This is a genomic window from uncultured Gulosibacter sp., assembly GCF_963509965.1.
Lineage (GTDB): Bacteria > Actinomycetota > Actinomycetes > Actinomycetales > Microbacteriaceae > Gulosibacter.
Genome location: NZ_CAUPDE010000002.1, coordinates 57,672 through 173,014, shown reverse-complemented (window position 1 = coordinate 173,014; position 115,343 = coordinate 57,672). Strand labels below are relative to the sequence as shown.

Annotated in this window: 103 protein-coding genes and 3 tRNA genes (2 of these 106 cut by a window edge); 49 read left to right on the top strand and 57 right to left on the bottom strand. The window is 63.0% G+C overall.

All coding sequences use genetic code 11. The features are described from left to right. The 3 genes in view from RQ865_RS02775 to RQ865_RS02765 are tightly spaced (each overlapping or abutting the next) and all read right to left on the bottom strand, a layout consistent with a single transcriptional unit that may run on beyond the window. Positions 1-794, bottom strand: the 5' portion of a protein-coding gene (locus RQ865_RS02775; RefSeq protein ID WP_311477331.1) for a M20 family metallopeptidase. The gene continues 376 nt to the left of window position 1, outside the view; the window shows 794 of its 1,170 coding nt (coding positions 1-794); the start codon lies at positions 792-794; its stop codon lies beyond the left edge, outside the window. Further along, positions 787-1,467: a DUF1028 domain-containing protein gene (locus tag RQ865_RS02770; RefSeq protein WP_311477329.1), complete on the bottom strand. Its 681-nt coding sequence runs from the start codon at positions 1,465-1,467 to the stop codon at positions 787-789. The genes RQ865_RS02775 and RQ865_RS02770 overlap by 8 nt, the downstream gene beginning before the upstream one ends. Beyond that, positions 1,464-1,889: a RidA family protein gene (locus tag RQ865_RS02765; protein ID WP_311477328.1), complete on the bottom strand. Its 426-nt coding sequence runs from the start codon at positions 1,887-1,889 to the stop codon at positions 1,464-1,466. Before RQ865_RS02765 ends, RQ865_RS02770 begins: the two co-directional genes overlap by 4 nt. A gap of 150 nt (positions 1,890-2,039) precedes the next feature. Here RQ865_RS02765 and RQ865_RS02760 point away from each other — a divergent pair, with 150 nt between their 5' ends. After that, positions 2,040-2,957, top strand: coding sequence for a LysR substrate-binding domain-containing protein (locus RQ865_RS02760; protein ID WP_311477326.1), 918 nt, complete (start codon positions 2,040-2,042; stop codon positions 2,955-2,957). Here the strand turns inward: RQ865_RS02760 and RQ865_RS02755 are convergent. Then, positions 2,943-4,214 carry an NAD(P)/FAD-dependent oxidoreductase gene (locus tag RQ865_RS02755; protein ID WP_311477325.1) on the bottom strand — a complete coding sequence of 424 codons (1,272 nt, stop codon included), beginning with the start codon at positions 4,212-4,214 and terminating at the stop codon, positions 2,943-2,945. The genes RQ865_RS02760 and RQ865_RS02755 overlap by 15 nt on opposite strands. Positions 4,215-4,491: 277 nt before the next feature. On the opposite strand from RQ865_RS02755, the gene RQ865_RS02750 reads away from it, so the two are divergent. Beyond that, positions 4,492-4,995, top strand: a complete 504-nt coding sequence (locus RQ865_RS02750) for a hypothetical protein (RefSeq protein ID WP_311477322.1) — start codon at positions 4,492-4,494, stop codon at positions 4,993-4,995. Positions 4,996-5,140: 145 nt separating this feature from the next. Here the strand turns inward: RQ865_RS02750 and RQ865_RS02745 are convergent, their stop codons facing one another. After that, positions 5,141-5,509, bottom strand: coding sequence for a DsrE family protein (locus RQ865_RS02745; RefSeq protein WP_201518736.1), 369 nt, complete (start codon positions 5,507-5,509; stop codon positions 5,141-5,143). A gap of 67 nt (positions 5,510-5,576) precedes the next feature. Here RQ865_RS02745 and RQ865_RS02740 point away from each other — a divergent pair, with 67 nt between their 5' ends. From RQ865_RS02740 to RQ865_RS02730, 3 genes are all read left to right on the top strand, one after another. Further along, on the top strand, positions 5,577-6,272 hold the full coding sequence (locus RQ865_RS02740) for an SDR family oxidoreductase (RefSeq protein ID WP_311477320.1): 696 nt from the start codon (positions 5,577-5,579) through the stop codon (positions 6,270-6,272). Between the two features lie 212 nt (positions 6,273-6,484). Beyond that, positions 6,485-8,014 (top strand): sugar ABC transporter ATP-binding protein, encoded by a 1,530-nt coding sequence (locus tag RQ865_RS02735; protein WP_311477318.1) that lies wholly within the window; start codon positions 6,485-6,487, stop codon positions 8,012-8,014. Between the two features lie 9 nt (positions 8,015-8,023). Further along, on the top strand, positions 8,024-8,974 hold the full coding sequence (locus tag RQ865_RS02730) for a hypothetical protein (protein ID WP_311477317.1): 951 nt from the start codon (positions 8,024-8,026) through the stop codon (positions 8,972-8,974). Between the two features lie 82 nt (positions 8,975-9,056). On the opposite strand, the gene RQ865_RS02725 is transcribed toward RQ865_RS02730, so the two are convergent. From RQ865_RS02725 to RQ865_RS02705, 5 genes are all read right to left on the bottom strand, one after another. Then, positions 9,057-10,037 (bottom strand): hypothetical protein, encoded by a 981-nt coding sequence (locus RQ865_RS02725; RefSeq protein ID WP_311477315.1) that lies wholly within the window; start codon positions 10,035-10,037, stop codon positions 9,057-9,059. A 252-nt stretch (positions 10,038-10,289) separates the two neighbouring features. Then, positions 10,290-11,498, bottom strand: a complete 1,209-nt coding sequence (locus tag RQ865_RS02720) for a CHAT domain-containing protein (protein WP_311477312.1) — start codon at positions 11,496-11,498, stop codon at positions 10,290-10,292. Between the two features lie 123 nt (positions 11,499-11,621). Further along, on the bottom strand, positions 11,622-12,173 hold the full coding sequence (locus RQ865_RS02715) for a lipoprotein LpqH (protein WP_311477310.1): 552 nt from the start codon (positions 12,171-12,173) through the stop codon (positions 11,622-11,624). 101 nt (positions 12,174-12,274) lie between these two features. After that, entirely contained in the window at positions 12,275-13,336 is a 1,062-nt protein-coding gene (locus tag RQ865_RS02710) for a hypothetical protein (protein WP_311477308.1), read from the bottom strand. Then, positions 13,317-14,696: a hypothetical protein gene (locus tag RQ865_RS02705; RefSeq protein WP_311477306.1), complete on the bottom strand. Its 1,380-nt coding sequence runs from the start codon at positions 14,694-14,696 to the stop codon at positions 13,317-13,319. Before RQ865_RS02705 ends, RQ865_RS02710 begins: the two co-directional genes overlap by 20 nt. A gap of 90 nt (positions 14,697-14,786) precedes the next feature. Here RQ865_RS02705 and RQ865_RS02700 point away from each other — a divergent pair, with 90 nt between their 5' ends. The 3 genes from RQ865_RS02700 to fabG all read left to right on the top strand — a co-directional run bounded on the left by RQ865_RS02700 (position 14,787) and on the right by fabG (position 18,001). Then, positions 14,787-16,313 carry a tetratricopeptide repeat protein gene (locus RQ865_RS02700; RefSeq protein ID WP_311477304.1) on the top strand — a complete coding sequence of 509 codons (1,527 nt, stop codon included), beginning with the start codon at positions 14,787-14,789 and terminating at the stop codon, positions 16,311-16,313. 407 nt (positions 16,314-16,720) lie between these two features. After that, complete coding sequence (locus RQ865_RS02695; protein ID WP_311477302.1) at positions 16,721-17,098, top strand: DUF3592 domain-containing protein; 378 nt, start codon at positions 16,721-16,723, stop codon at positions 17,096-17,098. Positions 17,099-17,239: 141 nt separating this feature from the next. Next, positions 17,240-18,001 carry a 3-oxoacyl-ACP reductase FabG gene (gene fabG / locus RQ865_RS02690; protein ID WP_311477300.1) on the top strand — a complete coding sequence of 254 codons (762 nt, stop codon included), beginning with the start codon at positions 17,240-17,242 and terminating at the stop codon, positions 17,999-18,001. 630 nt (positions 18,002-18,631) lie between these two features. On the opposite strand, the gene RQ865_RS02685 is transcribed toward fabG, so the two are convergent. Beyond that, a tRNA-Arg gene (locus tag RQ865_RS02685) sits at positions 18,632-18,704 on the bottom strand. 93 nt (positions 18,705-18,797) lie between these two features. On the opposite strand from RQ865_RS02685, the gene RQ865_RS02680 reads away from it, so the two are divergent. Both RQ865_RS02680 and RQ865_RS02675 read left to right on the top strand, forming a co-directional pair. After that, on the top strand, positions 18,798-20,072 hold the full coding sequence (locus tag RQ865_RS02680; RefSeq protein ID WP_311477298.1) for an MFS transporter: 1,275 nt from the start codon (positions 18,798-18,800) through the stop codon (positions 20,070-20,072). Positions 20,073-20,106: 34 nt separating this feature from the next. Beyond that, entirely contained in the window at positions 20,107-20,541 is a 435-nt protein-coding gene (locus RQ865_RS02675) for an ASCH domain-containing protein (protein WP_311477296.1), read from the top strand. A 466-nt stretch (positions 20,542-21,007) separates the two neighbouring features. Here RQ865_RS02675 and RQ865_RS02670 read toward each other — a convergent pair. From RQ865_RS02670 to serS, 5 genes are all read right to left on the bottom strand, one after another. Then, positions 21,008-21,099: transfer RNA gene (locus RQ865_RS02670), tRNA-Ser, on the bottom strand. Between the two features lie 97 nt (positions 21,100-21,196). Beyond that, entirely contained in the window at positions 21,197-22,372 is a 1,176-nt protein-coding gene (locus RQ865_RS02665) for an LCP family protein (RefSeq protein ID WP_311477293.1), read from the bottom strand. Between the two features lie 160 nt (positions 22,373-22,532). Further along, positions 22,533-22,617, bottom strand: a tRNA-Ser gene (locus RQ865_RS02660). Positions 22,618-22,705: 88 nt separating this feature from the next. Further along, positions 22,706-23,521 (bottom strand): HAD family hydrolase, encoded by an 816-nt coding sequence (locus RQ865_RS02655; RefSeq protein WP_311477292.1) that lies wholly within the window; start codon positions 23,519-23,521, stop codon positions 22,706-22,708. A 4-nt stretch (positions 23,522-23,525) separates the two neighbouring features. Beyond that, a complete protein-coding gene (gene serS, locus RQ865_RS02650; protein WP_311477290.1) occupies positions 23,526-24,788 on the bottom strand; it encodes a serine--tRNA ligase in 1,263 nt (420 codons plus the stop codon). A 37-nt stretch (positions 24,789-24,825) separates the two neighbouring features. On the opposite strand from serS, the gene RQ865_RS02645 reads away from it, so the two are divergent. After that, positions 24,826-25,860, top strand: a complete 1,035-nt coding sequence (locus RQ865_RS02645) for a diacylglycerol kinase family protein (protein ID WP_311477289.1) — start codon at positions 24,826-24,828, stop codon at positions 25,858-25,860. Positions 25,861-25,899: 39 nt separating this feature from the next. Here the strand turns inward: RQ865_RS02645 and pheA are convergent, their stop codons facing one another. Beyond that, on the bottom strand, positions 25,900-26,817 hold the full coding sequence (gene pheA, locus RQ865_RS02640; protein WP_311477288.1) for a prephenate dehydratase: 918 nt from the start codon (positions 26,815-26,817) through the stop codon (positions 25,900-25,902). A gap of 95 nt (positions 26,818-26,912) precedes the next feature. Here pheA and pgm point away from each other — a divergent pair, with 95 nt between their 5' ends. Beyond that, positions 26,913-28,535, top strand: coding sequence for a phosphoglucomutase (alpha-D-glucose-1,6-bisphosphate-dependent) (gene pgm / locus RQ865_RS02635; RefSeq protein WP_311477287.1), 1,623 nt, complete (start codon positions 26,913-26,915; stop codon positions 28,533-28,535). Between the two features lie 88 nt (positions 28,536-28,623). Here pgm and RQ865_RS02630 read toward each other — a convergent pair whose 3' ends face one another. Next, the gene (locus tag RQ865_RS02630) at positions 28,624-30,543 is read right to left on the bottom strand and encodes a hypothetical protein (RefSeq protein ID WP_311477285.1); all 1,920 of its coding nucleotides are present in this window, start codon (positions 30,541-30,543) and stop codon (positions 28,624-28,626) included. Positions 30,544-30,827: 284 nt separating this feature from the next. Here RQ865_RS02630 and RQ865_RS02625 point away from each other — a divergent pair, with 284 nt between their 5' ends. The 4 genes from RQ865_RS02625 (at position 30,828) to RQ865_RS02610 (ending at position 35,821) form a co-directional block, all read left to right on the top strand. After that, positions 30,828-32,546: an MDR family MFS transporter gene (locus RQ865_RS02625; protein ID WP_311477283.1), complete on the top strand. Its 1,719-nt coding sequence runs from the start codon at positions 30,828-30,830 to the stop codon at positions 32,544-32,546. Positions 32,547-32,596: 50 nt separating this feature from the next. Continuing rightward, positions 32,597-33,046, top strand: coding sequence for a GNAT family N-acetyltransferase (locus RQ865_RS02620; RefSeq protein ID WP_311477281.1), 450 nt, complete (start codon positions 32,597-32,599; stop codon positions 33,044-33,046). Next, positions 33,046-34,092, top strand: coding sequence for a biotin/lipoate A/B protein ligase family protein (locus tag RQ865_RS02615; RefSeq protein WP_311477279.1), 1,047 nt, complete (start codon positions 33,046-33,048; stop codon positions 34,090-34,092). The genes RQ865_RS02620 and RQ865_RS02615 overlap by 1 nt, the downstream gene beginning before the upstream one ends. A 253-nt stretch (positions 34,093-34,345) precedes the next feature. After that, entirely contained in the window at positions 34,346-35,821 is a 1,476-nt protein-coding gene (locus RQ865_RS02610) for an amino acid permease (protein WP_311477278.1), read from the top strand. On the opposite strand, the gene RQ865_RS02605 is transcribed toward RQ865_RS02610, so the two are convergent. The 15 genes from RQ865_RS02605 to RQ865_RS02535 all read right to left on the bottom strand — a co-directional run bounded on the left by RQ865_RS02605 (position 35,818) and on the right by RQ865_RS02535 (position 54,151). Then, positions 35,818-36,774 (bottom strand): alpha/beta hydrolase, encoded by a 957-nt coding sequence (locus tag RQ865_RS02605; protein ID WP_311477276.1) that lies wholly within the window; start codon positions 36,772-36,774, stop codon positions 35,818-35,820. The genes RQ865_RS02610 and RQ865_RS02605 overlap by 4 nt on opposite strands. 579 nt (positions 36,775-37,353) lie before the next feature. Next, on the bottom strand, positions 37,354-38,589 hold the full coding sequence (gene rocD / locus RQ865_RS02600) for an ornithine--oxo-acid transaminase (RefSeq protein WP_311477274.1): 1,236 nt from the start codon (positions 38,587-38,589) through the stop codon (positions 37,354-37,356). Between the two features lie 123 nt (positions 38,590-38,712). Next, positions 38,713-39,792 (bottom strand): 2,3-butanediol dehydrogenase, encoded by a 1,080-nt coding sequence (locus tag RQ865_RS02595; protein WP_311477272.1) that lies wholly within the window; start codon positions 39,790-39,792, stop codon positions 38,713-38,715. Positions 39,793-39,954: 162 nt separating this feature from the next. Continuing rightward, positions 39,955-41,313 (bottom strand): FAD-linked oxidase C-terminal domain-containing protein, encoded by a 1,359-nt coding sequence (locus RQ865_RS02590; protein ID WP_311477271.1) that lies wholly within the window; start codon positions 41,311-41,313, stop codon positions 39,955-39,957. A 77-nt stretch (positions 41,314-41,390) separates the two neighbouring features. Continuing rightward, complete coding sequence (locus RQ865_RS02585; protein ID WP_311477269.1) at positions 41,391-42,191, bottom strand: hypothetical protein; 801 nt, start codon at positions 42,189-42,191, stop codon at positions 41,391-41,393. A gap of 51 nt (positions 42,192-42,242) precedes the next feature. Beyond that, entirely contained in the window at positions 42,243-46,367 is a 4,125-nt protein-coding gene (locus tag RQ865_RS02580; RefSeq protein WP_311477268.1) for an aldehyde dehydrogenase family protein, read from the bottom strand. A 73-nt stretch (positions 46,368-46,440) separates the two neighbouring features. Then, complete coding sequence (locus tag RQ865_RS02575) at positions 46,441-47,268, bottom strand: MetQ/NlpA family ABC transporter substrate-binding protein (RefSeq protein WP_311477266.1); 828 nt, start codon at positions 47,266-47,268, stop codon at positions 46,441-46,443. Positions 47,269-47,342: 74 nt separating this feature from the next. Then, a complete protein-coding gene (locus RQ865_RS02570; protein WP_311477265.1) occupies positions 47,343-48,098 on the bottom strand; it encodes a methionine ABC transporter permease in 756 nt (251 codons plus the stop codon). Then, entirely contained in the window at positions 48,095-49,099 is a 1,005-nt protein-coding gene (locus tag RQ865_RS02565; RefSeq protein ID WP_311477263.1) for an ATP-binding cassette domain-containing protein, read from the bottom strand. Before RQ865_RS02565 ends, RQ865_RS02570 begins: the two co-directional genes overlap by 4 nt. Before the next feature lie 110 nt (positions 49,100-49,209). Next, positions 49,210-50,145 carry a uroporphyrinogen-III synthase gene (locus RQ865_RS02560; protein ID WP_311477262.1) on the bottom strand — a complete coding sequence of 312 codons (936 nt, stop codon included), beginning with the start codon at positions 50,143-50,145 and terminating at the stop codon, positions 49,210-49,212. 15 nt (positions 50,146-50,160) lie between these two features. Next, the gene (locus tag RQ865_RS02555; protein ID WP_311477260.1) at positions 50,161-50,928 is read right to left on the bottom strand and encodes a chlorite dismutase family protein; all 768 of its coding nucleotides are present in this window, start codon (positions 50,926-50,928) and stop codon (positions 50,161-50,163) included. Positions 50,929-50,939: 11 nt separating this feature from the next. After that, positions 50,940-51,227 carry a DUF3618 domain-containing protein gene (locus tag RQ865_RS02550; RefSeq protein WP_311477258.1) on the bottom strand — a complete coding sequence of 96 codons (288 nt, stop codon included), beginning with the start codon at positions 51,225-51,227 and terminating at the stop codon, positions 50,940-50,942. Next, entirely contained in the window at positions 51,220-51,699 is a 480-nt protein-coding gene (locus RQ865_RS02545; protein ID WP_311477256.1) for a phage holin family protein, read from the bottom strand. Before RQ865_RS02545 ends, RQ865_RS02550 begins: the two co-directional genes overlap by 8 nt. Before the next feature lie 48 nt (positions 51,700-51,747). Continuing rightward, a complete protein-coding gene (locus RQ865_RS02540) occupies positions 51,748-52,074 on the bottom strand; it encodes a hypothetical protein (RefSeq protein ID WP_311477254.1) in 327 nt (108 codons plus the stop codon). A gap of 109 nt (positions 52,075-52,183) precedes the next feature. Further along, positions 52,184-54,151 (bottom strand): M13-type metalloendopeptidase, encoded by a 1,968-nt coding sequence (locus tag RQ865_RS02535; RefSeq protein WP_311477252.1) that lies wholly within the window; start codon positions 54,149-54,151, stop codon positions 52,184-52,186. 95 nt (positions 54,152-54,246) lie between these two features. Between RQ865_RS02535 and RQ865_RS02530 the strand changes: the two genes are divergently transcribed. Continuing rightward, positions 54,247-55,566 (top strand): MATE family efflux transporter, encoded by a 1,320-nt coding sequence (locus RQ865_RS02530; RefSeq protein WP_311477250.1) that lies wholly within the window; start codon positions 54,247-54,249, stop codon positions 55,564-55,566. On the opposite strand, the gene nucS is transcribed toward RQ865_RS02530, so the two are convergent. Continuing rightward, on the bottom strand, positions 55,563-56,258 hold the full coding sequence (gene nucS, locus RQ865_RS02525) for an endonuclease NucS (RefSeq protein ID WP_311477248.1): 696 nt from the start codon (positions 56,256-56,258) through the stop codon (positions 55,563-55,565). The genes RQ865_RS02530 and nucS overlap by 4 nt on opposite strands. Positions 56,259-56,316: 58 nt before the next feature. Here nucS and RQ865_RS02520 point away from each other — a divergent pair, with 58 nt between their 5' ends. From RQ865_RS02520 to RQ865_RS02510, 3 genes are read left to right on the top strand one after another with little or no spacing between them, the layout of a single operon-like run. Beyond that, a complete protein-coding gene (locus tag RQ865_RS02520) occupies positions 56,317-57,426 on the top strand; it encodes a glycosyltransferase family 1 protein (protein ID WP_311477247.1) in 1,110 nt (369 codons plus the stop codon). Positions 57,427-57,460: 34 nt separating this feature from the next. Continuing rightward, positions 57,461-58,483: an HAD hydrolase-like protein gene (locus RQ865_RS02515; RefSeq protein ID WP_311477245.1), complete on the top strand. Its 1,023-nt coding sequence runs from the start codon at positions 57,461-57,463 to the stop codon at positions 58,481-58,483. After that, complete coding sequence (locus tag RQ865_RS02510) at positions 58,480-59,247, top strand: HNH endonuclease family protein (protein WP_311477243.1); 768 nt, start codon at positions 58,480-58,482, stop codon at positions 59,245-59,247. The genes RQ865_RS02515 and RQ865_RS02510 overlap by 4 nt, the downstream gene beginning before the upstream one ends. A 59-nt stretch (positions 59,248-59,306) precedes the next feature. Here the strand turns inward: RQ865_RS02510 and RQ865_RS02505 are convergent, their stop codons facing one another. The 7 genes from RQ865_RS02505 to RQ865_RS02475 form a co-directional block, all read right to left on the bottom strand. After that, positions 59,307-59,879: a hypothetical protein gene (locus RQ865_RS02505; protein ID WP_311477241.1), complete on the bottom strand. Its 573-nt coding sequence runs from the start codon at positions 59,877-59,879 to the stop codon at positions 59,307-59,309. Positions 59,880-59,930: 51 nt separating this feature from the next. Next, a complete protein-coding gene (locus RQ865_RS02500; protein ID WP_311477240.1) occupies positions 59,931-60,896 on the bottom strand; it encodes a M15 family metallopeptidase in 966 nt (321 codons plus the stop codon). Between the two features lie 119 nt (positions 60,897-61,015). Further along, a complete protein-coding gene (locus tag RQ865_RS02495; protein WP_311477238.1) occupies positions 61,016-61,459 on the bottom strand; it encodes a heat shock protein transcriptional repressor HspR in 444 nt (147 codons plus the stop codon). A gap of 8 nt (positions 61,460-61,467) precedes the next feature. Beyond that, positions 61,468-62,478 carry a DnaJ C-terminal domain-containing protein gene (locus tag RQ865_RS02490; RefSeq protein WP_311477237.1) on the bottom strand — a complete coding sequence of 337 codons (1,011 nt, stop codon included), beginning with the start codon at positions 62,476-62,478 and terminating at the stop codon, positions 61,468-61,470. Positions 62,479-62,627: 149 nt separating this feature from the next. Continuing rightward, entirely contained in the window at positions 62,628-63,314 is a 687-nt protein-coding gene (locus RQ865_RS02485) for a nucleotide exchange factor GrpE (RefSeq protein WP_311477236.1), read from the bottom strand. A gap of 17 nt (positions 63,315-63,331) precedes the next feature. Continuing rightward, positions 63,332-65,185 (bottom strand): molecular chaperone DnaK, encoded by a 1,854-nt coding sequence (dnaK, locus tag RQ865_RS02480; protein ID WP_311477234.1) that lies wholly within the window; start codon positions 65,183-65,185, stop codon positions 63,332-63,334. 508 nt (positions 65,186-65,693) lie between these two features. Next, positions 65,694-65,852, bottom strand: a complete 159-nt coding sequence (locus RQ865_RS02475; RefSeq protein WP_311477233.1) for a hypothetical protein — start codon at positions 65,850-65,852, stop codon at positions 65,694-65,696. Positions 65,853-65,993: 141 nt separating this feature from the next. Here RQ865_RS02475 and RQ865_RS02470 point away from each other — a divergent pair, with 141 nt between their 5' ends. Both RQ865_RS02470 and RQ865_RS02465 read left to right on the top strand, forming a co-directional pair. After that, complete coding sequence (locus RQ865_RS02470) at positions 65,994-66,773, top strand: ThiF family adenylyltransferase (protein ID WP_311477231.1); 780 nt, start codon at positions 65,994-65,996, stop codon at positions 66,771-66,773. Continuing rightward, entirely contained in the window at positions 66,770-67,597 is an 828-nt protein-coding gene (locus RQ865_RS02465) for a TatD family hydrolase (RefSeq protein ID WP_311477230.1), read from the top strand. The genes RQ865_RS02470 and RQ865_RS02465 overlap by 4 nt, the downstream gene beginning before the upstream one ends. Here the strand turns inward: RQ865_RS02465 and RQ865_RS02460 are convergent. The 3 genes from RQ865_RS02460 to RQ865_RS02450 all read right to left on the bottom strand — a co-directional run bounded on the left by RQ865_RS02460 (position 67,594) and on the right by RQ865_RS02450 (position 70,972). Further along, a complete protein-coding gene (locus RQ865_RS02460) occupies positions 67,594-68,229 on the bottom strand; it encodes a cation transporter (protein ID WP_311477228.1) in 636 nt (211 codons plus the stop codon). The two genes, RQ865_RS02465 and RQ865_RS02460, sit on opposite strands and share 4 nt — an antisense overlap. 176 nt (positions 68,230-68,405) lie before the next feature. Then, positions 68,406-70,190, bottom strand: coding sequence for an ATP-binding protein (locus tag RQ865_RS02455; RefSeq protein WP_311477226.1), 1,785 nt, complete (start codon positions 70,188-70,190; stop codon positions 68,406-68,408). A 134-nt stretch (positions 70,191-70,324) separates the two neighbouring features. Next, a complete protein-coding gene (locus RQ865_RS02450; RefSeq protein ID WP_311477224.1) occupies positions 70,325-70,972 on the bottom strand; it encodes a hypothetical protein in 648 nt (215 codons plus the stop codon). Positions 70,973-71,121: 149 nt separating this feature from the next. Here RQ865_RS02450 and RQ865_RS02445 point away from each other — a divergent pair, with 149 nt between their 5' ends. From RQ865_RS02445 to RQ865_RS02395, 11 genes are all read left to right on the top strand, one after another. After that, complete coding sequence (locus tag RQ865_RS02445; protein WP_311477222.1) at positions 71,122-72,993, top strand: hypothetical protein; 1,872 nt, start codon at positions 71,122-71,124, stop codon at positions 72,991-72,993. Positions 72,994-72,995: 2 nt separating this feature from the next. After that, the gene (locus RQ865_RS02440) at positions 72,996-74,588 is read left to right on the top strand and encodes a class I SAM-dependent DNA methyltransferase (RefSeq protein ID WP_311477220.1); all 1,593 of its coding nucleotides are present in this window, start codon (positions 72,996-72,998) and stop codon (positions 74,586-74,588) included. Continuing rightward, entirely contained in the window at positions 74,585-75,721 is a 1,137-nt protein-coding gene (locus tag RQ865_RS02435) for a restriction endonuclease subunit S (RefSeq protein WP_311477218.1), read from the top strand. The genes RQ865_RS02440 and RQ865_RS02435 overlap by 4 nt, the downstream gene beginning before the upstream one ends. 2 nt (positions 75,722-75,723) lie before the next feature. Beyond that, positions 75,724-78,933: a type I restriction endonuclease subunit R gene (locus RQ865_RS02430; protein WP_311477216.1), complete on the top strand. Its 3,210-nt coding sequence runs from the start codon at positions 75,724-75,726 to the stop codon at positions 78,931-78,933. Next, entirely contained in the window at positions 78,930-79,235 is a 306-nt protein-coding gene (locus RQ865_RS02425; protein WP_311477214.1) for a hypothetical protein, read from the top strand. Before RQ865_RS02430 ends, RQ865_RS02425 begins: the two co-directional genes overlap by 4 nt. A gap of 551 nt (positions 79,236-79,786) precedes the next feature. After that, entirely contained in the window at positions 79,787-80,002 is a 216-nt protein-coding gene (locus RQ865_RS02420; RefSeq protein WP_311477212.1) for a hypothetical protein, read from the top strand. 139 nt (positions 80,003-80,141) lie between these two features. Then, complete coding sequence (locus RQ865_RS02415) at positions 80,142-80,744, top strand: hypothetical protein (protein WP_311477210.1); 603 nt, start codon at positions 80,142-80,144, stop codon at positions 80,742-80,744. A 143-nt stretch (positions 80,745-80,887) separates the two neighbouring features. Further along, the gene (locus RQ865_RS02410) at positions 80,888-82,375 is read left to right on the top strand and encodes an endonuclease/exonuclease/phosphatase family protein (RefSeq protein ID WP_311477208.1); all 1,488 of its coding nucleotides are present in this window, start codon (positions 80,888-80,890) and stop codon (positions 82,373-82,375) included. A 669-nt stretch (positions 82,376-83,044) separates the two neighbouring features. Next, on the top strand, positions 83,045-83,584 hold the full coding sequence (locus RQ865_RS02405) for a YetF domain-containing protein (RefSeq protein ID WP_311477206.1): 540 nt from the start codon (positions 83,045-83,047) through the stop codon (positions 83,582-83,584). A 35-nt stretch (positions 83,585-83,619) separates the two neighbouring features. Beyond that, positions 83,620-85,041 carry an MFS transporter gene (locus RQ865_RS02400; RefSeq protein ID WP_311477204.1) on the top strand — a complete coding sequence of 474 codons (1,422 nt, stop codon included), beginning with the start codon at positions 83,620-83,622 and terminating at the stop codon, positions 85,039-85,041. Positions 85,042-85,083: 42 nt separating this feature from the next. Further along, the gene (locus RQ865_RS02395) at positions 85,084-85,614 is read left to right on the top strand and encodes a GNAT family N-acetyltransferase (protein ID WP_311477202.1); all 531 of its coding nucleotides are present in this window, start codon (positions 85,084-85,086) and stop codon (positions 85,612-85,614) included. Positions 85,615-85,626: 12 nt separating this feature from the next. Here RQ865_RS02395 and RQ865_RS02390 read toward each other — a convergent pair whose 3' ends face one another. The 3 genes from RQ865_RS02390 to RQ865_RS02380 all read right to left on the bottom strand — a co-directional run bounded on the left by RQ865_RS02390 (position 85,627) and on the right by RQ865_RS02380 (position 89,147). Then, entirely contained in the window at positions 85,627-86,649 is a 1,023-nt protein-coding gene (locus tag RQ865_RS02390; RefSeq protein WP_311477200.1) for an LPXTG cell wall anchor domain-containing protein, read from the bottom strand. A 124-nt stretch (positions 86,650-86,773) separates the two neighbouring features. Next, complete coding sequence (locus RQ865_RS02385) at positions 86,774-88,945, bottom strand: heavy metal translocating P-type ATPase (RefSeq protein WP_311477198.1); 2,172 nt, start codon at positions 88,943-88,945, stop codon at positions 86,774-86,776. Further along, positions 88,938-89,147 carry a heavy-metal-associated domain-containing protein gene (locus RQ865_RS02380; RefSeq protein WP_311477196.1) on the bottom strand — a complete coding sequence of 70 codons (210 nt, stop codon included), beginning with the start codon at positions 89,145-89,147 and terminating at the stop codon, positions 88,938-88,940. Before RQ865_RS02380 ends, RQ865_RS02385 begins: the two co-directional genes overlap by 8 nt. 268 nt (positions 89,148-89,415) lie before the next feature. On the opposite strand from RQ865_RS02380, the gene RQ865_RS02375 reads away from it, so the two are divergent. From RQ865_RS02375 to recQ, 6 genes are read left to right on the top strand one after another with little or no spacing between them, the layout of a single operon-like run. Next, on the top strand, positions 89,416-90,441 hold the full coding sequence (locus tag RQ865_RS02375) for a hypothetical protein (RefSeq protein ID WP_311477195.1): 1,026 nt from the start codon (positions 89,416-89,418) through the stop codon (positions 90,439-90,441). Beyond that, the gene (locus tag RQ865_RS02370) at positions 90,438-91,214 is read left to right on the top strand and encodes an ABC transporter ATP-binding protein (protein WP_311477194.1); all 777 of its coding nucleotides are present in this window, start codon (positions 90,438-90,440) and stop codon (positions 91,212-91,214) included. Before RQ865_RS02375 ends, RQ865_RS02370 begins: the two co-directional genes overlap by 4 nt. Next, on the top strand, positions 91,211-92,449 hold the full coding sequence (locus RQ865_RS02365; protein ID WP_311477193.1) for an ABC transporter permease: 1,239 nt from the start codon (positions 91,211-91,213) through the stop codon (positions 92,447-92,449). The genes RQ865_RS02370 and RQ865_RS02365 overlap by 4 nt, the downstream gene beginning before the upstream one ends. Before the next feature lie 46 nt (positions 92,450-92,495). After that, on the top strand, positions 92,496-92,792 hold the full coding sequence (locus tag RQ865_RS02360) for a rhodanese-like domain-containing protein (protein WP_311477191.1): 297 nt from the start codon (positions 92,496-92,498) through the stop codon (positions 92,790-92,792). Positions 92,793-92,796: 4 nt separating this feature from the next. Then, positions 92,797-93,882 (top strand): serine hydrolase domain-containing protein, encoded by a 1,086-nt coding sequence (locus RQ865_RS02355; RefSeq protein ID WP_311477189.1) that lies wholly within the window; start codon positions 92,797-92,799, stop codon positions 93,880-93,882. A gap of 21 nt (positions 93,883-93,903) precedes the next feature. Beyond that, positions 93,904-95,715, top strand: coding sequence for a DNA helicase RecQ (gene recQ, locus RQ865_RS02350; RefSeq protein ID WP_311477186.1), 1,812 nt, complete (start codon positions 93,904-93,906; stop codon positions 95,713-95,715). Here recQ and RQ865_RS02345 read toward each other — a convergent pair. The 6 genes from RQ865_RS02345 to RQ865_RS02320 form a co-directional block, all read right to left on the bottom strand. Further along, positions 95,696-96,058, bottom strand: coding sequence for a hypothetical protein (locus RQ865_RS02345; protein WP_311477185.1), 363 nt, complete (start codon positions 96,056-96,058; stop codon positions 95,696-95,698). The two genes, recQ and RQ865_RS02345, sit on opposite strands and share 20 nt — an antisense overlap. After that, positions 96,058-96,933 (bottom strand): neutral zinc metallopeptidase, encoded by an 876-nt coding sequence (locus RQ865_RS02340; RefSeq protein WP_311477183.1) that lies wholly within the window; start codon positions 96,931-96,933, stop codon positions 96,058-96,060. The genes RQ865_RS02345 and RQ865_RS02340 overlap by 1 nt, the downstream gene beginning before the upstream one ends. A 105-nt stretch (positions 96,934-97,038) precedes the next feature. Beyond that, a complete protein-coding gene (locus RQ865_RS02335; protein ID WP_311477181.1) occupies positions 97,039-99,171 on the bottom strand; it encodes an acyl-CoA dehydrogenase in 2,133 nt (710 codons plus the stop codon). Positions 99,172-99,376: 205 nt separating this feature from the next. Beyond that, positions 99,377-100,582, bottom strand: coding sequence for an ABC transporter permease (locus tag RQ865_RS02330; protein WP_311477180.1), 1,206 nt, complete (start codon positions 100,580-100,582; stop codon positions 99,377-99,379). Further along, a complete protein-coding gene (locus RQ865_RS02325) occupies positions 100,582-101,475 on the bottom strand; it encodes an ATP-binding cassette domain-containing protein (protein WP_311477178.1) in 894 nt (297 codons plus the stop codon). Before RQ865_RS02325 ends, RQ865_RS02330 begins: the two co-directional genes overlap by 1 nt. Before the next feature lie 114 nt (positions 101,476-101,589). Further along, on the bottom strand, positions 101,590-101,961 hold the full coding sequence (locus RQ865_RS02320; protein ID WP_311477177.1) for a response regulator transcription factor: 372 nt from the start codon (positions 101,959-101,961) through the stop codon (positions 101,590-101,592). Positions 101,962-102,130: 169 nt separating this feature from the next. On the opposite strand from RQ865_RS02320, the gene RQ865_RS02315 reads away from it, so the two are divergent. The 3 genes from RQ865_RS02315 to RQ865_RS02305 are packed head-to-tail and all read left to right on the top strand — an operon-like array spanning position 102,131 to position 105,289. Next, entirely contained in the window at positions 102,131-102,718 is a 588-nt protein-coding gene (locus RQ865_RS02315; RefSeq protein ID WP_311477175.1) for an ECF transporter S component, read from the top strand. A gap of 7 nt (positions 102,719-102,725) precedes the next feature. Continuing rightward, positions 102,726-104,462, top strand: a complete 1,737-nt coding sequence (locus tag RQ865_RS02310; protein ID WP_311477173.1) for an ABC transporter ATP-binding protein — start codon at positions 102,726-102,728, stop codon at positions 104,460-104,462. Then, entirely contained in the window at positions 104,459-105,289 is an 831-nt protein-coding gene (locus tag RQ865_RS02305) for an energy-coupling factor transporter transmembrane component T (protein ID WP_311477171.1), read from the top strand. Before RQ865_RS02310 ends, RQ865_RS02305 begins: the two co-directional genes overlap by 4 nt. A 190-nt stretch (positions 105,290-105,479) precedes the next feature. Here the strand turns inward: RQ865_RS02305 and RQ865_RS02300 are convergent, their stop codons facing one another. Next, positions 105,480-105,791, bottom strand: coding sequence for an LPXTG cell wall anchor domain-containing protein (locus tag RQ865_RS02300; protein ID WP_311477169.1), 312 nt, complete (start codon positions 105,789-105,791; stop codon positions 105,480-105,482). A gap of 178 nt (positions 105,792-105,969) precedes the next feature. Here RQ865_RS02300 and RQ865_RS02295 point away from each other — a divergent pair, with 178 nt between their 5' ends. Then, positions 105,970-106,257, top strand: coding sequence for a hypothetical protein (locus tag RQ865_RS02295; RefSeq protein ID WP_311477167.1), 288 nt, complete (start codon positions 105,970-105,972; stop codon positions 106,255-106,257). Positions 106,258-106,326: 69 nt separating this feature from the next. Here the strand turns inward: RQ865_RS02295 and RQ865_RS02290 are convergent, their stop codons facing one another. Further along, on the bottom strand, positions 106,327-109,518 hold the full coding sequence (locus RQ865_RS02290; RefSeq protein WP_311477165.1) for an efflux RND transporter permease subunit: 3,192 nt from the start codon (positions 109,516-109,518) through the stop codon (positions 106,327-106,329). 256 nt (positions 109,519-109,774) lie between these two features. On the opposite strand from RQ865_RS02290, the gene RQ865_RS02285 reads away from it, so the two are divergent. From RQ865_RS02285 to RQ865_RS02270, 4 genes are all read left to right on the top strand, one after another. Then, on the top strand, positions 109,775-110,851 hold the full coding sequence (locus RQ865_RS02285) for a hypothetical protein (RefSeq protein WP_311477163.1): 1,077 nt from the start codon (positions 109,775-109,777) through the stop codon (positions 110,849-110,851). After that, positions 110,848-111,579, top strand: a complete 732-nt coding sequence (locus RQ865_RS02280; protein WP_311477161.1) for a PadR family transcriptional regulator — start codon at positions 110,848-110,850, stop codon at positions 111,577-111,579. Before RQ865_RS02285 ends, RQ865_RS02280 begins: the two co-directional genes overlap by 4 nt. A gap of 160 nt (positions 111,580-111,739) precedes the next feature. Beyond that, positions 111,740-112,183 carry a CrcB family protein gene (locus RQ865_RS02275; protein ID WP_311477159.1) on the top strand — a complete coding sequence of 148 codons (444 nt, stop codon included), beginning with the start codon at positions 111,740-111,742 and terminating at the stop codon, positions 112,181-112,183. Beyond that, a complete protein-coding gene (locus RQ865_RS02270; RefSeq protein WP_311477153.1) occupies positions 112,180-112,545 on the top strand; it encodes a CrcB family protein in 366 nt (121 codons plus the stop codon). Before RQ865_RS02275 ends, RQ865_RS02270 begins: the two co-directional genes overlap by 4 nt. A gap of 27 nt (positions 112,546-112,572) precedes the next feature. Here RQ865_RS02270 and RQ865_RS02265 read toward each other — a convergent pair whose 3' ends face one another. Next, on the bottom strand, positions 112,573-113,706 hold the full coding sequence (locus RQ865_RS02265) for an NAD(P)-binding domain-containing protein (RefSeq protein ID WP_311477151.1): 1,134 nt from the start codon (positions 113,704-113,706) through the stop codon (positions 112,573-112,575). A gap of 166 nt (positions 113,707-113,872) precedes the next feature. Between RQ865_RS02265 and RQ865_RS02260 the strand changes: the two genes are divergently transcribed. Then, the gene (locus tag RQ865_RS02260) at positions 113,873-114,088 is read left to right on the top strand and encodes a DUF3073 domain-containing protein (protein WP_311477149.1); all 216 of its coding nucleotides are present in this window, start codon (positions 113,873-113,875) and stop codon (positions 114,086-114,088) included. 7 nt (positions 114,089-114,095) lie between these two features. Further along, complete coding sequence (locus tag RQ865_RS02255) at positions 114,096-114,473, top strand: SdpI family protein (RefSeq protein ID WP_311477147.1); 378 nt, start codon at positions 114,096-114,098, stop codon at positions 114,471-114,473. 192 nt (positions 114,474-114,665) lie between these two features. Here RQ865_RS02255 and RQ865_RS02250 read toward each other — a convergent pair whose 3' ends face one another. Beyond that, positions 114,666-115,343, bottom strand: the 3' portion of a protein-coding gene (locus RQ865_RS02250; RefSeq protein ID WP_311477145.1) for an FAD-dependent monooxygenase. Its footprint extends 471 nt past the window's final position; only the last 678 of its 1,149 coding nucleotides appear in the window; its start codon lies off the right edge, out of view; it ends in the stop codon at positions 114,666-114,668.

Genomic DNA, 115,343 nt, shown 5'->3' with positions numbered 1-115,343 from the left:
GCCCCCGCTTTGAAGCAGTTTTCGACGCGCTGTTCGAGTTTGCGCAGTTGCGCCATCGATTCGGCGCGAACGTACCAGCGCCCTTCAGTGCGTTCGGGGATGGCGTTCGGAGCCTCTCCGCCGCGGGTTTGGATGCCGTGCACCCGCACACCGGCGGGCAACTGTTGCCGCAGCGCCGCGAGCGCCACCTGCGCCACCAGAAACGCGTCGTTGGCGTTCACTCCGCGATCGGGGTAGGCGGCCGCATGTGCCGCGGTGCCTTCGTAGGCGATGTGCCAGTGGGTCACTGCATATGGTCGGGCTTCGGCAACGTCTACCGGTGCGGGATGCGCCATACAGACGAAATCGAGGTTGGTGAACGCGCCGCGCTCGAGCAGCTCAATTTTGCCGCCACCGCCTTCTTCTGCGGGCGTGCCGATCACTTCAATGGCGATGCCGGCTGCGTCGGCCACCTCGGTGAGTGCCAGCCCGGCGCCGGCCGACATGGCTGCGATGAGGTTGTGTCCGCAGGCGTGCCCGAGACCGGGCAGGGCATCGTATTCGGCGAGAAACCCGACGGTGAAGCGTTCGCCGGTTCCGAAGCGGGCGCGAAATGCGGTGGGCAGTGCGCAGTAGGGCTGTTCGACGGTGAACCCGTGGCGCCGCAGCAGTTCGGCGACTGCGGCTGACGACCGGGTTTCTTCCCAGGCGGTTTCGGGATGCGCGTGAAGGTCACGTGAGAGTGCCACAACTTCGTCGCGCACCCGGTCAAAACGGTTCGCGATGCGGCGCTTATCGCTATCGAGGTCAGTCATCTCCGGGCACCCCATACGATGGTGCCGAGCGCGGGTCGTGCCCGCGGGTAACGTAGTCGTCGCGCTGCGGAAGCCACAGCTCGGTGAGTTCGGCAAGCGCTGCAACCGGGTCGTCATCTGCCCAGTCAACACGCAGGTCGGTGACGCGCCAGCCGGCATCGCCCACCACTGCGATCCCTGCCGAGTGGAGCGGCCCCTCTTCCCCACCGGCTGCGACCGCTGCCCGCATCCCGGCAATCAGCCGACGTTCGATTGGCCCGTCAGCGGCGAGTGCGGCATCAACCAGTGCGTCAAGCACTTCGAGTGACGCGAGCATATTGCCGGCTGCAACCGCGTTTACCCGTTGTGCTGCACCGAAGGTGCCGAGCGCTCGCGGGCCGGAGTAGACGGCGGTGTCGCCGGCGGCGTCGATTGCCAGAAGCTGCCGGAATTGGATGGTTTCTGGGTCGGCCGATTCGGCGACCGCGGCTATTGCGGCCGAGGCGCTGTGGCCCGCTTTGAGTTTGTCGAGCAGCAGCGCACCCAGCCGCGGGTCGGTGACGTTTTGCGAGTGTGCGCCGCCCACGCCGTCGGCGAGGTTGACGCAGCGCGCCGCAACTGCGGGCGACGATGACGAGATTGCTGAGCCGAACTCGCCGGTTTCTGGGTCGCGAAGCAGCAGCGAGAAGGTCATGATTCGGCTCCTTCGCTGATCACCGCTGTCGCATCGATTTCAACGAGCCATTCGGGGCGCGCGAGTGCCTGCACGACGATGCCGGTCGAGACTGGATACACGCCGCGAAGCCATTTGCCCATGGTGCGGTACACGTCTTCGCGGTACCTGGGGTCGATGATGTAGACGGTGACTTTGACGATGTCTTCGAGCCGGCTGCCGGCCTCTTCGAGCAGCAGCTTGATATTGGCCATTGCCTGCTCGGTTTGTGCGACCGGGTCGCCGATGCCAACGGATTCGCGGGTTTCGAGGTCTTGCCCGATCTGACCTCGCAGGTAGACCACGCCATTGGCCACGACGGCCTGGCAGAGGTCGTTATCGAGGTTCTGTTCTGGGTAGGTGTCTTTGGTGTTGAAGGTGCGGATTCGGGTGTGTGTTGGCATCGTCGCCCTCCTGGATATCCGTGTGTGCCTGTCAGCCCGCGGCTGTCTGCGTTGAGAGCGCGGGAGCGTGTGTCCATTCAACGAACCGGCAGTGCATCTGTAAAATAGAAAACCGCTATAAGCACGATCTGATTAGAAGATGGAGGCAGCGTGGCCCGGTTCTCGATCACCCTGGCACAGCTCGGTTATTTCGCCGCCTGCGCCCGCACCCTGAATATGACGGCAGCCAGCCAAGAGCTGCATGTCGCCCAATCGGCGGTGTCGAGTTCGATTACGCAGCTTGAACGCGCACTGGGCACCTCGCTGTTCATTCGCCGCCACGCCAAGGGTTTGGTGCTCACCCCCGCAGGTGAGCGGCTGCAGCAAGAGACATTCCTGCTGTTTGATCACCTCGACTCGATGATCGATGCCATCCAGGCCGATGCCGCCTCGCTTCGCGGCACTCTGCGCGTGGCGGTATTCGACACGATCACCCCCACCATCCTGCTGCGGGTGATGGGCCATATCGCACGCGAGCATCCCGAACTGAGCCTGGAAGTATTTGGTGGTGATCACGAACAGAACCTGGCCGATCTGCGCACCGGTCGCGCCGAAGTTGCCATCACCTACGAGTTCAGCGCGGCAGAAGACATCGTGACGGCACCACTTGGCGCAGTTCGCCCATACGTCATCGTTGCCGAAACAAGCCGCTTCGCAAAGCGCAAGCGCGTGCACCTTTCTGAACTGGTGGATGAACCACTCGTACTGCTCGATCTGCCCGATAGCCGCGAGTACTTTGTCACGCTCATCCGGGCCGCTGGCGGCACCCCGCAGGTTCGCTACAAAACACCCAACTTTGAGGCGCTGCGCTCCATGGTCGCCTCGGGTATGGGATATTCCATCCTCAACCAGCGACCGGCCTTCGACACCACCTGTGCGGGCCCGCGCGCAATCGCACTCGAGATCGCCGACGAGGTGCCATCGCTTCGACTCGCGCTCGTGCAGCTGCGGCAGACCCGCCCGACTGCACGCAGCCGTGCTTTCGTCGAGATTGTTCGACAGGTGCTCGAAGAATCAGACGCCGGCTAGTTTGTTGAGCGCGGGACGATAGTTCGCATATCCGCGCTGGATAGTGATCTGGTCGGCAACATATTTGGCGTCGTGCCAGCAGCCCCAGATGAAGCTCGACCCTCGACGCGACTGCCAGGGCAGGCCGACGAAGTAGATCCCCGGCTCGACCGACACCCCGCGCTGCTGGAGCGGCCGCCCCTGCGCATCCACCGCGCGGGCTGGCAGCCACGAATAGTCGACCCGGAATCCGGTGGCCCAGATGATGGTAGAAATCCCGGCTTCGCCGAGGTCGAGCTCGCGAATTGGATGCGTAACGCATTCGGGGTCGGGCAGGATCTCGCGCGCTGCGGGCTCTTCGGGGAAATCAAGACCGTTCTCGGCGATATAGGCATCTGCTTCGTCGAGCAGGCTCAGGTAGTTGGCATCACCGTTGCGGATGTTGCGTGCGAGGTCATTGGCGAAGTGCATGACGTTGCCGGCACACGATTCGGCGCGGCCCAGCAGCGTGATGCCGTCATACGCGAGCTGGCGAAAATCAACGGTGTGGCCGCCAGCTGCACCGCTCACGGCGATGGTGACGTGCTCGGCACCCACTGCAGGGGTTGCCATCTCCCACTTACCCAGCACGCCGAGCCAGTACACAAAGTCGTGGTCTCGATAGCGCCGCGGCGGACGATCGTGCGGGCCTACGGCCAGATAGGTGTTGCGGCCGGACGCATTGAGCTCGGCGGCAATCTGCACGCCCGAACTTCCGGCCCCGACAACGAGCACCGACCCGGGCGGGAGCTGTTCGGGATTCCGGTACTGATTTGAGTGCAGCTGCAGGAACTGATCGTTCTGCGGCACGATGGGCGGAATCGCCGGCTGCTGAAATGGGCCGGTCGCGGCAACCACGAAATTGGCGTCAATGGTGCCGTCGGAGGTTTCAACCCGGAACCCGCGCTCGTGTTCACGCTTGGTAACGCGCGTCACCTCAACCCGTTCACGCACTGGCGCGTGAATCTGCTGCGCAAACGCTTCGAGATAGTCGGCTACCTGGTCTTTCGTGGCGAACTCATCCGGGCCGACGCTCGTGAACTCGCGGGTTGGGAAGCGGTCGTGCCAGGCCGGCCCGTTGGTGACGAGCGAATCCCACCGCACATTGCGCCAGCAGTGCGCAACCGTGTTTTTTTCAAGAACCAGATGCGCGATACCGGCGTTGGTGAGATGTTCACTCATCGCGAGGCCAGACTGGCCCGCCCCCACCACAACGACTTCGGTGCTTTCGTGCGGCATAGATGATCTCCGTTCTCTCGCTGCCGCACGATTGCACTGGCTTCATTGCACAGCGCGTTGTGTGTGGCGGCAGCTGTCTACGTGCAAGATCAGCCAACCGCAGCACAAATGCATCTAGCAAATAGTTGTTTGCGCACCATTGCATCCAGTTTGGTGATGCACTGGTGCGCTTTCGAGTGAAGTGCTGCCGGAGTTGCCGGGGCTCTGCGGCCGGCTTCGCGACCCGCTCGGCAACGGAATAGTCCGATTTGGCGATGACCGGTCAGCGGTGTGTGCGGTGCTTGGCGAACCTGAGCTCCAGGTTGAGGAACGTTGCCTGACGTTTGCTTGCGCATCGGTACAGGTGCATCTCGGACGCACGGGTGTTGAGTTCCACACGAATCCGCACACCGACGGTGTCGAAGTAGAGCTCAACGGCAAGAACCTGTCTCAACTGGGCGTGGCTGACTGCACCGAATACCTGCGGGCTTGTAACAAGCTCGCACCCGTTGACGACAGTGAAGCTCCCGCTGCGTGGGTTTTTGAAGGCATCGGCCTTACTACCTGGCAACCGTACGCGTTTGAGGATGCACAAGACGACCTCGACCTCGCTACTCAGGCTGGCGAGATCGCCCCAGAAGAGCTGCGGTATTTGCGAGATGAAGTCGCCCGCGCCAACCCTGCGCCAGTCTGCGGATTTTTGTTTCCTGCGATCAGAATTTTGGCTGCAAAAACGTCGTTGAGAGCCGAAAACAGGCCTGAAACTGCGGTTTTGCAGCCAGGAAACAAAACTCCTTCCTGAATTGAGGTCAGGAAACAATTTTCCTTACGCAGGGAGGAGGCAGCCGAGCCAGGCGGAGGCAGCTTAAGCGGGGCGGAGGCGTTTCGCACCTGACAGAGCGCCTTACCCGAACACGGCCCGCCAACGCGATGTACAAAGCGTGCAGCTATGGCCGCACGTACGCCCATCCCTCAAACTGCCGCTGGGCGCACAGCGCGGTGGCAGTGGGTGCGAGCTTGATATCGCTGATCAGGTCATCCTTGGCGATCTCACGCGCACGCACGGCGAGCGCACACAGATAGATGTGCACATTCGAGTTATCGGCGAGGGCGTTTTCAAGCTCACTCGACCCGGCGTATGAGTGGGTCGCGCCGGTCACGCACCCGCCCTGCGCAACGATGTTCACCTGCACATCGTCGCCGAGCACCTTGATGGCGTTGGCACCCGACTGGTACGCACCGAACAACCGCGCCGGATCATCCGAGTTGATGTGGATCACAATGCCGCGAGTGGCGCCTGCTACCGATTCAGTCATATGCACCATCCTACGCCCCGGTTCGCCATCCAGCGCTTGCAAAGCTTGCACGCCTAGGCTGCTGAGCATGTCGAAACCCGTCGCACTTGTCACTGGCGCCAGCAGCGGTATCGGCCGCGCTATTGTGGCCGAGCTCGCCACCACACACGAGATCATCGGGCTGGGGCGAGATACCGAGCGGCTCGCAAACTGCGGCGCCAACACGACACTTTCGGCCGACCTCAGTGATGCCGCGGTGTTTGCCGAGGGCGGGGCCGTCCACGAGCTCGTGTCGCAGCTGCCGCGGCTGGATGCGCTGGTGCACTCGGCCGCGGTGGGCACACCCGGCTGGTTCGCCGACACTGACACCGCCGAGTGGCAGCGCCAGCTGGCCACCAATGTGATCGCACCGGCGGCACTCACGCGCCTGGCGCTGCCGCTGCTGCGCGCATCCAAGGGCACCGTGGTGTTCATCGGGTCGGGAGTTTCGATTCGTCCCGCGCGACAAATGTCGGCGTATGTCGCCACCAAGCACGCACTCAAGGGCTTGGCCGATTCGCTGCGACTCGAGGTAGAACCGGATGCGATTCGGGTGGCGACAATCTTGCCCGGCCAGGTGGACACCCCGATGCAGGTGGAGTTACAGGACGGTATCGGCGGCGACTACACACCCGATCGCTATATTCAGCCGGCGACAGTTGCCACCGCGGTGCGCTTCGCGGTGGCAGCGCCAGCCGAGGTGCAGATCACCGATCTCGCAATCCGTCCGCGCGCAGTCCGCTAGCGACCCACACCTGCGCAGGTTACAAAATGGCGACAATTTTGCTCCGACCAGGCATTCCGACTAACTGCTGAGCGTCACGATGCGCGGCGTAGGCTAATATTCAAATATCGAACTCTGTCGTTTTTAGAGAATCCAAGCTGACCGTTGGTCTGGATGACGAAGTTTGTCTGACTCGTAAGTGCGGCCAGTCTTGAAAGGTAGCTTCATCAAACATGCTCGACCCGGACTCCATCCTCTTTTCAACTCGAGGTCTCGAAAAGCGTCACGGCTCCAAGAATGCACTCATCGACATCAACCTCGACATCGGTCGCGGTGAGATCATCGGCCTGGTGGGGCAAAACGGTGCCGGAAAGTCGACACTGCTCAATGTGATCGGTGGCGCGTACGGCGCCGATGCAGGCACGATGACCCTCGACGGAGATCCCTACAACCCCGACTCACGCGAAGCAGCGCTGGCGGCTGGAGTCAGTTCGATTCCGCAAGACTTCACGGTCGACCCCGACCTCACTGTGGCCGATGAGATTTTCGCCACCTCGTTCCAGGCAACCGCATCCTATGAAGACCGGGTGCAGCTGGCCCAAGAACTGTTGCGTGCCGACGGCATCGACATCGACGCCACCGCGCGGCTCGGCGACCTGGCGCGTGCCGAGCAGGTTTGCGTGCGATTGCTGCGACTCTCGTTCGAAGAGTCGCAGCTGCTGTTGCTTGATGAGATCACCGCGGTTTCGAACGACCTCGAGATCTCGGTGCTGCACACGATCACCAACCGGCTGACGAAACAGGGCCGTTCGGGCATCTACATTTCGCACCGCCTCGATGAGGTTCAGTCGCTCAGCGACCGCATCGTTGTCATGCGTGAGGGACGAATTTTCGCCGAGCTAGAACCGAGCGAATCGGGTGGTGCAGCGGGCATCGCCTACGCCATTTTCATGCGCGAATTCGCGCCCGTCGAACGGCCCCCACAGCTGCAGAACCCGCAGCCACTGCTTCAAATCGAGAACCTTACGGCCGATGGCGTCAAGCCCATCTCGCTGACCGTTCACCGCGGCGAAGTTCTTGGGGTTACCGGCATGCGCCGCTCCGGACACTCAGAACTCGGTGCCGCCATCGGCGGTATCAACGTCGCCACCTCGGGGGTGCTGCGGCTCAACGGACAAGAGCTCAGTATCCAATCACCGCAGGATGCGACGGCAAACGGCATCGCCTATCTGCACGACGAAGACGACGCCCGCGGCATCACCAAGGACGACACCATGGCCAGTGCCACCATGCAGCCCATGGAGGGTGCGTCGTTCGCTGAAGAAGCGCGGCGTTTCCGCGAGGTAGTGGCGACGATGCAGCGCCTCGATATCAGCGCAATCGGGCCGCACGAATCGGTCGGCAACCTCTCGGGTGGTGACCAGCAAAAAGTTGCCCTCGCCAAATGGCTGCAAATCGACGCTGAGGTTGTGGTGCTCAACCACCCAACCCGTGGCGTCGACGCCGCCTCGCGAGAAGTGGTGTACGAGATGATCAATGAAATCACCGCTCGTGGCGGTGGGGTCGTGCTCATCTCGAGCGATATGACCGAGGTGCTCGACCATTCGAACCGGGTAGCGATCATGCGCGACGGCGAGCTCGTAGACATTTATCCGAACACGGGACTTACCGAAGACATGCTGGTTATGATTGCGCTCGGCAGTCAATGGAAATCGGGGACAACCGGTCGCCGCGCGGCAGCACCAAACGACCATAACAGCTAGGCGGCAACGATGGCTGGGTTCTTTAACTGGTTCAAACGCGACGAAGAATCGACCGATCAGGGTTCTGCGCTGCAGCAACCGTCCACGGCATCGGAAGAACTTGGTGGCACGCAGCCAGCCGCGGCAAGCGCTCACGAGCAGGCCAGCGCAACCGAGGAGCAGCCACCCACGCAGCACGACCACGTGACCGAACAGCAGCAACCACCGGCCCCTGAACCGGTCGCTTTGGCGGGTTCGTTCGAAGAAATACCAAACACAGTGCGCGAGCCAGTCACGATCGCGGCGACCAATCCGCGTCCCCGTGACCGCTCGCGTGAGGTCGCTCGACACGTTGGCGAAACATTTGTTGACGAACTCCCCATTGGTGAGTCGGGCCGGCGTCCCGAGCTGCGTGTCCCCGACGGTCACCGCATCGGCAGCGAAGAGAGCGAACCAAGCAGCGCAGACATCGCGTTTGCGGCAGCTTTCGACGATTTGACGGAGTTCGAAGACTCTGTCACACCAAGCTCCGCCTCCGGGCATCCGGACGCGGAATCACCGAGCACCGAAGCAATCGACGGTGCTGGCGCAACAAAAGAAGGGATATCGCCAATGGCACAACTTGACCAGACTGTAAACGAGCTGCTCACCATTGATGGGGCGAGCGGCGCCGCAATCGTCGACATCGACTCGGGCATGGCGCTCGCATTCGGTGGCGCACCGGGCTTCGACCTCAGCGTCGCAGCTGCCGGTAACTCGAACGTGGTTCGCGCAAAGATGAACACCATGCGCGACATCGGTCTCACCGGTCAGATTGAAGACATCATGATCACGTTGAACTCGCAGTACCACCTGATCAACATCCTCGCTTCCGAGGGCACCGCAGGTCTGTTCATCTACCTCGTGCTCGACCGCAGCAAGGCCAACCTGGCACTGGCTCGCCACAAGCTCAAACAGATTGCCAAGCAGGTTTCGGTCTAGTACCGCACTCGATTACCAACTGCCTCGCCCCTCCCAAGGCGAGGCAGTTGCACATTTCCGGGTTCGCAGGCGTTGCGCGTCGCTAGCGACCGATCGGCTTCCCAGCCATCGTGTAGCTGAGATAGCAGCTCTCACTGGTCGTGAGGCTTCCGCGGTATTCGAACTGCAGTTGATCGTTCTTGACCGAAATCAGCACCTGTTGAAAATCGAGGTCGGCCGCCGGGTAGTCACGCTTACAAACCTCGCGCGCGTCGCTCACGACCTTGGGCAGGTTCTCCCAGCGCACATCATCAATGCCGAATTCGGCGCCGTGGAACGGCTCGTTGTAGTCGGAGACGGTCATATCGGTCCACTTCCCAAATTTGCCGGGCAGGAAGGGTTCGTCGCGGCTCAATCGCCAATCCTCAACTTTTTCGAGACGCTCACTTTGCACATAGGCACTGAGATTGTTGTCGTTCAAAAAGATCGCATAGAACTTGTCGCTACCCGACCGGTCGAGAATGTCTTGCGTGCCAGCCCGAGCAATCACCGAAGATTCATACACTGTCGTGCTTAGCTCGCCCCGCTGCACGCGCTCAATCGTGTTGGTAATCGACCCCAGGCACAGCAGCACCATAATCGCGATCCCCGCGATGAGACCAATCCGCAGCGCAGGTCGCAGCAGCGAGCGCAGTTTTGACCGCTCCGGCATTTCGATCGATCGCCAACCGGCCGACCTCATACCCTCAACCCTGGGCCCCCGATAACCGGGCGCATCGCCCTCGATATAGTCACGACGCACCTGCTCCCAGGGCTTCGGCTTGGGGCTGCCTTCGGGAATCACCGATGTATCCAGAACGCGAACTTTGATGACACCGCCGCTGTCAATATTCACTAGCTGTACCTGAATCACCATGCCGCGCTGCCACACCCCGGCGTCAGCGATCGGGTCGAGGTCCTCTTCAAACTGGGCGCGATACGGAGGCATATCGGGTGGGTAGACAGTCGCGGAAATCCGGTAGGTGTTCTTGCCGTTATCGTCGCTGGTGATGCGTTTCAAACCGGTGACAACCGCCGGTGCCATGCGCCGCTGTTGTCTAATGAAGAAATATCGCTTCCGACTTGCAGTGCTCTCGAATATTCCGACTATCAAAACGAACACTGCTACTCCGACGAAGCAGACTATGGCGCCCAGGCCCACGAGATGCCACTGGCCTTCTGCGACTGCAATCAGCGCATAGGTGAGCATGGCCCCAACAAAAGCAGCTTGCACCAGCCCGAATATCACGGCAAACATATTTTTACCTTTATCAGTTGCGTGTGAACCCCCAGTTATTTACAACCGGGTCATTTTTTCCGTTTGTTTGGCTCGGCCACCGCGGGCATAGCTCACTGCCGCTGCCCACACGAGCGGAGTGTCGGCGATCGACCCGGATGCTTCCCAGGCTCGCAGCCGCTCGCGCTGCCAGTCGGCAAGTGCCAGCACCGGCTCATCAAATTCGTGTGCGGTATCAACTGCCAACACCAATTCGCGAAGCGGCTGCCGGTCGGCGGCCGTCTCGCCAAAGAATGCGATTGCGGCGTCGGTTGGCAGCCGCCACGAAGTAGCAGTGACGAGCTCAGCACCGCAGTTCAGTGCCGCGAGCGTGAGCCCCATCGGCTCGAGGTCGCGTAGTTCATTGGCCGAGCCGCAGGCGATGAGCGCGCAGCGGGGCGGCAGCTGCCACCCATCGCGCACCAGCTCCGCCGCGGTTACCGGCACATGTGGGGCGGCACCGGCGAGGTGCAGTGCCGCGCTGGCACCCGCATCCGCGGTTTCACCGCTGGTGGCGTGACCGACATACAAAAACCGGGCCGCATCCGCCAATTGTTCGCGCAGCCAGGCGCGATCAAGATCGCGTCGCCGCGCGAGGCCCAAATAGTTTTCAGCTTCGGGGCGCAGCAGCGCGCCGTGACGCAGCAGCTGCGCCAGGGGATCGTTTTCTGCAGGACGCCCGAGCACCGATCCGAGCGCCGAAGTTGGTGCGGCACCGGGCACTCGCGGATCGATCACCGCGACCACGGTCTTGCCCCGGTGATTCGGGGTCCGCGCCGAGACCGTGAGCGCGGCCGGCGGTGCAAATTCGAGATTGACAAGTGAAATCAGTGGCTCAAGTTCGGGCCCGATGCGCACGAGCGCCCACGGCACTCGCGCCGCGGTGGGCGAGGGCTGGATGCGTAGCCGCGGTCGCGAGCCGCGGTCGCGTTCGGCACGCAGTTGCTCAACCATTTCGGCGGCAAACAGTGCTTGCCCGAGCGCCTGGCCGAGCTGTAGCGAGCCGTCTGGGGTTGCCAGCAAGCTCTCGGTCAGTGCTCGTTTCAGCGCTGCATCCCCGTCTTCATCCCCGTGCGGTTCGGGCAAAAAATGCGCGAGCGCCTGCCGCAAACCTGCAACGAACTCGGGCTTGAGCCTTCCGGCTTCGACTTCACCGGGGGTGTCTTGCCAACGCCACGACCAATACAGGTTGTCGGTCTCGGTGAACTTCACCAAGAGTGTCCGTGACATTGCCAGTCCTTTCTCGTCACTATGTCTGGTTGCACGCCGTTCTCGTGGCAATGTGGCGCGGGGCCGAAGGCTTACCTTGACCCCGCACCACCCCGTTCCATGAAGTGTCGCGCAACTCGCCGCCTACGGGCAGGTGACGCTGAACTCGAAGTCGGCTTCCTCCATCGAGGTCGGGTTGTTGAGGTCGCTGATGATGCCGGTGCCCGTGATGGTGTAGGTCTTGCCATCAACCTTGACATCAGCCGAGCCCATGCCGGCACCCTCGGCGTAGGCGACGGCGCGACCATCCGCGTCAACAACAGCCACCGACACGACAGTGGGGTTGTCAGTGCCGCTGAGCACCGCGCCGAAGCCGGCTGCATCCGCTGCTGAAGCGCTCTGTGAAGCCACACCCAGAGCGTACTGGCCGCCCTGCTCCTGGCAGGCCACGATCGGGTCGTCAAGAGTGATGTCGGTGCCCGACACCTTGAGCGTGAACGAGCCTCCCATGGCGCCGCTACCGCTCACGTCGGCACCCTCGTCCGAGGCACCGTTATCGGTGCCCGCCTCGTTAACTGCCTCTGTTTCTCCGACACTGTTTTCGGTCTCTGCCTCACCCGTCGCTGCACAACCGGTGAGGGCGGTGATGCCGAGGAGTGCAACTGCTGCGAGCGAGAAGGTGGTCTTACGGATCATTTTGGTTTCCCTTTCCTTGTGCAGAACCCCCGTTGAGTTCTGTTGCACTCAAGGTATTTCGGCCAATTCCCTACCGATCACGAGTTTCGCGGCAAAAAGTTCTAAAAATCTTCGGCCGCCGCCTGGCGCTCGGCCGCAAGCGAGAGCGCATCATCATCCATAAGCCGCGACCGTGCGTAAGCACGCACGCGATCACGCACCGCCGCATCCTCATCACCGTCACCCGCGGCGCCCACCCGGATGCGCAGCGCATCCCAGTTCTGCGACCAGACTTCCGCGGCACTCAGCGGTAGCGGCAGATCGGCCGCACCGCCCGCATCCAGTGACTCACTGACCTTCGAGTCGGGTTTGTCGAGCAGTGTCGCGGCCACCGCAATACTGCTCGCATCGGCGCCCGGCAGCAGATCTACCAGCACGTGCAGCACGGGATCGGGGCGCGCATCCACCGACCAGTGGATTGCGTTCTCGCTCGCTTCAAAAATACGTGCCGGCACGCGCTGCCACTCCAGCGGCGCAGTGCCGCTCGCGAGCGCATCCGCCGCGGTTGTTTGCGTGCCCGAAGCCGCGAGCGCGTAGTCGGCCCGCCGCGCGAGCTCGGGCACCTCAGCCGGCAGTTCCCACTCGAAAACTGCAAAAAGTCGCTCGCCGAGGCCGCGCACGGCCGGGTCTTCGGCGGCGAGCAGCGCGGCATAGTCATCCCGAGAGTGGGCCGCTCGCACAATTTCGAGCTCGCCATCGAGAGTGTCACCGGCCAACTCATCGAGGCTCGCAATCAGGGTGACGATTTCGGCCGCCAGCACGGTGTCATCCAGCGCCGGGATGCCCTCGCGCTCACTTGCCGGCCACCACGCGCGCGCCCACAGTGCTCGGCCAAGGCATTGCAATTGCACGAGCCGGTCATGAGCGGGCGTGACCTCGATCTGCGCCGCGCCCTCGAGGAGTGCCAGATGCGCATCCTGCCCAAAAACCTGCCAGAACCAATCGACTTCATCGGCATCTCGCAGCGTAATCACCGGCAGCGCACTCGGTGGCGCCGTCAGTGACCACTCCAGTAGCGCTCCGGGTAGCTCCACGCCGAGCCGCTCTGCACGGCCGCCGAGTGGCGCGTCGGCCGGGTTAATGAGCTGCTCGAGGCCGTCAAAATCACGCCGCAATAGTTGCATCGTTCCGCTCCTCGTCGTCATCCCAGCCGCCAAATTGTTCGAGCGCTCGGCGCATCCGCTGCCGCTGATCGTGCAGGGTCGACCGCACGACACCCGCCAAAAGTTCAAACGCTTCAGCCTCGACATCGAGGCCGAGGCCGAGTACATCACGGCCGTGCAGCCGCGTCCACAATCGCCGCAAATAGTGCCGCGAAAAATCGCGCAGGTCGGCAACCACCGGCTCTTGTTCGGGATGCACGGCATGCCCGGCGTGTAGGGCGCGGCGCAAATAGAGCACATACGCCTCATTGCGAGCGCGGGAAATGACCGGATGCAGAGCCCGCGGCGCTCCGGGATGCGTCGCGGCAGCAAGCGGATGCACCCAGCCGGCCACCAGCATCCCGGCAACAAATGCGGCCGCCAGGTCGGCATCGCGCATCCCAAAGGCCTGGCAGCTGCGCGCAATTTCGTCATCGAGCAATTCGATATCGGCAGCAAATCCTGCTCCTTGTAGACGGCGGATGGCGGCGCGCGTGCGCACCTCAATCGGCCGGTCGAGGGCGCCGTGCCGGTCTGGTGCAATGGTCTGGTCTGGTGCAGTGGTCTCTGTGCGAGCGTCCGCGAGCGCGGGTGCGGTCAGTGGCAGGGTCTGCGCCAGCGCATCCGGTGTGATGTCACTCTCGGCTGCCCGGGCGAAGTATTCCGCCGCATCGCGCTGCACCCGCAGCGCTTCCCCCAGCGCAGTGGCGTGGCCATCGCGCAGCAGTGCCCAGCCGCGGCGCGCATCACGGCCGCGATTGCGGTCGCTGAGAGCATCCCGCGCAGCGCCGGCAAGTACGGCGATCTCGTCGGTGGTCAGTGGCACCGATCGGCCCACTGCCGCATCCCACTGCTGCTGCAGCTCGGCGGTCAGATCAGCAAGAGTTTCGGGATCGTTGAAGGCCGCGCGCAGCTGTTCGGCATCGCCACCGATCGCGTGCACCTCCGAGAGCATCTCGCGACAGTGTTCGATAGCGTCATCCCCGGGAGCGCCGAGGGTGGTGGCCAGCTCATAGGCGCGCGGGAAATAGAGCTCCTGAGCATTGCCGGCGGTGATGCCGAGCGCGCGACGCTGTGCGCGCAGCAGGTCGTACCACCTCGACGCCACCTCGAGTCGCGGTTGCGCGGCGGCAAGCAACTCTTTCAACCTTGGCAGCTGTTCGGCGTCGATCACCGCGGCGCCAATTTCAGTGTTGATGCGCGGCTGCAACACCAGCGGGTCGAGCAGACACTTCAGCGCTCGCGCGAGCACCCGCCCCTCACGATTCGTGAACGCCGGGGCGTTGATATCAAGCTCGCGCCAGGCCAGGTTGATCGCCACGCTGCGGGCGCACCGGTCCATTCGTGTTCGCCTCCATATTTGTGCGGCTTCGCCACTGGCCCAATATCTTAAGCCAGCTAGATTTCGCTTCGCTCTGCCACACTGGCAGGCATGCTCGAATTTGATGCCGCCGCCATCCGGGTGCGCGACACGCTGCTGATCGCATCCCAAAAGCTGTTCGCGGGCGATCCCGGTTGGCGAGCGCACTTCGACGAGGCAACCAGCGCCGCGCAGCAGTGCACCGACACGGTTTCGCGCAATGACGCGGCGATCCGCATCCACCAGTTCAGCCAGGGGCTCGCCCTCAACGCGGGCAACACCGATGCCGCACTCGAACACCTGAACGAGGTGCTGCCGCTGCTCGATCAGCAGCTCGAACTCGGCGATAACCCGGCCCGCAACAACGACCACCGCTGGGGTGTGTACATCGCCCGCTGCACTGTTTACCAGCGCCGCAGCGATCTCGACCGGGCCGCCGCCGACGCCCAGCGAGCGATGGATCTCGCACCCAACACGCTCTCGCCAAACGACCATGTCGCTGCCAGCTACATGTCGCTGGGGGCGGTCGAGATCATGCGCGGCAACTATGCCGCAGCGGTACAGCACTATCAGCAGGCCGTGGATGCCAGCCGCGAGATGCCAGACCTGCTGCCCGACACCGTGCTGGGACTTGCCCAAGCACAAGCGCAGCTGGGGCTCCTCGACGAATCCACCGCATCCCTCGCCCGACTCGAAGCCCTGCTGGTGGGCAAGCCAGAAAATATTGATCTGCGCGCACAATTGCTGCAATTGCGCAGCTACATCGAGCTCGCGCGCAACAAGCGCGACCGCACACCCGACGGGTTCAGCGCCAAAACGCGGGCCGGCACTGAAGCCCACCGGCAATACTCCGAACATATCGTCCGACACGGCGAACATCTCGACTACGCGCACCTCACCGCAGCCGCCAGTGTGCGCGCCATCGCCCACCACTCCGAAGCCGACTATCACACCGCGACGCGCGAAGCCGAAATGGCGCTGGCGCACGCTCGCAGCATCCACGATGCCAGCGGCGAAATGTTCGCGCTGATGCAGCTCGCCACGATCCAGCAAGACCTGGCGCTGTCGACTGGCGAACAACATCATCACAACACCTCCCTGAGCTATCTCGAACAGGCTCACGAACTCGCGGCGCGCATCCGCCAGCCGCTCATCATGGCCGGTAACGACACCGAATACGCGCGCTATATCAGCCAGTGGTACGGAACCGACAACTATTACGCGCTGCCCCTGCTCGAGGCAGCAATGCATCGTGCCAGCCGTGCCGCCGTGTACTTCCACATCCGCATGTTTGACGGTTCACTGGCCGCCGAGCGCCGCAGCTACGCCGCGCAATATGCCAGCGATGCGTTCGAGGTTGCCGCGCAACTCGCATTCGGCACCGGCAATAAGCGCATCGTGGCCGAGCTGATCGAACTGCGCGCCAGCGGTGCCGTATTCAGTAGCGAAACGGCCGCTCATTCGACGGAACTGCTGGCCACGACGTCCCCGCCGTTGCTGTTTGCGCCGGGTGAGGTCGTGCTTGCATCCGCCTTCGCCGATGCGAACACGACCTATGGGCTACCAATTGACGAACGTGAGCCGATACCGACCTGGTAGGTGCCGCCGAGCTCGGCCGAGTTCTCGACCACCGGCTTGCCGGGCGCCCAATCGAGGTCGTCATTAACTGCATCCACTGGTAACGGATGCTGGCGGGCTGTAGCTCACCTGAATCGCCCGCCACCGGAGCCCGTTACGGGCAAACGGCCCGGCATCGTTGATGCGGTTCATCTCGGCCGCGTGCGAGATATTCCGGTGAGCGTTGTGGTTTTTCGGTACGCTTTTTCGCCGACAAAGGCCCATAGTTGCTCCTGACGCGTGATGGTGTGGTGGCGGGCAAATATGCCAGGTTTCAAGGATGCTAAAGCAGCAACGCGTACCTGTGATTGGTAGTAGTCAAAGCGGATTACCCTGCCTGGTGAACGGGCACGAATTCCTAACCGCGCATCATGGAATTGGGAGAATAAATGACCTGGCTTTGGATTGCGCTCGGCGCGCTCTCGATCGGTATCGGCATCATATTTGCTATTGGGTTCTTGCGGTTGCGCAGCTGGGAACCGGTTATTGGCGAGGTCATTTCAAACCTCAAAGACACCACCGGCGACGGCTCTATCCTCTGGCGACCGGTGTTCGAGCTCACCGACAATTCGGGTCGAACGCAGACGGCAACCGCGAATTTCTCGAGATCGCATCCCTACCAAATTGGTGAATCGGTGCCGCTGCTCGCCGACCCCGATGATTATTCAAGGCTCTCAACCGCCAACATCAAAGTTTTTTTGATCGGGGCAGGCGTGTTTATTGCCGTCGGTGCCGTGATGCTGGTGATCGCTGCCCTCGGCTGGTAACGGTCGGTTCGAGATGCTGATCGGGATGCTCGACGCCAGCCCCGCTATTGGCAGCAGCATTCAGCTGCACTACCGAGTTGCTGACAACTCCGATTGTTACGGTGCTCTCACCCCGCCATTAATCAAACCCGAGGAGTGACGATGACCGAACTGCTTGCTGGCCGCACCGCCCTGGTGACCGGAGGAACCACCGGAATCGGCCGAGGAATTTCTGAAGTGCTCGCATCCCACGGCGCCAAAGTTGCCGTGACCGGACTTACCGAAGAAGAGTGCGCCGAAGCGCGCGCCGCAGGTTTTGAGGCCTACGTGCTGGATGTGCGCGACCGCGACGCCTGCGTGCGCGTGGTTGACGAGGTGGTCACCAAATTTGGTGGCCTTTCGGTGCTCGCCGCCAACGCCGGGGTGTACCCGCAGACTCGGCTCGCTGAGCTAGACGATGACGAGATCGACTTCATCTTCGATGTGAACGTCAAGGGCACAATCCACGTGGTGCAGGCGGCAACCGCGGCGCTACGCGACTCGGGCCGTGGCCGCGTAGTGGTGACCTCGTCGATCACCGGTAATTTCACCGGCTACCCGGGGTGGGCGCACTACGGTGCCACGAAGGCGGCGCAGATGGGATTCATCCGCTCGGCCGCGATGGAGCTCGCCGGCGACAAAATCACGATCAACGCGGTGCTGCCCGGCAATATCGTGACACCCGGTTTGCAGGCGCTCGGTGACGACTACCTCGCCGAAATGGCGAAAGCAGTGCCGCTGGGGATGCTCGGCGAGCCGAAAGACATCGGTGAGGCGGTGGCCTTCCTCGCCTCCGATGGTGCCCGCTATGTGACCGGGCAGTCGATTGTGGTGGATGGTGGCCAGATCCTCCCCGAAGGGCCCGACGCGCTGGAAGCGATGTAGCCGCACGCCTCCCGCGGCGCCCGCGTGCATCCCACCGCGCTTCCCGCGCCTCCCAACCACGCCTCCCGCGCCTCCCGCGCCTCCCGGCAAGTGACCCTGTTACTGCCAAATGACCCTGCTATAGGAGGGTCACCCAGCAATAACAGGGTCACTTGCTGGTCGCAGGGCGCTGGACGCGGGCGCGAGGCACGGGCGCAGGCGCAGAAAGCGGGCGAGCTGGGGGCTGCAGGTGCAAATGCAGACGTATCCCAGGATCCGCACCCCGCTCGGCTCCCTCGCCTCGCCCGCTCAACAAATGACCCTGCAATTGCCTAATGACCCTGCTACCGGAGGGTCACTTGCCTGCTAACAGGGTCATTTGCTGATGATGCAGAGTGCATGAGGTGGGATGCGGGAGGCGACGAGCTGGACGCGGGCGCAGAAGCAGCGTAGCAACCCTGATCCCGGCGCAAACGCAAGCCCAACCCCACCACCCGGCACCCCACCCCGGTCACCAAATGACCCTGTTACTGCCAAATGGCCCTGCTATAGGAGGGTCATTCAGCAATAACAGGGTCACTTGCTGCGGAGTTGAACACTGGAAAACGTAAACTGCCCCGGCACCTGATGATGGTGCCGGGGCATCGGATGCGCGCCCGAAGGGACTCGAACCCCTAACCTTCTGATCCGTAGTCAGATGCTCTATCCATTGAGCTACGGGCGCAGTTAAAATCTCCCGCCATGCGGGCGACTTAGCTAAATTAGCACAGACTTTGACGCGGAAGCAAGCCACAGACAGCGGAGTAGATTAGACCCCGTGAGTGACACGATCCCCGGCTTTTCTGAGACAGGTACGACCTGGTTGGGACACCGTCGCGGCTCGCGACACTATCTGCGCATCCAGTTGGCGATGCTGCTAGCCGGTATCGCCACCTTCGCGCAGCTCTATGCCCCCCAGGCGGTGCTGCCGCAGATCGCGCAGGCGTTCGAGGTTTCACTCGCCGAATCATCACTGATGGTTTCAATGGGCACCGGCGGGCTCGCCCTCGCAACGGTGCCCTGGTCGCTGGTCGCCGACCGCATCGGCCGTAAACGCACCATCACCATCGCCGTGACCGCGGCCACTGTGCTCGGCATCATCGTGACCCTCATGCCCACCTTCGAGCTGGCGCTCGCGGCGCGATTGCTCGAGGGATTCGCGCTCGGCGGCGTACCCGCAGTGGCGATGGCCTACATCAACGAAGAAATTCACCAGTTGGATGCGGCCGCCGCGGTTGGTACATTCATTGCCGGCAACACGGTTGGTGGCCTCTCGGGTCGCATTATTTCGGGGCCGGTCGGTGATTTCACTGGATCGTGGCAAGCGGGCTTCCTCGCAATCTCGGTAATGTCGGTGCTCACCGCCACACTGTTTGTGATCCTGGCACCATCACCGCACGGGTTCCAACCAATCGGGGCGCAGGGCGTGACGATCAGACAGTCGATCGTTGGCACGCTGCGCAACTCGGCACGCCACCTCACCGATCCCGTGCTGCTGGCGCTCTACCTGCAGCCATTCATGATGATGGGTGGTTTCGTTGCGCTCTATAACTACCTCGGTTCGCACCTCACCGCGCCACCCTATCTGCTGCCGGTTTGGGTGTCGTCGTTTGTGTTTCTGGCCTATCTGGCGGGGACGTTCTCGTCGCCCATCGCCGGCCGATTGGCGGGCAAATACGGCCGCAAGATCGTGATGCTCATCAGTGACGCCATCGCCATGGCCGCGCTCCTGCTGCTGCTCGTGCCGTCGCTTGCTGTTTCGATCGGCGCGCTGATCGTGTTTACCGCCGCATTCTTTGGCGCGCACTCCACCGCATCCGGATGGGCCGGTGCGCATCCCAAAATTGGCCGGGCACAGTCGACCGCGCTGTATAACTTCAGCTACTACATTGGCTCGAGTGTGTTCGGCTTTGTGGGCGGCCTGTTCTACCAGTCGCTCGGATGGCCGGCGCTGATTGGGATGATCGTGACAATTTTCGTGATTGCTACGACGGTGGCTGTGATCGTGCTGCCGCGCAAGAAGCTGCCGCCCCACGCATCACGGCAGGCCTAATCACGGTTCATCTGGCCCGTCCTATAATCGCCGCATGCCTGATTTGCCACCGGTTGAGCAGCTTCGCCGCGGCGAGTATGCCTTCCCGGGTCGGCTGCGTGACCGGCTCGTGTCGGCGATTCTGGATGGCACCAAGACATCCACCGCATGTCTGCTGGCCGAGTACGAGCCGGGTGAAAACCCCCTGGCAGAGTTCGGCACGTTTGAAGCGGTAGTCGATTCGCACGACCGAGTGGTATGCATCACGCAGACAACAAGCGTGTGCGTGATGCCACTTGCCGATGTGAGTGATGCGCATGCCATTGCTGAGGGCGAGGGCTATCGCGACGCTGCCGAGTGGCGAGACGGCCACGAGCGTTTCTGGACATCACCCGAATATGTTGCAGAGGTGGGTGAGGTGGCGCTCACTGATAACACGCCCGTCGTGTGTTTCACATTCGAGGTGGTCAAGCGTTTTGAGCCGCATTAGGTGTGGTGCCTCGTTTTGTTCACCAAATGACCCTGTTATTGCCAAATGACCCTCCTATAACAGGGTCAATCAGCAGTTACAGGGTCATTTGGCGATAGTTGGGGATCGGCGGGCGGTCAGGGCGGCGTCGACGGCGGTCAGGGCGGCGCCGAGCGCTTCTGACCCTCATCGCGTGCACAAGTGACCCTGTTACTGCCAAATGGCCCTGCTATAACAGGGTCACTTAGCAATTACAGGGTCACTTGGCGATAAAGGGGCTGCGCGGGGAGGGGATGCGGCTACCGCCGCGCGGATTGTGCTCATTTTGTGTTCACGTGCCCATTCTGTGCACCAAGTGACCCTGTTAGTGCCAAATGACCCTCCTATAACAGGGTCATTTGGCAGTTGCAGGGTCATTTGGGGGTAAGAAGGGAAACAAGTAACCCCCGACTTCCGCATGATCGCAACGAAGTCGGGGGCTTGAGTCTGGCGGACACGGTGGGATTCGAACCCACGGTCCCACTAACGCGGGACTCCACCTTAGCAGGGTGGCCGATTCGGCCGCTCTCGCACGTGTCCAGACCTGCCTAGTGTACACGCTCCCCGCGGTCATTGGGCAGCCGGCGGGTCAGCGGCACACTCGCCCACCCGACGGGCGCGAGCACAGGCCGCACTGCTAGAAGAACGAGTCGGAGTTTGAGCAGCGCACGTCATCGGCGGTCTGCCCGGTCAGTGTCGGTGCCGGGGCGGGCGTGGTCTCTTCGCCGCCAGTAGCCGGGTCTTCGCTGTCGGTCGCCGGATCTTCGGGTTCGGTGACCACTTCGTCGGTGTCGGTGGTGTCATCGCTCGTACCGTCAGGTTCAGCGGACGGCGCGGTGCCAGCCGGTGCGACCAGCGGTGACTGGTCGTTACGCAGCAGTTTCCAGAGCGCTTCGCTCGCGTACTCGTCGGGCACCACCCGGTTGGGGTCATAGTCGGGGGTGACCACGGGTAGCTGCACGAAGCTGATCTGGTCGAGCGGCACCTCCGAGAGCGCGAATGCGATCTGCACCATCACGTCAACATTGTTCAGGTTGCTCGACAGCACCATGTTTTGAGTTGCCGCGCGCGCGATTCCGTAAAGCTTTGTTGGGTCGGTGAGGGTGTCGCCGCTTTTGAGCGTTCGCATCAGTGCCGAAAGAAACACCTGCTGGTTTGAGATGCGCGATAGGTCGCTGCCGTCGCCCACGCCATGACGGGTGCGCAAAAACGCCAGCGCATCCGCACCCTGGAGCGTGTGATAGCCGGCATCCAGCTGGAGCCCAATGTAGGGGTCATCAATCGGCTGCTCAACGCACACTTCGACGCCACCCACCGCGTTCGACATCTCGATGACGCCGCGGAACTTCACCATCGCCGCAAACTGGATGTCGAGCCCGCTCATGTCTTCGACGGCAGTAATGACGCAGTTCATTCCCCCGGCGCCCAGCAGCGAGTTGAACTGCACCCCGTATTGTTCGGGAATCTCTTCGCCCTGATCGCTCACGCAGGCGGGGGTGTCGACGAGCGTGTCACGCGGGATAGAAACGACGGTGGCATGTTTGTGATCTGCCGACAGGTGCAGCAGCATCGTGACGTCATTGAGCACGCCTTCGGCGTCTTCAGAACCCTCGCCGAACTCGGCACCCTGGCCAGTGCGGTCGTCGCTGCCGACGAGCAGGATGTTCACGCCGCCTTTGATCGCCGAGAGGTCGTTACCGTGATCGCCTTCCTGGCCAGCAGCTAGCTCGAAGGTCTCGACACCCGATCTCAGGTTGACATAGACAATCGCACCAAACATCAGCACCGAAACCAACACGGTGCCCAACAGCATCGCGACTCCCTTTGACAGCGAACCCACGGCAGTGGTCTGCCGCAGTCGCCCGTGTCGGGCCATCGTCGCAGCGCGGCGGGCGCGGCGGGGCGCTATTGCACGATCGAAATCTGATTCCACTCGGCGGCGCTTCCCTCGATGCGATTGTTATTGGCCTGTGCGGAGGGCGTGGGATTCGAACCCACGGGACATTGCTGCCCACTGGTTTTCAAGACCAGCTCCATCGGCCGCTCGGACAGCCCTCCAATCGGCTCACACTCGTTCGCGCGAGTCGATTCGTTCATATTACTCGAGGTTTCGTGACAAAACCGAGATCTTGCAAGAATTAGCAGTTCAGCTTTGCAGGCTCGGGATGCTTGCGAGCTTCTTTGCGAGCCCGTCATGGTCGAAGTCGGCGGCGATTTCGTTGCCGGCGTCGATCACTTCCTGCGGCGCTTCACCCATCACAATGGCGCGGCCGCCGCCCGCTTTCGCCCAGGCGAGCATCTCAATATCGTTGCGACCGTCACCGGCCACAAACACATCTTCGCGCGGGATGTCGAGCGTGTGCCGCACACGCTCAAGCGCCACCCCCTTGTTGACCCCGAACGGGGCAATATCGAGCCAGGCGGTCCAGCCCACCGAGTAGCTCACCGAGTGCAGGCCCACCTGTTCTACCTGGGCGAGAAACTCTTCGGTGGTCTGGTCAAGCGACACGACGACCATACGGGTGACCTGCTGGTGCAGCAGTTCGTCAAACTCCACCTGCTTGCCCTGCGCCTCGAACGATCCGGCGGGAAAGGTGCCCGCGTAGCGAAACACACCGTCAGGCCCTTCCACCGCGTAGTTCGCGCGCGAGAGCACCGAACGCAGCGAGAGTAGCGTCTCGGTGGGGTCGAAGGTTTCGACCCATTCTGCCGGGTAGTTTCCGGATGCATCCCGTTTGAGGGTCATCGCGCCGTTCGCCGACACGATGTAGTCGGGGGCGATGCCCAGTCGTTTTGCCACGGGCAGAGTGTCGGATGGCGAGCGGCCGGTGGCGAGCATCACCTCGTGGCCTGAGTCGCGCAGGCGCGCCACTTCGCGGTGGGTTTCGTCGGGAATCCGACCCGACGAATCAAGAATCGTGCCGTCAATATCGAGGGCAACCAGCATTCGCCTGGTCGTCATCGCACTACCCTTCCGGCTCGATTACTTCCAGACCACCCAGGTAGGGCCGCAGTGCTTCGGGCACCGCAACCGAACCGTCGGCACGCTGATGTGTTTCGAGTAGCGCCACCAGCCAGCGCGTGGTGGCGAGCGTGCCGTTCAGCGTGGCTACTGGCTGGGTGCGACCGTTTTCGCTGCGGTAGCGGGTGTTGAGGCGGCGTGCCTGGAACGTCGTGCAGTTCGAGGTCGAGGTGAGTTCGCGGAAGGTTTGTTGTGTTGGTACCCACGCTTCAACGTCGTATTTGCGAGCCGCCGACGAGCCCAGATCTCCTGCCGCGGTGTCGATCACGCGGTAGTGCAGCCCGAGCGCGTTCATCATCCACTCCTGCCAGCCCAGCAACCGCTCGTGTTCGGCCTGCGCAATTTCGGGGTGGGCGTAAACAAACATTTCGAGCTTGTTGAACTGGTGCACCCGAATGATGCCGCGGGTATCTTTACCGGCCGAACCGGCTTCGGAGCGGTAGCAGGTCGACCAGCCCACATAGCGCAGCGGTTCGGTCACATCGATGATCTCGTCGGCGTGATAGCCCGCGAGCGCCACCTCGCTGGTGCCGGTGAGGTAGAGGTTTTGGCGCTCGAGCAGGTACACCTCGTCGGCGTGCTCGCCGAGGAAACCGGTGCCCTGCATAATTTCGGGCTTCACGAGGGTGGGCGGGGTGAGCATCACAAAGCCTTCTTCGAGTGCTTTGTTGAGCCCGAGTTGCATGATGGCAAGTTCGAGTCGCGCCCCGATGCCGCGTAGGAAATGGAATCGCGACCCTGACACTTTGGCGCCGCGCGCCATGTCGATGCCGCCGATGAGCTCACCGATTTCGAGGTGGTCGCGCGGCGCGAAATCGAAGCTGGGGCGCTCACCAACGGTTTTGAGCACGGTGAAGTTTTCTTCGCCGCCTGCCGGCACCCCGTCGGCAACGAGGTTTTCGATGCGGGCGGCTGCGTCGGTGAATTCGGCCTCGGCAGTTGCGACTTCGGCCTGTGCCTGTTTGACCTGTTCAGAAAGTTCTTTTACCTCGGCAAGCAGGGCGGGGCGGTCTTCTTTGGCGGCTTTGCCGATGGTTTTCGAGCGCGCGTTCTGTTCGGCACGCAGCGTTTCGAAGTTTCGAATCGCTTCGCGTCGGCGAGTATCGGCGGCCAGGGCGGCGTCTACCGTCGCTTCGTCGTTGCCTCGCGCGCGCTGGGATGCACGCACAATTTCGGGCTGGTCACGCAGAATCTGAACATCGATCACCTGGCCATCGTACTTGGCGCGTAGAATCGCCGCGTGAATGGGATCATTGAACCCGACACCGGGAGGCACGGTGCGCGCCGCGATTGTTTTCAACCCCACCAAAATCGACGAGTCGGAACTGGCCGCTGCGCTGCGGCCGTGCGAAATTGCGAACGGCTACGAGCCTTCAAAGATCCTTCCCACCCGGCCCGACTATTCGGCAACCGAGGCCGCCGCCGACGCGATTGCGGCCGGTGTCGATCTCGTCATTGCCTGTGGTGGCGACGGTACGGTGCGGGAGGCTGCCGCCGCACTTGCTGATACAGCGTCGTCGGTGATGCTGGGTATTGTTCCGCTTGGCACCGGCAACCTGCTGGCGCGCAACGTCGGTATTGATCCGCGGCAACCACTGCGCACGCATTTCGAGCATGCGTTCGGTGGCAACACCCGCCCGCTTGATGCCTGCGAGCTCTCCGCGACGCTCGATGACGGTGAGACGGTTCGAGAGTGGTTCTTGGTGATGGCGGGCATGGGCATCGATGCCGGCATGATTCGCTTCACTGATGAAGACAAAAAGCAGCGCCTCGGATGGATTGCCTATATTGGCGGTATCGCCCGCACGCTGCGGCGGCAATCGATGTTCACGGCGCGCTATCGCATCGATTCGACCCCGACCTATGGCGTGCGCGCCGCCTCGATGCTGCTGCTCAATTGTGGTCAGCTGCAGGGCGGGTTCACACTCGCACCCGACGCCAGCTTCGATGACGGCATGCTCGATGTGGTGATCGCGCGCCCGCGCGGCTTGATGGGCTGGTTTGAGCTGCTGGGTCAGGGGATGCTGCGGAGTATCTCGGCGGTCGTGCCGCCGCTGCGCGATTTACTGTTGGAATCGGATGCCGAAAAGCAGGTTGCCCGGCGCAATAGCGGCAACCGGGCGATCACCACCGCGCAGGGCGGGGCCGTGTCGTTCGCTGTCGACTCGGCTGCCGAAGCGTTCCAGCTGGATGGTGACCTGATCGGTAGCGTGCGTGCCGGTTCGGTGGTGGTGCATCACGCAGCGTTGAACGTGCGTGTTCCTGCCCTGAATGCGTAGCTGACGTTCAGCGGCTTGGCTGCGGAATGAGCGGTGCCATTAGCGGTCGAGCGCTGCCACCCATTTTTCGGCTTCGGTGAAGTTTTCGTCGGCGTAGGCCTGGTTTACTTCCACGCGCGAGGCCACGGCCCGGGGGTACGATCCGAGGAAGATTACACGCGGGCTGAATCGGCGCAGCCCCAAAAGCGCCTCGTGCACGCGCGCATCGTGCAGGTGTCCGTCGAGGTCGATCACAAAGCGGTAGCGACCCGGTTGTTCTGGGAGTGGTCGCGAGGTGATCATTGAGAGGTTGATCCCGCGGGTGGCGAACTGCTCGAGCATCGACATCAGCCCGCCGGGGCGTTCTTCGGGAAGCTCGACGATCAGGCTGGTTTTGTCGTTGCCGGTGCGGGCGGGCACATCGGTGCGGGTGGTGACCAGCACGAAGCGGGTGAAGGCGTTGTGGTTGTCTTGGATATCACCGTGGAGCAGTTCAACATCGACGTGATCTTGAATTGTCATCGGGGTGATGGCGGCGTCGATACGGTTGGTTTCGTCGAGCAGGTCGTGTGCGCTTGCCACATTCGATACGGCGATGATGTGTTCGTGGCCGGGTGCGTTGCGTTGCAGCCAGCGGCGACACTGACCGTAGGCAACCGGATGCGCGGCAATCCGGCGGATCTGCCCGGGTGCGGCCCCCTGTCGCACGGCCAGGCCAAAGCGGATGGGCACCACATACTCGCCCGAGATGCGCAGCCCCGGCATCGTGGCTAGCGCATCCTGCGAGGCAGTCACCCCGCCCTCGATTGAGTTTTCGAGAGCGATCATCGCCGCCACCGACCGTTTGGTGCGCACGTCTTCAAGCGCTTCAAGCACATTGGTTACCGGTTTCCAGTGTTTCCCTACCGCGTCGGGGGCGAGTTTGAGGGCGGCTTCGGTGAAGGTGCCGGCGGGGCCGAGGAACGAGATCGTCTCCATACCTCCAGCCTAGAGCGAGCTGCAACAGCTGTGCTCGGCTACCCTCTCGGCTTTTGCGTAAGGCGAAGTTCACCCACAACTGTTTGGATAGAACTATGCATGAGCGAGCTGGCACAGTTGCCCTTCCGGAAGATCTCATCGACGTTGACGTGTTGGTCGGCGCCTTCTATCGCAACGTTCCCGATGTGAACGAGCCGACGCAGCGAGTTGCTTTTGGCACCTCGGGTCACCGCGGTTCGAGCCTGAAGTCGTCGTTCAACGAGACGCACATTCTGGCGATCACACAGGCGATCTGCGAGTACCGTGCCGGGCAGGGCATTACCGGGCCGCTGTTTATCGGGCGCGACACGCACGCGCTTTCAGAACCGGCTGAACAGACCGCTTTGGATGTGTTGGCAGCTAATGGCGTGAACGTGCTGGCCGATGCCGACGATTCGTGGGTTCCCACACCGGCACTGTCACGCGCCATCATTGCCTACAACAGCGGTGGCCACGATGATGTTGCTGACGGCATCATCATCACCCCGAGCCACAACCCGCCCCAGGATGGCGGTTTCAAATACAACCCGCAGCACGGTGGCCCGGCCGACACCGACGTGACCAAGTGGATTGAGAACCGCGCGAATGATCTTATTGCGACGGGGCTCGAGGGTGTGCTGCGCGTGAACTCTGATGGCAAGGTTGGTAGGTACGACTTCCTCGGCAACTATGTCGACGCGCTTGCCGACATCATCAATTTCGAGGCGATTCAGCGTGCCGGTGTGCGCATCGGCGCCGACCCGCTCGGCGGCTCGAGTGTGAAGTATTGGCAGCGCATCGCCGAGACCTACGGCATTGATCTGACCGTGGTGAACCCGGTGGTTGATCCGCGCTGGCCGTTCATGACGCTCGACTGGGACGGCAAGATCCGCATGGATCCGTCTTCGCCGGCGGCAATGGCCTCGGTGCTCGCACACAAAGACGAGTATGACGTGCTCACCGGTAACGATGCCGACGCCGACCGCCACGGGATTGTCACTCCCTCGGGTGGGTTGATGAATCCGAATCACTACCTCGCGGTGGCGATCAACTATCTGCTGCAGCACCGACCCGATTGGTCACCTGAGGCAGGTATCGGTAAGACACTCGTGTCGAGTTCGATGATCGACCGGGTGGTTGCATCGCACGGGCGCAAGCTCATTGAGGTGCCGGTGGGCTTCAAGTGGTTTGTGCCGGGCCTTTCGGATGGCTCGGTTGTGTTTGGCGGTGAAGAGTCGGCCGGCGCCGCATTCCTGAAGTTTGATGGCACCACCTGGACCACCGATAAAGACGGTATCTTGCTGGCGCTGCTCGCGGCCGAAATCATCGCGGTGACGGGCAAGTCGCCCTCACACCACTATCGCGACCTCACCGAACAGTTCGGTGACCCCGCCTATCAACGGGTGGATGCGCCAGCTACTGCCGAACAGAAGGCGGTGCTGAAAGCGCTTTCGGGTGATTCGATTGCCGCAACCGAGTTGGCTGGCGAACCGATTATCGCGCGGCTGTCGGAGGCACCGGGTAATGGCGACCCGATCGGCGGGGTCAAGATCGTCAGCGAGAACGCCTGGTTTGCGGCGCGCCCGTCGGGCACCGAAGACGTGTACAAGATCTACGCCGAATCGTTCCGCGGCCCCGAGCATCTCAAGCAGGTGCAGGCCGAGGCGAAGGCGATTGTGGATCGGGCGCTCGGTAGTTAGCGCGAGCCACAAATCTTTCGAGCGTTGCGGGGTCGTGCGGCAGGTTTGTCACACGACCCCGCAATGCTGAGCGCGCGAGAACACCGCGCTATGGCGTGTAGACCGGAACTGTTGGGTTTTTATCCGCAGCGACGTTGCCCGAACTGCTAATACCGGCCGAGAACTCCATCGTGAATGCGTCGGTTGCCGCATTATTGCAGCTGAGGCCCAGCTCGTAATCGATTACGCACTGGTATTCGCCCGCCGAAATCGGCTCGTTATAGGCGAGCACCTGGCCACCGGCAAGATCGTGTTCGAGGCACGGATAGTTCACGCCGTCTTTTGTGAGGCCCACTGCTGCGCCCTTGAAACCAGCATCGCACTGGTGCTCATCAGGCGTGAATGCCGGGCTCAGGATCTGGCAGGCCACACCGTTTTCGGGCGTGATCTGGCAGCGAATATTGCCCGACTCGCTCTGGAAAGCCACCGGCGCAAACTTGGGCTGCTGCTCGGTGGGTGTTTCGGTTGGCGGCTCGGTAGCTTTGTTCGTCGGTATTTCCGGGGCTCTCACCGTTGCCGGCGCGGTCGTGCTGCTGGCAGTTGCCGCGGCTTCACCGCCTTCGCCGCCACTAAAGAGGCGTGTCACGCCAAACACCGCGCCGATAATCGCCAGCGCGGCCGCGGCAGCAACCAGGATCACTCGCACGCCCCGACGCTGCTGTTCTTTTTCGTTCCCGCCCCCGGCACCACCAGAGTCGGCTGGAATCGGCGGCAGGCCCGCCGAGTCGTGATGTGCATCCTGCTGCGCGAACCCACCAAATGGCGGCGCCGCTGCGCCGGCGGCGACACCAGGAGCAAACGGTGACTGCGACTGCGGCGCAGCTACCGGTTCGTGGCGTTGCGTTGCCCCCGGGTCTGCAGCGTCACCGCCAGCAAACCGCTCAACGGGTTCGGGATCGGCAAAGAGACTGTCGATATCGGTGAAGTCATCGTCATCGTCGTGCTCGGGTTCGGCAGGGCCCTGAAGCTGCGGCTCGTCGTGACGGTCGGTCGGCTCGAGGTTTTCGCCGCCGTTCGTGCTCCAGAACGCGGCCGCCCGCTCACGAGCGGCGGTTACCTCAGGGTCAACCGACGCTGGGGTGCGCTGCGGCAGCGGCACAATACCCGTCTCGTTAAAGGCGGGTGAGCTAATGGGACGATCAGCGGGGTCGTTGTCGAGCCCGACAATGAGTTCGGTGAACGTCGACTCGTCCGCCGACTCGGTGGGCGGTTCAACACCACCTGTTTCGACCGTGGGCGGCGCGGATGCAGTTTGCGCTGCCGGTTTGTCGTCTGGTTCATCGCTCAGAAACGACTCTGGCACAAACACTGGCGCGGTCGGCTGATCAAGGTCGTCGGATACGGGTTGCTGTCTGGGTGCCGCCGCTGTGGGCGAGCCGGCCCGCTGATTGTCGCGGTTCATCGCCTGCGGTGCCACCGGGGCCTGAGGCCGTGGCTGAGCCTGTGGTTGTGGCTGAGCAGGAGGCTTGGGTTGGGGTTTGGGCGGGGCCTCCGGCTGTGGCTGGGCCGGCGGCTGTGGCTGGGCCGGTGATTTGGGCTGGGTCGGGGGTTTGGGCTGGGCCGAGGCCGGAGCCTCACGCTGTTGCTGAGCCTGAGTGTCAGGCTGTGCGGGTTCGCGACACGGTTCAGACTGGTTTGCAGGCTTCGACCGGTCGGGCGCATCTGGTCGTTCCGCGGCTGGCGAGGCAGCGGCATTCGATGCCGGCGGCTGCGGCGCGGGTTCGCCGTCAAGCTTCGGAAGCATAGTCGGCACCTCGCCAGTGTCGTAGAGGCGCGGAATGAAGCGGCGTCGCGATCGCCGGCTGGGTGGCTGTGGATTTTCGTTCGAATCGAACGACGACTTCGGTACGAACTGCGAGAAAAAATCGTCGTTCGCGGCATCGTCACTGCCACCCACCGTGAACGGGTCGGGCACGCCGCCGCCGGGGCGGTGCATCACGGCATTTCGCTCATCATTCGGCTGCGGCATGAGTCTGGCACCGCACTCACCGCAAAAACGTCGCCCGGGGGCCGCCGCGGCTCCGCATAGAGAACAATTGATCATGATGTTTCACTCCGCACTGGGTTGATTCGTACAGACCCGAAGTAGAGGCTTTGTCGAGAATCTACCGGTTTCACTTGTAAGTAACGCGTAAGCTAGGCGGGTTGTCGCTAGCCAACTAACGTTCCAGCCGACTCAATCTCGCCAAAGAAGGTGGTTATTTGCAGGGGAGAACGGCTCCGGTACTCTCACCACGCGAGATCCGCTTGATCATGGCCAGCCTACTCGCGGCACTCTTTCTCTCTTCACTCAATCAGACCGTCGTCGGCACGGCCATGCGCACTATCGCCGATGACCTCGGCGGCGTGTCACTGCAGGCCTGGGTAACCACCGCGTTTCTTATCGCCTCAACGGTAAGCACCCCAATCTACGGCAAACTCTCTGATATTTTCGGGCGCCGACCACTGTTGCTGGCGGCCATGACGCTTTTTGTGGCCGGTTCGCTACTTGCCACCACCTCGCTCGATATGATCCAGCTCGCCGCCTACCGCGGCGTGCAGGGCCTGGGTGCGGGCGGCTTGATGTCGCTACCACTGGCCATCATCGCCGACGTGCTCTCGCCCGCCCAGCGCGCTAAAGTGCAGGGCCTGTTCATGGCCGTGTTCGGTGTTTCTTCGGTGGCTGGCCCCCTCGTGGGTGGGCTGCTCGCCGGTATCGACGAGGTGTTCGGGGTCACCGGTTGGCGCTGGGTGTTCCTCATCAGCGTGCCGCTGGGGCTGGTCGCATTCATCCTCACCTGGCGCTACCTCCACCTACCCAAAGTGCACGGTAGCGCCCGCATCGACTGGTTCGGGTCGGCACTTGTGGTGCTGGTTGTGGTGCCGCTCATCCTGGTTGCCGAGCAGGGAACCCACTGGGGCTGGGCCTCCCCCACCGCCATCACCTGCTATCTGACCACCGTCGTCTCGCTCATTATCTTCGCCTTCGTCGAACGGCGAATGGGTGACGATGCGATCATCCCGCTGAGTCTTTTCCGCATCCCGACCTTCTCGGTGGCGGTTGGGGTGAGTGTGCTGGTGGGGTTCGGGATGTTTCTGGCCATGATCATCCTGCCGCTCTACATGCAGATCGTGCTGCGCCTCGGCCCAACTGCCGCGGGTTTGGCGCTGCTGCCGCAGGTGTTCGCGCAGCTTATTTCATCGCTTGTGGTGGGATTCGTGGTGGCGAAACTGGGCCGCACCAAACCCCTGGTGGTGGGCGGCACCGCGCTACTACTGGTGGCCTATTGGCTACTCACCACCAGCCAATACGACCAGCCGGTCTGGCGCCTGTATCTGCCGATGGTGCTCTTCGGCGTCTCACTGGGTGCACTGCTGCAATCACTCACCCTGACACTACAGTCGGCGGTCGAACCCGATCAGATGGGCGTGGCCTCATCGTCATCGGCATTCTTCCGCTCAATCGGCGGCACCTTCGGCACCGGGATCGGTTTCTCGGTGCTGTTCGGCTCGCTTCCACTCAGTCTTTCGGAGGCACTCGAACGCCCCGACCTGCACGCCAATCTGCAGCATGCGCTGAGTCAAAAAGCAGTGCGGGCCGATCCCGATAACGCCGTCCTGATCCAGATTCTGCAATCGCCACCGAACGAAACCATGAACTCGCTCAATGGCGACACCTCGTTCTTAATGCAGGCCAACGATCAGCTCGCCGCACCGTTTTTGTGGGCATTTAACGAGTCGACCGTCCAGGCATTCTGGTTCGGGCTCGCCATGGTGGCGGCCGCGCTGGCACTATCGTTCTTGCTGCCAAACACCCGCCTCGGCGACCGGTCAGCGCTGCAAGAGCTCCACGACCGCAGCCAGATCGCACCGCCGAGCACCGCCGGAGATGCACCCACCGGCACCATCCCGATCGTGCTCCGACAAACCGACACACCGGCAGGTGACAGCACCGCGTCCCGGCGCCGAAAAGAACCACCCGCGCGATCATAACCGGCCACCGGCTTGCGGAAACGTCCAGCCCGCAGCGGCACACTGGTTGCATGACTGATTCAGGCAGCTACACGTACACGCGCGACGCCAGCCGCTCACGATTCGTGGTGCATCACGGCGATCAACTCGTCGGATTCATGTCGTTCGTCGACCAGGGCGACCGCATCATCATTGACCACACCGTCGTCGATGAAGCCCACCAGGGCGGTGGCGTCGCCTCACAGCTCGTTGCCCACGGGCTGCGCGAGCTCGCTGAAACCACGACGGCAACAATCGTCCCGGAGTGCTCATACGTGGCGATGTGGCTGCGCCGCCACCCCGAGTTCGGGTATCTCACCACCCGCGGCACCGGCGCATCCCAAGCCGCTGAACCCGCGGCAGAAGACGCCGCCGAACGTCTCGACAGCGCCAAAGTGACCCCCGCCCTCGACGACGATTCAACCGGCGTCACCGAACCAACAAGCAGCGAACAGTTCGGTATCGATCAGAAAGGTCAGTAGTGCACGGCGAATATAAGGTGCCCGGCGGCAAGCTCGTGGTGATCGACTTCGAGGTGCGCGATAACCACATCGCACATCCTCGCGTCGCTGGCGACTTCTTCCTCGAACCAGATGAAGCGCTCGACGCAATCAATGCTGCGCTTACCGGGCTGCCAGTCGACACGCCGGCCGCCGAAATCACCCGGGCCGTGCAGGAAGCACTCCCCGAAGATGCGCACCTGGTGGGGGTGAGCCCGGCCGCAATCGCCACCGTCGTGCGCCGCGCCGTCACCGGCGCACGCGAATGGAACGACTACGACTGGCAGATCGTGCATCCGGGGCCGCTCCCGGCACGCGTGCATGTCGCCCTCGACCAGGTGCTCACCGAAGAAGTTGCCGCCGGCCGCCGCGCCCCCACCCTGCGGTTTTGGGAGTGGACCGAATCGGCCGCGATTCTCGGTTCGTATCAATCGGTGCGCAATGAGGTCGATTTGGATGCGGCCCGCGCCGAAGGCATCCAGGTGATCCGTCGCGTTTCGGGTGGCGGGGCGATGTTTATGGAGGCCGGCAACGTGGTCACCTACTCGCTCTACGTACCCACCGAACTGGTGGCCGGGATGAGCTTTGCCGAGTCATACGCCTATCTCGACGCGTGGGTGCTGACGGCACTGCGCGAGATCGGTGTCAATGCCACCTATCAACCGCTGAACGACATTGCTTCACCGGCCGGGAAGATCGGCGGCGCCGCGCAGAAGCGCATGGGAGCTGGGGTGCTGCACCACGCCACCCTCTCGTACGACATCGACGCCGACAAGATGACTCGGGTGCTGCGCATCGGGCGCGAGAAAGTCAGCGATAAGGGCATCCGCTCGGCGAAAAAGCGGGTGTCGCCGCTGCGGTCACAAACCGGGATGCCGCGCGACGAGATCATCAAGTCGCTCACACGCTCGTTCATGGCGAATAACCGCGCCGAGTTTGGTGAGGTAACCCCGTCCGAGCTGCAGCGGGCACGCGAACTTGCCGACACGAAGTTCGCCAGCGACGAGTGGACATTCCGGGTTCCCTAGCCCAAGCATCCCCCCTATTCCAGGGGTGAGCAATAAGCTGAGATTTATAGTCAGTATGGTGCCCATCACCAAACTTGGCATTCTGGCTTGCAGCTGAACGGTTCATGATGGCTGAGTGCAGCTCACTCAGCTGTGCCTCAGTTCGCCGCCACCGCGGTAACCGCGCACAGCTGAACTGCCAAACGAGAAATGTCGGTTGCGCGAGCCACACCAATTCCGGTGCCGACTCCACAGCCCTAACCAAAGCGAGAAGATGTCAACGAAGACAAATAGCGGCAACTCCGCAACCCCCGCGGGCAACACCGGCACCGTCGATATCGGCGACCACGGTTACAAAAAAGGGCTGCAGAACCGCCACATCCAGATGATCGCCATCGGCGGCGCAATCGGCACGGGGCTCTTCCTCGGCACCGGCGGCCGCTTCGAAATCGCCGGCCCCGCCCTCGCAATCGTCTACGCGATCTGCGGTGTTTTTGCCTACCTCGTGGTGCGGGCGCTCGGCGAGCTCGCCATGTATCGCCCCTCATCGGGCGCCTTCGTCAGCTACGCGCGTGAATTCTTCGGCGAAAAGGGTGCCTACACCGTTGGCTGGCTCTACTTCCTCGACTGGGCCGCCACCGTCGTCGCCGATATCACCGCGGTAGCGCTCTACGCCCACTTTTGGTCGATTTTCATGCCGGTACCCCAGTGGGTGCTCGCGCTCGTCGCGCTCGCCGTCGTGATGACCATGAACCTCATCTCGGTACGGCTTTTTGGCGAGCTCGAGTTCTGGTTCGCGTTCATCAAGGTGGGCGCGATTGTGCTGTTCGGCATCATCGGCATCTGGGTGCTGATTACCGGCCAGAACGTCGGCGACTACCAGCCCGGCCTCAGCCTCATCACCGAACACGGCGGCCTCATCCCGAACGGCATCGGCTCACTGTTTGCCATCACTCTCGGCGTGGTGTTCGCCTTCGCCGGAATCGAAATGGTCGGTATCACCGCCGGCGAATCAACCGACCCGCACAAGTCGATTCCGCGCGCGGTCAACTCGGTCGTGTGGCGCATCCTGCTGTTCTATGTCGGCTCGGTGCTACTACTCACCCTGCTTATGCCGTGGGATGCCTACTCGTCGCACGAAAGCCCCTTTGTCACCGTGCTCAGCGCAATCGGCATCCCCGCCGCCGACGATGTGATGAATCTCGTGGTGCTCACCGCCGCCATGTCGAGCCTTAACGCCGGGCTCTACGCCACCGGCCGCACCCTGCGCTCGCTGGCGATGGCCGGCACCGCGCCGAAGTTCGCGAAACGGATGAACAAGTCGGGCGTGCCCTACGGCGGCATCCTCATCACCTGCGCCGTCGGCATCCTCGGTGTGTTCCTCAACATGATCATGCCCGAAAAGGCGTTCGAGGTGGTGCTCAACCTCTCGGGTATCGGCACCGTATCGGCCTGGGCATCGATTATGCTCTGTCACTGGGCGCTCGTGCGCCGCGCCCGGCAGGGTCGGCTGCAGCGCCCCGAGTTCCGGCTGCGTTTCGCACCGTGGGTCAACCTGCTGACGCTGGTGTTCTTGGTGTCGGTGGTTGTGATGATCGGCCTCGACGGCGAAATCGGCCCGCTCACGCTCGGCCTGTTCGCCATCGCGCTCGTGGTGATGTTCATTGGCTGGTTCGTGGTGCGTGGCCGCATCGACGCCGAGGCGCTGACGCACAACATCGATGTGGTCGGCGAGGGAATCGATAACTAGCCGAGCTGATCTTCTGCTGCGCTGGCGGGTGGTTCGAATCGGAACGCCAGCCAGCGCAGCAGGTCGTTTGTGGTGGTGTCGCGATCGAGTTCGTTGAACACCTCGTGTCGCGCGCCCGGGTAGATGCGCAGCTCCACATCCTGTAGCCGCGTCACGTGACGGTACGCCCAGGCAAGTGCCCGCGCACCCCGCCCGCCATAGCTGAGCGGATCGTGATCGCCACCGAGAATCAGCACCGGCAGGCGCGCATCCCGCCCTCGCCGCGGCAGCGGCGGCAGGGTGAGTAATCCCAGCGCCCCCAGCGGTGACCACACCGATGAGTGGGCGATATCGAAACCGTACGGATCGTCAAGCATCCGGTGCACCTCGGTTTCGTCACGCGAAAGCCAGCTGAGCCCGTGCGGCTTTTGCAGGTGATCCCACGCGGCGTTGTAGTTACCGACGTTGATCAGGCCCGGCTGCGCGAGCGTGGTGCCCGAGAGCACGAGCGCGTCGAAGAGGTCGGTGTTGTTGCGAAAAAGCTGCTGGGCCATGAGCGAACCCCACGAGTGCCCGAGCTCGATAATCGGCAGCCCGCTGTGTTCGGCGCGGATGCGGTGCAGCACTTCACGAACTGCGCGGCGGGCACCGTGCACACCTTCGGGACCGAGCTGGCCGAGACCGTAGGCGCCGACACCGGTGCGGCCGTGACCGTAATGGTCGTCGGCGATTACGGTGTATCCGGCGGCGGCCAGGATGTTGGCTAGGCGCTGGTAGCGGCGGGCGTGCTCACCGGCGCCGTGCGAGATGTGCACGATTGCGTGCGGGCGGCGACGATTTGCCGACCACTGGTAGATGTGTACGTTGATTCCCCGGATACGAACCTGTTGTTCGAGGTAGTCGACCGTGATGCCGTCTTGGCTCGTGTCTTGTTTGGGTGTGTAGAAGCGTTCGGCTACCGGTCGAGGACTCATATCAACCACCCTATGCCCGCATCCCTGCGGCTCCCTGCGGATTTTTGTTTCCTGTTTTTAGTTTTTTGACTGCAGTTCGACCAAGATAGGCCCAGATTCACCGGTTTTGGCACCTATCCCGCCAATTCTGCAGCCAAAAATCTGAGCCCGAATCCACTACTGCAGCCAGGAAACAAAATTCGCAGGGCACAGAGGCAGAAGCAGGGTCCCGGATGCAGGCAGAGCAGGCCGGATGCAGACAGCACCGGGATGCAGACACAGCAAGCCCGGAAACAAACCTGCACCCGATCTCCGCAGATTTTTGTTTCCTGTTTCCTGATTTTTGACTGCAGCTCGACGGAAAAAGGCCAGAAATCACCGGTTCTGGCACCTACCCCGCCAATTCTGCAGCCAAAAATCAGAGCCCGAATCCACTACTGCAGCCAGGAAACAAAATTCGCAGGGCACAGAGGCAGAAGCAGGGCAGAGGGGCAGAGGCAGGGCCCGGATGCAGGCAGCACCGGATGCAGGCAGCACCGGATGCAGGCAGCACCGGGATGCTAACCGGGGGTGGGATGCGCGTCCCCACCCCCGCGGTAACTAGGCCCGGCGTTCGTTCCAGCGACGCTCAATCACCGCGGTGAACTCGCGTACGAACAGCTCGATCTCTTCGCGGCTCACCACGATCGGCGGCGCAACTCGGATCGACTGCGGACGGGTGTTCTTAATCAGAATCCCCCGCTCGATCAGCTCGGCAACCACCTCGGCAGCCGTGCCAATCGCTGGGTCGATGTCGACACCGGCCCACAGCGCCACACCGCGCACCTCGGTGAGACCGCGCCCGAGCAGCGCCCGCAGCCCGTCAAAAAGCACCGGATGCAATTCTTCGGCATGCGCCTGCCACTTACCGGTGGCAAGTTCGTCACATACAGCCTTACCGAGCGCGGTTGCCACCGGGTTTCCGCCGAAGGTCGAACCGTGTGTTCCCGGCGTGAATACGCTCATCACCTCGTTGCTGCCGAGCACCGCCGACACCGGGTAGAGGCCCGCGCTCAGCGATTTCGCGCAGGTGACGATATCGGGCAGGATGCCCTCGGCCTGAAAGCGGAACGGCGTACCGGTGCGCCCCATCCCGGTCTGCACCTCGTCGCAGATCATCAGCACGTTGGCCCGCTGGGTGATCTCGCGCACCCGCTTGAGGTAGCCCTCGGGCGGCACCACGACGCCGCCCTCACCCTGAATCGGTTCGAGCAGCACGGCGACGGTGTTGTCGTCGATGGCCGCTTCGATCGCGTCGGCGTCACCGAACGGCACCTTCACGAATCCGGGGGTGAACGGGCCGAACCCGTCGCGGGCGTTTTCGTCATCGCTGAACGACATGATGGTCGTGGTGCGGCCGTGGAAGTTGCCGTGCATGACGATGATTTTGGCCTGGTCGGCGGGCACACCCTTGATCTTGTAGCCCCACTTGCGGGCGGCTTTGATGGCGGTTTCGTTGGCTTCGGCACCGGTGTTCATCATCAGCACGCGGTCGAGGCCGGATAGCTTCGTGATCGCCTCGGCAAACTCGCCAAATCCGGTGGCGTAGAACGCGCGCGAGGTGAGGTCGAGTTTGCGCATCTGGGCGCAGGCGATGTCGATGAACTTGTCGTTCGAGTGGCCGAAGTTCGCGGCCGAGTAGGCCATGACGGCGTCGAGGTAGCGCTTGCCATCAACGTCGGTGACCCAGGCGCCTTTGCCTTCAGCCAGCACCACCGGCAGCGGGCCGTAGTTGTTGGTGCCGTGTTCGTTGACGAGTTGGATTTCTGCGGATGCGCGTGAAGACAGTTCAGACATGCTCCAAGCCTAGTGGCCGAAAAACAGCTACCCGCCGCGCAGTTGCGAAGCGCCCCGCAGCAAACCAGAGTTTGGCTGCGGGGCGCGCACAGTGCGCATCAGGGCGCACACCGTCTGCTGAGACTATTCGAGACCCTTACCCGAGGGCGACACCAGGATCTTCACCGCAGTTTCGTTGCGATTGATGAGGGTGTCGAAGCCCTTGTCGATGAGGTCGTCGAGGCCGATCTTGCCGGTGATGAAGGGCTTGAGGTCAACCTTGCCTTCTTCGACCATTTTGATGGTCTTGGGGTGCGTGTTGACGTAGGCGATCGAGCCGCGCATGTCGATCTCTTTCATCACCAGTTTGTGCATGTCGAACTCAGACTTGTGACCCCAGATCGAGACGATGAGCAGCACACCGGTGGGACGCAGTGCATCCATCAGGGTGTCGAGCACCACCTGCACGCTGGTGGCTTCAAAGGCAACATCTGCACCCTTACCACCGGTGAGTTCGCGCACCTTCTCGACCACGTCGACCTCGCGCGGGTCGAAAGCGTAGTCGGCGGCACCCGAGTCGAGGGCTTTCTGGCGACGCAATTCGCTCAGCTCTGACACCACGACCGTGGCACCGATGGCCTTCAGCGCGGCACCGCAGAGCACACCGATCGGCCCGGCACCACCAACGATGGCGACATCGCCGGCCTTGGCGCCCGAGCGTTCAACGGCGTGCACGGCAACCGAGAACGGCTCGATGAGCGCGGCCTGGTCGAGGGGCACGTCCTTCGAGATCTTGTGCACCCAGCGGCGCTCGACGACGATCTTCTCTGCCAGACCGCCACCGCGGCCACCCAGACCGATGAAGTTCATGTCTTTCGACAGGTGGTAGTCGTTGCTGTCGGGGCCGGTGTCGACGTCGTCGGAGATGATGTAGGGTTCGACGACGACATGGTCGCCAACTTCGAGCCCGTCAACGCCCTCACCCACTTCGTAGACAACGCCCGACATTTCGTGCCCGAGCGTGATGGGCGATGACTCACCCGAGATGGGGTGCGGATGCCCTGCCGGCGGACAGAAAATGGGGCCGTCGAGATATTCGTGCAGGTCGGTGCCACAGATACCGCACCAGGCAACGTCAATGCCGACAGTTCCCGGAGCGACCTCCGGTGTGGGAATGTCTTCGATGCGAATGTCGTGGTTTCCGTAGTAGCGTGCGGCCTTCATAACAACCTCCTTGGAGACGATGAATCGGCACGGGTTACGAGCCGACTGGCGGCGAAAACGCCCAAGCTCAGCGTACTCCTCGAGGGGTCGCAGACGCTTCGAGTTCCATCAGAACCGCGCCCGCGGCACCGGTATGAATGCGCCGATAGGATGCCCAAACCGCTATTCGGTAAACACCTTGCCCGGGTTGAGAATATTCTTCGGGTCAAACACCTGTTTGATCTGCCGCTGCAGGTCGTACTGTCGGTCGCCGAGCTCATCACCCAGCCAGCGTCGCTTGAGCAGCCCGATGCCGTGTTCACCCGAAAGCGTGCCGCCAAGCGCAAGTGCTGCATGAAACATTTCGTTGGCGGCTTCCCACACCCGGTCGGGAACCGCATCCACCGACCCCTCAAACACGAAGGTCGGATGCAAGTTCCCGTCGCCCGCGTGCGAGGGGCAGGCAATAAACACATCGTATTTCGTGGCGATGCGATCGATTTCGGCGAACATTGCCACCATTTTTGAGCGCGGCACGGCCACATCTTCAACAAGCACCGACCCCATTGCGTCCAGTGCCGGGAATCCCTGCCGCCGCACATCTACGAGCGATGCCGCGGCTTCGGGGTCGGTGGTCAACACCGCTCTTCCCCCGGCGCTCTCAACCACTTCCAGCACCCGCTGTGCCTCGCGTTCAGCGTCGCTGCCGTCGGTTTGGATGAGCAAATACACGCTGCCCTGGCTGGCGAGATCAACGCCGGTGTGGTCGCTCACCGCCCGCAGCATATTGGCATCCAGCAGCTCTTGGATCGCCGGCTGCAAACCTGCCGCGGTGACCGTTGCCGAGGCGGCGGCCGCGTCGGCAACAGTGTCGAAATAGGCGCCGATAGTGGGCACGGTGCCGGTAACCGCTGGCCGCAGTTTGAGCGTCGCTTCGACAATGATGCCGAGTGTGCCCTCCGAACCGATCATGAGCGCGCACAGGTCGAGCCCGGTGACACCCTTCACGGTGCGATGCCCCACCTCGATCAATTCGCCGTCGGCGAGCACCACCTTGAGTGACAGCACCGATTCGCGGGTCACCCCATATTTGGCGCACAGCAGCCCGCCCGCGTTCATAGCGATATTGCCGCCAACAGTCGCCAGGTCTTTGCTGGCGGGGTCGGGTGGCCACCACAGGCCGTGCTTGGCGAGTTCGCGGTTGAGGTCTGCGTTGATGATTCCCGGCTCAACCACACACAGCAGGTCATCGCGAGATATTTCGTGGATGCGGGTCATCTTGGTCGTCGACAGTACGATTTCGCCGTGCCCGGCAACGGCGCCGCCGGAGAGCCCGGTGCCGGCGCCGCGGGTGACGACGGGAATGCCGTGCTCGTTGGCGTAGCGGCAGGTGGCCTGCACGTCGGCAACCGTTTCAGCTTCGACGAGCGCGAGCGGTGCGGCGGCGCTGCGCAGCCCCGAGCGGTCGCCGCGCAACTGATCAAGTAGCGCCGGTTCGGTTCGGACTCGGCCGGGTACGGCCGCGAGTAACCCATCAAGCATGACGGCCAGTTTAGTAATTCGCTGCCCGGCTGCCAGCAACGGCCGTCTTATGGGGTAACGCGGGGTGATTGCGCGGGTCAACGCGCGGGGCCCGCGCCATTAGCCGCTTCGGCAACCACCGTGATCTGGCTGCGTAGCACGAGCTGTGTTCCAACGCTCAGGGCGGTGCCGCCGAGCGCCGCCGCCTCGACGCACACATAGTTGCGCCACTGGCCGACGCCGAGGTCGGCGGGCGCTGCATCCGGACCGCAATTCCACACGACCGCCTGCCGGGCACCATCGAAACGCAATTTAAGCTGCCGCGCCATCGCCGCATCGACGACGACAATATCGTCGACATCACCACCCGGCAGCTCATAAATGCGATCGACCAGGGCACCGAACTCGATTTCCGGTTCTGCTTCGCATTCGCGCTGCGCGGCCTTGTCGAAGTAGCGGCAGTGCTCGAGCCCCCGCAGCGCGATTGCGGTCACATCCGACACCTGCAAATAGGTGTGCAGCGCCGCTTCGACCACCGCCTCGCGCTCGCCGCGGTTGGTGATCGTCAGCTCATTCACCAGCGTGTTGCCGGTTGCCGTGGTGCTGGCAATCAGCTCGAGGTTCGCCTCGCATCCGGCTGCATCCCGGCCCACTTCAAGCCGGTGCCGGGTGGCGGTTTCGCTCACTGCAAGCGGCTGCCAGATGCTCGTGCGCGCCGGGCCGTGGCTGGGGCGCTGGTTGCCATCGGGCCCGGCCGCGAACCAGGGCGCACAGATCGGCACCCCACCGCGCCAGGCAGTTTCGGCATTCGAGGTCGCGAGCGAACTCGAAAACAGCACCGGTTTTCCGTCCACCTGCCACGCCACTGCGTGGGCGCCACGATCGAGCACCTGCAACATAGCGGCCATGTTACGGGCCGCAGGTTACGCGGCGCCCCACCCGGATGCGCGTTAGAGCTGTTCGGCTTCGCGCTCGTGCGGGAAGAGCCCCATCACCCGATCGTCGGGGTAGCCAAACCGGTTGGCGGTGATCGAGATCGATTGCTCCCGAAGGAATGGCAGCATCTCAAGCCTGCCCGCGAGTGTGACATCGTCTGAGAACAGCGCGATGTCAACAATGTTCTTCGTGGCCCGGCACACCGCGGAACGCGAGCCACCCACTAGGCGCATCCGCAGCGCCTCCCGAAGCCCTTCCTGCCGCATCCGCTGCGAGAACTGTTCGTCGCTTTCGAGCCGCACCCGGGCACCGCGCAGCGCCAATTCATCGGCCACCTGCCGGGGCAGTTCGCGACTGAGTGACAGCAGCACCGGGGCCCGCGCTACGGTTACCGCCACCAGCACCTGTGCCAGCTCGGTAAAGGAGGCGTTTTCGGCGGCGCGGATCAGGCACTCGGTTGGGCGATAGCGAAACAGGTTGCGCTCAACGCCGAGATTGGCGCGGTCGACTACCTCACCAAACTCTTCATTCCAGGCGATCTGACAGCTCACCGCGGTGGTGCGCACCCGCTCAAACGCGTCAAAGTCGAGCGACACCTGCATCGCTTCGATGAGTCGCTGGGCCGAGTCTTCGAGCCCGCGCAAGTGCAGTGTGTGTGATTGCTCACCCGGCTCGGCTCGCCAACGACCCAGATGCACGAGCGAATTTGGCCCACCCGACTTCATCTTGGTGCCGATCATCGACCGACCCCAGCCACCGATCGGCTGCCGTTGAACGCGGCCGTCGATCATTTCGCGGTTGATGTAGAGGTTGCCGGCGCGCACGAGCTGCACCCACTCGGCAATCTCGGCGCGGTCGAGCGCGAACAGTCCGGCGCCGAGCCCGTAGTCGATGCGGTTTTGGATTTCGGTGGCTGTGGTCAGTGAGTCGGCGGTGATGAGGTTAATCACCGGCACCGGTGCATCCTGCCGGGCCGATGGTGAGTCGGGCTGCACACCGACGCGGATGCCGGGGGTCCACAGCCTGCCGGCATCGTCGAGGGCGCGCGGTTCGAGCAGCCAGCGTTCGCCCTCGGCCAGTTCGGTCAGCGCCTCGACCTGTTTCACCGTGGCGCGGCTCACGAGCGGGCCGACGTGCACGGCCGGGTCGGACGGATAGCCGATGCGCACGGCGGCGATCGCGTCGGCAAGCTGGGCGGTGAACCGCGCCGAGCGCGCCACCGAACCCACGAGGATCGCGTTCGAGGGCCGTGCTGCGCGCTGCCCGAGCGAAGCCACCACCGAGCGGGCGATTTCGAACGCCGCCAGGTCGTAGTCGGCCGAGGGTGTCACGATCACCGATGATTTACCGCCCGACATCCCCACCAGCGGCAGGTCGGCACGCCACTCGAGGAATCTGCGCGCGGTTTCGTAGGTGCCCTGCAGGAGCACCCGTTCAACCCGATGATCGGTGATGAGCTGTTCGCCCAGCTGTTCGTCGGTGAGTAGGCGCTCATCGCACGATGCCACGTGCAGCAGCTGTTCATCAACGCCCGCCGCCCACAGCACCCGCACAAGAATCGCGGCGGTGCGCGGAGTGCGCGGCGATGGCTTCACCACCACGGCGCTGCCTGCCGCGAGCGCCGCAACGATCGCAGCGCAGGTTGAGCCCACCGGCGGAATCCAGCCGGGAACAACGAGTGAAACGCGCACCGGTTCGAATCGGGCGCCCTGCATCCGGTCGAGCTGGCGGGCGAGGTGGGCAGCGTGGTTGGTGAGGTCGATGGCGTCGCTGACGTCGCGGTCGGCTTCGGCGAAGGTGAAACCGGTTTCGCTGATCGCCACTTCGATGAGGCGGGCGCGGTTGGCTTCGAGGGCGCGGGCGACGGTGTCGAGTCGGGCGGCACGTTCCCAGCCACTGGTGGCCGACCAGTGTTCGGATGCTCGGTGTGCCTGATCGAGGATCGTGCTGATCGCTTCGGTCGACTCGACCATATCGGCGGCGGCTTCGGTGATTCCGAGTTCGCTGTGGGCGGCGCGGCGGATGACCCGGAGGGCCCATTCACGCACCTCCGGCTGGGTGCGGTCAGAGACGGGTTCGTTGCGGAAGGTGTTTCGTAGCGGCCGGCCACGCCGCAGCCCGAGCACCACTTCGGTGAGGTCGGGTTGTGCGCCGGTGTCGGCCGGGTTGATAACTGCGGTGTCGTTGGCGGTGGTGGCGCTTGCTTCGGCGCGGGAGGCGGCGCTGTCACCGTTGTCGGTTGACTGGACCGGATCGCTGTCATCGACGGCGGAATCGTGGATGTGGCCGAACGCTTCGGTGACGTTCGGGTCGTCGGCGATGGTGATGGGTTGGGCCGCCACGAACGATTCTGACCAGTCGGGCCGCGGAGCTTCGGGTTCATCACTGAACAGCCCGGGCGGGAATATATCGAAGGGAATCGAAGCGGTGACGTTTGGAGCGTCTTCGGGGTTCACCCGCTGCTGTACATGGGCGCGCCCCACCGGCAACCCGTCTACGAGGTCGACAGCGGCAAGCAGTCGCTGTGAGGCTGGCGAGAGGTCGGTTTCGGGGGTGTGCACGGTGTCGCTGCGCTGCAGTTCGTGTTCGGCAAGGAGCGATCGCAGGTAGCGGGTGCCGGCACGCAAACCGCTCTCGGGCAGCAGCCCCAGCCGCACCCGAACGGCCGCACCGGCGGCACGCAGCCGCTCGACCACGTGTTTTGGTGTGCCGGCCGGCACGAGTGCCGAAACCGGTGCGAGGGCGCCGCGTTTGCGGGCAAGCTGCAACGCCAGAGCGGCATCGAATTGGCTGTTGATGCCCACTTCGAGTTCGAGGGTGCCGTGATGCTCGGGTGCGAGCACCTCGTCGATCAGGCGCACCGCGTTGGCGTCTACCGCTTCGGGTTCGGTGTAGCACAGCGGCGGCATCGAGCGCAGTTTCGCCTCGGCCAGTTCGTTACGCACTCCCGGTCGGCGAGTGATCGCCACCCGAATGGCCGAGCCGCCGTCTTCGCGACGCAGGTGCGCCCATCCGGCTAGCCTTCGCAATAGCGGCGCCGATTCGGGGTAGTCGGCCGGTATTTCTATTCCCGCCCGTGCCTGTTCGAGCCCGTTCACGTCGAGCGCACGCATGAACGTTTCGACCGCGAGTTCGAGGCGGCTGGCGCTGGTCACCCGCAGCTGCACGTAGGTGGGGGTGTTTCCTTCGGTGGCGGCTAGCAAAATTGCCGCGAGCCGCATGGCCGCGCGGTCGGCGTTGCCGTCAAAGTCCCAGTCGTTGTCGAGATAGTCGAGGTTGTCGATCGCCATCTCGAGTTCGACAAGCTCATCGTGACCGGCCAGTTCGAGCAGTCGTTCTTGCAGCGCGTTGAAACCGTTTTCGCCGAGCACCGGTTCGCACAGTGGCCGCACGCGGGCCGCATAGCCGTCGCGGTGCACGGCCTCGATGCGTTCAGACAGCTTGCGAGCGCGCACGAGTTCGGCGTCGAAGAGCCGGTGTGTCACGCGTTTTGCTAGCGGCACGGCAATGAAGGGGGCACCGGCACCGGCGAATGTGCCGAGTGTGAGTAGCCGCCGGGATGCGCCGGTAACGGTGTCGGGGATGCGGTCGCTCAGGTCGGCCAACCCGTTTCCGGCGGCCACCCGGTCGTCGGGGCGGATGACATCGTCAATCAGCTGCCGCAGGAAGATCGCTCCCCCAGTTTCGCGCAGCACCCGCTCAAGTTCTGAGCTGTCGTCTGCCTGGCGGTCGCCAGACTCGGCTGCCTGGGCGGCGCGCGCTTCTCGCTGGTGGGTATCAGCTTCCCACTGGTCAAGCAGCGCCAGGGTTTCGGGGATGACGTCGTTGACCGTCACCGTGAACCGGTTTATCTGCTCTTCGGCTGTCGCGGCCCCAGACTCTTCGGCTGCCGCAGCCGCCAGCGCCGGTGAGTTTGTGAGCGGCGGCAGCGGTGGCATCTGGCCCGGTTCGGGTTGCGGCGCGCGGCTGTGACCGACACTGATGGATTCGTCGAGATTAGGTTGCGGGTTGGTGCCCTGGTTGCGGCGCGCGAGCACACCGCGAACGAGGTCGGCGCGTTCTTGACGCAGTGCCGACTCGTTGCGGTTTTTTTCGCGCCTCGGAGTTTCGGGGGCGCGGTCACCCTGCGGGTTGTGCATGGTTGCAGCCTAGCGATGCATTCACGCGCTTGCCGGGTGCCGCGCCCGCTGTGGGCCACGATTTATGGCGTGGCTACTGCTGCACCTCGCCCGGCAGGATCAGACCGTTCCAGGTTTCGTCGATGTAGGCGGCCATTTCGGGTGACAGCAGCAGCTCGTGCAGTTTCTGGATGCGCGGGTCGTCTTGCAGCTCGGGGCGGGTTACCAGCACGTTGTAGTACTTCGATCCCTCTTTCTCGGCGAGCAGGATCGTTTCACTCGTCAGCTGCGCGGGGATCGCGTACGACGAGGTCACGAACGCGGCGTCATTATCGTCGAGTGTGCGTGGCAGCGTGGCGTTGTCGACCTCTTGGAACTCGTAGTTCTTGGGGTTGGAAGTGATGCCCGAGATATTGTCGGCGCCCTCAGTGATCTCGATGATGCCTTCGCTGGCCAGCAGTTCGAGCGCGCGCGCCTCGTTCGAGGGGTCTTTCGGAATCGAGATGACCGCACCCTCGGGTAGCTCGTCAAAGCTCTTGTACTTCTTCGAGTGGAAGGCAGCTGCGGGCAGATAGATCTGGCCGAGCGAAACGAGGTCGTCACCGGCCTCGCTGTTGTACTTGTCGAGGAAGGCCTGGTGCTGGAAGAGGTTCGCGTCAATCGAACCGTCGGATAGCGCCGGGTTGGGGGTGTTGTAGTCAGAGAACTCAACAAACTCGATCTGGATGCCGGCATCTTCGGCGAGGTTTTCTTGCACAAACTGCAGCATCTGACCGGCAGGTACCGGAAGCGCTCCCACGCGTAGCGGGGTGTCGAGCGAGACAGTTTCTGGCGTTTCGGCGGTGCCGGCACAGGCCGAAAGCGCGAGCGCGGTGGCCGCGGCAACACCGGCGGCGAGGATGCGGCGAATCGATTTCTGCATTGATGGTTCCTTTTCGGTGGGGTTGTCCGGTTGCGTCAGCAACGGGATGGAGCTGGCAAGAAAGTTGCGTTTCGCTATATTTCGCGGCTGAACAGCGTGCGGTGTTTGGGTCGTTCGCGGCCGTAGCGTTTCGCGACGAGGGTGAGTGCGGTTTGGATGAGCTGCACGAATACGAACAGGATGATGATGACGGCCACCATGTGTATGGGCGAGTAGCGCTCGTGCCCATAAGAGATCGCGACTTGGCCGAGCCCGCCACCTCCCACAGTGCCGACCATGGCCGAGAAGTTAATGATCGAGGTGAGCGTGGTGGCAACACCGAGGATGATCGCCGGGGTCGCTTCGGGCATGATGACTCGACGGACGGTGAGCCAGCGTGAGGCCCCGAGCGAATCGGCAGCCTCGAGGAGCCCCGCATCAACTTCGCGCACCGCGATCTCGACCATCCGGGCAAAGAACGGGATGGCCACGAGCGTGAGCGGAATGGTGGCAGCCTGGGTGCCAATGAATGTTGGCCGCTGGGTGAGCATCAGCATCACCCAGCGGGTGACTGGGATGAGCGCCACCATGAGCACGATGAACGGCACCGAGCGGCCGACGTTGACGATGAAGCTCAGCACCGTGTTGATAGTGGCGCCGAGCCAGCGCTGCCCGAAGGGTCGGGCAAGAAAGCCGCCGCGTTCGGTTGCCACCAGGATGATGCCCAGTGGCAGGCCCACCAGCAGGGTAATGAGCATCGAGATCGACGCCATGTAGAGGGTTTCGCCGGTGCCTTTGAGCAGCACCTGCCACAGTTGCGGCCAAAACTCCGGGTGGTTGATATCGGTCACGACTGCACCTCCGCGGGGTCGGTGACGCGCCAGGCGGTCAGCCCGTCGGCGACGAAGTGAGCGACCACACGTTCGGCATCGCTCAGGTCTCCCGGAACTGCGAGCCGGGTGCGCCCGATCTGCACACCGTCGATGGTTTCGAGGGTGGCGCCAATAATCGACACGTCTACGTCGAGGGTGCGCGCCAGCCGCACCACGGCCGCATCCGTTGCCTGCAGCTGCGAGTAGGTGACGTCAACGAGCTCGTAACCGGGGATGTGACTGAAGGCGCCCACCGGGAAGAGTTCTTCGGCGACTTTGCTACCGGGGGTGGCGATGAGTTCGGGCAGCGTGCCGGTTTCGATAACCCGGCCGTGTTCCATCAGCGCGGCTGAATCACAGATGCGTTTGACCACATCCATTTCGTGCGTGATGAGCATCACAGTGAGGTTGAGTTCGGCGCTGAGTCGTTTGATGAGGTCGAGAATGCTGCGGGTGGTTTCGGGGTCGAGCGCGCTAGTTGCCTCGTCGCTCAACAGCACGCTGGGGCTGCTGGCGAGGGCCCGGGCGATACCGACGCGTTGGCGCTGCCCGCCCGAAAGCTGCCGCGGATAGTCGTTTGCGCGATGTGCGAGCCCAACCAGATCGAGCACCTCGATCACTCGGGAGCGGCGCTGCGCACGCGGGGTGCCCACCGCTTCGAGCGCGAAATCAACGTTCTGTGCGACCGTGCGGTTACCCACGAGGTTGAAGTGTTGAAACACCATACCGATGTCGTGCCGAGCAGTGCGCAGTTCGTTGCCGTCGAGGTCGGTGATCCGATGCTCACCGACGGTGACCGTTCCGCTATCGGGACGTTCGAGCGCGTTGATGCAGCGCAGCAGCGTTGATTTACCGGCGCCAGATTGGCCAACCACACCGAAGATGCTGCCGCGTGCAACTTGCAGCGACACATCCCGCAGCGCGTGCACGGCGTGTTCACCGCTGCCGTATGAACGGCTCACGCTTTCGATGGTGATCACAGGTTTCCTCCAGGTTGAGACCTCCCGATTGTGGTCACCGTGGCCGATTTGTTGAAATCGCGTGACGCTGCGTTACATCGCACGCTGATCAGCAGCCCCTGAAGCGCTCGCTAATCGGAGTCGATATCGCTCTCGTTACGTGCTTCGTCAACCGCTGGTACATCTTCATCGCGCACCTGCTGCGAGGCGGCATATCGTGCCTGCAGTTCGCGCAGGGTGCTGAGATCGATAGCCATCGTCTCGGGCAGGGGCTCCCCCACCAGCAGCCACTCGAGCCCGTCGAGCAGTGATCCCACCGAGCGCTGTTTGGCGACGACATCGATGCGCAGCCCCAGCGCCCGGGCATCTTTCGCGGTGCGCGGGCCGACAGCCCCCAGCATGATGTCTTCGGGGATGTGGTCGAACTGCTTCACCAGCTGTTCAGCCGCCGAGCCGCTGGTCACCAACACCGCGCGAATGCGCGAGTGCCGAATGTCGTATTGGATCGAGTCGGGTGCGGGAACTCCCACCGAACGGTAGGCCACCACCGAGTCGACGTGGTGTCCACGACGGCGCATCCCGTTAGTGAGCGCTGGTTTTGAATGCTCCGAACGCAGCCACAGCGCCCGCACCCGTTCGGGTGCCTGACGCTGGGCCTGCGGCCACTCCACCAGCAGCCCCTTGGCCGAGTCGTCATAGGCGGGGATAAAGTCGGCGTTGTAGCCGGCGCTTGCCAGCGCCTGCGCGGTGGTTTCACCGGCCGCAGCGATTTTGGTGCTGGTGGGAACGCGCACGTTCATCGAGTGCATCACATCGATGGCGGTCTGACTGGTCACCACGAGCCACTCGTAGTCGCCGCGTTCAAGTTTGGCGAGCGCCTCGTGCAATTGCGGAGCGTCCTGCGGTGAGGGGCTCGCAAAGTTGATGAGCGGTGCCACAATGGGGAAGGCTCCCCGAGCGCGCACCGCATCGGCAGCGTTACTCCCGAAGGTTCCGCCACGGGGCACGAGAATCTTCATACCCCGCAGCGGTTGATTTGGGTCGCGAGTAACGAAGCGTCGAGCCATCATCGCCACCATGTCTTAATGGAGCACCTCGTAGATCTCTGCGGGGGTTACCAACCGGCCCAGCGTGAGCGAGGCTACCGAACCAATCGCTACATCGTCACCGAACGGTTGGCCAAGGTCACCCAAAAGCGCCACCGGCTCATCCGCTTCGGCCACGACGAAGAATCGCATCTCACCAATACCCAGCTCGCTGTGCAGCGACACGACGGCATCGCCGCGCAGCAGGGTGGCATCGTCTTCGAGGCCGAGTTCGGGGTCGGCAGCGTCGAGGTCGGCCTGATCGAAATCAGCTGGATCGGCGACATCTGGTTCGCCGTCAACGAGTTCGTCGAGATCGTCGTCGGCAAGCGCATCCAACAGCGCGAGTTCTTCGGGATCGGGTTCTGACGCTTCGAGCAGGTTCAGCCAGCGGCGCGGCTGGGGCTCAAGTTCGGTGAGCTCAACCATGGCGAACGAGTCGAAAACCTCGAGCGCCGAGCACATTTCGGTGCGCAGCAGCTGTCGCTGTGCCCACTGCAGATCGGTCATCGAGCTGCCGCGCAGCCACACCAGCAGCCGCTGGTGGTCTTCAAACCCGGTGAGGTCGTAGCAGCCGCGTAACTCAACACCCTCGTCGCGCAGCTCGGCAAGCACACCATCGAGCTGTTCGATGGCGCGCACCGCCTCTTCACCGGCACCCCCGGTGCGCTGCGACTCACCGTTGCTGCACAGAGTGCACATCAGCGAATACGAAACCTCAGGCGCAGCCAAAGCGCCGCCCGCACTTGCAATCTGGTCTGCCACAGTGGCCTCGCTTAGCGCCCGCGCCGCGGCAACATGAACGCACCGGCGATGATGCCGCCGATGATGGCAACCGTGCCCGCGAGCACGCCCACCGTCAGGGCAGGGCTTTCTTTCCAGAGCCGTCGCGCTTGGGTTTTACGGTCGTCGGCCCACTCACCGAGCCGAGCGGGCACATCAAACTTGTATTCGAGCGCATCGAGCGTTTCGGCCAGTTCGCGACGGGTCTGTGCAATATCGCTGCGAACCTGGGCGGCAGTGCGCTTGGCGGGCTGTTCGGGGGTGGTGTTTTCGTTACTCATACTTGCCGAGTCCTTTCAGCGCATTGAGATCTTGACGTACCGAGTCGAGTGTCTCGGAGGGGACAACACCGTTCATTTTCTTGAACATCGCAATCGCCACAACGGCTGCGATCACCATGATGACCAGCAGTGCGCCAGCCACAATGAGGGCCGAAAGCCACGGAGCGAACACGGTGTTCAGGCCGAGAATTGCCGCGGTGATGAGCACGGCCCAGAGCGTGATGCCCATAAGCGCCACTACCGCGAACAGGCCCGCACCGGTGCCGCCCTTGATAGCTTTCGATTTCATCTCGAGCTTGACCTGCTCGATTTCCGATTTCACCAGGCTGGTCACCAGGCCCGGAACCGAACCGACCAGCCGGCTGGTTTTCTGCTTTGATTTGGGGTTGAACCTGCCGATGCGCATCGGCTCTTCAACATTCGGGAAGGGACCGCTGGCCTCGGCAGCCGGGGTCTTGTCGTAATCGCTCATCCGAGTGTCCTTTCTGCGCCCTGCTCGGCGATTGGCACAATCAGCCTGCTAGGCGGGGTTCGAAACCGTGCCCTCGGGTACGGTGTTGCGTTCGGCCGCCTTACGCTGCGCTTCGCGACGCGAGGCGCCGGTGGCCGCGCGAGTGAGTGCTGAGGCCCCTTTACCGAGCAGCCCAAACGCTTTCTCTACCGCCGAGGGAACGTAGCGGTCAACCAGTCGCTGCACTCGATCGGCCTGCCGCTGCACGTGTTTGGAGTTCCACACTTTGCCAGCCTGACGCGCAATCTGTTCGTAGCGCTCACGGCCGGCACGTGCGCCGAGCACATAGCCGGTAGCGAGACCGGCGAACAGCGCGATTTTCGATGCGGTTTTCATTTGGTCTCCTTCAGGCGACGATCGTGGTTGCCGGCCGACATCGTCACCTGTGCGCGTGTCGACCGGGTTAACCACACCAGGTTAGCGAGCGAATACAACGGAATGCTGACTACCAAATCTCGACGCGCTGCTCGGGCGCAAGCCACATCTTGTCGCCTGGCTGCACATCAAATGCCGCATAGAACGGGGCCAGATTCGAGACGATCTGGTTGCACCGGAACTCGGCTGGCGAGTGCGGGTCGACCGCCAGCATCATCTTGGTCATCTCGGGCCGCTTCTTCTCACGCCATGACTGCGCCCACGAGTAGAAGAAACGCTGCGCGGCAGTGAGCCCGTCGATCACCTCGGGTTCGGCACCGTCGAGGTGGCGCAGATACGCCTTCCAAGCAATACCGAGGCCGCCCAGGTCACCGATGTTCTCACCGATGGTGAACTCACCGTTCACGCACTCACCGTCTGCGCCCTCGGGTGAGAGCCGGTTGTATTGGTCGATCAGCGATGCAGTGTGCTGTTCGAACGCTTCGCGGTCGGCGTCGGTCCACCAATCGTGCAGGCGCCCGTCACCGTCATACTTCGACCCCTGGTCGTCAAACCCGTGACCGATCTCGTGCCCGATAACCGCGCCGATCGCGCCGAAGTTCGCGGCCGCATCCCGGTCGGGGCTGAAAAAGGGCAGCTGCAAAATCGCGGCCGGGAACACAATCTCGTTCTGATGCGGCAGATAGTAGGCGTTCACCGTCTGCGGGGTCATCAACCACAGATCGCGGTCGACGGGTTTGCCAACCTTCGCCCACTCCCAATCGGCGTCAAAACGTGCGGATGCTCGCACATTCGCGATCAGATCGGTGGCGCTGATCTCAAGCTTCGAATAGTCACGCCACTTCACCGGGTAGCCGATCTTGGGCGTAAACTTCGAGAGCTTTTCGAGCGCCCGGTCGCGAGTTTCGGCGCTCATCCAGCTCAGCTGCGAGATCGAGTCGTGGTAGGCACCGAGTAGATCAGCCACCAGCGCATCCATCTGCGCCTTCGCTTCGGGTTTGAAATGCCGTGCCACATACTCACGGGCAATCGCCTCGCCGAGCATCGACTCGACATGCCCCACACCGCGCTTCCAGCGCTCGCGCTGCTCGGGCGCACCAGTGAGCTTGGTGCCATAAAATGCAAAGTTGGCGGCCGAAATCTCGGGCGACAGCACCGCCGCATACGCCAGCACGATGCGCCACAGCAGCCAGTCGCGCCAGTGCTCGAGCTGCTCGTCAACCAGCAACTCGGCCAACCCATCCGCGAAGCTCGGCTCGTTGAGCGAGAACCGCGCAAACGCTTCGACGGGCACCTCGAGCGCGGCAAGCCAGCGCGCAAACCCCTCGCCGGCGAACTTGCCGCGCAGCTGGTCGAGCGTGGTTGGGTTATAGGTGAGGTCGGCCTCACGGGCGCGCACCACATCCCAGTGGTGGCTGGCAATCGCCGTCTCAAGCTCGAACACGCGCTCGGCACGCTCGGCAGCGCCAGGCACCGACACCAGCTCAAACATCCGCTCGATGTGGGCGCGGTAGGCCTCGCGAATTTCGGCATACTGCTCTTCGCGATAGTAGGCCTCGTCGGGAAGCCCGAGACCGGCCTGCTCGATGTACAGCAGGTTGGTGTCGGGATCGGCCACATCGCCGATCACATACAGCCCGAAGAACCCGCCCACACCGTCGCGCTCGTGGCGGCCGATGAGTTCCATCAGCTCGGGCAGATTGTCGACCGCCATCACCTGCTGCAGATCGGGCGTGATCGGGTCGGCACCCAGCTCAGTCAGGCGTTCTTCATCCATGAAGACCGCGTACGCATCCGCCAATTTACGCTGCTCGCTCCCCGCCTCGGCGCTGGCACAATCATCGAGAATCTCACGCACGGCCGCCTCTGCTTCATCGCGCAGAATGTAAAACGAGCCGTACAACGATTTATCAGCCGGAATCTCAGTCTCGGCTATCCACCTGCCGTTGACGTGGCGGAACAGATCATCTTGCGGACGCACCCGCTCATCGAGCTGGTCGAGTTCAATACCGCTGGCTTGCGCGCTGTTATCAGTCATGTCTGGCATCCTACGCAGCCGCAGCTGCGAAGCCGCCCACCACCATCCGCATCAGATTCCACCACCATCGGCACAGAATCCGAGACAATAGCCCGGTGACCCCATCCGTTAATCGGCGCATCCTCACCCTCGCCATCCCGTCGCTCGGCGCGCTCATCGCTCAGCCGCTCATGGTGCTGGCCGACACCGCCATGGTGGGGCATCTGGGCGAACAGACGCTCGCCGGGCTCGCGGTGGGATCGAGCATCATCACCACCGTCACCGGGTTGATGGTATTCCTGGCCTACACCACCACCCCGCGGGTGGCGCGGCTTTTGGGTGCCGGTGACCGCCCCGGCGCGATCCGCGCGGGAATCGACGGTATCTGGCTCGGTTTCGGTAGCGGTGTGGTGCTGCTGCTGGCAACACTCGTAATCGGGCCGCTGATCGTGCCAGTTTTCACCGCCGATGCACTTGCCCAGCAGGCGGCCACCCAATACCTGACGATTTCGGCGTGGGGGCTACCGGGAATGCTCACCGCCATCGCCGCTACCGGGCTGCTGCGCGGGCTGCAGGATGCGCGCAGCCCGCTCATCATCGCCAGCGTCGGCGCCGCGATCAATGTGGTGCTCAACTATCTGCTGATCTACCCCGCAAGCCTTGGCATCGCCGGGTCGGCCCTCGGCACTGCACTGGCCGAAACCCTGATGGCGGTGGCCTATGTGGTGATCGCGGTACGCGCATCCCGCAAGCACGGGGTGTCGCTGCGCCCCGGTATTGGCGACCCGCGCCAGGCCCTCACCGACTCGTCACTCATGATCGCCCGCACCGCAACCATGCGCGTGGCGATGCTGCTGCTGGTGCTGCTTGGCGGGGCTATCGGCGTTTCAGAGCTCGCCGCGCTGCAGGTGCTCGTGACAGTGTTTAATTTGCTCGCGTTCGCTCTCGATGCCCTCGCAATCGCTGCCCAGGCGATGATCGGCCACGATCTCGGTGCCGGCGATACCGGCTCGGTGCGCGGGCTCGTGGGGGTGCTTGTGCGCTGGGGGCTGTGGCTCGGATGCGTGCTGGCCATCCTCATCGCCGCGCTCGCACCGGTGCTCGGCCGGGTGTTCACCTCGGATGCGTCGGTGCTGCAGCTGCTACCGGCCGGTTTCTGGGCGCTCGCGATTGCACTACCGGTGAGTGCGCTGGTGTTTGTGCTCGACGGCGTGCTGATCGGCGCCAGCGATATTGCCTATCTGGCACTGGTCGGCGTGATTAATCTCGCGGTGTTTGCCGGTTGCGCGGCGGCGGTGTGGCTGCTGCAGCCCAGCGGCACCACCGGCGTGATCGCGCTGTGGGCCGCATACGGTGGCGGGTTCATGATCTCGCGCGCGGTAACGCTAAGTTTGCGGGTGCGCACGCAGCGCTGGCTCGGCAATGCCGCCAACTAGAAGAGCGTCGGCGCGCCGACCTGTTCGCCCTTCATGGCGTCATAGTCGAGCACCAGGCAGCGAATGCCCCGGTCTTCAGCCAGCGTGCGCGCCTGCGGCTTAATCTCCTGCGCCGCAAACACCCCCGTCACCGGTGCCAGCAGCGGGTCGCGGTTCATCAGTTCGAGATAGCGAGTGAGCTGTTCCACACCGTCAATTTCACCGCGACGCTTAATTTCGATGGCGATCGACTTGCCCGCCGCATCCCGCGCGAGAATATCCACCGGCCCGATCGCGGTCATATATTCGCGCCGCACCAGGGTGGCGCCCTCTGCTACCCGCTCAATCTGCGCGGCAAGCAGCTCCTGCAGGTGCGCCTCGACACCGTCTTTCATGAGGCCCGGATCTTCACCGAGCTCGTAGGTGTTGTCGTCGAAAAACTCGAAAATATTCACCCGCAGCGCATCACCCGATTTACGGTGCGTCACTTGCCAGCACTCGATAATTCCGGCCTCGCGCTGCTGTTCATCGAGCTCGAGCTGTTCAAACACCGCCGGCGGCGACATCCAGTTGAGCGGCTTATACGAACCGCCATCCGAGTGCACCAGCAGCGAACCATCGGCCTTGTGAATCAGCAACCGGGTGGCTTCGGGCAGGTGGGCGGTGAGTCGACCGGTGTAGTCGACCGTGCAGCGGGCAATAACTAGGCGCATCCCGACAGGCTAGTCGAATTGATTTCGCGTGCGGAACGTACCGCGTAGGCTGCCAGAGATGCGGTTTTTCTTTGATGCGCGGTATATCCGCACCGATTTTCACGACGGGATCAGCCGATATACGGCCGGTCTCGGTAGCGCCGTGCAGCAGTTGGCACCCGATGAGGTGACCTTCCTCATCCATGATGAACGCCAGCTCGCGCACCTGCCCGACGGTGCGCGTTGGCTGCTTTTTCAATCAAATGAATCGCCGCTTGAGCCTATCGCCGCGCTCCGGCTCAACAAATACCGCCCCGATGTGTTGTTCTCGCCGCTGCAGACAATCGGCACTGCCGGACGCAACTTCGCCGCAATCCTCACGCTGCACGATCTCATCTACTACCGGCACCGCAAGCCCCCAACCAACCTCAACCCGCTACTGCGGCTGGGATGGCGGCTGTATCACCTCACCTATTGGCCGCAGCGCTGGGCCCTCAACGGTGCCGACCTCGTGGCCACCGTTTCAAACACCTCGCGTCGCGAAATCCTCGAGCACTGCCTCACCCGCAATGAGGTCGTGGTCATTCCCAATGCCCCGCAAGACCTCGCCGCGCTATTACCAGAGGGGGCATCCGCCACCTCGCCTAACGCCACCCTGCGCGGTCGCAACCTCGTCTACATGGGTTCGTTCATGCCCTATAAAAACGTCGAAACACTCATTCGTGGCATGGCGCAGCTGCCGCAGCACCGGCTGCACCTGCTCAGTCGCATCCGCGACGATCGCCGCCGCGAACTCGAGGCGCTCATCCCGAAGGGCGCCCAGGTGATCTTCCACAACGGCGTCTCCGACGCCGAATATGCGCGCCTGCTTGCCGACGATGCCATTCTCGTTACCGGCTCGCTGGATGAGGGCTATGGCCTACCCATCGCAGAGGCCCTCGAACTCGGCACCCCGGCTGTGGTGAGTGAACTCGACATCTTCCACGAGGTTGCCGGGCCCGGAGCCAAGTATTTTTCGCCCACCGACCCCGAAGCGTTCGCCGCGCGAGTGCGCGAGCTCTCCCATCCCCGCAGCTATGCCACCACCGCCGCCGCCGGACGCGAACACATGCGCCAATACACCTGGGAGCGTTCGGCCGAGCGGCTGCTGGCCGCAGCGCGCGAACTGTACACCGCCCGCAACCGCTGACCAAACCGTCACCGAGCCCCGCTACCCTGACAGGGTGACCGACTTCCGTAACGATTACGACGACGCCGACTTCGACACCACCGAGGTAGCACCCGACGCTCCCCTGCTCGAAGAAGTCGACCCGCAGGCACAGCTGCGCGAGGCCGCGCGCGAAGCCGAGGGTAACTACGCGCATCCAGCAACCGACACCGCCCAGGCCGCAGACGCCGCCCGCGAAGTCACCGGCGACGCCCCCGCCGGCCCGCCGCTACACCGAACGGGCGATAGCGACGGGGCTGGCCGCTTCTCGCCCGCTTCAATCACCGTCGTGCATCCCGAAGCCACCGAAATCGAAACCGACCTCACGCAGCCCGCGTTTCGCCCCGTAACACCGGTCGATTTCACCCACGGCACCGGCGCCGGGCCCTACACCGCCGTGCTCTGGGACCTCGACGGCACAATCTCTGACTCGGCCGCAGGCATCATCACCGCCATGCGCAAAACCTTCGACACCTTCCGGATGCCGATCCCCAGTGAAGCAACGCTGCTGAGCTACGTGGGGCCACCGATCATCGACTCGTTCAAACGTGAACATCTCGACGACGCCATTGAAGTGCAGCACGCTCTGCAAACCTACCGTGAAATCCACGACGAACTCGGCCTCGAAGGCACCCCGCCGTTCGCCGGCATCCCCGAGATTATTCGTGCGCTACACGCAGCCGGAATCCCGCAGTCGACCGCCACCAGCAAACCCGAATCGGGCGCCCGACGAGTGCTGCACCACTACGAACTGCTCAACGAGTTTGCAGCGATCACCGGTGCCAGCGAAGACGAATCGCGTTCAAAGAAAGAAGACGTCGTGGCCGAGGCGCTGCGGCGACTGGATGCGCTGGGCGTCGACCTGTCGAATGTGCTCATGATCGGTGACCGCTTCTACGACGTGCAGGGCTCGGCCCAACACGGGGTGCCCTGCGTATACGTCACCTGGGGCTACGGCCGCACCGGTGAAGACGAGGGCGCAGTCGCGGTGGTGAACACCGCCGCGCAGCTCGCCAAAATCCTCGGTGTGCAGCTGTGAGCGAGCGCCATCGGGCACAGCTGCTGGGGTGCGCCGCGGGACTGCTTTCGCTCGTGCTGCTGAGCGGATGCACGCCACCCGGCGGCCCTGATGCACCCGCAGATCGCCCGCAGACAACCGCCGAGGCCTACCCCAAACTGGCCGGTCAGGTCGAAGACGCTCAGGCGCATCCCGGTGGTGCAAACGGCAGCAAGCAAGCCGAGATGGCAGCCACGGCGCTTGAGGTGCTCGACAGTATCCCGGTGGCCGAGCGCACCGAATGGGACGGCCCCTTCGATCGCGCCGCAAGCTTCGGCGATGGTTGGGCCGACCTTGACGGCGACGGCTGCAACACCCGCAACGAAACGCTCGAGGCGCAGCTTGAACAGGTGCAATTGCTGCGTGATAACTGCCGCGTCGACACGGGCGTGCTCGAAGACCCCTACACCGGTGAAACGGTCACCTTCCAGCGCGGGAAGCACTCAAGCGAGCGAGTGCAGATCGACCACGTCGTCGCACTGTACAACGCCTGGCGCACCGGCGCCCAAGATTTGAGCTACGACCAGCGGGTGGCACTCGCCAACGACCCGCTCAATCTGCAGGCGACCCAAGATTGGGTGAACGACGAAAAAATGTCGTCGGATGCCTCCCAGTGGTTGCCGCCGGATGAGACGTACCACTGCACCTATGTTTCGCGACAGATCGCAGTGAAGGCGACCTACCACCTGTGGGTAACCGAGGCTGAGGATGCGGCGATGCGAGAGGTGCTGGCCGGGTGCCGCTAGCGGAGGCGCGCTGGATGAGATACTGCGGGGCACTTAAGGGCGCATGCCCCTAGCCGATGCTAGATTCGTTCGATATTGGAGTTGAAATCTTCCGGCATCGGAAAACACGGACCGTCAACCCAGATAACCACTTCTTGCCGCCCTCGATACGTATCGTATTCAACAGTCAATACAATACGATTCGCCGAAACAAAGACCGTCTCTATGCCACCGGTGGAGTTCGTCACCTGCCGCGCCTCCCAACCATCCTGAGCCCCCAGGTACTCGCGCACCACCGACTCATAGGCCCTAGCTGACGCCTCATCTTTGAAGAACACCGCGGTCGCCGCTGGGTAGTAGTAGTGGTTGCGTTTGTCACATGAGATCAGGCGCCGCGGTGTTTCTCCGGGTTTCGGTGGCTGAGACTCCGCAGGAAGCATCTGATCTTCAGGAGCAAGCTCGATAAGCTCAATAAGAATACTCGAGATCACCCGTTTCGCACTCTGCGCATCCACAATCGGTTCCCCGGCCCACAAATCCGTACCGGTCGGCAACGGCTGCGCAGAGTTTGACGATGAACACCCCGCCAGCAACAGCGACATCCCCAACAAAAGCGCGGCAGACTTCCGCACGAGAAATTCGCGAGCAACCATCAACTCAAACCCCGCTCAATTCCCGAACAGTGCAACTAGGGCTAGGCCGGGCTAGGGCTTCTTGTAGTCGGGCGCGGCCGGGGCGCCGACGAACTCTTCATAGGTGCGCGCACCCGACTCGTGGTAGGCCGCGGCCACATCCTTACCGACGTAACGGAAGTGCCACGGCTCATACTCGTAACCCACCACATCCTGTGTGCCGTTTTCGTAGCGCAGAATGAACCCGTACTTCCACGAGTTTTCTTTGAGCCACTTACCGGGCTTAGTCTCGCCAAAGCAGCCTTCGAGGATGCAATCGGTGTTGGTTTCGAAAATATCCACCGCCAGGCCGGTCTGGTGCTCGCTGTATCCGGGCTTCGCGCTGGTCGCATCCGCCGCTTCCTGACCGAGCTGCTCAACATATTCGGTGTAGAGCTCAGTCTGCAGCTCGTAACTGCGATAGCCGCTGGCAAAGTCGAGGTGATAGCCAGCCTTTCCGGCCGCATCGTAGAGCTCACGCGAAGCATCCGCCGCTTCGCGACGCATCGAGTGGTCATTCGCAGAGGGAACCCCCACACTCGAGAGCTTGACAAGATTCTTGGGCACGAAGTCTTTTGCGAGCGGACGCTGCTTGTTGACGAGCGTGGTGATGCTGTGCGGGTCGTCAATGTTGATCGCCAGCGACTGCGCGGTTTTGGTGGGCTGCTGCGTTGCAGTGGCGGTGGGCGTGGGGGTGCCGGTTGGGATGCTCGTCGGCTCAGCGGCTGGAGTGTCTGCGGGGATGCTCACGGGCGTGCTGGTGGGTGTGGCTGTGCCGGTGGCTGTAGCCACGGCAATCACATTGTTGCTTCCCGGCGCACCGGCGAGCGCCACACCGGCTCCGCCAACAGCGACGCAGGCGACCACCACTGCGGCAGTCAGACCGATGCGCTGGTTGCGTCGAGCGCGTTTGCGTGCACTCACAGCCGCGGCAATCTCGGCTTCACTGTGTGGCAGAGTGGCCTCGTCAGCTGTCTCGAGCTTCTCAGAATCCGCCACCAAGCATCCCTTCACAAAGAATCATCGCGCCGCAGTCACGCACCGCGTGCGTGATCGCGACATCGGCACTACCAGTGCTGAAGCATAACAATTGCGGCACAATTTCTCAGTAAATAATCTCAAGATCCGCCAGAAGATGCAGGCGGATACCAGCGCACCAATTCAGTGCGCGCCCGCACACGAGTGCCGTGCCGCAACGCCACGATCTCACCGTGCCCGGCCGCGAACACACGCCCCGACTGCCGCGCCAAACGGTCGTCGGCGAGCGCCGATTCGAGTTCGCGCACGCGCTTGCGCAGCTCCGACACCTCGCGCCGCAGCTGCACCACCCGCGAAATCCCCTCCAGGCCAATTCCCGCAGCCGACAGCTCACCGATCTCACGCAGCCGGTTCACATCCGCAGTTGAATAGCGCCGCACCCGGCCCGCGGTGCGCGCAGGCACCACGAGGCCAAGCCGGTCGTATTGCCGCAGGGTTTGCGGATGCATCCCCGCCAATTCGGCTGCCACAGCAATCGGAAACACCGGGTCGTCTTCGCCGAACTGTTTATCGGTTGCCTCCACCACCGCGATCACCTGGCCGTTGCCGTGCGAAGCAGATCTTCGCGCGGGTTCTCGGCGGGCGAGGCGGCGATGAACGCATCCAGTGCCGCTTGCTGCTGTTCATTCAGGTGGTTCGGCACCGCAATCTGCAGCTCAACAAGCAGGTCGCCCGTGTGTTTCTTGGTGGCCACACCGCGGCCTTTCACCCGCAGCACGCGGCCGCCACTCGAATTGGCCGGCACCCGCACCTTCACGGGACTACCCGAGAGCGTCGGCACTTCAACGGTGGCACCGTTGACGGCCTCGGCAAAGGTCACCGGCAACTTCATGCGCAGATTGTCGCCGTCGCGCTCAAACACCGGATGCGAACGCACCGAGATTTCGAGGATGATGTCGCCAGCTTCGCCACCGGTGGGGCTCGGGACGCCCTTACCGCGCAGGCGAATCTTCTGCCCATCCTTCACCCCGGCGGGAATGTTCACGGTGAAACTGCGCCCGTCTGTGGTAGACAGGTCGATTTTGCCGCCGCGCACCGCGGTGGTGAAATCAAGCGTCGTTTGTGCGCGCTGGTCTTCACCCCGCTGCGGGGCCGCGCGGCCACCGAAACCGGCGGGGCCGTATCCGCCCGCTCCACCACCAAATAGGCCGCCGAGCAGGTCTTCATAGCCGGGGCCCGCGCCGCCAGCACGGGTCGAATACGACCAGCTGCCGCCGGTGCTGCCCGCGCCCTGGTTGAACAGGCCACCAAAAAGATCTTCGAAACCACCCGCTGCGCCCGGGCCGCCCGCCGAGAAACGGGCACCGGATCCCATCGCGCGAATCTGGTCATATTCCTTGCGTTTCTGCTGGTCAGAAAGCACGTCGTATGCCTCAGAGATCTCTTTGAATTTCTCTTCGGCGGCCCTATCGCCAGGGTTCGAGTCGGGGTGGTACTTGCGCGCCAGCTTGCGGTAGACCTTCTTCAGCTCTGCATTCGAAACATCGCTGCTCACGCCGAGCGTTTTGTAGAAGTCTTTTTCAAACCAGTCTTGGCTCGCCATAGTTCGTCACCCACTTTCGCTGAGTTTGTTGCTGTGTTTGTTATTGGAGTAATTGCTGTTTGAAGGCTGTAAATGGGGCTGTATGAACAGCGCACAGCGTGCGTGCCTTCGCTCCACACGCTGTGCGCCAAGGAGTGTTCGTGATGCCGCTACGAGGCTGGCACGAATACGGCCACCTTGGCCGGGCGCAGTTCGATCTCACCGATGCGGTAGCCAAGCTCGACCACGTCGGCAATCGTCTCTGCCTCAACCTCGGGGTTGGGCAGCTGCGCGATCGCTTCGTGAATTGTCGGGTCGAAAGTTTCGCCCACGGCACCGTAAGGTTCCACGCCCATCCGTTCGATGATGCCCAGCAGCTTGTCGGCAATAACTCGCATCGCCGACCCGTCTTCGAGGTCGCCCGCCTGTTTGGCACGGCCAAGGTCGTCGACCACCGGCAGCAGCTGCTTCACAACCGAGGCGGTGGCGTGGCTGCGCAATTCGGCTTTTTCACGTTCGGTGCGACGACGGTAGTTGGCGTACTCGGCGGTGACGCGACGCAGGTCTTCGAGGTGTTCCGACTCGGGTGCGGCAGCGTCGGCTGGTTCATCTTCTTCGGCTGCCGGCGGTGCCATCGCCTCGTTGAGCAGATCGCGCAGATCGTCCTCGCTGATAGTGGGCAAATCGTCAGCATCCGACTCGGTGGTCGACTCCGCTGCCGGTGTCTCCACGTTGGCAGGGCTGGGCTCAGCGTTCGCCTCGCCACGGCCGGCGGCCGATGCATCAGCTGCACCGGCCGCCGCCATGTCGTCGCGAACCTCGTCGCCCTCGGGCTGGTTGCGGTTCTCGTCGGTCATGGCGTTTTCTTCTCCGTCTACTTGTTCTGCTCGTCTTCGTCGTCAACAACCTCGGCGTCGACGATGTCTTCATCATCGGCCGCGGCGCCGTCGGTGGGAGCCTGCGGCGCAGCCTCTTCCTGGCTGGCAGCGTAGATGGCCTGGCCCAGCTGCTGCTGCGACTCGTTGAGCTTGTCGAGCGCGGCCTTCACGGCGTCGTCGTCTTCACCGGCGAGTGCGGTCTTGAGCGCGTCGACATCTTCCTGCACCGAGTTCTTCACATCGGCGGGGAGCTTATCTTCGTTCTCGTTAATGACCTTCTCAACCTGGTAAGCGGTCGACTCGGCAACGTTGCGCTGCTCGGCAGCTTCACGGCGCTGCTTGTCTTCAGCCTCGTGCTCGGCAGCCTCGCGGATCATGCGGTCGATGTCTTCCTGCGGTAGCTTCGAGCCACCCGAAATGGTCATCGACTGTTCCTTACCGGTGCCCTTGTCGGCGGCCGACACGTGCACGATACCGTTAGCATCGATGTCGAAAGTGACCTCGATCTGCGGGATGCCGCGCGGGGCCGGAGCAATGCCGGTCAGCTCGAACGTACCGAGGGCCTTGTTGTCGCGAGTGAACTCGCGCTCACCCTGGAACACCTGGATCTGCACCGAAGGCTGGTTGTCTTCAGCGGTGGTGAAGGTCTCGGAGCGCTTGGTGGGGATCGCGGTGTTGCGGTCGATGAGCTTGGTCATGATGCCGCCCTTGGTTTCGATGCCGAGACTCAGCGGAGTGACGTCAATGAGCAGCACATCCTTGCGCTCACCCTTCAGCACTGCGGCCTGCAGGGCGGCGCCAACTGCCACGACCTCGTCGGGGTTCACACCCTTGTTGGGTTCGCGACCGCCGGTGAGCTCTTTCACCAGCTCGGTAACGGCAGGCATGCGGGTCGAGCCACCAACGAGCACCACGTGGTTGATGTCGCTCACCTTGACGCCAGCTTCGCGGATCACATCGTTGAACGGCTTCTTGGTGCGCTCGAGCAGGTCGGCGGTGAGTTCCTGGAACTTCGCACGGTTCAGGGTCGTGTCGAGGTTTGCGGGGCCGTCGTTAGTGAGCGAGAGATAGGGCAGCTGGATGTTGGTGCTGGTCGAACTCGACAGCTCCTTCTTCGCCTGCTCGGCAGCTTCTTTCAGGCGCTGCAGCGCGATCTTGTCGTTCGACACGTCAACGCCGGTCTGGCTCTTGAACTCGCCAACGAGGTAGTCAACGACGCGCTGGTCCCAGTCGTCACCACCGAGACGGTTATCACCGGCGGTGGCGCGCACCTGGATGGTCGAGAAGTCGTCGTCCTTACCAACTTCGAGCAGCGACACGTCGAAGGTACCGCCACCGAGGTCGAAGACGAGGATGAGTTCATCCTCTTTACCCTTGTCGAGACCGTAGGCCAGTGCGGCGGCGGTGGGCTCGTTCACGATGCGCAGCACGTTGAGACCGGCGATCTCACCGGCCTCCTTCGTGGCCTGCCGCTCGGCGTCGTTGAAGTATGCGGGAACGGTGATCACAGCGTCGGTGACGGTGTCACCGAGGTAGGTTTCAGCGTCGCGCTTGAGCTTGCCGAGGATGCGGGCCGAGATCTCCTGCGGGGTGTACTTCTTTGAGTCGATTTCTTGGGTCCAGTCGGTGCCCATGTGACGCTTCACCGACGAAATGGTGCGGTCGACGTTGGTGACCGCCTGGCGCTTGGCCGGCTCACCGACCAGCACCTCGCCGTCTTTGGTGAAAGCAACCACCGAGGGGGTGGTACGAGCGCCCTCGGCGTTGGCGATGACCTTCGGCTCGCCACCCTCGAGGACGGACACGACTGAGTTAGTGGTACCGAGGTCAATTCCAACGGCACGAGACATAGTTTGGGCTCCTTTTGTTTAGGGGGTTGTATTGAGAAAGTTCTCGATCGGGGCTCGCAGCGGGCATTCGTAATGAAAACCCCAGATCAAACCCTGAGTCGATCTGACTCAAGAATACACCTGAGCCAAGTCGTGTCAAGTCTGCAAAGCTGAGAGTTGAGTGTGAAAGACTCAACCTTTGCTCTGCCCGCGCTCGCGGCGCCCGCATCCCTCGCCGCGCGCTCCTCGGCGCACTCCCTCGCCGCATCCCCCTCGCCGCGTCCCCGTCGGCGCACCCTCGGCCCATCCCCGTCGGCGCGCCCTCGGCGCATCCCCTCGACCCACGCCCATCGCCCCACCCCGATTTGTGTGCCTCCGTGGCATTTGTATGTGGTACGCCACACACAATTAACGCGAACCCACACAAAACACGCTCGTCACACCATCGCGCGGCCCGGCCCCGTGCATCCGCTCCCAACTCCCCTCGTGTGTGCCTCCGCGGCATTTGTACGTGGTGCACCACACACAATTAACGCGAACCCACACAGAACACGGTGGGGCGCGGCGGGATGCGGTGGGGCGCGGCGGGATGCGGCGGCGTGCGGCGGGATGCGGCGGCGTGCGGCGGGATGCGGCGGGATGCGGCGGGATGCGGCGGGATGCGGCGGGATGCGGCGGGGCACGGCACGCAAGCGAACACACGAGCAAGCAAGCGCGGCAGCGACCCGACGCATTATTCTGGCGGGTGGCGAATCGCACCGCATCCGCACCACCCCCGGCGAACCAACGCACGACGCAACCTCCGACCATCCACAGAATCGAGGCGACCATGACGAACGAACGGTTCGCACGGCTCAAGCTGCTGCTCGGCGACAACGGCCTCGAAAAACTCCAAAACGCCACGGTCATGGTCGTCGGCCTCGGCGGTGTCGGCTCAGCCTGCGCCGAAGCCCTCGCCCGCGGCGGGGTGGGCACGCTCATCCTGCTCGACCGCGACACTATCGAACCCAGCAATATCAACCGGCAGGCCATCGCATTTGTGTCGACAGTCGGCCGAGTCAAGGCCGAAGTCATGGCCGGCATGGTCGCCGACATCAACCCCGACTGCACCGTCCACGCCAAGCAGGTGTACCTTAACCGCGAGAATCTCGCATCCGAATTCGCCCAGTTCCCACGCCCCGACTACGTGATCGACTGCATCGATGTGGTCACCAGCAAAATCGAAATCGCGCAGTGGTGCGCCGAAAACCGCGTCCACCTCATCTCATCAATGGGCGGCGGCAACAAGCTCGACCCGAGCTATCTCAGCTTCGCGAAGATCCACAAAACCAAACTCTGCCCGCTCGCCAAAGCAATCCGGCAGGTGTGCATCCGCCGCCGCATCCGCGGGCTCGAAGTGCTGTATTCATCCGAAGTGCCGGTCAATATCGCCGATAAAGGCAGCGGCACCAAAGCCGAAACCCTCGGCACCATGAGCTACATGCCGCCAATTATGGGGCAGATGCTCGCTGGCAAAGTGATCCGCCGATTGGTTGGCCTCGAAGAAACTCCACTCGCCCCGCGTATCGGCAACCCAGCCGACGAGAACCAACCCCCAACTGAGTCGTGACCGCCCTGCTCGACACCCACTATCACTACGACTTCCTGCCGCCGCGAGCGCGCGGGCCGTTTCTCCAGCAGCTGGCGGATGAGGGCATCACCGTGGTTGCGCAAACGGTCACGCCGTCGGGATTTGTGCGCCTCGAGGCCGACGAACACCAACGCAAGGGGATGCACGCCAGCAGCCAGTCGCGACCGGTGCCGGCACCACTACTCTCGCTCGGTTTTCATCCCTGGTATCTCGGCGACGATACCGAGCATGAGCTCGAGCTGTTTGCCGATGCGCTCGTGCGCACTCGGTTTATTGGCGAGATCGGGCTCGATTTCGCGCCGCGCCGACTTGCTGCAGTGCCGGCAGCGACACAGTTGACGGTGTTGCGCCGGATGCTGCGGGCAGTGCAGCAGGCCTCGGCCGATCGGCAGTTCATCCTGTCGATTCACGCGGTGCGCGCCGTCACCGAGGTGCTTGATCTGCTGGCCGAATGCCGGGTGGATACTGCCGCAATCGTTCCCGTGTTTCACCGCTTCGGTGGCACAAGTGACCAGCTGACGCGACTGGTCCGCGCGGGTGGATATATCTCGGTGGGCACGCAGATGCTCGACACTAAGCGTGGACGAGCCTACGCCACGCAGGTGCCCAACGATCGGCTGTTGCTTGAGACCGACCTGCCAACCGCATCCGATACCGCATCCGAACACGACCCGGCACATGAGGTGACGGCTTCGCTGCGCGCAACCGTCAACGAACTCGCCCGGCTGCGAGGCCTGGATGCAGCGCAACTTACGGCGCGGATTTCGCAAACAAGCTCGCGGCTGTATGGCGCTGTGAGCTAGTTCGGCAGCTCATCTTCTTCGAGTTCGCGCCCGAGCGATCGGGCTTCGAGATGTTCTGCATGCGCAACATCCCACACTTCTTTGGCGGCGAAAATATTGATGGCGATGATGATGACGCCGAGGATGATGTCGGGCCAGCCCGATCGGGTGAGTGCGGTGATGAACCCGATCAGGATGATGAGGATGTTTACGATGACGTCGTTGCGGGCCGAGAGGTAGGCGACGCGTGCCATTGAGCTTCGTGATTTGCGGAAGGGCACGAGGATGAGCGCGCACACCAGGTTGATAACACCGGCGCCGCCAGCGGTGAGCGCGAGCAGTAATGGGTCGGGTGCGTCGGGGTTGATGACTTTGCGGATCGCTTCACCGGCGGCAAAGAGTGCGGGGATGCAGATCAGGTAGGCCAGCACTTTGCCGGTGACCGCGCGGGCGCGCAGCGACCATCCGAGAGCGAGGAAGATCAGGATGTTGATGGCGACGTCTTCGAACAGGTCGATGGAGTCGGCGAGCAGCGACACCGACCCGAGTTTGAGCGCCATGGTGAACTCGACACCGAAGTAGGCAAGGTTGAGGCCCGCAACCCACAGCACCGCGCTGCGGAGCTTGCGTTTCAGTTCGGGCGAGCCGTCCATACGCCAAGTATCACACCGGATGCGGCGGGCTCAAGACAGTGTTCTCGTATGTTGAAAGCACCGCGTTAAGGTTGCGAAACACGAGGTGGTGGTTGATCGCTTATTCAAGCCGGCTGTGCTGCTTGTGTAAGTTCCCGACAGCCGCGGGCAGCCATCGGGGCAGAACCGCAACTCGGCTACTCGGCGAGCCGATACCTCCGATACTTGTTGCGCGGCGGTGCGGTGGCCTCGACCCTGCCTGTATCAATCAGGTGCTTGAGATCACCAAGAATGGTGTTCGGCGAAACTTCCAGCTGCGCTGCGAGTTCTTTCGCAGCGAGCGTTCCATCTGGTGTGTCGCGAAGTACTTCAAGGAGTCTTGCTTGCCGCTTCATCACCGCAGCGCCGGGCAACTTCGACTCCGCACCCTCTATTTCCTGCCCAAGTTCAGAGTCAACGAGAGCATCCGCATCAGCACTATCGGGGATAGAGTCACATCCCACATTGCTCAGGATGTATTTAGCACCACGTCGGTCGCCGATTTTTTCGGCCAGCCCGGACTGAACAAGTTGACCCAGTTCCCGAGTGGCATCAGCGGAGTGGAGACCCCATCCCTGAAGAGTCTGATTACGAACACTGTCTCCGCCCCGCATGACTGCCAGTGCCTGAATCTGCGTGTCGGTAAGCCCTGAGACGCCTAGGTCTGAGATCCACTCCATCACGTCAGCCGAAAGCAGTTCATGATGGCGCACCGTGACCTCAACGCGCCGGAGATTGGCCTCAAACCTGGGCGGCTTCATGCCGGCTTTGTTCAGCTCCCGGAAAATTGCAGGAATACCTGACCCACGGTTTTCAGCGATCAATGAACCGCTCCCGGGAAGCGGCGTCTCCGAGAGCAATTTGGCGAGTAGTGAGTTCCTCGATGACGACACGTCTGGAGCACCAAAGTCACTTGCACTGACTGATCCAAAGAACCCGCCTGGACTTCGCACCACGAGCCGGTCTGCATACAGCTCAACCTGTACCTGCGACCCTCGTCCCTCGGGCGAATAATCACGGTGCATAAGTGCGTTAACAGTCAGTTCACGCAAGACGCTCAGCGGATAATCCCATCGATCGCGGCGATGCGCGCCGTCAATTATCGACGCTCGCCGCATGTTCCTCATCAGGATCTTCAACACATCTTCGACAACCAGTGGGATTGGCCCATCTACAGTGCGGTTTTCGAGGAACCTCTCACCTCGAGGGCCCTCCTCACTCATGTCAGTACCCGGTACCACGACGACCGATACAAACAACTGAGGGAAGAATTCTTGCGGATAGGCCCCAAATGTCAGAAGCCCGGCCAATGTGGGTCGAATAACACCGCCATCATCCTTGACCACGCGAACGCGGCGCAGCACTGCCTCATCCGATAGATCACCGAACGCCCTCGGAGATTGGGTACGCAGCCTTTCAATATAGTTCTCAGTCAGGTCGGCATCCAGATCAGAGAGCACCGCTTCGGGAACAACCTCCATGTCATAGGTAGGTTGCTTCCTATTTTCAATGAGCCGATTCACTTCATAGGTGGTCAGCCTGTGGTCACCCTCACCTGTTCGTATGTAAGACCCTCCGTATTGTCCCTGCGTTTCGATGTAACAGGGCTTCGCATCAGCAGCTAGCTCGGGAACATCAAAGCGAACGATTCGGTGCCCGTCATCAATGAGCTGGATCTCGATTTCCCCACGAACGGGTGGGTGGAGCCTATTGACTGCAACCCCAGCCAACGCATCTCTCAGCGCATCTGCATCGATCTCAACCGGCTCAAAAGAGCTATCGCTCAGCCCGAGCAAGATCGTGCCGCCTTCTCCGTTCGCGAATGCACTGATGGTCGCCAGCAACGATTTTGGAAAACCCCCTGAAGCGGCTTTGACCTCAACACTGGTTGGTTCTGCACCGTGCGCACGGAGACGGTCGACAAGGTCTTGTGTATCGGTCATGCAACACCACCAGTTAGATCAAGCAGTCAGGCCAATTGTGAAGATGTGAAGATGCCTGTGAAGATACCTGTGAAGATGTGAACACGGCTGTGAAGGTAGCATGCGCGCCACCTCACCAAAAGCTTTTCGACGAATTAGTGCTCTTCTTCTTGTCCGGGGACGTGCACGAAAAAACGCGACGAGATGGCGAGCAATTCGCGCATGAGTTCGTATTGGCCGCCGTGCATGTTCCAGATTTCGTCTTCGCCAGCCGCTTCGGGTCGCTCGTAGATCGCGTCGGTTGCGTTGACATCGGCCAGCCAGCCGTTGTCGTAGTACGCCATCAGCGGCTTCATGGCTTCGTTGTATGCCGCAATAGCTTGGAGCCCTTCGGCAGCTTTTTCGTATGCGTCGCGGGCTTTCATGAGGTTGTCTTGCGCGATGTTCAGGCGCTCGAGAGCCGCCTGCTGTTCTGGGGTGTGCTCGGCGGGTGCAGTGTCGTTGCTCATGGTTTTACTGTGGCACACGGCGACCGCCAGCAGCAACGGGTCGGGGGCCTCGGGATTCAGAATCTTATTGATGGCCTCGCCGCCAGCGAACAGGGCAGGGATGAGGATGATGACCGCGAGTACTTTGCCGGTAATCGCGCGGGCACGCAGCGACCAGCCGAGCGCAATGAAGATGAGCACGTTGATCGCGACATCTTCGAACAGGTCGATGGAGTCGGCCAGCAGCGCATCCGAGTGCGGGTGGGGCGGCGTCAGTGCAACAGCTTGGACCGGCCAACCGCACGGATTTGGCATTAACAGGCACACGGACACAGCATTGACAGCTCTAGCGACTAACTGATAAGCCCCCTTATCAACTATTCATTGGGAAGATGTTGAAGGCTCGCTATACGCTGCAAGCAACAGACAACGAACTGGCTCAATAGGCGCGGAAGGAGGCCGCCATGTCGACTCTGACAATGTCGTCGATCGCCCAGCTGGCACACGTGGAGCGGTCAACCGTCTCGGTTTGGCGCAGCCGCTTTGGTGCCGACTCTGCCACCCCATTCCCGGCGCCGGTTCCGGGCACCGAAAACCGATTCGCCACCGACGAGGTGGTGCGCTGGCTCGTTGACACCAAGCACGGCAATAATCGCGAAGTCGAGTTTGATGCACCGCTGTATGACAGCAATCTGCAAGACCTTCTGTCGCCAGCCCACCGCGAACGCGTCATCTCGCTACTCGCACAGGCCCGCGACCACAGCTGCCTGCCGAGTGAGCTTGAAGAGTCCGACATGGCGCAACAGCTTGACAAGCTGTGCGATGCCACCTATTCCGCACAGTCAGCCCTGCAGACCCTGGCGAAGCATGTCGCGCTCACTGAGGAGGGCGTTCGCGAGGAGTCGCTCACCACCAAGGGCATCAATCTGGTCATGGCGGTGCTCGATGCGCTCGCCGAAGATGGCCAGCGGCTGCTCACTGCTTGGTCACTCGGTGCCGCGGCTTTGCTTGCGCGAAACACCTCTGCCGCCGCGGAGCTCCACGAAGATCTCGCGGATGCAAACGCCACGGCCCAGCTTTTCGGCCAGTGCTTCACCCCGCCAGCTGGCCCCGCGGGGTCGAAACTGCATGTCTACATGGCGTTCCACGACGTCGACGACACGCTTTTCTCCGGTATCGAACAGATGGTGCTCGAGCTCGGCCCCTGGGATGCGGCGGTCATTATTGCCCCGACCTCGCTGCTGGTGGATAATCTCGTAGATTTGCCCGAAGCAGCGGCCGCTCGCACGCACCTGCTCGCTCCGCCCCGGGCAGCCACCATCACGCCGCTGCGCTATGTCGCGGCGCTCCCCCAGGGGCTCACTCGCAATAGGGGCCGCATGGCTCTTGGGATGTGGGTGCTCGCGCACACTGAAGATGAGTTCACCGCGTGCGCTTCGCTCCGCCTGCAGAAGCTTTCGGTTGCGGCAGTCGAGGCGATCGCCGGTGATGCGCTTGCAGCTGCGGCAGGTGGCCAGACTGCACGCGAGCGCGGGTTCTTGTCGACCGTGCGGGTGAGCACTAGTTGGCTCGCGAAGCAGCCGCACCTACATGTTGCCCGCCGGCAGTCACTGCCGCTCGACCCGGGCTCGACGCTCGCGCAGGCTTGGACGCTGCGAGATGAGGTCACCGAAGCACTCGATCACCTGGTCATTGAGCCCTCGAACGATGGATCCGATGCGACCATCCCGCACCTGACTTGGCGCGCTGCCACCCGCGCGCGCCGCGCACTTTTCAAAGACATGCCCGGTGCAAAGTTCAGCGGCACGCTCACGCCGCTGCGCAATCGCCAGCAACCGGGAGCGACAGAGTGCTGGGAACGCGAGCAGCTCATCAACCCGACTGTGCCGCTGCGGCTATTCGATCGTTTCGAACTCGAGCTCAACACTGCGAATGCTCCGCTGACGCAGCCGGGTGATGTGGTGTATCTACCTGGCAATGAGCCAGCCGCGCTGGTCGATGGTGTGGGCGGCCGCTTTGTGCGGGCGCCGGTGCGCATCGCGCGGCCAATTCCCGCGCGGCTGCTGCATGACGATCTCGAAGTCGGCACCGTCGCATCCGTACTTGCCGAAGATATCCGCGCCGGTGCGGCGGCAGCGCCAGATGAGCCGCGCATCCGTGCCGTCGCTCGCGAGCGTCTCGAAGACCTCGCCGAGGTCGCGCGCGATCTTGAAGCACGCCGCGAAGCGCATCGCGCCGAAATCGTGGCACTCACCCGTCTTGAGTCCCACTTGCTCTCCGGAGTTTCCGGTGGCGCACTCACTGTAAGTTCACTCTCAGATCGAAAGGATCGCTAACCATGACCGCGAAGGCTGCGCCTTCAACTTCGCGTGAGTTGAAGGCCACACTCTGGAAGGCCGCCGATAAGCTGCGCGGTTCGATGTCGGCGTCGCAGTACAAGGATGTTGTACTCGGCCTGATTTTCTTGAAGTACGTTTCGGATGCGTTCGATGAGCGCCGCGAAACCATCCGCGAGGAGCTGGCTGGCGAGTCAGAAGACTTCATTGCCGCCACGCTCGAGGAGCGCGATGAGTACATCGGTTACGGCGTGTTTTGGGTGCCGGATGTGGCGCGCTGGAGCTACCTGGCTGCCAATGCGAAGGGCATTCCTGCCACCGCTGAAAACGACGCGCACTCGATTGGTGAGCTGGTAGATCAGGCGATGGAGTTCTTGATGCGCGAGAACGAGTCGCTGGTGGGCACGCTGCCGAAAATTTACGGTCGCGACAATATTGATCAGCGCCGTCTCGGTGAACTCATCGACCTGCTCAACTCGGCGCGTTTCAGCGGCCAGGGCCCAGGCAAGGCCCGCGACCTGCTGGGGGAAGTGTACGAGTACTTCCTCGAGAAGTTTGCGCGCAGCGAGGGCAAGCGCGGCGGCGAGTACTACACGCCAGCTTCGGTGGTGCGCACACTGGTGGAGATTCTGGAGCCGCACGAGGGGCGCGTGTACGACCCGTGCTGCGGTTCGGGCGGCATGTTTGTGCAGGCCGAGAAGTTCTTGACTCGCCACAATGAAGACCCGCAGTCGATTGCGGTGTACGGGCAGGAGCTCAACGAGCTGACGTGGAAGCTCGCGAAGATGAACCTGGCCATTCACGGCATTGATTCCACGGGGCTCGGCAGCCGCTGGGGTGACACGTTCGCGCGCGATATTCACCCGGATATGACGGCTGATTTTGTGCTCGCGAACCCGCCGTTCAATATCAAGGACTGGGCGCGCAGCGAGGATGATCCGCGCTGGCGTTACGGTGTGCCGCCGGAGCGCAACGCCAACTTTGCGTGGATGCAGCACATTCTGTCGAAGCTGGCGCCGAACGGTGTTGCCGGTGTGGTGATGGCGAACGGCACGATGACGTCCACCCAGTCGGGCGAGGGCGAGATTCGTCAGGTCATGCTCGAGGATGACGTGGTCTCGTGCATTCTGGCGTTGCCGAGCCAGCTGTTCCGCGGCACACAGATTCCGGTTTGTGTGTGGTTCTTTGCCAAGAACAAGGATGCGGGAGTGCGCGGTTCGATTGATCGGCGCGGCGAGGTGCTGTTCATTGATGCGCGCGAGCTCGGGCACATGGTCGACCGCACGGAGCGCGCCTTTTCGGATGACGATATTGAGCTGATCGCAAACACCTTCCGCACCTGGCGCGGTCGCCCGAGTGCGAAGGGCGAGTATGAGGATGTGCCGGGTTTCTGTAAGAGCGCGACGCTCGAGGAAATTCGCGAGGCCGACTACATGCTGACGCCGGGCCGCTATGTGGGGATTCCCGAGGCCGAGGCCGATGATGAACCGATTGATGAGAAGCTGGCGCGACTGACGCGCGAGCTAAACGAGGCACTGGATGAGTCGGCCCGGCTTGACGCCGAGGTCCGCAAGCAGCTCGGGAGGATTTCATGACTAAGAACCTCGTTCCGATCACTCAATTCCTGACCAATTTTGATGCCGCTCGGGTTCCCGTTCGTGCCGTTGACCGCGAACCGGGAACGATCCCCTACCTAGGCGCGTCTGGAACGGTCGACCACGTTGCCGGGTGGACGCATGAAGGTGACTACCTCTGTATTTCAGAAGACGGAGAAAACTTGCGAAGCCGCCAAACGCCGATTGCGTGGGCCCAACGAGGTAGGTTCTGGGCGAATAACCATGTGCATGTTCTTGGCGGAGTCTCTTTGGAGCGGCTTAGGTTCTTCGCTGCTGCGGTAGCAGTAACGGACATCTCGGGTGCGCTGACTGGTTCTACTCAGCCAAAACTAACTCAGCGTGCATTGGATCAAATCCTTATCCCCGAGTTCGACGCTTCCGCTCAGACAGCAATCGGTGAGGTACTCGGCGCGCTCGATGACAAGATCGCCGCGAACCTCAAACTGGAGCAAACGAGTCTCGAATATTTGTCGGCTCGATGGGAAACGCTCACATCGACCGAGGTCGAGCTGGTCGACTGGGACTCAGTTATCGAAACCAGCCCTAGGCTGCCTAAACCAACTAGCGCGCCCTACACGTTCCTCAATATGCGGGACCTTCCCACCGGTGGATTCTCACCAACTGAATGGGAAACGCGAGATGCATCGAGCGGAACTCGATTCCAGAACGGCGACACCCTGCTCGCTCGAATCACACCATCACTTGAGAACGGCAAGCTCGGGTTCGTGGATTTCCTAGCACCCGAAGAAGTCGGTACTGGCTCAACGGAATACATCGTCCTTCGCCCGAGAATCGGGACGCCACCAGTTCTCCCGTACCTCATCGCGAGAACGAACGAGTTCCGGTCATTTGCGATTCCATTGATGAGCGGTACGTCTGGAAGACAACGGCTTCAGGCTAACTCTCTCTTTGATTACAAGATCGCATGGCCGAAGTCGAACGTTGACCTGGATTTCTTCTACCAAGAGAACGAATCGATCCGACAACGCCTGACAGCGGCACGAGATGAAAACCGCGTCCTCGCCCGCACTCGCGACGAGCTCCTCCCCCTACTCATGAACGGCACCATCACGGTCCGTGAAGCCGAAGATCGCACCAAGGAGGTGCTGTAACCGTGTCATTCATTAGCGAGGCCGACTGGGAATACTGGGCACTCGATGTGCTCGGTGAGCTCGGCTGGCAGCACCGCGACGGCTCAGCCGTCGCTCCCGGTACTGGCGAACGATCAAGCTGGCGCGACCTCGTGCTTGAAAACACCCTGCTGCGTGCCCTTCGCAACCTCAACCCCGAGGTCCCCGAACAATACCTGCGGCAGGCAATCGCCGAGGTGACCACACCGCAATCGCAGGATGCCATCACCGAGAACTACCGCATCCACCAGATTCTCGTGAACGGCTACCGCGGCATCGTCTACATCGACGATGCCACCGGCACCGAGCAGAACCCAACCATCCGGTTCATCTCGGCCGACCCCAGCCGCAATATCGCCGAGGCCATCAACCAGGTCACCATCCGCAGCCGCGAACACGAGCGCCGCTTCGACATCGTGCTCTACCTCAATGGCCTGCCGGTGTCGTTCATCGAACTCAAACAGGCTGGCAGCAAGAACGCCACCGCCGAGCAGGCCTACAACCAGCTGCGCACCTACCTCAGCGAGTTCCCGATGGCGTTTCGCTTCGCCACATTCGTTGTCGTCACCGACGGCATCACCGCGAAATACGGCACCCCGTTCACCCCCTGGAACCACTTCGCGCCCTGGAATGTGGACGATGACGGTGCCCTGCTCGCAGCCCTCGAAGTCGACGCCGACGGCCGCGCCGGCACCCAGTTTGAATCCACCCTCCACGGCCTCTACAACGAAGAGCGCTTCGGGCAACTCATGCGCGAGTTCATCGCCTTCGACGAAGACGCATCGGGGCTCACCAAGCGCATCGCCAAACCCCACCAGTACTTCGCCGTCTCGAAGGCTGTCGGCAAGACCGCCTACGCCATGCGTCACGATGGCCGCGCTGGCGTGGTGTGGCACACGCAGGGCTCCGGCAAGTCGATGGAGATGGAGCTGTTCACGGCCAAGGTGCTGCGCGACCCCGCCTTCGCCAACCCCACCGTGGTCGTGATCACCGACCGCACCGAACTCGACACGCAGCTTTTCGACAGCTTCGCGAAATCGACGCTGCTGCCCGAGCATCCGCAATCGGTCAATTCCCGAGCCGAACTGCGCAACGAACTGGCTGAGCGCCGCACCGGCGGCATCTACTTCACCACCCTGCAAAAGTTCGGGCTTACCGCCACCGAACGCGAAATGGGCGCCGAGCATCCGATGCTGTCTGATCGCCGCAACATCATCGTGGTGGTGGATGAAGCTCACCGCAGCCACTACGACTCCCTCGACGGCTACGCCAGCCACCTGCGCTCTGCTCTCCCGCACGCGACCCTCATTGCGTTCACTGGTACGCCAATCGCCGAGGGCGAGCGCGACACCCGCCGCGTGTTCGGTGACGATATCGACGTGTACGACCTCTACCGCGCGGTAGAAGACGGCGCGACCGTCCCCGTCGCGTTCGAGCCCCGGCTCATCCAGGTGGCCCGCGCCGAGGGAATGGATGATGACAAACTCGACAACGCCGCCGAAGAAGCCACCAGCGGCCTCGACGAGGCCGACCGGAAACGCCTCGAACGCAAAATCCTTGCGCTCGAAACCCTGTATGGCGCCCCCGAACGCATCAAGGTGCTTGCCGCCGACATCGTGGCCCACTGGGAACAGCGCCGCGAAGCCATGCAGCAATTCATCAGCTGCCCCGGCAAGGGAATGATCGTGTGCGCCACCCGCAGCATCGCCGCACAACTCTACGAAGAGATTGTGAAGCTGCGGCCCGACTGGCACGATGACGCCGACGACAAGGGCCGCATCAAGGTGGTTTACACCGGTCAGCCCACCGATCCGCCCGAGATCACCAAACACCTGCGCCGCCCAAGCGCCATCGCCGCAGTCAAGAACCGGATGAAAGACCCCGATGACGAACTCGAGCTCATCATCGTGAAAGACATGATGCTCACCGGGTTCGACGCGCCGGCCCTGCACACGCTTTATGTCGACCGGCCGCTGCGCGGCGCCCTGCTCATGCAGACCCTCGCCCGGGTGAACCGCACGTTCCGCGGCAAGGAGGACGGTCTGCTGGTGGCTTACGCACCGCTGACCGACAACCTGCAGGAGGCGCTGAGCGAATTCACTCGCCCCGGTCCCGACGGCAACCGCCCCACCTTCCCTGGGAAAACCGCGGACGAGGCGCTCGAGCTGCTGACGAAAACGCTCGCCAAGCTCGACGAAATCACCGGTGCACAGTGGCGCAGCGACATTGAACAGGTGGGCCATCAACAGGCGGTCCTGCGCACGGTGTCGCACCTGCGCTCCCCCGCAACACCCGGCAACCGGGTAGAAGGTGACCCAGAAGCGCGACCACTGGCCACCCAGTTCCACACCTGGTCGGCACGGATGGCACGAGCCTGGGCGCTCACCGCGAGCAACCCCGACGCCGAGCAGTACCGTGGCGCGGCACGCTTCTACGAAGAGGTGCGTGTGTGGATGGCAAAGCTCGACGCGCAGGAACGCGTCGCCCGCGGTGAACCCATCCCCGAGGAAGTCAGCCGCTTGCTCGGCAACCTGGTGGTTACCTCAACCACTAGCGAGGGTGTCATTGACATCTACCGCGAAGCGAATGTCGAGTTGCCCGACCTGAGCCAGCTCACCCCCGAGTGGGTTGCCGACGCTGCGCAACCGAGCAAGGCACAACTCGCGATCGAGGCGTTGAAGGCGCGCATCCTCGAAAATTCACGCGAGGCCACTCGCGGGAACGAGGTGGCGGCTGCCAAATTCTCGGAACGCGTGAACAACCTGATGATTCGCTATACAAACCAGCAGCTCACCAATGCCGAGGTGCTGGCGGCACTCGTGGAGCTGTCGAAGGAAGTGGTTGCGGAAGCATCCCGCGGACAGCAATTCTCGCCGCCGCTGAGCGCCGACGAGCTCGCGTTTCACGACCTGCTCGCGCTCAACGAATCGGCCATCACTGAGCTCGGTGATGACACTCTCGCGGCCATCGCGCGCGACATCGTTGCCACGATGCGCCGCGACACCCGCACCGACTGGACTGTCCGCGCCGATGTGAAGGCGAAACTGCGCGCCACCGTGCGCCGGCTGCTGCGCAAATACAACTACCCGCCCGACAAGACCGATGAGGCAATCAAGGCTGTGATTAGCCACATGGAGAACATCGCGCCGCGATTTGCGGAGGAGCAGGGTGGTGCCGAAGCGGGTGACCGATGAGTAGTTCGACCATTTATCACTACACAACCGCCCAGGGCCTGCTTGGGATTATTCAGAATCAAGAAATCTGGGCCACGCGCAGTCTGTTCTTGAATGATCCAAGTGAAGTGGTTTTCGCAGCGACCACGCTCGTGGACATGCTCCAGGCGAGACTTAAGGACGCTACTAATGAGTCTGTAAACCTACCGGTCTTGGAGAAGCTCATCGAGCGAATTCCTCGGGAGTTCGCACAGCCTCTGCTTTTCGAACAGTACGTCGAACACGTGCCGTTCATTGCGAGTTTCAGCCGCGACTCCTCGTGAGATCAAGGAAGGGCATGAGAAGAACTTCGGGCTCTTGACGCACGTTTCCGATGTGAAGTATGGCGTCGACCCCATCAAATCACTCGTTGAAGAATGTTGGGAAGCAGTAACGAGTCCTGACGAAGTCGAAGACGAAGACCAGACAGCACGCGCAGTCATCAGCCGACTCGCAGGAGCTCTGCCCCTAATCAAACACGAGGCGCACCAGTCTGAGGGCGAGACGCGACTTCTTGCAAATGAAACCGGGGACCTCGCGCCCTTACGCCGAGTGAGAACGACAGATAGAGGCCTCGCTTCATACCACGCCGTGACTTTTCCGCCCGAGGCCATCGTGAGTATTCGATGTGCCCCGGAACCGACCTCGCGACCACGAAGTCAGCCTTGGCTGACCTCTTGGGTGATGGCGGACGTGGCCGCTGGGCTCACGTACAAATCGAACACAGCACCATCCCGGTGGTGCTGTGAATAACTCCGCCTGTGCATAGTCGCGTTAGTGTCGGTGGCGCTAAGTACAGTGAGCCATACTCGATCACATGAAAAGGGAGGACGCGATGACGTTGGCCGAGCTGAGCGAACTTATTGAAGTTCAGCAGTACCGTGCAGACGATATTGCTTCGCGCCGTGCCGAACTACTTCGCAGCGTCGGTAAGTCCTACGACGAGCTCATCCGCATTGAACGTGAGCACGAGCTGACTCTTGAGGAAGATGCCGTACTCCAGCAGCTTCGCAGCTTGGATTTCCTCGAGGGTAATGAGCGGGACAACTGACACTGCTGGCGATCTCAGCGATCTCAACCGACGCAGCCGAGAATTTGCTGGCGAAGTGCTCTTCATGCTGAGCGAGGTTCTACCCGGTGAAGTCAAGTGTTTCCTGCCCCAGGTAGCAACCGATGTCGACAAGGCGACCGTGACCGTCGACTTCATCCGGATCCCGATGTATGTCGAGCAACAGGAAATCCTCAACCTGAGCATCTCGTATCACCTCACTGCACGCGCGCCCGGTGATGGCAGTCTTACAGTCGAAAAGTCCGCGTTTAAGTTCTGGGTGCACGGCGTCAAGATGCCGCTGTTCACTCTCGACTACTTGCGGAACGCGAGCGGAGGTATTCCGGTTGCCCATTACAACGTCTACGCAAAACGCGACGACATGACGTGGGCCATGGCTAACGCAGGCCGAGCTTTTCGAGGAAAGCGCCGCCGCAAGCGGATTGACCAAGGCGAGCGATCACCCCAGTTCAGCGACCTGCACTTCCCCACCGGGGGTTCTCGGTTTCGACCCTCGCTCGAAGATGTATTGCAATTCGCAATTCTTGAATTTGGCATTGATACGCGACCCGACGCAATCGCGACGCTTGCAGAAGGGCGACGAAATTGGCGCCAACTGCAGCTTCGTGCGGCGATCGGAGACAACCTGCTCACAGCCGCTGATGAGCTACGAGCCCACGGCTTTGAAGTTGTCGCCCCGAAAAAACAATTTGCTGCTCGTGCCGAACGCCTTGAGCAGTATTGAGTGGTTTGAAGCGACAACCCCAGTTCGCCCGCTGTTCACCCGCGGCAACCATGCTGCATCCAGGCACTCGCATCGGCGCAGCACCTACGCGCACCGACCGCGAGCTCACCCCAAACCAGCAGCGTCGATGAAGGACAAAATCCGTGAAACTCCGCACCGCCGTGCTCACTGCTGCCGCTGCAGCACTGGCACTTTCGAGCGTCGCAACCACCGCGGTCGCTGAAGAATCCGCATCCAGCACTGAAAGCCTGAAGGTCGCCACTTTCAACGCCAGCCTCAACCGCAACGAATCCGGACAGCTGCAGGCCGACCTCGGCACTCCCGACAACGAGCAGGCCCAAAACATCGCCGAAACCATCCAGCGCACCGAACCCGATGTGGTGCTCATCAACGAGTTCGACTACGACGCCGAAGGCAAGTCGGTGCAGCTGTTCAGCGACAACTACCTCAAGCGGTCGCAGAACGGCGCACCCGCCATCGACTACCCCTATTCGTGGAGCGGCCCGGTGAACACCGGTGTTCCCAGCGGTTTCGACCTCAACAACGATGGCAAGGTCGGCGGCCCCGATGACGCGTTCGGGTTCGGGCTGTTCCCCGGCCAGTACGGCTTCGTCGTCTACTCGAAATACCCGATCAGCACCGAGGATGTGCGCACCTTCCAGAACTTCCTGTGGAAAGACATGCCCGGTGCCTACCTGCCCGAAAACCCCGACGGCACGCCCTGGTACAGCGAAGAAGAGCTCGCGGTGATGCCACTGTCATCGAAAACTCACGCCGATATCCCCGTGGATGTGAACGGCACCACGGTGCACGTGCTCGCCGCGCATCCCACCCCGCCATCGTTTGACGGCGAAGAAAAACGCAACCAGAAACGCAACCACGACGAGATTCGCATCTGGAGCGACTACGTTTCAGGCAATGCCGAATACCTCTACGATGACAAGGGCGTAACCGGTGGGCTCGCAGCCGACGCCAACTTCGTAATCGTCGGCGACTACAACGCCGACCCGTTCGACGGCGACTCGTGGCAGGGTGCGATTGATCAGCTGCTCAAGAACGACAACATCCTCGACCCCATGCCTACTTCGGCAGGCGGCGTTGAAGCTGCTGGCCAGGGCGGCGCAAACGCAACCCACGTCGGCGACCCGAAGTACGACACCGCCGACTTCAACGACAGTCCCGCCCCCGGTAATCTGCGCGTCGACTATGTGCTCGCGAACAGCTCGGCTACAGCAGTGGATGCTGGCGTGTTCTGGCCCACACGCGACGACGAGCTTTTCCGGCTGACGGGTGAATACCCCTTCCCCACCTCAGATCACCGCCTCGTGTGGGTGAACTTCGAGTTCCCGGCGGCAGCATCCGCAACCCCCGAACCCACCGAGACCCCGCTGCCACCCGCCACAGAAACCGAAACCTCCGACCCCACTGCAACTGCGGCGCCTGCGCCCGAGACTACGGCTGCCACCATCGCTGCGCCGGTGCCCGCTACAACTGATAACGGTCGCCAGGATGCAGCCGCCAAGCTCGCGACTACCGGTGCATCCGGTCTTTCGATGCTGGTCGGGGCAGCGGCCGCGGTAATCGCCGCCGGCGTCGCATTCACGCTGCGCCGCCGCAACGCCGACCGCTAGCGCCGTGGCCCCTGAGTGGGAGCTCGCCAAGTGCGGGCTCCCACTTCGCTTCTGCTTCTGCGCTCGCCTCCGGCCTCGTCACGGTGCCACTTGCCGCACATCCCCCAGTAAATGGCACCCCCACCGACAAATGGCACCCGCATGCCGGTGCCACTAGTACGCAGCGGTGCCACTTGTGGCACATCCGCCTGCAAATGGCACCACCACCGAGCACACTCAGCACCACCGCACTCGCCCACGCCTACCAACTCCCCACCCGCACAGCGCAGCCACGGTGCCACTTCCGACACACCCGCCTGCAAATGGCACCACCACCGACAAATGGCACCCACATACCGATGCCACCAGTACGCCGCGGTGCCAGAAGCGCAGGGAGGCGCGGTGCATGGGTGACGTGAGTGGGAATGGGTGACGTGGGCATGTGCGGGCGGGCACGAGCGGGGCGCGAGTGGAGCGCCCCACACTGCATCCACGTTGTGTGTGCCTTCGCGTCATTTGTATGTGGCAGAACACACACAAATGACGCGGAGCCACACAATTCCGAACGGGAAGCCACGATTCGGCGGGCGGGGAGAAGGCGGGCGGGGAGAACGCGGGCGGGGAGAACGCGGGCGGGGAGAACGCGGGCGGCGGGCGCTGCAACAATAGGGATGCACGAGAAAGGAGCCTATGGACGCGTTCATCACGCTCTTCGCGATCAGCTGGCAGGAGGCGGTTGCGGTCGTGGTCTCGGCCGTGGCCATCTACTTCGTTTTTTTGCTGCTGGTGCGGCTGCTCGGCGCGCGCGTCATCTCGCAGCTGTCGACATTCGATGCGCTTGTAGCCATCATGCTCGGCGCGGTCGCCGGCCGCGTCATCCTGATGGACACACCGGTTCTGCCCGCGGGCATCCTGGGGCTGGGAACGCTTTTTCTGCTCGAAGTCACGATCGGCCAGCTCGGTCGCCACGCCCGCGCCGATCGGATCATCAACGAGCGCCCCATCGTGCTCGTTGATGCCGGCGAAGTTTTGGATGCGGGGCTTCGGCAAGCTCACATGTCTCGGGATGAACTGGCCAGCTCACTGCGCCTGGCCGGAGTGCGGCAGATCAGCGAAGTAGAACTCGCGGTGTTTGAACCAAACGGGCGAGTGTCAGTGCTGCGCACCGGTGCCACCATCGATGCTGAGGTGCTCGGCTCAGTTCGGCGCACCCCTAATTCTCGCCAATAACCCACTGGCAACCTCGGCCACCTACACTGCGGCACGTGGATCAGTTCACCGACGCACAATATTCCCACCTGCAGATGCTCGACGGCACCGAACTCAGCCGTCAAGAACAGCGCCGGCGCGCTCGTGCCTGGCAAATGTACGACGTCGCTAACTCGGCGTTCCAGGCGATCGTGGTGACGTTCGTGTTTGCCACCTATCTCGCATCCGATCTGTTTCTCGACCCCGAGGTAGTGGCGCTCGGCGCCGCCAACCCCGACAATCCCGTCTACCGCGCCGCGCAGGCGGGTTCGCAGCAGATAATCTCGGGGCTCGACCTGATTGCCGCGATCATCGTGGCCGTGCTGGCGCCCGCGCTCGGCCGTGCCACCGACGGCAGCGGCCGCCGCAAACGCCTCATGGTGGCGTTCTCGATGGTGACGATCACCGCGATGTTTGCGATGTTCTTCGTCTACCCGGGTGCCGAGTTCCTCTTCTTCGGGGCGCTGCTGCTGGCGATCGGCATCGTGTTCTCTGAGCTCGCGGGCGTGAACTACAACGCCATGCTCTCGCAGGTGGCCACGCGCGAAAACGTTGGGCGGGTATCGGGCACCGGTTGGGGGCTCGGCTATCTCGGATCGATCGTGTTGCTGCTGGTGGTGCTGGTGCTGTTCATCCAGAACTTCAACGGGGATGCGCCGGGCGCCGGCATCCTCGCGGTGCCCGATGGGGCTGACGGCGACGCGCTCAACATCCGGTTGACGGTGTTGGTTTCGGCGGTGTGGTTCTTACTGTTCATGATCCCGATCATGCGGCGCGTGCCCGAGGCGGCGCCGAATGTTACTGAAAAGCAGGTGAGCCTATTCGGTGCCTATCGCGAGCTCGGTGCCACTATCGGGCGGTTGTGGCGCGGCGACCGCAAATTGCTGCAGTTCTTGCTGGCGTCTGCCGTTTTTCGCGACGGTCTGGGTGCGGTGTTTGCGTGGGGTGCGGTGCTTGCCGCGCAAGTGTATGGCTTTTCGAGTTCTGAGGTGATCTATTTCGCGGTGGCCGCTAACCTCGCGGCGGGTGTGGGCACGCTCGCCTCGGGCCGGTTGGATGACCGGCTCGGCCCGAAGCCGGTGATTTTTGGTTCGCTGCTGTCGCTGATCACGGTGGGCCTGGTCATGATGCTAACCCCGAATGAGCCGCTCTACTTCTGGATATTCGCGCTGCTATTGTGCCTGTTCGTTGGGCCGGTGCAGTCGGCTTCGCGCTCATACCTGGCGCGCTACACCCCCGAGGGTCGGCAGGGTGAGATTTTCGGACTCTACGCCACCACCGGCCGCGCTGCGGGATGGCTGTCGAACCTGCTGTATTTCGCATTCATCACGTGGCTCGCGCACCCGAAGGCGGGGGTTTGGGGCATCCTGATTGTGTTTGCGCTTGGCCTGGCGCTCATGGCCACGGTGCCCGCCAAACGCGAGACGGTGAAGCTCTAACCGCCCCGTTTGGGAGCCGGCCGCTGCGGCTAGGATGCGGCTATGATGCAATGGCTGATCCGTCCTGCAACTGCCGATGATCTCGAGGGTATCGTCACCGTTCACATTGAGTCGTGGCGCGAAACGTATTCGGGGCTGCTGCCGGATGAGGTGATCGAGGCGAATTCGGTTCGTGCCGAACGCACCGCGATGTGGGCCGAGCTGCTGCACCCCGACAACGAGGCCACGGTGCTTGTTGGTGAGGCTGACGACCGAGTGGTGGGGTTTGCCTGTGCTGGCCCGGCACGGGATGCGGATGCGCCGGCCGACTTTGAGTTTTGGATGCTTTACACGCTGCAATCTACCCATGGCAGTGGCCTCGGGCAGGCGCTCACGGATGCGGTGCTGGGTGATCGGGAGGCATACCTGTGGTGCCTGATCGGCAACAGTCGCGGGATGGCGTTCCACCGCCGCAATGGGTTTGTGGTTGATCTGCCGCTGGGTTTGCGTCACGGTGGCGGCGATGTTCGCCTGGTGCGGTGCGTGTTCGGGGAAAGCGAGACGGGACCCGCTGTGCGGATCCCGTCTCGGTGAGTTCTGCGCTGCTTAAGCGTCAGCCTTGCGGCGGCGCAGCATGAATGCGGCACCACCGGCTACTGCGGCAGCGGCCACTGCGAACAGAGCGGGCAGACCCTCAGCACCGGTTGCGGCGAGGCTACCGGCGTTCTTGCCACCCTTGCCAGCTGCGGCGCTCGGTGCGACGCTCTGGGTTTCGGTGGGCAGCGGAGCTTCGGTCTCGGTAGCCGACGGAGCCGGTTCTTCAGTTTCGGCCGGCAGCGGCGTTTCTTCCGGAGTGGTCTCGGGGGCCGGGCACGGAACGGTTGCCTCGTAGGTGCCGGTGATGACCAGCTCGGCAGTCACCGCTTCTTTGGTGTTGTCGAGCGCGCTGTCACGCACCGCCTTGAAGGTGAATGTTGCCGACGAACCCTGCAGGCCCTCGCCCTCGGGGGTTTCGAGCGTGACGTTACCGTCTTCATCTTGAACTGCGGTGGTGTTGGCGTTCAGGGTGCCGAGCTCCCACTCGATGGTGGTTTCGCTCGTCGCCACCGGGTTCTGCAGCCCGTCAACGGTCAGGTGCTTGAACGTATCGGGCGTGGCGTTCTTACCGGGCTGCTCGGGGGTCCAGGTCTCGCCCGGCGTAACAGTGGCGTTCTCGAGCGTGATGGTGGCCTTGGCATCCTTCAGAGTCACGACCGAACCGGGGATGATCCGGAACCAGGGCCGACCGCTCTCTTCGTACCAGCCGTCCTGGAGCGAGGGATCTTTCTTCAGCTTTTCGGGGTGGATGCCCGTCCAGCCGTCGACGGCCGCGCTACCGAGGTACTGACCACTCGTGTCTTTGGGAACAACCTGTTCGTCACGGCTCACGTCGCGCGTTGCGGGGTACAGGTGTGCCTTACGCGACCAGTTCACCTCGAACTCGGAGTAGCAGCTGCCGTCGGCTCTGGTTTGAACAGGGCTGCTCGCGTCTTCGCCTTCTGCTGCCTGCGCGGGAAGTGCTACAACAGCGCCCGCGAGCACCATGGCCGCAACGCTTGCCACGGCAAAGCGCTTGTTCGTTTTGGTCATTACGTCGGTCCCTTTCAGTTACGACTGTCTGCGTACTTACTCAAGTAAATCTGTGAATGAATTGACTGTCAACATTTATGCGCTATAAAGAAAGCTTTTGTCGCCGCACCCGCACGGCTTTCCGTTATCGGAAGCGCAGCAGTCGCAGCGAGTTCAGCACCACGAACACGCTCGAAAACGCCATCGCGGCACCGGCAATCATTGGCGAGAGCATCCCGAAAGCGGCAAGCGGCAGCGCCAGCACGTTGTAACCGAATGCCCACATGAGGTTTTCGGCTATTACGCGGTTGAGTCGCCGCGACAACCGCACCGCATCCACGGCAGCGTCGAGCCCCGAGCGCACGAGAGTGATGTCGGCAGCCTGCATGGCGGCATCCGTACCACCACCCATCGCGATTCCGAGATCGGCGGTGGCAAGCGCCGGAGCGTCGTTCACACCGTCACCCACCATCGCCACACGCTTGCCGCGCGCCTGCAGCTGGGTGACGGAAGCCACTTTCTGCTCGGGCAGCACTTCGGCCACCACCTCGTCGATGCCCACCTGCTTGGCGACCGAACGGGCCACCGGTTCGGCATCGCCGGTGAGCAGCACCGGATGCATCCCCAGCTCACGCAGCTTCGCTATCGCTGCCGCCGAGCTGTCGCGCACCGTATCAGCAATGCCGATGATGCCGGCGGGCCGCTCGTCAATGGTGACCATCACCGCGGTCTCGCCGCGCTCGCCATGACCGTGCACGGCATCCGCGAGCGCAGCATCCAGGTCGGCCCCGGGGCGGGTGACCGACACCCGGGCGCCAGCGACAGTTGCGCTCACACCATGACCAGTCTGGCTGGTGAAATCGGTGGCGGCAGGATGCGCACCATCGTGGGCGTCGACGATCGCCATGGCGAGCGGATGCTTCGAGCCTTCTTCAACGGCCGCGGCAAGTTCGAGCACCTCGGCGGCGGCAAAACCCTCGGCCGCAGTGACGCCAACCACGCGCATCCGCCCCTCGGTGACGGTGCCGGTTTTGTCGAGCACGATCGTGTTGATCGACCGTGCGCGCTCGAGCGCTTCGGGCCCAGAAATAAGGATGCCCAGCTGCGCACCCCGACCGGTTCCGGCAAGGATCGCGGTCGGTGTGGCAAGCCCCAGCGCACACGGGCAGGCGATGATGAGCACCGCAACCGCGGCAGTGAACGCCAGCTCGACCCCACCGCCAGCGAGCAGCCACACCACGAGGGTGGCGAGCGACAGCCCGATCACCACCGGCACGAACACGCTCGAGATGCGGTCGGCGAGTCGCTGCGCTGCCGCTTTGCCGCTTTGGGCCTGTTCGACCATCCGCCCCATCTGCGCCAGCTGCGTGTCGGCACCTACGCGGGTGGCTTCCACTACCAGGCGGCCGTCGGTGTTCACCGTGGCACCGATGACCTCGCTGCCCTCGCCAACCTGCACCGGTACCGATTCGCCGGTGAGCATCGAGGTGTCAAGCGCCGCCCGGCCGCTGACCACGCGGCCGTCGGTTGCCACGCGGTCGCCGGGGCGAACCACAAACCGGTCGCCCACCCGCAGCTGCGAGGCCGGCACCCGGCGACCGTCTTCGAGCTCGGCTTCTTTTGCCCCCAGGTTCAGCAGCGCCCGCAGCGCCGAACCGGCCTGCCGCTTGGCGCGCGCCTCGAAATAGCGGCCCAGCAGCAAGAACGTCACCACGCCCGCGGCAACCTCAAAGTAGACGTTCCCGAGCCCCGAGGATGGGGTGGGTTGCCAGTCGAAACCATGCCGCATCCCAATTTCACCGGCGTGCCCGAACACGAGCGCGTACAGCGACCACAGCGTGGCCGCGGTGACCCCGAGCGATACGAGCGTGTCCATACTCGTGGTGCCGTGGCGTGCGTTCACGAGCGCCGCGCGGTGAAAGGGCCACGCTGCCCAGAGCACTACGGGCAGCGTGAGCACCATCGACACCCACTGCCAGCCGGCGAACTGCCAGGCGGGAACCATCGCCACCGCGATCACCGGCACGCTGAGCACCGCCGCAATGATGAAGCGGCGCAGATAGCCGCGAGCCTCGTCGCTTTCGGGTTCGGCTGCTGATTCGCGATGTTCGGTGGCATCGTAGCCGGCGGCGCGCACGGTGGCGATGAGGGCATCCACATCGGCGCTTCCGCTCACGCTGGCGCGCTCGAGTGCGAAATTAACGGATGCGGTCACGCCCGGCATTTTGTTGAGCTTGCGTTCGATGCGGCCTGCGCAGGCCGCGCAGGTCATACCCTGCAGATCGAGTTCGATCGTGCCGGCAGTGGGTTCAGGCAATCGATGTCACCTCGTATCCGGCCTCGGCGACCGCGTCACGAAGCAGCTGCGGGTCGATCGGTGCCTCGCTCGAAATCTCAGCAACTCCGGTGGTGTGGTCGACCGCCACCACCGTCACGCCGTCAATTTCGCTGAGCTCTTCGCGCACGCTCATTTCGCAGTGGCCGCAGGTCATTCCGGTGATGTTGAGCTGGGTGATCATGGTGGCTCCTATCGGATCGCGCCGTGTGGGTTATTTATGGTAACAAGGCTCGCCATTCACTATTCCCTATGCAACAGTTTTGCCGGCGTGTATCACCCAGTTGAGAACTGTTATTGTGTGGAAATCCGCCTTCGGCACTTCGGCATCATGCATCCCGAAAGTTTGAGACACCATGCATCCTGACGCCCCGGAGCAACCGGCCAGCGAAGCAGCGCCACAACCGGCTACTGCACCGATCCTGCCCCGTAAAAAACCCACAGTGCGGCAGGTGATTTTCGCATCAATTTGGCTCATCGTCGGTGTCGCCGTGGCGGTGTCGCTCGTGAAGCTCGCGTTCTTCAACACTCGCCCAGCCGATGCAGACGCCCCCTCGGGCTCACTCACCTCGCCCACGGTGACCGTTACGCGCGGCAGTGTCATTAACGAGTTCACGGCCGCCGGTTCGCTCGTCGCCGACCCCGGTGTACCGCAGCGCGCCACCGACCAGGGCACGGTCACCGTGGTGTTCGTAAAGCAGGGCGACCGCATCGAGCGCGGCCAACCGCTATTCGAGGTGCGCGAAGAAATCGGTCAAACCGACCCCGAACCGATTGGCGAACCCGACCCCACCACGGGGGAGCCGCCCGAGATGTCGAAACCCGAGCCGATCTACCAGTACCACGAGATCACCGCCACCGCCTCGGGTGTGCTCACCAAGTTCACACCGCTACCAAAAATGCAGGTGGGTGTGGGCGACGAAATCGGCGAAATCGGCCCCGGTACGTTCACGGCGGTGGCGAATATCAGCGCCAATCTGCAGTTCCGGATGCTCGACCAGCCGTCACAGGCCACGGTCTCGATCGCCGGTGGCCCGGCACCGTTCGACTGCGGCAAAATCGAGATCGGTGCGGTTGAGGGCGATCAGTCACGGAGTGCGCCACAACCTGAGCCGCTGAATGCGGATGACCCGTACGCACCACCGGCGGATGGCGGCAACAGCCCCATCACCGGGCAGCTGCGCTGCGCCGTGCCTGACGACCAGAAAGTGTTCGCCGGGCTGAGCGCCGATATCACGGTGGTTTCGGGCAGCGCCGAGGATGTGCTCGTGCTGCCGGTAACCGCGGTGCGCGGCGACTATGCCACCGGCATCGTCTACCTGCCGAACGAATCTGGCGACCCCACCGAACAGCCCGTCGAACTCGGACTCACCGACGGGGTCATGATCGAGATCAAATCGGGGCTCAACGAGGGCGACACCGTGCTCGAATATGTGCCGAGCGAAGTGCCCATGTATCAAGAGGATATGGGCTGGTGATCGAGCCACGCGACCGGGTGCTCGAGGTGATCGACGTGACCCGCGAGGTTGATCTTCCCGACGGTGAAAAGTTGCGCATCCTACGCGGGGTGAACCTGACAGTGTACGCGGGCGACCGCGTCGCGGTGCTCGGCAGATCCGGTGCCGGAAAAACCACCCTGCTGAATCTTTTGGGGATGATCGACCAGCCCACCAGCGGTCAAATCGTGTTCCGCGGCCAGGATGCATCAAGACTTCCCGTAAACAAACTCGCCAAACTGCGCGGCCGGTCGGTGGGGTTTGTGTTCCAGCAGTTCAACCTGCTCGATAACCGCACCGCGCTCGAGAACGTGATGATGCCGCTGCACTACGGCACCCCGTGGCAGTTTTGGAACCGGCAGGCGCTCGCGGCGCAGGCACTGGCGCAGGTGGGCTTGGCTGATCGCGCCGACCAGTTACCGCGCCGGCTGTCGGGCGGTGAGCAGCAGCGCGTCGCCATCGCCCGCGCTATTGTGCGGCGGCCGCAGCTGCTGCTGGCCGATGAACCCACTGGCGCGCTCGATGTTGGTACCGCCCGCGATGTGATGTCGCTGCTGAAATCGAGCAGCAAACACACCGGTGCGGCGCTGCTGACCATCACCCACGACCTGCAGGTGGCTGCGCAATTTGACCGCATCCTGGTGCTACAAAACGGCGTGCTCACCGAATGCACGATGGCCGAGGCTGAGCAGCTGCTCACCGAGCAGGTGAAAGCTGCCACACCCTCAGCCGGCAGCAGCGAGGTGGATGCGTGACTACCAAACGCCGACCGATCAAGACTCGGCAGCCCGGCGAGGCTGAGCGGGGTGCCCGCATCACCGGGTTTGTGGCGCTGATTGTGGATGCGTGGCACGAGCTGCGCGTTAACCGCCTGCGCATCCTGCTGGCGCTTATCGGTATTACGGTTGCCGTGATTGGGCTCACCGGCGCGTTGGGTGTTGGGGAGATCACCACGAGCGTCACCGAACAGAGTATTGAGCGCAGCGGTGGGCGCAGCGCCACCGTGCAGGTGACCGGCCGCCACACTCCCGAGCAGCTTGATCGGCTGCAGCGACTGCCGAATGATTTCGGCGTCACCCACCATTCGCTGCACGCCGAAGCGAAGGGCACCGCCTGGACTCCAAGCCAGAAGATTCCGGTGGATCTCGCCGCTATCGAACCCGCCTACACCACTATTTTTCGGCAACCGATCAGTCGGGGACGGGTTTTACAAGACTCAGATGCCGATCTGCTGGCGCCGGGCGTCATGGTTAACGAGAAGCTGTGGCAGCTGCTCGGTGAGCCCGATATTGCATCCGGTGCCACGGTTGATTTTCGCGATGGCGACCGTCGGCAGCTGTTCACGATTGTTGGGGTCGTGAAACCCGAGTTCGGTGAGTTTGACTCGCCGCGCGCCTGGTTTCTGTTCGAGCAATTGCAGCTGATGCCGGGGGTAAAACCCGACCAGCTGAGCGTGAACCTGCTCATGTGGGTGCCGCGCGAAATTGGTGACCAGCTCGCCTATCAGCTCAACGAACAGCTCAGCGCGAGCGGGATGAACGCCGTGCGGCTCGACTGGGGCGAACAGGCCGCCCAATCAACGGCGGTGATCACCTGGCTCGTGGTCGGTGCCGCCGTCGGAATGTTCGCGCTCGGGGCGCTGGGGCTCGTGAACATCAACATTGTGACCATGCAGCAGCGCGTACGCGAGATCGGTATTCGCCGCAGCTACGGGGCAACAAGCGCCCGCATCTTCTTCGGGGTGCTGCTCGAATCGGTGGTCGCCACGTTCATTGCCGGCATCGTCGGCGTAACCCTCACTGTGATCGCGCTGCAGAACCCGGTCACGCTCGGGTTCTTCCGCGATATGGGGCTGCTCGAGCCGCCACCTTTCCCAATGGTGCCAGCCCTGATTGGGCTGGCTTCGGCCACCGTGGTGGGTGCGCTTGCCGGGGCGCTGCCGGCGCTCAAAGCCACGCGCGTACAGATCATCGATGCGATTCGCTATTGAGCCTGCATCTCAGCGTGTCAGGGGCCGGTTCCCGTATCGTGACCGTATGCACAACATCACGGTCGAAGAGCTGGGCAAGCTCGGTGAAAACATCAACCTGATCGATATCCGCGAGCCTTATGAACACGACGAGGTGCGCGTGCCGTTCGCCAAGCACATTCCGCTGGGTGAGCTTGACGCGCGACTGGATGAGCTCGGCGAAAATCCCTACATCATGTGCCACGGCGGCGGCCGTTCGGCCCGCACCGTGCAGCTGCTCGCCCAGCAGGGCATCGAAACCACCAATGTTTCGGGCGGCATCTCGGCCTGGGAAGCAGCCGGTCTGCCGGTTGAGCGCGGCTAGCACATTGCCAGGCTTCGAGCAGGTGCGCCAGCTCGCCGCCAAGCGCGGTGGGCCGGCGCACCTGCTCATTGAGCACCGCGGCGAAATTGTTGTCGACCAGCGCATCGGGGTTGGCCCGCAGGCCGCGTTCTGGCCCTTTTCGGTGTCGAAGATTTTCATTGCGGCACTGGTGTGGTCGCTCATCGCCGATGGCACACTCGATCTGCACACTCCTGTCGCCGAACACTGGCCCGAGTTCGCGGCCGCCAGCCGGGCAGCCGAAGCGAAGTCGGCAATCACCGTGATGGATGTGCTCACGCACCGTTCGGGGCTGCCGCGACCGGGTGGGCCGCTGCGCGAGCTGCTGGTGCTGGGCGACTATGCCCGCAATATCCGGCAAATTGAAGCCGCATCCCCCATCCGCCCACCAAGCGGTCGGCCCGCCTACGAGTGGCTGGCGTGGGGCTACATCCTTGGTGAACTGGCCTGCCGAGCCACCGGCACGAGCGGCGTGACTGATGCCGGGCGCCCGCTTGCCGAGCTGCTGCGACAGCGCGTGCTCGACCCCATTGGAGCGCACGACACGTTTTTGGGCCTGCCCGGCACCGAACGCTGGCGCGCGGTGCCGCTGATCGCGCGCGGCCCGGCGACGCTGCCGGTTGCGGCGGTGCTCAATAGCGCCCGCGTGCGCCGGGCCGTGATTCCCGCCGGTGGGGTTTCAACCACCGCGTTCGATACGCTGCGGTTGCTGCGCGAATTGCGCTCGGGTGGCGAACGGCTGGGCCTGCGGCCAGAACATGTGGCGCAGCTGATCGCCCCGTCGAACGCCGGCGAATACGATCCGTTCGCCGGTTCGCGCACCTGGTGGGGGCATGGCGTGCAGCTGGGTCACCCGGCGGCGCACGCGATCAATGCTTCGGCGTTCGGCCGGTTCACCTCAGCCCGCGCCTGGGGCCACAATGGTTCGAATGTGGCGATCGCCTGGTTCGACCCCGACCGCGATCTGAGCTTCGTATATTTTTCGGGCATTATCGAAATGTTCCCCGTCAACCGGCTGCGGTTATTGCGGCTGCAGGATGCGGCGGTGCGCGCGGCCGACAGCACTCATTAGCCACCGGCTACGCTGAACGCCATGGGTGATCTGGCTCGGGAACTGCTGCAGCGGGTGTGGGGCTATCCCGATTTTCGCGGTAATCAGCGCGAAATCATCGACCACGTCATCGCCGGCGGTGACGCCCTCGTGCTCATGCCAACCGGCGGCGGCAAATCGCTGTGCTACCAGGTGCCCGCGCTCGCCCGCCCCGGCACCGGGGTGGTGATCTCGCCGCTGATCGCGCTCATGCACGACCAGGTGGATGCGCTCGCGCAGCTTGGCGTGCGTGCCGCCTACCTCAACTCGACGCTCGATCAACCCAGCCGCCAAGCGGTCGAACAGCAGTTTTTGGCCGGCGAGCTCGATCTGCTGTACCTGGCACCCGAGCGGTTGCAGCAGTCGCTGCCGCTGCTGCAACGCGGCAAGATTTCGCTGTTCGCAATCGACGAGGCGCACTGCGTTTCGCAGTGGGGGCACGATTTCCGCCCCGACTATCTACAGCTGGGCATGCTCGGCGACACCTGGCCGGATGTGCCACGCATCGCGCTGACCGCCACGGCTACGGTGCAAACCCGCGAAGAGATTGTCGAGCGGCTGCAGCTCACCGACGCCCGCCGGTTTATTTCGAGCTTCGACCGGCCAAACATTCAGTACCGCATCGTCGCCAAAGACCGGGTAACCGATTCGCTCATCCGATTCATCCGCCGCGAACACGAGGGCCACTCGGGCATCGTCTACTGCCTGTCACGTAAAACAACCGAGCAGTTCGCCGCCAAACTCACCGCCGCGGGCCTGCCCGCGCTCCCCTATCACGCCGGGCTACCGGCTGAAACACGGGCCGATCACCAGGCGCGGTTTTTGCGTGAAGAGGGGCTGATTATTTGCGCCACGATCGCGTTCGGGATGGGGATCGACAAACCCGATGTGCGCTTCGTCGCGCATGTTGATCTGCCAAGATCGGTGGAGGGCTACTACCAAGAAACCGGCCGCGCGGGCCGTGATGGTGAACCGGCCACGGCCTGGCTCGCCTACGGGCTGAGTGATGTGGTGCAGCTGCGCCGCATGATCGATCAGGGCGGCGGTGACGAGTTCTACCGGCGCCAGCAATCGCTGCATCTGGATGCGATGCTGGCACTGTGCGAAACCGCCGGTTGTCGTCGCCAAATGCTGCTCGCCTATTTTGGTGAGGATTCTGCACCCTGCGGCAATTGCGACAACTGTTTGCAGCCGCCCGAAACCTGGGATGGCACCGTTGCGGCCCAGAAGCTGATGTCGACCGTTGTTCGGCTCAATACCGAGCGCGGGCAGCGCTTTGGTGCCGGGGCAAGCATCGATATTTTGCTCGGGCGCAAAACCGAGCGCACGCAGCGGTTCAATCACGAGTCGCTGTCGACGTTCGGAATCGGTGGCGAACTGGATGAGGCCGGTTGGCGTGCGGTGGTGCGGCAAATGCTCGCGCAGCGCTATGTGGATGCGGTGGGAGAGTACGGCGTGCTGGTGGTCACCGAGCGCGGTGGCGAGGTGCTCTCGGGCCGTGAACGGGTGACGCTGCGAAAAGATCCGAAACGTAGGTCGGCGACTCCGCGCCGCCGCGTATCGAGCGCGCTGGAGGAGCTATCGACCGATCAGCGCAAACGCTTCGATGCGCTGCGCGAATGGCGGCTCGAGATCGCCCGCGCACAGGGGGTGCCTGCCTATGTGGTGTTCACGGATGCGACCCTGCGGCAGATCGCCATCGAACGGCCGACCACCACGGCCGAGCTGGCAGAAATTTCGGGTGTGGGCCGCAGCAAACTCGAAAACTATGGCGACGAAGTGCTCGAGGTGCTCGCTAGAAGTTCATCCGAATGAAGAACACCGCCGCACCGGCCACAAACAGCACGGCGCCGCTGACAATGAGCGCGATCGCCGGCCGCCGCTCATTCTCGGGCTTATGGCTGCTCACCACAGTGGGCAGTTTTTCGTCTTCGAGCCCGTGCACCCAGCGCTGCTGGCTGTCAAAATTGGCCGGCACTTCTAGCCCGTCATCAACGCTGCTATCGCCCGCATCCGATCCAAAAACAGGATGCGCGGGGCGACTCAACGCCCGCAGCCGCACCACCCCGAAACCGATCAACAGCACCCCCGCCAGTATCAACACGCTGGCAAAAACAAACACTGCCGCCTGTTTGATGAACAGGCTAATAAACGACATCACAGCTTTGAGCCCTGCACCTCAAAGGTGTTGCACGCCCCAACACCCTTTTCATAACCGGTCATGAGCCAGCGAGTGCGTTGCTCGCTGGTACCGTGCGAAAACGTTTCGGGCTGCACCTGCATCCCCGATTGACGCTGGATCGAGTCGTCACCAATCGCCTGCGCCGCCGAGATGGTCTGCGCAATCTCATCACGGGTAGGCTCCCGCAAAATCTGGTTGCCCTGCGCATCCCTGGCCCGCGTGGCCCCTCCCATCCAGGCTCCCGCGTAGCAGTCGGCCTGCAGCTCCAGCCGCACCATACCGCCGGTGGGGCCGAGATCGCGGTGATCAACCTTCGAGAGGATGCCCTGCTGGTGCTGGATGTGGTGACCCCACTCATGCGCGAGCACATACATTTCGGCAAGCGGCCCGCCGGATGCACCAAACCGGTCGGTGAGGATCTGGAAGAACGCGCCATCAATGTAGATCGACTCGTCAGCCGGGCAGTAGAACGGGCCCACAGCATTCGACGCCGCACCACAGGCGCTATTGGTCGAGCCGTCATAAAGAATCACCGACGGGTCGCGATAGCCACGAACACCCAAGCTGGCAGCCTCGGCCGCCCAGAACTGCTCGAGGGTAACCGCCCCGCCCTCCATTCGACAGTCGATGGAGGCATTGGCCTGCTCGCCGGTGCACTGCAGATTCTCTTCCTGCTGCTGCGAGGTGCCCGCACTCGGAACAAAGAACTGTGTGACGTCAACGCCAAGAAACTGCATCGACAAAAAACCCAGGATGAGCGCGAGCGCCCCACCCCCACCCACAGCGGCAACGCCGCCGCGGCGACGGCGCACATTGCGCGAATCAAAATTCGCATTGTCGTTAAACGTCATGACTCTAATCTATCTGGGCTGCCAAACAACGCGCATCCGACAGCCGCGAAGGCCGCGAAACGCCGCGGGGTTCGAGCAGCCCCGTCGAACCCCCAGCAACCAAAACTAGTGGCGGTGATGCTGCGCACGCAGGGTCTTCTCATGCACCGGCGCGTTACCCGAGGCACGCAGCAGCTCATAATGCTCCGCCGCCTCAGCCTGCCGCTCAGCCTCGGCACCGGTGGCGATCTTGGCGCGCAAATGCGCATCCTCATACCCGTATGCCGCCACGAGATCCTGCGCGTGCGGGCGCAGCTTCGCCACCAGCCGGTTGAGATACGACGACACCATCCGCGCCCGCTGCACCGTCAACCTGCCCGACATCAAATGCCAGCCAAGGTCGCGCTGAATAACCTCGAGCCCGTACAAATCACGCAGCGCGGTAAGGATGCGGTGGGTGTCGCTGGCGGGATCAAACCGGTCGAGCGCGCGCGTGAATGACTCCCACTGCAGCAACTCACCATAGGCGCCGCCCGCCAGAATCAGCTTGTTTTGCTGCTGGTTGAACGCATCCCGCTGCACCTGCTTCGACTCGTTACGCACCCGCGCAAGCGCCATCGCAATCTCGGCGATTGGTTCTTCTACCCGCGCGGCAAGCAGCTGCCGCTGATGCGCGGGGTCACGCAACCATCCCACCGAGCGACCAAACCGGCCGAAGTCACCGACATTGGCACCCAACCGCGCCAGCCCAATGCCGCGGTAGGCGCGCGACCCCACCTGCGAGGCCACAGTGCGCACCGCATCCTGTTTTAACCGGGCGAGATGATCGTCGAGCAGGCGCTTCCCCACCAGCTGCAGTAGCACATTGTTGTCGCCCTCGAAGGTGGCATACACGTCCATATCGGCGCGCAATCCAACCAACCGGTTTTCGGCGAGAAACCCCGCTCCACCGCACGCCTCGCGCGCGGTCTGCAGGCTGTCGAGTGCCTGCCAGGTGGCAACGGGCTTCAGTGCCGCCGCCAGAGTTTCGAGATCGGCACGGTTCTCGGGCGTGTCGGCAATGTCTTGGAAAACCTCGTGAAACTTCCGCAGCAGCTCATCATGCGCGAAGGTCGCGGCATAGGCACGGGCCACCTCGGGCATCAGCCGCCGCTGGTGCCGCTGATAGTCGAGCAGCGTCACCTCGTCGCCGTCAGCCCCGGCAAACTGTCGCCGCTGATTGCCATAGGTGACCGCAATCGCGGTGGCCGCACGCATCGCCACCGCCGAGGCGCCGTCGAGCGAAACACGCCCCTGAACGAGCGTGCCGAGCATCGTGAAAAAGCGTCGGCCGGGTGATTCGATCGTCGAGTGATAGGTGCCGTCAGCGGCAACATCGCCGTAGCGGTTCAGCAGATAATCGCGCGGAATGCGCACATTCGTGAAGTGCAGGCGACCGTTGTCAATACCGTTGAGGCCGCCCTTGAGCCCATCATCTTCGCCACCAACGCCCGGCAAGAAGTTCCCCGCCTCGTCACGCAGCGGCACAAAAAAGCAGTGCACACCGTGGTTCACTCCCCCGGTAATCAGCTGCGCAAACACGGTGGCGGCCCGACCGTGCAGCGCCGCATTGCCGAGATAGTCTTTCCAGGCACCGCGAAACGGGGTGTGGATGATGAACTCTTCGGTTTCGGGGTCGTAGGTGGCGGTGGTGCCAATCGAGGCGACATCCGAGCCATGCCCGGTTTCGGTCATCGCGAACGCGCCGGGCAGATCGAGACTCATCACCTCGCGCAGCCAGCGGTCGTGATGCACCTCGGTGCCCAGATGCAAAATCGCGGCCCCGAACAGCCCCCACTGCACACCGCCCTTGATCTGCAGGCTGGGGTCGGCGAGCACAAGCTCTTCAAACGCGGCGATATTGCCACCGGCCGTGTTGCCGCCGCCATATTTCACCGGATACGCGAGCGCCGGGGTGCCGGTTGCAACCAGCCTGCGGCTCTGCTCGAATACGCGCTCGCGGTGCTCGGGCATGCCGAGGCTGTCGTCGCGCCAAAACGCTGGGTTTGCGGCATTGCGACGCCCGGCAAGCCGTTCTTTTGGCCAGCTGCCAAGCAGTGCCTGATGCACTGCCTCGCGGTCGATTCGGCCGCCGGAGGCGCTCGAGTCGAGTTCGGGATCTTCGAGCGAGTCGACTGCCTGGGCCAGCTCGTTGGGCGACAGATCGTCGATTGGGGGTTCGGCCAGCTGTGGCCGGGATGCATCTGCTTGCGTTGACATGTCGGGCCTCCGTTCACGCGCCATTGCGTTATCTGAATCACGGTAAGACCGCCACCGCGAGTAGCCGCTGAAGTTTTGCCCGCGAATACAAGCCACCCTCCAAAATCGAGCCGTCGGCTTGTAGGGTTGCCGCAAATCATTCAGAAACGCATCGCGGGAGCCCACCGAGTGTGAGCTCCCGCGATGCGCGGTCGAAGTGCGATAGCTATGCCTCTTGCAGCGCGTCTTTGAGTTTCACGCGGCCGCTGCGCAGCACCGTGTTCTCGTAGATTCGCGCACCCATCCACAGGAACAGCACCGTCGTGGCAGCCAGCACGAGCAGTGCCAGCAGCGGCTCCCACCACGCCGCCGTGCCCGCAAACAGCCGCAGCGGCATCGCCACCGGCGACGAGAGCGGGATGTAGCTCAGCCAGGTGAGCACCGGCTGGTTCGTGTTGAACATGATGACCAGCAGGTACGGTGCCATCGCCACGAAAGTGAGCACCGAAGTGGCGCTCGGCACATCCTCGGGCCGAGAAACGGTTGAGGCAACCCCGGCATACAGTGCCGCGAAGAGCATGAACCCCACCACGAACAGCACCGCAAACCAGATCAGCCCAATCGTGAGCGCAGCGGGATCGCCGAGGTCACCACCGGAAAGCTGCCCGGTGGCCGCCAGCGTGACAAACGCGGCGACCACCACCGCCACCACCTGCACCAGCGCGAGCATCGTGCCGCCGATCACTTTGCCCGCGAGGATCGTGCGGGGACGAACCGTCACCAGCAGCAGCTCAACAATGCGCGAGGCCTTCTCTTCCACGACGTTCTGGGCGATGCGGGCGGCATAGCCCACCACACCCACCATGAACAGCATCCCGAGGAAGACGCCCGCCACATAGGTCACCAGCGGTGACAGCTCGGTGTCGGGTTTGTCGATCATCGCAGTGGGGGGTGTGACCGTGAGCGCGTCAATGATGTTGACGGGGGTGCCGTCTTTACCGAGCACCACCGCCGGCGCTTCACTCGGAATCTGCACCTGCTGGCCACGGTCGTCGTAGACGGTCACACCATTTGCCTCGGCACCCGAGACGATGGCCGAGCTGGCGTCACCGCTACGCACCTTCTCAATCGCCTGTTCCACCGAATCGACCTTTTCGGCATTGATCCCAGCCTGTTGCAGCTGCTCGGCATCGAGCGTGGTAACCACCGTCTCATCCGGGTTAACCCCGGCGGCACTGGCAAAAATCGAACCCAGTAGCTTCTGACCGCCGATCAGCAGCACGATGACCGCGACCGTCATAATCAGCCCCCAAATGAAGGCCTTGCTGCGGGCGGTGGTAACAATCTCACGCTTGGCGACAAGCATCGCACCCTGCACGGTGCTCAAACCGGTCGCGTCACTGGCGGCGGTGGTTTCGACTGGTGCAGTCATTAGCGCACCTCCTTAAAAATCGTGGTGAGCGGCACGAGGTGGCGACCAAACTCGCTGACCTGACCGTGCCCGATGGCATCGCGCAACAATTGCTGGGCGCGCGCGGCCGATTCGGCTGCATCCCCCGCAATGCGCACCACAACGCCATCTTCAAGACGCTCGAGCACCTCGACGCCGGGCTGCTGAGCAAGCCAGCCGTGATCTTCGACACCAATTCGATAGAGCCCACGCGAGTGAGCTTCCTGCAGCTCGCGGCGCGTGCCGGCAGCCTTAATCTCGCCCTGCGAGATAATCACCAGGTTGTCGCTGAGCTTTTCGACCACCTCAAGCTGGTGCGACGAGAACAGCACCGGCGCACCCCTCTTGGCGCGCTGCTCGAGCACGTCCAGCACCACCTCCACCGCGATCGGGTCAAGCCCCGAGAACGGTTCGTCAAGCACCAGAATGTTCGGCTCGTGCACCAGCGCCACACAGATCTGGGCGCGCTGCTGGTTACCCAGCGAGAGCGATTCAACGGTCTCGTCGCGGCGTTCACTCAACCCGAGGTGATCGAGCAATGCATCCGCCCGCCGAGCCGCAACCGACTTTTCAACCCCGTGCAACTGCGCGAAATACACGATCTGCTCGTGCAGCTTCATCTTGGGGTAGAGGCCACGCTCTTCGGGCATGTAGCCAATGCCAACACGGTCGGTCGCCGTAATCGGCCGCCCATTCAACAGCACCTCACCCGAAGTGGGACGAATGAGCCCGAGCATCGCCCGCATCGTCGTCGTCTTTCCGGCACCGTTCGCGCCAACGAAGCCCGTCAACTTCCCCGGTTCAACCGTGAACGAGACGTTTTTGAGAACTTGCCGGTCGCCGTACTGATGGCTGAGGTTGCGAATCTCAATCATGCAGCCTCCTTGCATTCGCCATGTGAGTTCGAACGCGTTGCACGCTAATGCACGCAGTTGAACCGGCCATTCAGCCTTATTTCACTGCACGTCCAGCAGCACTGCGATAAGCGGCTACGCCGCAACCGCGCCGCGCACCGACGCCACAATCTCTTCGGGGGTGGCATACTTGGCCACCGTGCCGTCGGCTCCCGACCTGGTGACGAGCTCTGCCACGTCACCGTCCCGCGAACCAACCATGATGAGAATGCGCGGCTGCGGCTCACCGAGCTGCCGGATACGTCGGGTCAGTTCAAAGCCGCTGCGTTCACCGAGTTTCACCGAGATGAGCACGAGCCTGGGGCGATGCTTAGCAACCAGTTCGACCGCGCCATCAACCGAATCGGCTTCGGCGACGTTGACACCATCCAGCGATTGCAGGATCAGCGAAAATCCCGCCCGCACCAAATGATGCTGGTCGGCAATGACCACGTCGATCCGCGCCATCTCGCCTCCATCCCTCTCCGTGCCTCGCACAACAGCTCCACGAGCTCGGCCTGTAGAAGAACGTAACGGCTAATGGTTACCGGCAATTGACGCGATACGTCACCGTCCGTTCATCCACACCGACCCGCCAGCAGCGCCGTTAGAATGGGCTGGCTATAAGGAGCCCACAGTGAAGAACGTCAGTACGCGCCTGCTCATGGCCTGCGCCGCCCTCGGTGTGGCCGGCGGGATGCTGTTCACCGCACATGCTTGGGTGGGGGCGCTCACCGTCAACACCATCCCGTTTCTCTACGGGCTCACCATGGGCATCTACTTTTTACCGGGAACACTCGCCCAGGCACTTTTCCGCCGCCCCGCGGTGGCGCTACTCACCACCGGTCTCGCGGGCCTGGTGGCAAGCCCCTTCCAGTTGATCGGCTTTCAGGCGCTGCTCATCAGCCTCGCCGTCGGCGCCGCACAAGAGCTGCCATTTTTGATCTCGGGCTATCGCTACTGGAAGCGCTGGGTGTTCTGGGTGGCCGGGCTCGCGTACGGCCTGCTGGTCACCGGCGCCGCTTTCGGGATTCTGCGCGGCGGTGACCTTTCGGCGCTCGGCGCCACCCTGGTGGTGATTTCGTTCTTCATCTCACCACCAATTTTCACCGCGGTCGCGCTGTGGCTCGCGGATGCGCTGGCAAAGGCCGGGGTGGCGCGCGGCCTGCGCCGCAGCGAAGCCCGGCCGGTGCAAACCGGGCCCAACGACACGACGGGCAAATAGGGGAAAGTTGCAGCACGCATCCACACCCCACACCGCGCCGCTGGCGCGCATCCATTCACTCGCCGTCACCCATCTCGACAGCCCCCGCACCGCGCCGCAGTGTGTCTCACTCGAAGTTGCGCGCGGCGATGTGGTGCTGGTGCTCGGCCCCTCCGGATGCGGTAAATCCACCCTCACCCTGGCGCTGAGCGGGCTCATTCCCAACAGCATCTCGGCCAAAGTCGAGGGCGAGGTGTGGCTCGGCAACGAGCGCATCAGCGAGCTGCCGGCACGCGAACCCGCCGCCCGGGTCGCGATGGTGTTTCAAGACCCAGATGCACAAATCGTCACCACCACGGTGATGGATGAGGTGGCGTTCGGTGCCGAAAACCTCGGAGTGCCCGCCGCAGAGATCGAGCGGCGAATCGAACACGCGCTGCGACGGGTGCGACTGTGGGAACGGCGTGACGAACACCCCGATGTGCTATCGGGCGGAGAAAAACAGCGCCTGGCAATCGCCGCCGCGATCGCGCAGGGCTCGCCGCTGCTCGTGCTCGATGAACCCACTGCCAACCTCGACCCGCGCAGTGCCAGCGAGGTGTACGACGTACTGGCCGAACTGGCCGCCTCTGGCGAGTTTGGTATCGCGCTGGTCGAACACAACCTCGACGAGGCGCTGCGCATCGTCAACCGGGTGCTCGTGCTCAATCAGCAGGGCCGCGAAGTGTGCACCGGCACCCCCGAAGAAGTGTTTGTCGACCACGCCGCGCTGCTCGATGAGCTCGGTGTTTGGCGGCCGCTAGCAAGTCTTGCCGCCGAACAGCTACAAAAGGCCGGCCTGCCGGTGGCGCAGCCGCTTTCGCTCACCGAGCTCGCAACCCAGCTTGAGCGCGCACTCTCGGATGTGAGTGCGCCCGAACCAGTTGAGCCGCCCACGCCAGAACCCGTCACTACCGCGCCGCTAATCACAGTGCGGCAGCTGCGCGTCACCCGCGGCGGTAGGCAGCTGCTGGGCCCGGTGAGTGTCGAGATACCGCGCGGTGCGTTCGTGGCGGTACTCGGCCCCAACGGTGCCGGTAAAACGACGCTGTTACAGGCAATTGCCGGAATCGAACCGCCACCGCCCGGCACCGTGTCGGTGGCCCAACACGATGTGCACCGGTTGCACGGCCCCCAGCTGCGAGAAACTCTCGGCTATGTGTTTCAAAACCCCGAGCACCAGTTCTTAGCCACCACCGTTGCCGATGAGCTGGCACTCGAGTTGCGCGCGCGAGGCATGACCGACGCCGAGCTGGCGCCGCTTGTTACCGAGTCGCTGCGTCGGTTTGGGCTCACCGAGTATGCCGACCAGCACCCGTTTTTGCTTTCGGGTGGTCAAAAACGCCGACTCTCGGTGGCAACCGCGCTGGTGTCGGGCGCGCAGTGCCTGATCCTTGACGAACCCACCTACGGGCAAGACCGCGACCGCGCCAGCGAACTGGTGTCGGTGCTGCAGCAGCTCAACGACAGCGGTACGACCGTGGTTATGGCCACCCATGATCTGCAACTTGCGGCCGAGTATGCCGATCACCTGATTGTGCTGGCAGCTGGCCGCATCGCCGCCGCCGGGCCGATTTCCGAGGTGCTGAAATCGCGCGTGCTCGAGGAGGTTGGGCTTGGTATGCCGCCGCTCGCGCGGGTGTTTGCGCAGGCGCCCGCGCCGCTGCGGGGAATGTATCGGATGCGGCAGCTGGTTGATCTTGCCGCGGAGCGTGAGTCGCAGTGAGCTTGCACCATCGCCACGCACCGATCGAGCGGCCCACTGTGCGCCAGGCCGAACAGTTTGGGTTGCCCTATCTGCATCGCCTGCATCCGCTGGCAAAACTCATCCCCACCACCCTGACGCTCGTGGCGCTGTTTTTCACGAACGATCTGTACATCCCGCTGCTGGTGGGCGCAATCACCATACTGCTGCTGGTAACCGGTGCCCAGCTGAGCGGCCGGATGTGGCTGGTGCTGCTGCTGGGGATCCCGGCGGTGACACTGGTGCTCGCGGTGACGATCGGCCTGTGGGTCGACCCGGCGCGAGTGGCTGATACGCCGCTGATCTTCGCGATCGGCACCTACGAGTTTCGATTCGGCGCGCTGGTGTCGGGGCTGATCACGTCGGCACGCCTGGCGGCGATTGTTGTGCTGGCACTGCTGAGCGGGCTCACTACCGCCGGCACCGACCTGATTCGGGCCTCGGTGCAGCAGCTGCGCATCCCATACCGGCTCGGATACGCGGCAGTCGCGGCTTTCGGGTTTGTGCCACGTTTTCGACGCGAGCTGCACACGATCCGCAAGGCACAGCGGGCGCGCGGTATCGGCACCGGCCCGGGATTAGGCGCACGGATACGTAGACAGCTGGCGACGCTGGTGCCGCTGATGGCGGCGGCGCTGCGGCATGCCGATCGGGTGGCGCTGGCGATGGATGCGCGCGGGTTCGGTTACCGCTCGTGGCGCACCGAGCGCCACCCGGTGCCGCTGCGCGCCCGCGATTGGTGGTTTGGTGCCGGGCTGCTCGGTGCCTATGCCGCGGCCTTCATTGCCGGAGCACTGCTCGCGAGCTGACCTTCGCGCACACTTTCCCACTAAATGGCACCGCAGCTGCTAAATGGCACCGTTATGCCGGTGCCATTTGTCGATTGCGGTGCCATTTCCCGAGATGGGCCGGGATGCGCAGGGCGGGGTAGGCACCCAAAAGCACGGGGCGGGGACGACACTTGGTTCGTCCCCGCCCGCAGAGCGTGTGTGCGGTCGGCTAGTTGTTGCCAGCCGGGCCCTCAGGTGTGTCACTATCGGCTGCGGCACCGGCAGCGCCACCGGCAATCGGGTCATCCCCGACCTCGTTCGCGGCATCGCCGCCACCGCGGCGGCGCAGTGCGAACAGCACGATACCGGCAACGACGAGCGCACCAGCAACCCAGAGCACCCAGGACATGTCCTGCGCCCCGGTGGCGGGAAGGCTCCCGGCAAATTCAGCGGCTGAGGCGACAGTTGCGGGCACGAGCAGCGCGCTCGCTGCTAGCGCGGCAGTCGCAAGAAAAACTGGTATACGGCGGGATGAACGCACAAAAACTCCTCGATAGATCCGGTGATGGTTAGCATCATCGGTAAGCCGACCAATCAGCAGGTTACATCAAGATGAATGGGGCGTGACCAAAAATTGTCACACCCCGTAGTATGTAGCGTGCTCGCCGTTGTTTTCGGCGTCCGCACTCGAGGTTCGTCACGACTGGAGGTGACGCAAAATGCTGCTGGTAGTGGGGCGGATCATCGCCGTGTTGTTCGCCGTTATCGCCGCACTCCAGTTCGTAACGGCGATCGTGATGGCGCAGTGGCAGTTCTGGATCACCGGCGCAGGGCTCCTGGTAACCGCTTGGGCATGGTGGCGCTTGGGCGGAGTTTGGCGGGAGGTGACACTCAGCCAGCCCCGTCAAGCACGCCGTTTGCTACACAGTAAAGCAACGACGCAGTGGGCGCTCATCGCTTTAGCGGGCATCGCCGCTGCCGTGATCGCGATGACAACGCTCGGCTGATCGCGACCGCACCGCTGCTACACAGGCGGCGCGCCGTCGACATTCTCACCAGCTGCACCGAACCGCCAACTACAGCGAACCGGCTGTGGATGCATCCGGTTCAAGTCCCGCGGCCGCGATGCGCTGCTCGTTACGCTCGGCACGCCGCACCGCGCGCCTAGCCAGCGGCCGCTCCACCGCCACATATAGCGCCGGCAGCACCAGCAGTGTCAGCAGTGTTGACGAGAGCAGACCGCCGATCACCACCACCGCCATTGGCTGCGAAATGAACCCGCCGTGGCCGGTGATCCCGAGCCCCATCGGGGTGAGCGCGAGGATGGTCGCCAGCGCCGTCATCACAATCGGCCGCACACGTCGTGACGCGCCGGCAAAAGTGGCGCCGTCTACATCCTTCCCCCTGCCGCGGTATTGATTAACCAGGTCCACCAGCACGATGGCGTTCGTGACCACGATGCCGATGAGCATCAGCACACCGATCAGCGAAGCCACGCCCAGCGGAATACCGGTGACCACCTGCAGCAAGATCGCCCCGGTAGCGGCAAACGGCACCGACACAAGCAGCAGCAGCGGCTGCAGCAGGCTGCCGAACGTGGCCACCATCACGATGTACACAATCAGCACAGCTCCGAGCAGCGCCAGGCCGAGCTGTTCGAAGGCGGTGCGCTGGTCGGCAGCCGAACCGGCAAGTTCGGCTGTGACCCCGTCGGGCAGGTCGGCATTCGCGAGCGCCCGCTCGATTTCGCCGCTGAGCGCACCGAGATTGTCGCTGCTGCTGGCCACCTCGAGTGTGGTGTAGGGGGTGCCGGATGCGGCGGTGACCGCCACCGGACCATCAACCACCTCGATATCGGCCAGTTCGTGCAGCGGAAGCGTGGTGAACCCAAGCTGCAGTTCGAGGTTGCGCAGTTCGTCAACCGAGGTCGGCGGCTCGGTGTCGCCAACGAGGTACATTCGCACCTGTGTGCCGTCCATCATCACCGAACCGATCGGCACCGGCTGCAGTGCCTGGGCGACCATACCGCCCACCGCGACCTCGTTCAGGCCGTACTGCATCGCGGCCGCTCGGTCGATATCCATGCGGATGAACGGGCGGGTTTCATCCAGCCCGCTGTGTACCGATTGCACGCTGTCGACCGATTCGATCGTGCTGGCGGCAGCCTTGACCGCTTCATCAAGCTGGTCGCGTTCGGGTGCCGAAACCCGCACCGAGAGCCCGTCGCTGAATCCGCCGGCTTCAACACCGACGGCCACTTCGCCGAGGTCGTCGCGGGCGTTAACGCGGTCGCGCAGCTCCTGCTCGATGGCGTCGGGGTTGGCGCCCGGTTCGGTGACAATGACCCAGCGGATATTGCCGGAGCTCATGCCGAGCATCGACGCGAGTTCGTCGTCACCATAGTTCAGCTGCACGGTCTTGATGCCGTCGACCTGGTTGATTTCATTCTCGAGCCGTTCGGCGTATTCGCCCATATTTGCCAGGGATGCGTTGGCGGGTGGTGTTTGCCGAATGCTGAAGCTCTCTTGCCCCGATGAGCCGAGGAAGTTGGTTTTCATCAGCGGCGCCGCGGCGAAGGTGCCAACGAGCACCAGCGCGGCCACGATGAGCACCACCGCCGGGCGGTGAATGGCGAAGCGCAGCACCGGCGCATAGGCGCGCTGCAGCCAGTTGGTGGGTTCGTCGTCGGGGTCGTTCTCGCCGCGCACATCATCGTTTTCGGCCGCGTGTTTAGCGGTTTTTTGCGGTTGTGCCGCGGCGCGCAATCGACCGCCCGCGAGGAACCAATAGGCCAACACTGGCACGATCGTAAGCGAAACGATCAGGGATGCGAGCATCGCGATGGTGCTGGTGAGCGCGAAGGGCCGGAAAAGTTCACCGGTGACATCGGCAACAAACACGATCGGCAGATAGACGGCCACGGTGGCGATAGTGGATGCGGTGATGGCGGTGGCCACCTCGCCCACTGCCCCGCCAACCACGCGCGCGCGTTCGGCCGGGCGCAGGGTGGCGGTTGGATGCAGCTGCAGGTGTCGGCGGATGTTTTCGACCACCACGATCGAGTCGTCGACCACGCGGCCGATGGCGATGGTGAGCGCGCCGAGGGTGAGGATGTTGAGCGAGTAGTCGGCGAATCGCATCGCGATGAAAGTCACCAGCAGCGATGTGGGAATTGAGATCGCGGTGACCAGTGTCGCGCGCACCGACAGCAGGAACACAAAAATCACGAGCACCGCGAACGCGAGTCCGAGTAGGCCCTCGGTGACAAGCGTGTCGATTGATTGGGTGATGAACGGGGCCTGGTCGGTAACGATCTCGAGTTTCGACCCGTCGGGTACGAGCTCGTTGAGTTCGGGAAGCAGCTCGGCGACCGCATTCGATACCTCGACCGTGTTGGCGGCGGGACGTTTGGTGACTGAGATCGTCAGGGCGTCTTCGCCGTTAACTCGCGAGACGGTGGTCTTGGGTGAGGGTTCGAGCTCGACATCGGCAACATCGGCGAGGGTGATGAGCCTCGCGGGGTCGAGCCGGTCGGGTTTGAGGGCGATTTTGCCGAGGTCGGTGGCGTCGTTGATCAGGTTTCCGGCCTGCACCGTGAGCGTGTTGTCGCCCTCGGTGAGTTGCCCGGCGGGGATGAGCACCCCGGCGTTTTCGAGTGCGTCGGTGATGTCGGCGATCGCCACCGCGTTGGCGGTCATATCGCTGTCGCGTGGCGTGATCGAGATGCGGTCGGGTTGGTCGCCGGTGATGACGACGCCCCGCACACCGTCGAGTTCGCGAAGTTTTGGCACGACGTAGTTGTGCAGGTGTTCGGCGAGTTCGGCTTCGTCGCCGCCGGTGGCGCCGAGCTGCACGACCGGCAGATCGTCGAAGCTGCCCGAGAGCACCGTTGGGTCGACATCGTCGGGCAGATCGGAGCGGATGCGGTTGACCGCCTGCTGGATGCGCTGTTCGGCGTAGACGAGGTCGGTGCCGTAGCTGAATTTGGCGGTGACGACCGAGCGGCCCGAGCTCGACTCGGTGGTGGTGCTTTCAAGCCCCTGCAGCCCCTGCAGGGCGGTCTCGATCTTGGCGGAAATATCGGCGTCGACGATCTCGGGCGAGGCGCCCTGGTAGGTGGTCATGACGCTCACCTGCGGCAGCGAGATTGAGGGGATGAGCTCCTGTTTGAGCGAGTTGAGGGTGACCACCCCAAAAAACGCGATCGCGAGGGTGATGAGCGCGATGAGAGCTCGGTTGGCAAGAGAGAGTTTTGCTAGACGACGCACTCGCTCAGTGTTGCATGAGCGGTGCCTGCGTGACCAGGGCGGGAATCATCCTCGCGGTGGATTTGGGCGGCAGCGGGCAAGGTGGCTCGCGGTTTGTCACCGGATACGGTGCGAGATAACCATCACCAGCCACGAGAATATTTCGCGATATATCTTGTGTTTTGCAGCGCATCCCGCTACTTTCAAAGACGAGATATATCGCAACCGCGACTCGCCCACCCATAGCCGGCATCCCAAACAGAAAGTTGGACTCGACATGGAACAGTGGCTCATCAGCTCCCCAACCACCATCGACCTCGAAGTGGTTCGCCACGTTCGCGCGAACCTCATGCAGGGATCAATCGACATCATCGCCCACGACGAACCCACCTGCCGCGTCGAAGTATCGGCAGTAGAGGGCGCCGACCTGCGCGTCGCACTCGAAGGCGATGTGCTGCTCATCAACCACCCACAGCTGCGCTGGAACGAACTCGGCAGCTCAGCCCGCGCCATCCTCGACAACCCCAAAGTGCGCGTGAGCGTGCTCGTACCCACCCAGGTTGAGGTCAACGTCAAAGCCACCAGCGCCAATGTGCTAACGGTCGGCGTGCACGGCAATGTGGCCATCACCACGCTCGGCGGCGAACACTTCTGCGACAACACCGCCGGCAAACTCACCCTCACCTCGGCAACCGGCGAGCTATCGGTGCGCGGACACAGCGGCGCGGTCGACACCCGCACCGCCTCGGGTGATGTCACCGTCACCGGACCGATCACCGAGTTCAACGGCAACACCATCTCGGGCTCCACCGTGGTGGATGTGTCGGGTTCGATTCCCAGCCGCATCAGCAACATCAGCGTCTCGGGCGCCACCACCGTGCGCCTTCCCGCCGACGTTACGCCCGTTGCTGAGGTGACCGCCGTCACCGGCCGCGCCCAGCTCGGCAGCACCGTGCTCGAACCACTGCGTGGTCGCACCGAGCGAGTCGGCGATGCCGAAACTGCCACCACGAAGCTGCGCCTGTCAACCGCCACCGGACGCCTGGTGGTGCTGCGCGAAGGCGGCAATTGGCCGGATGCATCCGGTGCCGACAGCGCCCACGGCGTGGCTGATTCCGAAAGCACGAACACTGAAGCCGACAACACCGCCGCGGCATACCGAATCACCGATCCGGTGAATGTCGATCTCGACTCGGCACCGAAACTCACCCGCATCCACAACACTGAACCCGAAGCAGCACCATCGGCAGCAGCTGGCGAGGCCAAGGCGAGCGACACCGACGACCAGTCGCGCGCATCCGGCCACCAACCGTTTGAACCCGGCCAGACGCAGACCGCAGGAGGTAACGAATGACTCCCCCGAAATTCCGACACGGCCAGCTTCGCCTAGTGCTGCTCACGCTCATCGCCCGCCGGCCGCAGCACGGCTACGAGCTCATTCAAGAGCTCAGCGACCTGTTCAACGGCAGCTACGCGCCGAGCGCCGGCACCATCTACCCGCGCCTGGCCAAACTCGAAAGCGAGGGCCTGGTCACCAAGCACAACGATGGCCGCAAAACGGTGTATGCAATCACCCCCGACGGGCAGTCAGAAGTGGATGAACGCGCCGACGAGTTTGCACAGATCATCGCCGAATCGGCCGAGTCGATTGCACCCCAAGCCGATTCGGCACGCGATGGGCTGATGCAGGCGCGGCTGGCGCTGCGCAGCGAACTCGACTGGTTGGCAAGCGAATTGCGCTCGGACGCGACTGCCGCCACCGAAAGCACTAGCGGTGCCGGTGACGCTGGCGGTGACGGTGACGCTGGCGGTGCCGGTGACGCTGGCGGTGACGGTGACGCTGGCGGTGACGGCAACACCACCGCGCACACCGCGGCCAACACCGGCCCGCAACCAACCCCAGACGATCTCGTGCGGCAGGTAGATCAGATCCTGCAGCAGTTCCGTCAGGATGTGCGCCAGGATGCACGGCTCGCGGCTCGTTCAGGATCGCTCATCAGCGAGGCGGTCACCGACCTCGGCCACAGCCTCGGCAAACACGCCCGCCGATTCGCCGAACAGGTGGGCATCCACCGTCGCTAACGGCCACGCTGCAAGGCGCCGACTTCAACACCCAACGCGCCCGCATCCCCATCCACGCATCACCAGCAAGTGACCCTGTTACCGCCAAATGACCCTGCTATAGCAGGGTCACTCCGCAATAACAGGGTCACTTGGCGGTGAGCGACGGTATGTTGAACACGTGCATCCCAACAACCCCGACGCCGCCAACGAGCGGGCCGCAGCCCGCGAAATCACCCCGCTGCCGCAGCTATTACGCAACGCCGGCCTCGTATTCGCCGGCGGCACCGTGGGAGCGCTACTGCGTCAGCTGTTGATCACGCTCGAAACATCCACCGAATCGAGCCTGCTGATCACCTTCACCATCAACATCGTCGGAGCATTCACACTCGCCTTCGTAACCGCCCAAGCGGTACCCACCCGCTGGCAACTCGCCCTCGGCACCGGTCTATGCGGAGGATTCACCACCTACGCCACAATCGCCGTCGCTGCAGCCACCGACCTCACCGCCCAAAGCGTCACCGCCCTCACAGCCGCCCTCGCCACTGTCGTGATCGGGCTCGGCGCCACCGCACTCGGCTGGCGATTCGGCAACACCCGAAGAAGAAGCGAGCACACCCGATGATCGCCATCCTCCTGCTATTTGCAGCCTGCGGCGGCCTCGGTGCCGCACTGCGCTACATTCTCGACACGCTCCTCCAAGAGCGCGCCAGAATGCATCCGGCGCTATCGATCGTGCTCATCAACGCGCTCGGCTCGTTCCTGCTCGGATACTTCGGTGCCGACATTTTTGAACCATCATCAATCGCCAGCCTGCTGATCGTCTTCGGCTGTGGTGGCTTCACGACCTTCTCAACCGCGAGCCTCGACACCTACAAACTGCTGCGGCAGCGCGCCTTCGCTCTCGCTGCCGCCCACGGGTTCGGCCAGCTCGCGCTCTGCGTGGCGCTTGCATCCGCCGGCTTCCTCATCGCCCAGCGCGCCTAACCAGCCCCGGCACACAAACGCTCAGAACTAGTCAGACACCCGCTCGATAGCCGACTCTGCCAACGCCACCGCCCGATCAAGCGACTCGGTCGCGCTCAGCCCCGGCCCGTAGGTCAAAAAACCCACCCGCGGGTCGCGACGCGACCAGCCCGCGCGCACCTTCACCGAACCACCCACATCCCGCAGACCCAACGGCCGCAGATGCCCCGTAGCCTCACGACCACCAGTGGCCCACACCACCGCATCGATCGGCTCGCGCGAACCATCAGCCAGCACCACCGCATCCGACTCAAACCGAACAAGCGGCCCGCGCGAGGCCAGCACTCCGCGCAACTGCGCCGCATACACGGCACGAGTCAGCGGCACCGCACGCACCGACGCATCACTCGGCAACCAGTTACCGCGCTCCACCATCCGCTCAAGCCGCTGTCGCCGCCGCAAACCCAAATCGCCCACCCTCACGCGCCGCCGGCGCAACCCCAGCTGCGGAGGATCTTCAAACTGCGGACCACGCAACGTCGACCACACCGTCTGCGCGCCCAGCCGTTCAAGTTCAAGCAGACTCGCAACCGCGCTGCGGCCGGCACCAACCACCAGCACGCGACGACCAGCCAGCTCGTCTAACGACGACACCCGATACATATGCAGCTGTGCGCCCGCAAAATCATCAACACCCGGATACCAGGGCATAAAAGGCCGCGACCAACTACCGGTAGCGTTCACCACCACACCCGCCTCGATCACCCGGCGCTCGCCGCCGGGCATCGCAACCGTGATGCGCAACTCTGGGTTGCGGCGATGCTCGTCCACCCGCAACGCCCGCACACCGTGGGCAACAAACAGGCCATACGCATCCTCGTATTTCGTCCACACCTCAGGGATCACATCGCACGCACGCGCGTCAGCATCGAACCCCTCAAATGCCAAACCGAGCTCGCGCTGCCCCGGAAGGTCAGCAATCTCACCGGCCCGCAGCGAACCGTCAACCGTGGCCCACTCCCAGCCGTGCTGCCAGGTGGCGCCCGCGGCCCGGTGATCATCAATGATCAGGTAGTCGCGCATCGCCTCCAGCCCCAGCGCGCTCAGAGAATATCCGAGCGCAAGGCCGGATGCACCAGCCCCAATGACCGCAACATCAACCGACCGATACAGTTCTGTCAAAATCTGCCTCCTGCCGGGTCATACTGCTAGGAATCGCGCCGAGAGCCTTACAGTGTGTAGCCAATCTTACGGCGTGGTAAACTTCTCGGGCATTAGCATCTGTCGTTCATTCGGCCGGTTGACCCATTTCTCGACCGGCCCATGCTTGTTAGGGGGGTTACGCGCTATGGGGCGTGGCCGTCAGAAGGCGAAGCACACCAAGGTCGCCCGGGAACTCAAATACAACATTCCCGAGACCGACTATGAGCAGCTTGAGCGTGAGCTCGCGGGTCAGCGAGCCAACAAAGAAGACGACGAGCTGTCGAAGTGGTCAGAGTACCTCGACGACGAAGAAGACGACACCGACGACTACGACAGCTACAACGAACGTCGTTTCGCTTAACTAGGTCATGTTGCAACCGCCGGGGCTCACAATGAGCCTGCTGCTCGCCGCAATCATCGTGGTGGGAAACGCGCTCACGCTGATCGCCGTGCGTGGTTCGGCAACCGGGCGCTTCGGCCCCTACTCGGGGTTGATTGGCGTGCGTACCGCCGCGGCGCGTTCTTCGGATGCCGCCTGGCAGGCGGCACACCGCGCCGCGTGGCCGTGGGCACTCGGATGCAATGGCGTCGCGCTGGTTGCCGCGGCGCTCGGTGGCGCGCTGGGCAACACTGTTATGCCCTTCTTGGCGTGCATGGGGATAAGCGTGGCCGCCATGCTCGTCGGCGCGATCGCGCAGCTTATCGTGGGGCACCGCGCGGCGCAGCGCGAGCTCGGCGAGCGCTAGCGCTGCGCGCCTCGCGCGCACGCCTTGCCGCATTTGTGTGCCTCCGCGTCATTTGTATGTGGTGCACCACATACAAATGACTCGAACCCACACACAAGGCGGAACCGAGTGAGTCCGGGTGAGCGCGGGTGGCGAGGCGAGGCCGAGTGGGCGCGGTTGGGAGTCGCGCGGCGCGAGCGCGACGCCCAACCGCTAGCGAACCGGGCTCGGCCAGCGCTGCAGACGCTGCATCGTTGCACTCATCACCCATCCCGGGGTGAGGCGAACGAGTGCATTGCGGAACCCGACCGCGAATGGATGCTCAGCCTGAGCCATCGCTCCGGCCGCCCGTGAACGCCGCATCACCACGCTCGTGCGACGCTTTCGCAACTGTACGTATCTGGCCAAGATCGTGTCAAGCTCCCCTGCATCCGCATCGCGAAGCAAATAGGTGAGCGTTGCCGCATCCTCGATGCCCTGCCCGGCACCCTGGCCGAGGTTCGGGGTCATGGCATGGGCAGCATCCCCGATCAGCACAGTGCGGCCGCAAACAAAGGTAGTCAGCGGCCCCGCAAGATCGTAAATATCGTGACGCATCACCGCATCCTCGGCAGTGGCCGCGATGCACTCACGAACCGGGGCGTGCCAAGTCGCAAATTGCTGCTGAACAAACTCATACTCATTCGACGCCCGCTGCCCCTCGGGCAAATTGCGTGTGGCATACCAATAGACGCGGCCATCTAGCAGCGGAACCATGCCAAAAACCTGACCCCGAGCCCAAATCTCGCCCGGCTGCAGATCAAAGCTCACCGGCCGCTGGGTCACACCGCGCCAAGCCGTGTATCCGGCATAGCGCAGGCCGGTATCGAGACCGACAAGCCTACGGTTCTG

What these genes read in the sequence shown, in the direction of transcription:
- RQ865_RS02550 (WP_311477258.1), bottom strand. Translation starts at nt 51,227, where the DNA reads ATGAGTAACGAAAACACCACCCCCGAACAGCCCGCCAAGCGCACTGCC.
- RQ865_RS02715 (WP_311477310.1), bottom strand. Translation starts at nt 12,173, where the DNA reads ATGATCCGTAAGACCACCTTCTCGCTCGCAGCAGTTGCACTCCTCGGC.
- dnaK (WP_311477234.1), bottom strand. Translation starts at nt 65,185, where the DNA reads ATGTCTCGTGCCGTTGGAATTGACCTCGGTACCACTAACTCAGTCGTG.
- RQ865_RS02330 (WP_311477180.1), bottom strand. Translation starts at nt 100,582, where the DNA reads ATGACTGCACCAGTCGAAACCACCGCCGCCAGTGACGCGACCGGTTTG.
- RQ865_RS02770 (WP_311477329.1), bottom strand. Translation starts at nt 1,467, where the DNA reads ATGACCTTCTCGCTGCTGCTTCGCGACCCAGAAACCGGCGAGTTCGGC.
- RQ865_RS02520 (WP_311477247.1), top strand. Translation starts at nt 56,317, where the DNA reads ATGCGGTTTTTCTTTGATGCGCGGTATATCCGCACCGATTTTCACGAC.
- RQ865_RS02280 (WP_311477161.1), top strand. Translation starts at nt 110,848, where the DNA reads ATGACTCCCCCGAAATTCCGACACGGCCAGCTTCGCCTAGTGCTGCTC.
- RQ865_RS02535 (WP_311477252.1), bottom strand. Translation starts at nt 54,151, where the DNA reads ATGACTGATAACAGCGCGCAAGCCAGCGGTATTGAACTCGACCAGCTC.
- pgm (WP_311477287.1), top strand. Translation starts at nt 26,913, where the DNA reads ATGCATGAGCGAGCTGGCACAGTTGCCCTTCCGGAAGATCTCATCGAC.
- RQ865_RS02545 (WP_311477256.1), bottom strand. Translation starts at nt 51,699, where the DNA reads ATGAGCGATTACGACAAGACCCCGGCTGCCGAGGCCAGCGGTCCCTTC.
- RQ865_RS02645 (WP_311477289.1), top strand. Translation starts at nt 24,826, where the DNA reads ATGGGATCATTGAACCCGACACCGGGAGGCACGGTGCGCGCCGCGATT.
- RQ865_RS02360 (WP_311477191.1), top strand. Translation starts at nt 92,496, where the DNA reads ATGCACAACATCACGGTCGAAGAGCTGGGCAAGCTCGGTGAAAACATC.
- RQ865_RS02260 (WP_311477149.1), top strand. Translation starts at nt 113,873, where the DNA reads ATGGGGCGTGGCCGTCAGAAGGCGAAGCACACCAAGGTCGCCCGGGAA.
- RQ865_RS02625 (WP_311477283.1), top strand. Translation starts at nt 30,828, where the DNA reads ATGGCCAGCCTACTCGCGGCACTCTTTCTCTCTTCACTCAATCAGACC.
- RQ865_RS02455 (WP_311477226.1), bottom strand. Translation starts at nt 70,190, where the DNA reads ATGACCGATACACAAGACCTTGTCGACCGTCTCCGTGCGCACGGTGCA.
- RQ865_RS02630 (WP_311477285.1), bottom strand. Translation starts at nt 30,543, where the DNA reads ATGCCGCAGCCGAATGATGAGCGAAATGCCGTGATGCACCGCCCCGGC.
- RQ865_RS02450 (WP_311477224.1), bottom strand. Translation starts at nt 70,972, where the DNA reads ATGCCAAATCCGTGCGGTTGGCCGGTCCAAGCTGTTGCACTGACGCCG.
- RQ865_RS02695 (WP_311477302.1), top strand. Translation starts at nt 16,721, where the DNA reads ATGACCTGGCTTTGGATTGCGCTCGGCGCGCTCTCGATCGGTATCGGC.
- RQ865_RS02390 (WP_311477200.1), bottom strand. Translation starts at nt 86,649, where the DNA reads ATGACCAAAACGAACAAGCGCTTTGCCGTGGCAAGCGTTGCGGCCATG.
- RQ865_RS02765 (WP_311477328.1), bottom strand. Translation starts at nt 1,889, where the DNA reads ATGCCAACACACACCCGAATCCGCACCTTCAACACCAAAGACACCTAC.
- RQ865_RS02420 (WP_311477212.1), top strand. Translation starts at nt 79,787, where the DNA reads ATGACGTTGGCCGAGCTGAGCGAACTTATTGAAGTTCAGCAGTACCGT.
- RQ865_RS02255 (WP_311477147.1), top strand. Translation starts at nt 114,096, where the DNA reads ATGTTGCAACCGCCGGGGCTCACAATGAGCCTGCTGCTCGCCGCAATC.
- RQ865_RS02435 (WP_311477218.1), top strand. Translation starts at nt 74,585, where the DNA reads ATGACTAAGAACCTCGTTCCGATCACTCAATTCCTGACCAATTTTGAT.
- RQ865_RS02655 (WP_311477292.1), bottom strand. Translation starts at nt 23,521, where the DNA reads ATGACGACCAGGCGAATGCTGGTTGCCCTCGATATTGACGGCACGATT.
- rocD (WP_311477274.1), bottom strand. Translation starts at nt 38,589, where the DNA reads ATGTCTGAACTGTCTTCACGCGCATCCGCAGAAATCCAACTCGTCAAC.
- RQ865_RS02595 (WP_311477272.1), bottom strand. Translation starts at nt 39,792, where the DNA reads ATGAAGGCCGCACGCTACTACGGAAACCACGACATTCGCATCGAAGAC.
- RQ865_RS02320 (WP_311477177.1), bottom strand. Translation starts at nt 101,961, where the DNA reads ATGGCGCGGATCGACGTGGTCATTGCCGACCAGCATCATTTGGTGCGG.
- RQ865_RS02445 (WP_311477222.1), top strand. Translation starts at nt 71,122, where the DNA reads ATGTCGACTCTGACAATGTCGTCGATCGCCCAGCTGGCACACGTGGAG.
- RQ865_RS02380 (WP_311477196.1), bottom strand. Translation starts at nt 89,147, where the DNA reads ATGATCACCCAGCTCAACATCACCGGAATGACCTGCGGCCACTGCGAA.
- RQ865_RS02295 (WP_311477167.1), top strand. Translation starts at nt 105,970, where the DNA reads ATGCTGCTGGTAGTGGGGCGGATCATCGCCGTGTTGTTCGCCGTTATC.
- RQ865_RS02605 (WP_311477276.1), bottom strand. Translation starts at nt 36,774, where the DNA reads ATGAGTCCTCGACCGGTAGCCGAACGCTTCTACACACCCAAACAAGAC.
- RQ865_RS02325 (WP_311477178.1), bottom strand. Translation starts at nt 101,475, where the DNA reads ATGATTGAGATTCGCAACCTCAGCCATCAGTACGGCGACCGGCAAGTT.
- RQ865_RS02345 (WP_311477185.1), bottom strand. Translation starts at nt 96,058, where the DNA reads ATGTCGTTTATTAGCCTGTTCATCAAACAGGCGGCAGTGTTTGTTTTT.
- RQ865_RS02405 (WP_311477206.1), top strand. Translation starts at nt 83,045, where the DNA reads ATGGACGCGTTCATCACGCTCTTCGCGATCAGCTGGCAGGAGGCGGTT.
- RQ865_RS02335 (WP_311477181.1), bottom strand. Translation starts at nt 99,171, where the DNA reads ATGTCAACGCAAGCAGATGCATCCCGGCCACAGCTGGCCGAACCCCCA.
- RQ865_RS02675 (WP_311477296.1), top strand. Translation starts at nt 20,107, where the DNA reads ATGCCTGATTTGCCACCGGTTGAGCAGCTTCGCCGCGGCGAGTATGCC.
- RQ865_RS02440 (WP_311477220.1), top strand. Translation starts at nt 72,996, where the DNA reads ATGACCGCGAAGGCTGCGCCTTCAACTTCGCGTGAGTTGAAGGCCACA.
- RQ865_RS02395 (WP_311477202.1), top strand. Translation starts at nt 85,084, where the DNA reads ATGATGCAATGGCTGATCCGTCCTGCAACTGCCGATGATCTCGAGGGT.
- RQ865_RS02620 (WP_311477281.1), top strand. Translation starts at nt 32,597, where the DNA reads ATGACTGATTCAGGCAGCTACACGTACACGCGCGACGCCAGCCGCTCA.
- RQ865_RS02745 (WP_201518736.1), bottom strand. Translation starts at nt 5,509, where the DNA reads ATGACTGAATCGGTAGCAGGCGCCACTCGCGGCATTGTGATCCACATC.
- recQ (WP_311477186.1), top strand. Translation starts at nt 93,904, where the DNA reads ATGGGTGATCTGGCTCGGGAACTGCTGCAGCGGGTGTGGGGCTATCCC.
- nucS (WP_311477248.1), bottom strand. Translation starts at nt 56,258, where the DNA reads ATGCGCCTAGTTATTGCCCGCTGCACGGTCGACTACACCGGTCGACTC.
- RQ865_RS02540 (WP_311477254.1), bottom strand. Translation starts at nt 52,074, where the DNA reads ATGAAAACCGCATCGAAAATCGCGCTGTTCGCCGGTCTCGCTACCGGC.
- RQ865_RS02340 (WP_311477183.1), bottom strand. Translation starts at nt 96,933, where the DNA reads ATGACGTTTAACGACAATGCGAATTTTGATTCGCGCAATGTGCGCCGT.
- RQ865_RS02575 (WP_311477266.1), bottom strand. Translation starts at nt 47,268, where the DNA reads ATGCAGAAATCGATTCGCCGCATCCTCGCCGCCGGTGTTGCCGCGGCC.
- RQ865_RS02590 (WP_311477271.1), bottom strand. Translation starts at nt 41,313, where the DNA reads ATGCTTGATGGGTTACTCGCGGCCGTACCCGGCCGAGTCCGAACCGAA.
- RQ865_RS02580 (WP_311477268.1), bottom strand. Translation starts at nt 46,367, where the DNA reads ATGCACAACCCGCAGGGTGACCGCGCCCCCGAAACTCCGAGGCGCGAA.
- RQ865_RS02490 (WP_311477237.1), bottom strand. Translation starts at nt 62,478, where the DNA reads ATGGCGAGCCAAGACTGGTTTGAAAAAGACTTCTACAAAACGCTCGGC.
- RQ865_RS02735 (WP_311477318.1), top strand. Translation starts at nt 6,485, where the DNA reads ATGCTCGACCCGGACTCCATCCTCTTTTCAACTCGAGGTCTCGAAAAG.
- RQ865_RS02285 (WP_311477163.1), top strand. Translation starts at nt 109,775, where the DNA reads ATGGAACAGTGGCTCATCAGCTCCCCAACCACCATCGACCTCGAAGTG.
- RQ865_RS02270 (WP_311477153.1), top strand. Translation starts at nt 112,180, where the DNA reads ATGATCGCCATCCTCCTGCTATTTGCAGCCTGCGGCGGCCTCGGTGCC.
- RQ865_RS02700 (WP_311477304.1), top strand. Translation starts at nt 14,787, where the DNA reads ATGCTCGAATTTGATGCCGCCGCCATCCGGGTGCGCGACACGCTGCTG.
- RQ865_RS02755 (WP_311477325.1), bottom strand. Translation starts at nt 4,214, where the DNA reads ATGCCGCACGAAAGCACCGAAGTCGTTGTGGTGGGGGCGGGCCAGTCT.
- RQ865_RS02720 (WP_311477312.1), bottom strand. Translation starts at nt 11,498, where the DNA reads ATGTCACGGACACTCTTGGTGAAGTTCACCGAGACCGACAACCTGTAT.
- RQ865_RS02710 (WP_311477308.1), bottom strand. Translation starts at nt 13,336, where the DNA reads ATGCAACTATTGCGGCGTGATTTTGACGGCCTCGAGCAGCTCATTAAC.
- RQ865_RS02425 (WP_311477214.1), top strand. Translation starts at nt 78,930, where the DNA reads ATGAGTAGTTCGACCATTTATCACTACACAACCGCCCAGGGCCTGCTT.
- RQ865_RS02460 (WP_311477228.1), bottom strand. Translation starts at nt 68,229, where the DNA reads ATGGACGGCTCGCCCGAACTGAAACGCAAGCTCCGCAGCGCGGTGCTG.
- RQ865_RS02665 (WP_311477293.1), bottom strand. Translation starts at nt 22,372, where the DNA reads ATGCTGTTGGGCACCGTGTTGGTTTCGGTGCTGATGTTTGGTGCGATT.
- RQ865_RS02725 (WP_311477315.1), bottom strand. Translation starts at nt 10,037, where the DNA reads ATGGCACCGGCGGTTGTCACCGGTTTGAAACGCATCACCAGCGACGAT.
- RQ865_RS02730 (WP_311477317.1), top strand. Translation starts at nt 8,024, where the DNA reads ATGGCTGGGTTCTTTAACTGGTTCAAACGCGACGAAGAATCGACCGAT.
- pheA (WP_311477288.1), bottom strand. Translation starts at nt 26,817, where the DNA reads ATGGAGACGATCTCGTTCCTCGGCCCCGCCGGCACCTTCACCGAAGCC.
- RQ865_RS02505 (WP_311477241.1), bottom strand. Translation starts at nt 59,879, where the DNA reads ATGGTTGCTCGCGAATTTCTCGTGCGGAAGTCTGCCGCGCTTTTGTTG.
- RQ865_RS02470 (WP_311477231.1), top strand. Translation starts at nt 65,994, where the DNA reads ATGACGAACGAACGGTTCGCACGGCTCAAGCTGCTGCTCGGCGACAAC.
- fabG (WP_311477300.1), top strand. Translation starts at nt 17,240, where the DNA reads ATGACCGAACTGCTTGCTGGCCGCACCGCCCTGGTGACCGGAGGAACC.
- RQ865_RS02485 (WP_311477236.1), bottom strand. Translation starts at nt 63,314, where the DNA reads ATGACCGACGAGAACCGCAACCAGCCCGAGGGCGACGAGGTTCGCGAC.
- RQ865_RS02740 (WP_311477320.1), top strand. Translation starts at nt 5,577, where the DNA reads ATGTCGAAACCCGTCGCACTTGTCACTGGCGCCAGCAGCGGTATCGGC.
- RQ865_RS02705 (WP_311477306.1), bottom strand. Translation starts at nt 14,696, where the DNA reads ATGGACCGGTGCGCCCGCAGCGTGGCGATCAACCTGGCCTGGCGCGAG.
- RQ865_RS02610 (WP_311477278.1), top strand. Translation starts at nt 34,346, where the DNA reads ATGTCAACGAAGACAAATAGCGGCAACTCCGCAACCCCCGCGGGCAAC.
- RQ865_RS02560 (WP_311477262.1), bottom strand. Translation starts at nt 50,145, where the DNA reads ATGGCTCGACGCTTCGTTACTCGCGACCCAAATCAACCGCTGCGGGGT.
- RQ865_RS02585 (WP_311477269.1), bottom strand. Translation starts at nt 42,191, where the DNA reads ATGTTGCAGGTGCTCGATCGTGGCGCCCACGCAGTGGCGTGGCAGGTG.